The organism is Streptomyces sp. PTY087I2, assembly GCF_001687325.1.
GTDB lineage: Bacteria > Actinomycetota > Actinomycetes > Streptomycetales > Streptomycetaceae > Streptomyces.
The window spans coordinates 56896-170104 of the sequence record NZ_LZRD01000008.1 but is presented as its reverse complement, the minus strand read 5'-3'; the positions used below and the strand labels follow the sequence as shown (position 1 = coordinate 170104).

At 71.4% G+C, this 113209-nt stretch carries 105 protein-coding genes and 1 pseudogene (2 of these 106 running past the window's edge); 61 read left to right on the top strand and 45 right to left on the bottom strand.

From position 1 onward, the window contains the following. The 5 genes from A3Q37_RS10850 to A3Q37_RS10830 all read left to right on the top strand — a co-directional run. Positions 1 to 62: the 3' portion of a bifunctional GNAT family N-acetyltransferase/acetate--CoA ligase family protein gene (locus tag A3Q37_RS10850; RefSeq protein WP_065481432.1), read on the top strand. 2968 nt of this gene lie to the left of the window's left edge; 62 of the gene's 3030 nt are visible here — the last part of the coding sequence; the start codon falls outside the window, past its left edge; its stop codon occupies positions 60 to 62. Between the two features lie 65 nt (positions 63 to 127). After that, positions 128 to 724 carry a DUF5998 family protein gene (locus A3Q37_RS10845; protein WP_006128099.1) on the top strand — a complete coding sequence of 199 codons (597 nt, stop codon included), beginning with the start codon at positions 128 to 130 and terminating at the stop codon, positions 722 to 724. Beyond that, a complete protein-coding gene (locus A3Q37_RS10840) occupies positions 724 to 1911 on the top strand; it encodes an alkaline phosphatase family protein (protein WP_065481427.1) in 1188 nt (395 codons plus the stop codon). The genes A3Q37_RS10845 and A3Q37_RS10840 overlap by 1 nt, the downstream gene beginning before the upstream one ends. Positions 1912 to 1955: 44 nt before the next feature. Beyond that, positions 1956 to 2606 (top strand): thymidine kinase, encoded by a 651-nt coding sequence (locus A3Q37_RS10835; RefSeq protein ID WP_065481424.1) that lies wholly within the window; start codon positions 1956 to 1958, stop codon positions 2604 to 2606. A 147-nt stretch (positions 2607 to 2753) separates the two neighbouring features. Continuing rightward, the gene (locus tag A3Q37_RS10830; RefSeq protein ID WP_079137746.1) at positions 2754 to 3179 is read left to right on the top strand and encodes a cold shock domain-containing protein; all 426 of its coding nucleotides are present in this window, start codon (positions 2754 to 2756) and stop codon (positions 3177 to 3179) included. A gap of 53 nt (positions 3180 to 3232) precedes the next feature. On the opposite strand, the gene A3Q37_RS10825 is transcribed toward A3Q37_RS10830, so the two are convergent. Next, positions 3233 to 4009 carry a VOC family protein gene (locus tag A3Q37_RS10825; RefSeq protein WP_065481421.1) on the bottom strand — a complete coding sequence of 259 codons (777 nt, stop codon included), beginning with the start codon at positions 4007 to 4009 and terminating at the stop codon, positions 3233 to 3235. A gap of 236 nt (positions 4010 to 4245) precedes the next feature. On the opposite strand from A3Q37_RS10825, the gene A3Q37_RS10820 reads away from it, so the two are divergent. Further along, positions 4246 to 5076 carry a sulfurtransferase gene (locus A3Q37_RS10820; protein ID WP_065481418.1) on the top strand — a complete coding sequence of 277 codons (831 nt, stop codon included), beginning with the start codon at positions 4246 to 4248 and terminating at the stop codon, positions 5074 to 5076. Between the two features lie 129 nt (positions 5077 to 5205). Here A3Q37_RS10820 and sepH read toward each other — a convergent pair whose 3' ends face one another. Next, the gene (gene sepH, locus A3Q37_RS10815; protein WP_065481834.1) at positions 5206 to 6303 is read right to left on the bottom strand and encodes a septation protein SepH; all 1098 of its coding nucleotides are present in this window, start codon (positions 6301 to 6303) and stop codon (positions 5206 to 5208) included. A 492-nt stretch (positions 6304 to 6795) separates the two neighbouring features. On the opposite strand from sepH, the gene A3Q37_RS10810 reads away from it, so the two are divergent. Then, entirely contained in the window at positions 6796 to 7893 is a 1098-nt protein-coding gene (locus A3Q37_RS10810; RefSeq protein WP_065481416.1) for a hypothetical protein, read from the top strand. 88 nt (positions 7894 to 7981) lie between these two features. Here the strand turns inward: A3Q37_RS10810 and A3Q37_RS10805 are convergent, their stop codons facing one another. Both A3Q37_RS10805 and A3Q37_RS10800 read right to left on the bottom strand, forming a co-directional pair. After that, positions 7982 to 9301 carry a D-arabinono-1,4-lactone oxidase gene (locus A3Q37_RS10805; protein WP_065481414.1) on the bottom strand — a complete coding sequence of 440 codons (1320 nt, stop codon included), beginning with the start codon at positions 9299 to 9301 and terminating at the stop codon, positions 7982 to 7984. Further along, on the bottom strand, positions 9261 to 10505 hold the full coding sequence (locus A3Q37_RS10800; protein ID WP_065481411.1) for an MFS transporter: 1245 nt from the start codon (positions 10503 to 10505) through the stop codon (positions 9261 to 9263). The genes A3Q37_RS10805 and A3Q37_RS10800 overlap by 41 nt, the downstream gene beginning before the upstream one ends. A 267-nt stretch (positions 10506 to 10772) precedes the next feature. Between A3Q37_RS10800 and A3Q37_RS10795 the strand changes: the two genes are divergently transcribed. Both A3Q37_RS10795 and A3Q37_RS10790 read left to right on the top strand, forming a co-directional pair. Continuing rightward, positions 10773 to 11900: a ferrochelatase gene (locus tag A3Q37_RS10795; RefSeq protein WP_065481409.1), complete on the top strand. Its 1128-nt coding sequence runs from the start codon at positions 10773 to 10775 to the stop codon at positions 11898 to 11900. 58 nt (positions 11901 to 11958) lie between these two features. Next, entirely contained in the window at positions 11959 to 12759 is an 801-nt protein-coding gene (locus A3Q37_RS10790; RefSeq protein WP_065481407.1) for an inositol monophosphatase family protein, read from the top strand. Between the two features lie 91 nt (positions 12760 to 12850). Here A3Q37_RS10790 and A3Q37_RS37195 read toward each other — a convergent pair whose 3' ends face one another. Next, positions 12851 to 13024 carry a hypothetical protein gene (locus A3Q37_RS37195; RefSeq protein WP_164493914.1) on the bottom strand — a complete coding sequence of 58 codons (174 nt, stop codon included), beginning with the start codon at positions 13022 to 13024 and terminating at the stop codon, positions 12851 to 12853. 384 nt (positions 13025 to 13408) lie between these two features. Between A3Q37_RS37195 and A3Q37_RS10785 the strand changes: the two genes are divergently transcribed. The 4 genes from A3Q37_RS10785 (at position 13409) to A3Q37_RS10770 (ending at position 16994) form a co-directional block, all read left to right on the top strand. Then, complete coding sequence (locus tag A3Q37_RS10785; protein WP_006128158.1) at positions 13409 to 14062, top strand: response regulator transcription factor; 654 nt, start codon at positions 13409 to 13411, stop codon at positions 14060 to 14062. Positions 14063 to 14067: 5 nt separating this feature from the next. Continuing rightward, positions 14068 to 15312 carry a cell wall metabolism sensor histidine kinase WalK gene (locus A3Q37_RS10780; RefSeq protein WP_065481405.1) on the top strand — a complete coding sequence of 415 codons (1245 nt, stop codon included), beginning with the start codon at positions 14068 to 14070 and terminating at the stop codon, positions 15310 to 15312. 403 nt (positions 15313 to 15715) lie between these two features. Next, entirely contained in the window at positions 15716 to 16012 is a 297-nt protein-coding gene (locus tag A3Q37_RS10775) for a DUF4193 domain-containing protein (RefSeq protein ID WP_003965732.1), read from the top strand. A 13-nt stretch (positions 16013 to 16025) separates the two neighbouring features. Further along, the gene (locus tag A3Q37_RS10770) at positions 16026 to 16994 is read left to right on the top strand and encodes a hypothetical protein (protein WP_065481403.1); all 969 of its coding nucleotides are present in this window, start codon (positions 16026 to 16028) and stop codon (positions 16992 to 16994) included. A 28-nt stretch (positions 16995 to 17022) separates the two neighbouring features. On the opposite strand, the gene A3Q37_RS10765 is transcribed toward A3Q37_RS10770, so the two are convergent. Beyond that, complete coding sequence (locus tag A3Q37_RS10765) at positions 17023 to 17481, bottom strand: DUF3093 domain-containing protein (protein ID WP_065481401.1); 459 nt, start codon at positions 17479 to 17481, stop codon at positions 17023 to 17025. A gap of 58 nt (positions 17482 to 17539) precedes the next feature. Here A3Q37_RS10765 and A3Q37_RS10760 point away from each other — a divergent pair, with 58 nt between their 5' ends. The 8 genes from A3Q37_RS10760 to A3Q37_RS10725 all read left to right on the top strand — a co-directional run bounded on the left by A3Q37_RS10760 (position 17540) and on the right by A3Q37_RS10725 (position 25127). Beyond that, the gene (locus tag A3Q37_RS10760; protein ID WP_029182603.1) at positions 17540 to 18124 is read left to right on the top strand and encodes a PaaI family thioesterase; all 585 of its coding nucleotides are present in this window, start codon (positions 17540 to 17542) and stop codon (positions 18122 to 18124) included. Then, positions 18121 to 18651, top strand: coding sequence for a dUTP diphosphatase (dut, locus tag A3Q37_RS10755; RefSeq protein ID WP_065481399.1), 531 nt, complete (start codon positions 18121 to 18123; stop codon positions 18649 to 18651). The genes A3Q37_RS10760 and dut overlap by 4 nt, the downstream gene beginning before the upstream one ends. 1 nt (position 18652) lies before the next feature. After that, entirely contained in the window at positions 18653 to 19426 is a 774-nt protein-coding gene (locus A3Q37_RS10750; RefSeq protein WP_065481397.1) for a DUF3710 domain-containing protein, read from the top strand. A 165-nt stretch (positions 19427 to 19591) separates the two neighbouring features. Then, a complete protein-coding gene (locus A3Q37_RS10745; RefSeq protein WP_065481395.1) occupies positions 19592 to 20326 on the top strand; it encodes an ABC transporter ATP-binding protein in 735 nt (244 codons plus the stop codon). A 182-nt stretch (positions 20327 to 20508) separates the two neighbouring features. Next, positions 20509 to 23052, top strand: a complete 2544-nt coding sequence (locus A3Q37_RS10740) for a sensor histidine kinase KdpD (protein WP_065481393.1) — start codon at positions 20509 to 20511, stop codon at positions 23050 to 23052. 85 nt (positions 23053 to 23137) lie between these two features. Continuing rightward, positions 23138 to 23833, top strand: a complete 696-nt coding sequence (locus tag A3Q37_RS10735; RefSeq protein WP_065481391.1) for a response regulator — start codon at positions 23138 to 23140, stop codon at positions 23831 to 23833. A gap of 76 nt (positions 23834 to 23909) precedes the next feature. Further along, on the top strand, positions 23910 to 24335 hold the full coding sequence (locus A3Q37_RS10730; RefSeq protein WP_175466131.1) for an OB-fold nucleic acid binding domain-containing protein: 426 nt from the start codon (positions 23910 to 23912) through the stop codon (positions 24333 to 24335). A 3-nt stretch (positions 24336 to 24338) separates the two neighbouring features. Beyond that, positions 24339 to 25127, top strand: a complete 789-nt coding sequence (locus A3Q37_RS10725) for a DUF3159 domain-containing protein (protein ID WP_065481389.1) — start codon at positions 24339 to 24341, stop codon at positions 25125 to 25127. 71 nt (positions 25128 to 25198) lie between these two features. Here A3Q37_RS10725 and A3Q37_RS10720 read toward each other — a convergent pair whose 3' ends face one another. Next, positions 25199 to 25876: a TrkA family potassium uptake protein gene (locus tag A3Q37_RS10720; RefSeq protein WP_065481386.1), complete on the bottom strand. Its 678-nt coding sequence runs from the start codon at positions 25874 to 25876 to the stop codon at positions 25199 to 25201. Further along, entirely contained in the window at positions 25876 to 26544 is a 669-nt protein-coding gene (locus tag A3Q37_RS10715; protein WP_065481384.1) for a TrkA family potassium uptake protein, read from the bottom strand. The genes A3Q37_RS10720 and A3Q37_RS10715 overlap by 1 nt, the downstream gene beginning before the upstream one ends. Before the next feature lie 322 nt (positions 26545 to 26866). Between A3Q37_RS10715 and A3Q37_RS10710 the strand changes: the two genes are divergently transcribed. From A3Q37_RS10710 to A3Q37_RS10695, 4 genes are all read left to right on the top strand, one after another. Next, on the top strand, positions 26867 to 28915 hold the full coding sequence (locus A3Q37_RS10710; RefSeq protein ID WP_065481380.1) for an APC family permease: 2049 nt from the start codon (positions 26867 to 26869) through the stop codon (positions 28913 to 28915). Positions 28916 to 29018: 103 nt separating this feature from the next. Further along, positions 29019 to 30347 carry a class I SAM-dependent RNA methyltransferase gene (locus tag A3Q37_RS10705; RefSeq protein ID WP_065481375.1) on the top strand — a complete coding sequence of 443 codons (1329 nt, stop codon included), beginning with the start codon at positions 29019 to 29021 and terminating at the stop codon, positions 30345 to 30347. Positions 30348 to 30781: 434 nt separating this feature from the next. Continuing rightward, positions 30782 to 31165 carry a BlaI/MecI/CopY family transcriptional regulator gene (locus tag A3Q37_RS10700; RefSeq protein WP_065481829.1) on the top strand — a complete coding sequence of 128 codons (384 nt, stop codon included), beginning with the start codon at positions 30782 to 30784 and terminating at the stop codon, positions 31163 to 31165. Next, positions 31162 to 32163 (top strand): M56 family metallopeptidase, encoded by a 1002-nt coding sequence (locus tag A3Q37_RS10695; protein WP_079137739.1) that lies wholly within the window; start codon positions 31162 to 31164, stop codon positions 32161 to 32163. The genes A3Q37_RS10700 and A3Q37_RS10695 overlap by 4 nt, the downstream gene beginning before the upstream one ends. Before the next feature lie 97 nt (positions 32164 to 32260). Here A3Q37_RS10695 and A3Q37_RS10690 read toward each other — a convergent pair whose 3' ends face one another. From A3Q37_RS10690 to A3Q37_RS10670, 5 genes are read right to left on the bottom strand one after another with little or no spacing between them, the layout of a single operon-like run. Next, complete coding sequence (locus A3Q37_RS10690; RefSeq protein WP_065481372.1) at positions 32261 to 33661, bottom strand: MATE family efflux transporter; 1401 nt, start codon at positions 33659 to 33661, stop codon at positions 32261 to 32263. Between the two features lie 7 nt (positions 33662 to 33668). Then, positions 33669 to 34694: a cysteine synthase family protein gene (locus tag A3Q37_RS10685; protein WP_065481366.1), complete on the bottom strand. Its 1026-nt coding sequence runs from the start codon at positions 34692 to 34694 to the stop codon at positions 33669 to 33671. A 32-nt stretch (positions 34695 to 34726) separates the two neighbouring features. Beyond that, positions 34727 to 36067: an amino acid decarboxylase gene (locus A3Q37_RS10680; protein ID WP_065481364.1), complete on the bottom strand. Its 1341-nt coding sequence runs from the start codon at positions 36065 to 36067 to the stop codon at positions 34727 to 34729. Continuing rightward, entirely contained in the window at positions 36058 to 37047 is a 990-nt protein-coding gene (locus A3Q37_RS10675) for an ornithine cyclodeaminase (protein WP_065481362.1), read from the bottom strand. The genes A3Q37_RS10680 and A3Q37_RS10675 overlap by 10 nt, the downstream gene beginning before the upstream one ends. 50 nt (positions 37048 to 37097) lie before the next feature. Continuing rightward, positions 37098 to 38087 (bottom strand): TauD/TfdA family dioxygenase, encoded by a 990-nt coding sequence (locus A3Q37_RS10670; RefSeq protein ID WP_065481360.1) that lies wholly within the window; start codon positions 38085 to 38087, stop codon positions 37098 to 37100. Positions 38088 to 38467: 380 nt separating this feature from the next. On the opposite strand from A3Q37_RS10670, the gene A3Q37_RS10665 reads away from it, so the two are divergent. Genes A3Q37_RS10665 through A3Q37_RS10650 form a run of 4 tightly spaced genes read left to right on the top strand, consistent with a single transcriptional unit; the run spans position 38468 to position 43345 of the window. After that, positions 38468 to 40027, top strand: a complete 1560-nt coding sequence (locus A3Q37_RS10665; RefSeq protein WP_255311779.1) for an ABC transporter substrate-binding protein — start codon at positions 38468 to 38470, stop codon at positions 40025 to 40027. Then, a complete protein-coding gene (locus A3Q37_RS10660) occupies positions 40024 to 41034 on the top strand; it encodes an ABC transporter permease (protein ID WP_065481356.1) in 1011 nt (336 codons plus the stop codon). Before A3Q37_RS10665 ends, A3Q37_RS10660 begins: the two co-directional genes overlap by 4 nt. After that, positions 41031 to 41873 carry an ABC transporter permease gene (locus tag A3Q37_RS10655; RefSeq protein WP_065481354.1) on the top strand — a complete coding sequence of 281 codons (843 nt, stop codon included), beginning with the start codon at positions 41031 to 41033 and terminating at the stop codon, positions 41871 to 41873. The genes A3Q37_RS10660 and A3Q37_RS10655 overlap by 4 nt, the downstream gene beginning before the upstream one ends. Further along, positions 41870 to 43345 (top strand): ABC transporter ATP-binding protein, encoded by a 1476-nt coding sequence (locus tag A3Q37_RS10650; RefSeq protein ID WP_065481352.1) that lies wholly within the window; start codon positions 41870 to 41872, stop codon positions 43343 to 43345. The genes A3Q37_RS10655 and A3Q37_RS10650 overlap by 4 nt, the downstream gene beginning before the upstream one ends. Positions 43346 to 43416: 71 nt before the next feature. Here the strand turns inward: A3Q37_RS10650 and A3Q37_RS10645 are convergent, their stop codons facing one another. From A3Q37_RS10645 to A3Q37_RS10600, 11 genes and pseudogenes are all read right to left on the bottom strand, one after another. Then, positions 43417 to 43950 carry a hypothetical protein gene (locus A3Q37_RS10645; RefSeq protein ID WP_141693557.1) on the bottom strand — a complete coding sequence of 178 codons (534 nt, stop codon included), beginning with the start codon at positions 43948 to 43950 and terminating at the stop codon, positions 43417 to 43419. 129 nt (positions 43951 to 44079) lie between these two features. Beyond that, a complete protein-coding gene (efeU, locus tag A3Q37_RS10640) occupies positions 44080 to 44913 on the bottom strand; it encodes an iron uptake transporter permease EfeU (RefSeq protein ID WP_065481348.1) in 834 nt (277 codons plus the stop codon). A 36-nt stretch (positions 44914 to 44949) separates the two neighbouring features. Further along, the gene (gene efeB / locus A3Q37_RS10635; RefSeq protein WP_065481345.1) at positions 44950 to 46203 is read right to left on the bottom strand and encodes an iron uptake transporter deferrochelatase/peroxidase subunit; all 1254 of its coding nucleotides are present in this window, start codon (positions 46201 to 46203) and stop codon (positions 44950 to 44952) included. Continuing rightward, entirely contained in the window at positions 46200 to 47357 is a 1158-nt protein-coding gene (efeO, locus tag A3Q37_RS10630) for an iron uptake system protein EfeO (protein WP_065481340.1), read from the bottom strand. The genes efeB and efeO overlap by 4 nt, the downstream gene beginning before the upstream one ends. A gap of 157 nt (positions 47358 to 47514) precedes the next feature. Then, on the bottom strand, positions 47515 to 47679 hold the full coding sequence (locus tag A3Q37_RS37190; RefSeq protein WP_176711388.1) for a hypothetical protein: 165 nt from the start codon (positions 47677 to 47679) through the stop codon (positions 47515 to 47517). Further along, positions 47653 to 47854, bottom strand: a pseudogene (locus A3Q37_RS35555) (serine/threonine protein kinase); the annotation flags it as partial. The gene A3Q37_RS37190 and the pseudogene A3Q37_RS35555, both read right to left, overlap by 27 nt. 18 nt (positions 47855 to 47872) lie before the next feature. Beyond that, positions 47873 to 48943, bottom strand: coding sequence for a C40 family peptidase (locus tag A3Q37_RS10620; protein ID WP_065481331.1), 1071 nt, complete (start codon positions 48941 to 48943; stop codon positions 47873 to 47875). A gap of 33 nt (positions 48944 to 48976) precedes the next feature. After that, a complete protein-coding gene (locus A3Q37_RS10615; protein ID WP_065481330.1) occupies positions 48977 to 49459 on the bottom strand; it encodes a poly-gamma-glutamate biosynthesis protein PgsC/CapC in 483 nt (160 codons plus the stop codon). After that, positions 49456 to 51150, bottom strand: coding sequence for a poly-gamma-glutamate synthase PgsB (gene pgsB / locus A3Q37_RS10610; RefSeq protein WP_065481329.1), 1695 nt, complete (start codon positions 51148 to 51150; stop codon positions 49456 to 49458). The genes A3Q37_RS10615 and pgsB overlap by 4 nt, the downstream gene beginning before the upstream one ends. Before the next feature lie 6 nt (positions 51151 to 51156). After that, positions 51157 to 53412, bottom strand: a complete 2256-nt coding sequence (locus A3Q37_RS10605) for a HAMP domain-containing protein (protein ID WP_079137738.1) — start codon at positions 53410 to 53412, stop codon at positions 51157 to 51159. A gap of 208 nt (positions 53413 to 53620) precedes the next feature. Then, entirely contained in the window at positions 53621 to 54799 is a 1179-nt protein-coding gene (locus tag A3Q37_RS10600; RefSeq protein WP_065481323.1) for a CapA family protein, read from the bottom strand. Positions 54800 to 54906: 107 nt separating this feature from the next. On the opposite strand from A3Q37_RS10600, the gene A3Q37_RS10595 reads away from it, so the two are divergent. The 5 genes from A3Q37_RS10595 (at position 54907) to A3Q37_RS10575 (ending at position 60570) form a co-directional block, all read left to right on the top strand. Then, positions 54907 to 55806 carry a hypothetical protein gene (locus A3Q37_RS10595; RefSeq protein WP_079137737.1) on the top strand — a complete coding sequence of 300 codons (900 nt, stop codon included), beginning with the start codon at positions 54907 to 54909 and terminating at the stop codon, positions 55804 to 55806. Between the two features lie 917 nt (positions 55807 to 56723). After that, positions 56724 to 57812 (top strand): SagB/ThcOx family dehydrogenase, encoded by a 1089-nt coding sequence (locus A3Q37_RS10590; RefSeq protein ID WP_079137736.1) that lies wholly within the window; start codon positions 56724 to 56726, stop codon positions 57810 to 57812. Positions 57813 to 57848: 36 nt separating this feature from the next. Next, on the top strand, positions 57849 to 59108 hold the full coding sequence (locus A3Q37_RS10585) for an MFS transporter (protein WP_065481316.1): 1260 nt from the start codon (positions 57849 to 57851) through the stop codon (positions 59106 to 59108). Between the two features lie 8 nt (positions 59109 to 59116). Next, on the top strand, positions 59117 to 59638 hold the full coding sequence (locus tag A3Q37_RS10580) for a GNAT family N-acetyltransferase (RefSeq protein ID WP_176711392.1): 522 nt from the start codon (positions 59117 to 59119) through the stop codon (positions 59636 to 59638). Next, positions 59635 to 60570, top strand: coding sequence for a JmjC domain-containing protein (locus tag A3Q37_RS10575; protein WP_079137735.1), 936 nt, complete (start codon positions 59635 to 59637; stop codon positions 60568 to 60570). The genes A3Q37_RS10580 and A3Q37_RS10575 overlap by 4 nt, the downstream gene beginning before the upstream one ends. Positions 60571 to 60669: 99 nt before the next feature. Here A3Q37_RS10575 and A3Q37_RS10570 read toward each other — a convergent pair whose 3' ends face one another. The 7 genes from A3Q37_RS10570 to A3Q37_RS10540 all read right to left on the bottom strand — a co-directional run bounded on the left by A3Q37_RS10570 (position 60670) and on the right by A3Q37_RS10540 (position 66995). Continuing rightward, complete coding sequence (locus tag A3Q37_RS10570) at positions 60670 to 61236, bottom strand: DUF6262 family protein (protein WP_079137734.1); 567 nt, start codon at positions 61234 to 61236, stop codon at positions 60670 to 60672. Beyond that, positions 61233 to 62621 (bottom strand): site-specific integrase, encoded by a 1389-nt coding sequence (locus A3Q37_RS10565; protein WP_141693556.1) that lies wholly within the window; start codon positions 62619 to 62621, stop codon positions 61233 to 61235. Before A3Q37_RS10565 ends, A3Q37_RS10570 begins: the two co-directional genes overlap by 4 nt. Positions 62622 to 62687: 66 nt before the next feature. After that, a complete protein-coding gene (locus tag A3Q37_RS10560) occupies positions 62688 to 62921 on the bottom strand; it encodes a hypothetical protein (RefSeq protein WP_065481307.1) in 234 nt (77 codons plus the stop codon). Then, the gene (locus A3Q37_RS36785) at positions 62921 to 63751 is read right to left on the bottom strand and encodes a hypothetical protein (protein ID WP_141693555.1); all 831 of its coding nucleotides are present in this window, start codon (positions 63749 to 63751) and stop codon (positions 62921 to 62923) included. The genes A3Q37_RS10560 and A3Q37_RS36785 overlap by 1 nt, the downstream gene beginning before the upstream one ends. Further along, positions 63748 to 64407 (bottom strand): tyrosine-type recombinase/integrase, encoded by a 660-nt coding sequence (locus A3Q37_RS10550; protein WP_065481302.1) that lies wholly within the window; start codon positions 64405 to 64407, stop codon positions 63748 to 63750. Before A3Q37_RS10550 ends, A3Q37_RS36785 begins: the two co-directional genes overlap by 4 nt. Then, positions 64361 to 65125 (bottom strand): hypothetical protein, encoded by a 765-nt coding sequence (locus A3Q37_RS38320; protein ID WP_065481299.1) that lies wholly within the window; start codon positions 65123 to 65125, stop codon positions 64361 to 64363. The genes A3Q37_RS10550 and A3Q37_RS38320 overlap by 47 nt, the downstream gene beginning before the upstream one ends. A gap of 286 nt (positions 65126 to 65411) precedes the next feature. Continuing rightward, entirely contained in the window at positions 65412 to 66995 is a 1584-nt protein-coding gene (locus tag A3Q37_RS10540) for an aldehyde dehydrogenase (NADP(+)) (RefSeq protein WP_079137733.1), read from the bottom strand. Between the two features lie 203 nt (positions 66996 to 67198). On the opposite strand from A3Q37_RS10540, the gene A3Q37_RS10535 reads away from it, so the two are divergent. The 7 genes from A3Q37_RS10535 to A3Q37_RS10505 are packed head-to-tail and all read left to right on the top strand — an operon-like array spanning position 67199 to position 74163. Next, entirely contained in the window at positions 67199 to 68359 is a 1161-nt protein-coding gene (locus tag A3Q37_RS10535) for an FAD-binding oxidoreductase (RefSeq protein ID WP_065481297.1), read from the top strand. Continuing rightward, entirely contained in the window at positions 68356 to 68655 is a 300-nt protein-coding gene (locus A3Q37_RS10530) for a (2Fe-2S)-binding protein (RefSeq protein ID WP_065481296.1), read from the top strand. Before A3Q37_RS10535 ends, A3Q37_RS10530 begins: the two co-directional genes overlap by 4 nt. Beyond that, positions 68648 to 70138 (top strand): NAD(P)/FAD-dependent oxidoreductase, encoded by a 1491-nt coding sequence (locus tag A3Q37_RS10525; protein ID WP_065481294.1) that lies wholly within the window; start codon positions 68648 to 68650, stop codon positions 70136 to 70138. The genes A3Q37_RS10530 and A3Q37_RS10525 overlap by 8 nt, the downstream gene beginning before the upstream one ends. A gap of 9 nt (positions 70139 to 70147) precedes the next feature. After that, positions 70148 to 71071, top strand: a complete 924-nt coding sequence (locus tag A3Q37_RS10520) for a dihydrodipicolinate synthase family protein (protein ID WP_065481292.1) — start codon at positions 70148 to 70150, stop codon at positions 71069 to 71071. Position 71072: 1 nt separating this feature from the next. Further along, the gene (locus A3Q37_RS10515; protein WP_065481290.1) at positions 71073 to 72074 is read left to right on the top strand and encodes a proline racemase family protein; all 1002 of its coding nucleotides are present in this window, start codon (positions 71073 to 71075) and stop codon (positions 72072 to 72074) included. Next, the gene (locus A3Q37_RS10510; protein ID WP_255311778.1) at positions 72071 to 73219 is read left to right on the top strand and encodes a proline racemase family protein; all 1149 of its coding nucleotides are present in this window, start codon (positions 72071 to 72073) and stop codon (positions 73217 to 73219) included. Before A3Q37_RS10515 ends, A3Q37_RS10510 begins: the two co-directional genes overlap by 4 nt. Further along, on the top strand, positions 73216 to 74163 hold the full coding sequence (locus tag A3Q37_RS10505; protein ID WP_065481288.1) for an ornithine cyclodeaminase family protein: 948 nt from the start codon (positions 73216 to 73218) through the stop codon (positions 74161 to 74163). The genes A3Q37_RS10510 and A3Q37_RS10505 overlap by 4 nt, the downstream gene beginning before the upstream one ends. Before the next feature lie 54 nt (positions 74164 to 74217). Here A3Q37_RS10505 and A3Q37_RS10500 read toward each other — a convergent pair whose 3' ends face one another. Next, positions 74218 to 74928, bottom strand: coding sequence for a GntR family transcriptional regulator (locus A3Q37_RS10500; protein ID WP_065481286.1), 711 nt, complete (start codon positions 74926 to 74928; stop codon positions 74218 to 74220). An 80-nt stretch (positions 74929 to 75008) separates the two neighbouring features. Beyond that, positions 75009 to 76469, bottom strand: a complete 1461-nt coding sequence (locus tag A3Q37_RS10495; protein WP_065481284.1) for an aminopeptidase P family protein — start codon at positions 76467 to 76469, stop codon at positions 75009 to 75011. 334 nt (positions 76470 to 76803) lie between these two features. Between A3Q37_RS10495 and A3Q37_RS10490 the strand changes: the two genes are divergently transcribed. The 7 genes from A3Q37_RS10490 (at position 76804) to A3Q37_RS10460 (ending at position 86384) form a co-directional block, all read left to right on the top strand. Further along, positions 76804 to 78552, top strand: a complete 1749-nt coding sequence (locus A3Q37_RS10490; protein WP_065481282.1) for an ABC transporter substrate-binding protein — start codon at positions 76804 to 76806, stop codon at positions 78550 to 78552. 20 nt (positions 78553 to 78572) lie between these two features. Continuing rightward, positions 78573 to 79544 (top strand): ABC transporter permease, encoded by a 972-nt coding sequence (locus A3Q37_RS10485; protein ID WP_065481280.1) that lies wholly within the window; start codon positions 78573 to 78575, stop codon positions 79542 to 79544. Continuing rightward, complete coding sequence (locus A3Q37_RS10480; protein ID WP_065481276.1) at positions 79541 to 80527, top strand: ABC transporter permease; 987 nt, start codon at positions 79541 to 79543, stop codon at positions 80525 to 80527. Before A3Q37_RS10485 ends, A3Q37_RS10480 begins: the two co-directional genes overlap by 4 nt. A gap of 2 nt (positions 80528 to 80529) precedes the next feature. Further along, positions 80530 to 81621 carry an ABC transporter ATP-binding protein gene (locus tag A3Q37_RS10475; RefSeq protein ID WP_065481269.1) on the top strand — a complete coding sequence of 364 codons (1092 nt, stop codon included), beginning with the start codon at positions 80530 to 80532 and terminating at the stop codon, positions 81619 to 81621. Next, a complete protein-coding gene (locus A3Q37_RS10470; RefSeq protein ID WP_065481266.1) occupies positions 81618 to 82652 on the top strand; it encodes an ABC transporter ATP-binding protein in 1035 nt (344 codons plus the stop codon). Before A3Q37_RS10475 ends, A3Q37_RS10470 begins: the two co-directional genes overlap by 4 nt. 273 nt (positions 82653 to 82925) lie before the next feature. Beyond that, on the top strand, positions 82926 to 85184 hold the full coding sequence (locus tag A3Q37_RS10465; RefSeq protein ID WP_255311781.1) for a M9 family metallopeptidase: 2259 nt from the start codon (positions 82926 to 82928) through the stop codon (positions 85182 to 85184). A 141-nt stretch (positions 85185 to 85325) separates the two neighbouring features. Beyond that, positions 85326 to 86384: a VWA domain-containing protein gene (locus A3Q37_RS10460; protein ID WP_032768702.1), complete on the top strand. Its 1059-nt coding sequence runs from the start codon at positions 85326 to 85328 to the stop codon at positions 86382 to 86384. Between the two features lie 46 nt (positions 86385 to 86430). Here A3Q37_RS10460 and A3Q37_RS10455 read toward each other — a convergent pair whose 3' ends face one another. After that, positions 86431 to 87078 carry a LysE family translocator gene (locus tag A3Q37_RS10455; protein WP_065481262.1) on the bottom strand — a complete coding sequence of 216 codons (648 nt, stop codon included), beginning with the start codon at positions 87076 to 87078 and terminating at the stop codon, positions 86431 to 86433. Between the two features lie 161 nt (positions 87079 to 87239). On the opposite strand from A3Q37_RS10455, the gene A3Q37_RS10450 reads away from it, so the two are divergent. Then, positions 87240 to 88583, top strand: a complete 1344-nt coding sequence (locus tag A3Q37_RS10450) for a PLP-dependent aminotransferase family protein (RefSeq protein ID WP_065481259.1) — start codon at positions 87240 to 87242, stop codon at positions 88581 to 88583. Between the two features lie 19 nt (positions 88584 to 88602). Here A3Q37_RS10450 and A3Q37_RS10445 read toward each other — a convergent pair whose 3' ends face one another. Together A3Q37_RS10445 and A3Q37_RS10440 are read right to left on the bottom strand one after the other, a co-directional pair. After that, positions 88603 to 90129, bottom strand: coding sequence for a cryptochrome/photolyase family protein (locus tag A3Q37_RS10445; protein WP_065481257.1), 1527 nt, complete (start codon positions 90127 to 90129; stop codon positions 88603 to 88605). Positions 90130 to 90221: 92 nt separating this feature from the next. Then, positions 90222 to 90656 carry a hypothetical protein gene (locus A3Q37_RS10440; protein ID WP_065481255.1) on the bottom strand — a complete coding sequence of 145 codons (435 nt, stop codon included), beginning with the start codon at positions 90654 to 90656 and terminating at the stop codon, positions 90222 to 90224. A gap of 116 nt (positions 90657 to 90772) precedes the next feature. Between A3Q37_RS10440 and A3Q37_RS10435 the strand changes: the two genes are divergently transcribed. Continuing rightward, positions 90773 to 91597: a helix-turn-helix domain-containing protein gene (locus A3Q37_RS10435; protein WP_176711390.1), complete on the top strand. Its 825-nt coding sequence runs from the start codon at positions 90773 to 90775 to the stop codon at positions 91595 to 91597. A 21-nt stretch (positions 91598 to 91618) separates the two neighbouring features. Here A3Q37_RS10435 and A3Q37_RS10430 read toward each other — a convergent pair whose 3' ends face one another. After that, positions 91619 to 91843, bottom strand: a complete 225-nt coding sequence (locus A3Q37_RS10430) for a hypothetical protein (RefSeq protein ID WP_065481250.1) — start codon at positions 91841 to 91843, stop codon at positions 91619 to 91621. 161 nt (positions 91844 to 92004) lie between these two features. Here A3Q37_RS10430 and A3Q37_RS10425 point away from each other — a divergent pair, with 161 nt between their 5' ends. The 3 genes from A3Q37_RS10425 to A3Q37_RS10415 all read left to right on the top strand — a co-directional run bounded on the left by A3Q37_RS10425 (position 92005) and on the right by A3Q37_RS10415 (position 95389). After that, positions 92005 to 92970, top strand: coding sequence for a hypothetical protein (locus tag A3Q37_RS10425; protein WP_065481246.1), 966 nt, complete (start codon positions 92005 to 92007; stop codon positions 92968 to 92970). Positions 92971 to 93046: 76 nt separating this feature from the next. Beyond that, entirely contained in the window at positions 93047 to 94027 is a 981-nt protein-coding gene (locus A3Q37_RS10420) for an LLM class F420-dependent oxidoreductase (protein WP_065481244.1), read from the top strand. A gap of 126 nt (positions 94028 to 94153) precedes the next feature. Continuing rightward, entirely contained in the window at positions 94154 to 95389 is a 1236-nt protein-coding gene (locus tag A3Q37_RS10415; RefSeq protein ID WP_065481242.1) for a serine hydrolase, read from the top strand. Between the two features lie 34 nt (positions 95390 to 95423). Here the strand turns inward: A3Q37_RS10415 and A3Q37_RS10410 are convergent, their stop codons facing one another. Further along, on the bottom strand, positions 95424 to 95918 hold the full coding sequence (locus A3Q37_RS10410) for a MarR family winged helix-turn-helix transcriptional regulator (RefSeq protein ID WP_065481240.1): 495 nt from the start codon (positions 95916 to 95918) through the stop codon (positions 95424 to 95426). 124 nt (positions 95919 to 96042) lie between these two features. On the opposite strand from A3Q37_RS10410, the gene A3Q37_RS10405 reads away from it, so the two are divergent. Beyond that, the gene (locus tag A3Q37_RS10405; protein WP_065481238.1) at positions 96043 to 96849 is read left to right on the top strand and encodes a cyclase family protein; all 807 of its coding nucleotides are present in this window, start codon (positions 96043 to 96045) and stop codon (positions 96847 to 96849) included. Positions 96850 to 96947: 98 nt separating this feature from the next. Next, positions 96948 to 97844, top strand: coding sequence for a class I SAM-dependent methyltransferase (locus A3Q37_RS10400; protein WP_079137731.1), 897 nt, complete (start codon positions 96948 to 96950; stop codon positions 97842 to 97844). A 68-nt stretch (positions 97845 to 97912) separates the two neighbouring features. Here the strand turns inward: A3Q37_RS10400 and A3Q37_RS10395 are convergent, their stop codons facing one another. Then, positions 97913 to 99121: a cytochrome P450 gene (locus A3Q37_RS10395; protein WP_141693554.1), complete on the bottom strand. Its 1209-nt coding sequence runs from the start codon at positions 99119 to 99121 to the stop codon at positions 97913 to 97915. A gap of 58 nt (positions 99122 to 99179) precedes the next feature. Continuing rightward, on the bottom strand, positions 99180 to 100379 hold the full coding sequence (locus A3Q37_RS10390) for an acyltransferase (RefSeq protein ID WP_065481228.1): 1200 nt from the start codon (positions 100377 to 100379) through the stop codon (positions 99180 to 99182). A 291-nt stretch (positions 100380 to 100670) separates the two neighbouring features. On the opposite strand from A3Q37_RS10390, the gene A3Q37_RS10385 reads away from it, so the two are divergent. Next, complete coding sequence (locus tag A3Q37_RS10385) at positions 100671 to 102221, top strand: MFS transporter (RefSeq protein WP_065481225.1); 1551 nt, start codon at positions 100671 to 100673, stop codon at positions 102219 to 102221. Beyond that, positions 102218 to 103297, top strand: a complete 1080-nt coding sequence (locus A3Q37_RS10380) for a GDSL-type esterase/lipase family protein (RefSeq protein WP_065481221.1) — start codon at positions 102218 to 102220, stop codon at positions 103295 to 103297. The genes A3Q37_RS10385 and A3Q37_RS10380 overlap by 4 nt, the downstream gene beginning before the upstream one ends. Positions 103298 to 103430: 133 nt before the next feature. Here A3Q37_RS10380 and A3Q37_RS10375 read toward each other — a convergent pair whose 3' ends face one another. Together A3Q37_RS10375 and A3Q37_RS38210 are read right to left on the bottom strand one after the other, a co-directional pair. Further along, positions 103431 to 103844, bottom strand: a complete 414-nt coding sequence (locus A3Q37_RS10375) for a hypothetical protein (protein ID WP_065481218.1) — start codon at positions 103842 to 103844, stop codon at positions 103431 to 103433. 36 nt (positions 103845 to 103880) lie between these two features. Continuing rightward, positions 103881 to 104405: a response regulator transcription factor gene (locus A3Q37_RS38210; protein WP_304364737.1), complete on the bottom strand. Its 525-nt coding sequence runs from the start codon at positions 104403 to 104405 to the stop codon at positions 103881 to 103883. Between the two features lie 437 nt (positions 104406 to 104842). On the opposite strand from A3Q37_RS38210, the gene hutH reads away from it, so the two are divergent. Genes hutH through A3Q37_RS10350 form a run of 4 tightly spaced genes read left to right on the top strand, consistent with a single transcriptional unit; the run spans position 104843 to position 110882 of the window. After that, complete coding sequence (hutH, locus tag A3Q37_RS10365; RefSeq protein WP_218064549.1) at positions 104843 to 106486, top strand: histidine ammonia-lyase; 1644 nt, start codon at positions 104843 to 104845, stop codon at positions 106484 to 106486. Continuing rightward, positions 106470 to 107921, top strand: a complete 1452-nt coding sequence (locus A3Q37_RS10360; protein WP_065481206.1) for a phenylacetate--CoA ligase family protein — start codon at positions 106470 to 106472, stop codon at positions 107919 to 107921. Before hutH ends, A3Q37_RS10360 begins: the two co-directional genes overlap by 17 nt. Before the next feature lie 16 nt (positions 107922 to 107937). Next, positions 107938 to 109770, top strand: a complete 1833-nt coding sequence (gene asnB, locus A3Q37_RS10355) for an asparagine synthase (glutamine-hydrolyzing) (RefSeq protein WP_065481204.1) — start codon at positions 107938 to 107940, stop codon at positions 109768 to 109770. Then, on the top strand, positions 109767 to 110882 hold the full coding sequence (locus tag A3Q37_RS10350; RefSeq protein WP_065481201.1) for a 3-deoxy-7-phosphoheptulonate synthase: 1116 nt from the start codon (positions 109767 to 109769) through the stop codon (positions 110880 to 110882). The genes asnB and A3Q37_RS10350 overlap by 4 nt, the downstream gene beginning before the upstream one ends. A gap of 3 nt (positions 110883 to 110885) precedes the next feature. Here A3Q37_RS10350 and A3Q37_RS10345 read toward each other — a convergent pair whose 3' ends face one another. The 3 genes from A3Q37_RS10345 to A3Q37_RS10335 all read right to left on the bottom strand — a co-directional run. After that, a complete protein-coding gene (locus A3Q37_RS10345; protein ID WP_065481199.1) occupies positions 110886 to 111185 on the bottom strand; it encodes a helix-turn-helix transcriptional regulator in 300 nt (99 codons plus the stop codon). A 104-nt stretch (positions 111186 to 111289) separates the two neighbouring features. Next, complete coding sequence (locus tag A3Q37_RS10340; RefSeq protein ID WP_065481197.1) at positions 111290 to 111937, bottom strand: nitroreductase family protein; 648 nt, start codon at positions 111935 to 111937, stop codon at positions 111290 to 111292. Positions 111938 to 111986: 49 nt separating this feature from the next. Then, positions 111987 to 113209, bottom strand: partial view of an ABC transporter ATP-binding protein gene (locus A3Q37_RS10335; protein ID WP_079137728.1) — the 3' portion only. The gene runs 610 nt beyond the window's last position; only the last 1223 of its 1833 coding nucleotides appear in the window; the start codon falls outside the window, past its right edge — the gene reads right to left on this strand; it ends in the stop codon at positions 111987 to 111989.

Below are 113209 nucleotides of genomic sequence, written 5' to 3'. Positions count from 1 at the left end.
TCCGGCTCGCCCCGCCGCCCGCCCGGAGCGACGTCGGCCCCCGCCGCCTTCCGAACTACTGAGCCTCACCGGCCGGTGGGCCCCGGGGCGTCCCCGGCAGTCACCGGCCCGCCGTAGGATGGTGCTCATGGCAAAGACCGGTACGACGACCAAGGGGCTGCGCGCGGCGATCGAGCGCAGCGGCTACTACCCGGCCCTCGTGGCCGAGGCGGTGGAGGCCGCCGTCGGCGGGGAGCCGGTCGCTTCGTACCTGGTCCACCAGGAGACCACGTTCGATTCCAACGAGGTCCGCCGCCATGTGACCGTCCTCGTCCTGACCGAGCACCGGTTCATCGTCAGCCACACCGACGAGCAGGCCGCCGACACCAGCTCCCCGACGCCGTACGCCACCACCTCCACCGAGTCGGTGAAGCTGGAGCGGATCTCCTCCGTCGTCGTCAGCCGGGTGGTGGCCAACCCGGAGAAGTACGTCCCGGGCACCCTGCCCCGCGAGGTCGTCCTGACCATCGGCTGGGGCGCGGTCTCCCGCATCGACCTGGAGCCCGCCGCCTGCGGCGACTCCAACTGCGAGGCCGACCACGGCTACACCGGCAGCTCCACCGCCGACGACCTGAGCCTGCGGGTCAGCGAGGCCGGTGACGGCCCCGACGCCGTGCGCCAGACCCTCGCCTTCGCCCAGGCGCTCTCCGAGGCCACGGCCGCCACCGCGGCGAGTGGCCGCTGATGGCCCAGCCCGCCTGGCAGGACCCCGTACCGCTGGCCCTCGACACCGCGCCCGTGCCCGAGTACGGCAGCGGTTCGCTCGCGGACCTGCTGCCGACGCTCGCCGCCGGCCTTGAGGTGCCGGGCTTCACCGCCGCGATCCCCGAGCTGACCCCGGCGAGGCGCAACTGCGTCTTCCTGATCGACGGCCTCGGCTGGGAGCAGATCAAGGCCCACCCGGACGAGGCCCCCTTCCTGCACTCCCTGCTCCCCACCTCGCGCGGTGGCACCGGCCGCCCGCTCACCGCGGGCTTCCCCTCCACCACCGCGACCTCGCTCGCCTCCGTCGGTACGGGGCTGCCGCCCGGCGAGCACGGCCTTCCCGGCTACACCGCGCGCAACCCGGAGACCGGCGAGCTGATGAACCAGCTCCGCTGGAAGCCCTGGACCGAGCCGAAGGCCTGGCAGCCGCACCCCACGGTCTTCCGGCTCGCCGACGCCGCGGGCGTCCACACCGCGCAGGTCTCCGCGCCGATGTTCGAGCAGACCCCCCTCACCAAGATCGCGCTCAGCGGCGGCTCCTTCCTCGGCCGGCTCTCCGGCGAGGACCGGATGGACGTCGCCGCCCAGCGCCTGGCCGCGGGCGACCGCTCGCTCGTCTACACGTACTACAGCGAGGTCGACGGCAAGGGCCACCGCTTCGGCACCGACTCCGACGCCTGGCGCGGCCAGCTGATGTACGTCGACGGGCTCGCCCGGCGCCTCGCCGAGCAGCTTCCGCCGCGCTCCGCGCTCTACATCACCGCCGACCACGGCATGATCGACATCCCGTTCGACGAGCAGTCCCGGATCGACTTCGACGAGGACTGGGAGCTGAGCGCGGGCGTCGCCCTCCTCGGCGGCGAGGGCCGCGCCCGCCACGTCTACGCGGTCCCCGGCGCCCAGGCCGACGTCCTGGCCGTCTGGCGCGAGGTCCTCGGCGAGCAGTTCTGGATCGCGAGCCGCGACGAGGCGATCGCCGCCGGCTGGTTCGGCCCGACGATCGACGAGCGGGTGTACGGACGGATCGGCGACGTCGTCGCCGCCGCCCACGACGACGTGATCATCACGGCCTCCGTCAACGAGCCGCACGAGTCGGCGATGGCGGGCGTGCACGGCTCCCTGACCCCCGTGGAACAGCTCGTCCCGCTCCTCGAAGTACGCTCGTAACCCCTCCTGCGCTACCGCCCCCTCCGAAAGGTGCTCGACCCCTCATGCCCGAGCTGGTGTTCTTCTCCGGAACCATGGACTGCGGAAAGAGCACGCTGGCCCTCCAGATCGGTCACAACCGCTCGGCCCGCGGTCTCCAGGGCGTGATCTTCACCCGGGACGACCGCGCGGGGGAGGGCAAGCTCTCCTCCCGGCTCGGTCTGGTGACGGACGCCGTCGAGGCCCAGGAGGGCTTGGACCTGTACGCGAACATCGTGGACCGGGTCAGCCGGGGCGGCCGCGTCGACTACGTGATCGTGGACGAGGCGCAGTTCCTCGCCCCGGACCAGATCGACCAACTGGCCCGTGTGGTCGACGATCTGAAGCTCGACGTCTTCGCCTTCGGCATCACCACGGACTTCCGCACGAAGCTGTTCCCGGGCTCCCAGCGGCTGATCGAACTGGCCGACCGCATAGAGGCCCTTCAGGTCGAGGCGCTCTGCTGGTGCGGGGCCCGCGCCACGCACAACGCCCGGACGGTCGGCGGTGCGATGGTCGTCGAGGGGGAGCAGGTCGTCGTCGGGGACGTCGACCGGCCGGCCACGGAGATCGGCTACGAGGTTCTCTGCCGCCGTCACCACCGCCGCCGGATGACGAGCGCCGCCGCGAACGCCGGTGCGCTGTCGCCGGACGTGCTGCCGGTCTCCACCGGGTGACGGAACGTCAGTCAGCGAGAACCCCAACTGCCTTGCGCGGCAAGTCTGTTGAGCGCAGTTCCGTCGTTTCTTCTCCCGGAGACCGTCTCGCTATACTCCGGGAATTGTTGTGTGTGTGCGGTAGAGGTGGAGGTGTTCCGGTTGTTGATGACGGGGAAGATTCTGCGGTTCGACGAGGTTCGCGGGTATGGGTTCATCGCCCCCGACGAGGGCGACGAGGACGTGTTCATGCACGCCAACGACCTTCTTGAGGAGAAGTACCTGTACCAGTCCGGCCGGCGCGTCGAGTACTTCCTGGAATCGGGCGACAAGGGCCCCAAGGCGGGCGAGATCCGCTTGGTGCGGCAGGCCGCCGCACCGGCGTCCCGGGCGCTCAGGAGCAGCGCGGCGGCCCGGCCGGCAGAGCACGAGGAGGAGGGCGACTGCGACATCCTCACCGCGCAGGATTTCCAGAGCGAGGTGACCGAGGCGCTCATCGAGGCGGACGGCACCCTGACCGCCGCGCAGTTGCAGCACGTACGGCAGCGTCTGCTCCGCCTGGCCCAGGCGCACGGCTGGGTGGACTCGGCCTGACCTCCCCCCCCCCCCCGGGGCCTTTCCGGGGGGAAGCGGCCGGACGGCGGAGGTCAGCCTTCCGGCGACCGGACGATCGTGAACACGGCCCCCTCCGGGTCCGCGACCGTCGCCAGTCTGCCGCTCGACCCCTCGCGCGGCGGCTGGAGGACGCGCCCGCCCAGCTCCACCACCCGGGCCGCGGCCCGGTCGGTGTCGGCGACCTCGAAGTACGTCATCCAGTGCGGCCCCCGGTCGCGCGGCAGCGCGTGGCCGACCCCGTGCAGGGCCGCCACCGCCACGTTGTCCAGATGCAGCGTCTGGTAGTCGAAGTCGGCGGAGAGCACCGCCTCCGTCTCGTAACCGAAGACCGTCTGGTAGAACTTCGCGACCATCGAGGTCTCCCGCGTCACCAGCTCGTTCCAGACGGGCGTCCCGGGTGTGCCCGTCATCGTCGTGCCGATGTGGCGCAAGCCCTGCCAGATGCCGAAGACCGCCCCGCTCGGGTCGGAGGCGATCGCCAGCCGCCCGGCGTCCCCCGCGTCCAGCGGGCCGACCGCGACCGTCCCGCCGCAGGAACGGATGGCCTCCGCGGTGGCGTCGGCGTCGTCCGTGGCGAGGTAGGTGGTCCAGGCGATGGGAAGATGCCGGTCGGGCGGCAGCTGGCCGATGCCCGCGATCTCCTCGCCGTGCAGCAGCCCCCGGACGTAGGGGCCCAGCTGTTCGGGACCCGGCCGGAACTCCCAGTCGAACAGGGCTCCGTAGAACTCCTGGGTCGCGGTCAGGCCGTGCACGATCAGACTCACCCAGCAAGGTGTTCCGGGCGTGCGCCGGGCGGGAGCCTCGGTCATCGTCTTCTCTCTCCTCGGACCGTTGTGGTGGCCGTACGGGGGAACGGGACAGGGACACCGCCCCGGGTCAGGACGCGGTCCGCGTGCCCCGTGCAGATGCTTGCACCCCCCGGCGCGGGAGGCGCACCGGCCGCGCCGCGTCGTCCGGGTTCTCGACGAAGGACGGCCGGATCACCACGGGCCGTCCCTTCCGATGCTGTTACGGGTGCCCGCCCCGCTGCGCGAGGATGGCACCCATGAAGCCCATCATCACCGCATCCGCATGCGCGAGCGAGTCGGCCGGGTCCCCGCCCCCGGTGCTCCTGGACGTCCGCTGGCAGCTCGGCGGCCCCAACGGCCGCCCCGACTACGAGGCCGGCCATCTGCCCGGCGCGGTCTTCGTCGACCTGGACGAGGAGCTGGCCGGACCGGCGGGCGACGGCGGCCGCCACCCCCTCCCGGACCCGGAGGCCTTCGGGTCCGTGATGCGCCGGGCCGGGGTCGGCCAGGACACCCCCGTCGTGGTGTACGACGGCGGGCAGGGCTGGGCCGCGGCCCGCGCCTGGTGGCTGCTGCGCTGGACCGGGCACCAAAACGTCCGGGTCCTGGACGGCGGTCTCGCCGCCTGGACCGGTGACCTCACCACGGAGATCCCGCGCCCCGCCGAGGGCGATTTCCGGCCGAAGCCGGGGGCCCTGCCCACCCTGGACGCGGAAAGCGCGGCGGCCTTCGCCCGGTCGGGTCTGCTGCTGGACGCGCGGGCGGCCGAGCGCTACCGGGGCGATGTGGAGCCGATCGACCGCGTCGGCGGCCATATCCCCGGGGCCGTCTCCGCGCCGACCACGCAGAACGTCGGCGCGGACGGGCGCTACCTCCCGGCCGAGGAGCTGGCCGCACGGTTCGCCGGGCTGGGCGCGGAGAGCAGCACCGAGGGCGTGGGCGTCTACTGCGGATCCGGGGTCTCCGGCGCGCACGAGGTGCTGGCCCTGGAGATCGCCGGGTTCACCGGTGTCCTCTACCCGGGCTCCTGGTCCGAGTGGTCCTCGGACCCCTCCCGGCCGGTCGCCACCGGACCCGAGCCCCAGTAATCCCGCAAGGCGGATCCGGCCGGTCCCGACCGGGGCCGCGTCCGCCCGGGCGGACGCGGACCACGGAGACGGAGCGGGGGCCGTACGCCATCGCGTACGGCCCCCGCTCCCTCCGGTGGTCATCCCCGGTCAGTCCTGCTTCTTGCGCCGGGTGCCGAAGACGATCTCGTCCCAGCTCGGCACGGCCGCCCGGCGGCCCGGCCGGACCCCGTCCGCCTCCGCCTGACGGTCCGTCGTCCCGGTCAGCCGGTCGCGATGACCGGCCACCGCCCGGGGCATCAGCACATCCGCGTACGCGGACCCCGCACCGGCGGCCGAAGCGGCGGCCGGCGGCTCATCCGCCTCCGTCTCCTCCGCCGGTTCCAGCGCGGGCGGCTCGGGCTGCGTGGGCCGCTCGGGCACGACCATGTCGCCCCGGAAGCTCGGCACCGCCTCCAGCAGACTGGTCAGCGAGTCACGCTCACCTGCCGACGCGCTGCTCACGTACTCCTCGGGCTCGGCGACCGGCGCGGGCCGCTCGATCTGCCGGTCCAGGGCGCGGTCCAGCGGGCGGTCGCGGTCGGTCTGCCGGTCGAGGCTCCGGTCCAGCGGCCGGTCGCGCGGCAGCCGGGCGATCCGGGGCACGAACGGGAAGCTGGGCTCCGGCGCGGCGACGTCGTCGGTCTCGCCGATCAGCGAGCGCGCCTCGTCGTCCAGCGCCTGGACCAGCCGCCTCGGCGGGTCGTACGTCCAGCTCGCCGAGTGCGGTTCGCCCGCGACCCGGTAGACGAGCAGGACTTCCCAGGTGCCGTCGTCACGGCGCCACGAGTCCCACTGGACGGTTTCCTTGTCGGCGCCGCGCAACAGGAGACGTTCCTGCACCGCCTCGCCGAGCTGGGGGCCGGTGTTCTCGCCGGGACGGCGCACAGGAGTCTTCCGGGCCCGCTCGGCCATGAAGGCGCGCTCCGCGAGCACGGGGCCCTCGAAGCGGCGTACACGGTCGACGGGGATGCCCGCGAACTGGGCGACCTCCTCCGCGGAGGCGCCGGCCCGTATCCGGGCCTGGATGTCGCGGGGGCGGAGGTGGCTCTCCACCTCGATCTCGATCTGGCCGAGCCGGGCGCGGTCGTTGCGCACGGCGGCGCGCAGCCGCTCATCGATCGGAAGCGTGTACTCCGTGCTGTCCGCAGCCTTGAGCACCAGTCGTGTGCCGTCGTTGGAGACGGCCACGACACGCAGTTCGGGCATGGGGACCTCCCGGGTGGTGCCTGCCGACGTCACGTGCGTCGCTGCTTCCGCTAGTCGAGTGTGACCTGCCCGGGTGCAGCCTGCCACAACCTTGCCAAATTGCCCGGCGTGTCGGGCGCTCGCCCTGGTGCGCCCGCCTAGGGTGCCGCCGTCGGCCCCCTCCGGTGTAGCTGCGGAATCCCACGTCGGAGTCCGCCCCAGGGCTCGTCACAGTACTCCATTCGGGCCACCGGGGTGGACCGGCGCGCCGCCGAAGTTCTCGCGGACTGCGGGAGTTGAGGTACCCAGTTCTCCGCGAAATGCCCCTGATGCGTGTTGTGCTTCACACAATCACCCGAAACGGAACTATCCACTTCGCTCATTTGTCCCTTCCTGTTGCATGGTGGGAGAGATGTCAAGCAGGGGCTGGTAATGGTTCAGAAGCCGGAAAGTGACGCAGAACCCAAGGAAAGGCGCATAGATCTGAGTCTCCCGCAGGTCGCCGGGAGCGCCGTGGCGGCCGTCGCGGCAGCGGTGCTGGCCTCGCAGCTGGGCGTGTACGGCACGATCGCCGGCGCGGGCGTGATGAGCGTCGTCGCCACCTGCGGCGGCTCGGTCTTCCAGCACTTCTTCCGCCGCACCGGCGAGCAGCTCCGCGAGGTGACGGTCCAGGTGACCCACCCGGAGGGCCGCCAGGTGACCGTGCACACCAAGGAGACGACGCCCGCCGGGCGCAGAGCCGCCGCGCAGCGGACGGAGCCGGAGCCGACGGGGCCGGAGTCGACGGACGACGCCACCACGGTGCTTCCCACGGTCGGCCCGGGCACGGTCCCGCACGTTGTCCCGGACGCGGAGAGCACGCAGGTGCTGAGGCCGCTCGACACGGACCGGACGCAGCTGCTGAACCTCGGCGACGAGCGGACCCGGATGCTCCGCGTCCCGCCGGCCGGAGCCCCCGGAGCCCCCGGAGCCTTCGGTGCCGGAGCCGACGCCGACCGTACGCACGTGATCCCGCGCGCCGACGACCGTACGCAGATGCTTCCGCGGGCCGGAGCGGACCGGCCCGCCGCCGTCCCCGACGACGCGTTCGGCGAGGGCGTCACCCACGGCACCCGGCTGCGCGGCTGGAAGCGCCCCGCGCTCGCGGCCGCCGCGGTCTTCGCGGTCTCCATGGCCGGGATCACCGCGTTCGAACTGATCTCGGGCAGCGACCTCAGCGGCGGCCAGGGCACCACCCTCAGCTCCGTCGTGCGCGGCGGCGACCGGGACTCCGGACCCGCCGACCACGCTCCCTCCGGGGACACCGGCAAGGACGGGGGAGCGGACGAGCAGAGCCCGACCCCGGGCGACGGCACCGGATCCGCCCCCGCCACGGACGGCGGCGACACCGGCGGCACGAGCCCGGACCCCGGCCGGAGCACGGGCGGTGAGAACCCGACCACCGGGCCCACCCCCACCCCGACGCCCTCCGGATCCGCCGAGCCGACGCCCGAGCCGACGCGGCCCACCCCGTCGGACTCCGGCGACACCGGCACCGGCGAACCCTCGACCGGCACGGGCGTCACCTCCGGCCAGGGCGAACAGGCCCCGCCCGGCGCCGACGCCGAGTGACCGACGTACGGACGGAAACGCTTCGGCCCCGGCCCCTCGCCATTGCGCGGGGGACCGGGGCCGACGGCGTAACGGAACGATGCCGTCCTCAGTCGCCGAGCACGCGCCGCAGATAGTCGTTGCCGAACATGCGGTCCGGGTCCAGCCGGTCGCGCAGCGCGGTGAACTCGCCGAAGCGCGGGTAGACCTCGGCCAGGTAGGCCGCGTCCCGGGTGTGGATCTTGCCCCAGTGCGGCCGGCCGGCGTGCGCCGTCATGATCCGCTCGACCGCGGTGAAGTACGAGCGGTGGGGCGTGCCCTTGTAGAGATGCACGGCGATGTACGCGCTGTCCCGGCCGGACGCGGTCGACAGGGCGATGTCGTCGGCCGGAGCGGTGCGCACCTCGACCGGGAAGCTGATCTTCAGCGGCGACCGCTCGACCATCGCCTTCAGCTCCCGCAGCACCGTCACCGCCTGCTCGCGCGGAACGGCGTACTCCATCTCCACGAACCGCACCCGGCGCGGGCTGGTGAACACCTTGTAAGGGATGTCGGTGTACGTACGCGCCGACAGCGCCCGGCTGGAGAGCCTGGCGATCGAGGGGATCGTCGCCGGGACCGCGCGGCCGAGCGAACAGGCCACCTGGAAGACCCCGTTGGACAGCAGCTCGTCGTCGATCCAGCTGCTCACCCGGCCGGGCGGGGCGGCCGGACCGGCGCTGCGGTTGTTGCGCTTGGTGTTGCAGTTCCCGGTGTGCGGGAACCAGTAGAACTCGAAGTGCTCGTTCTCGGCCACGAGCTGGTCGAAGTCCGCGGTGACCCGGTCGAAGCCCATCGGCTCCTCGCGGGCCGTCAGCAGGAAGATCGGCTCCACGGCGAGGGTGACGGCGGTGATCACCCCGAGGGCGCCGATCCCGACCCGGGCCGCGGCGAAGATCTCCGGGTTCTCCTCGGCCGAGCAGACCATGACCGTGCCGTCGGCGGTGACCAGCTCCAGCGCCCGGATCTGCGCGGATATGGACGCTGATTCGCGGCCCGTGCCGTGCGTACCGGTGGAGGTCGCCCCGGCGATCGTCTGCTCCATGATGTCGCCCATGTTCGTGAGCGACAGGCCCTCGCGGGCGAGTGCGGTGTTGAGGCGCTTGAGCGGAGTGCCCGCCTCCACCGTCACGGTCATCGCCTCACGGTCGATGCCCCGGATCCCGGTGAGCAGGTCGGGGCGGATCAGCACCCCGTCGGTGGCGGCCGCCGCCGTGAAGGAGTGGCCCGAACCGACCGGCTTCACCTTCAGACCGTCCGCGTGCGCCCGGCGCAGCACGTCCGCGAGCTCGTCCACGGATGCGGGCGACTCGGTGCGGGCGGGCCGGGCGGTGACGGTGCCCGCCCAGTTACGCCACGCGCTCGTCGTCCGTGCGTAGGTGTCGGTCATCTTCCCCGCGCCCTCCCGTCGCAGCCGGCCCGGCCAGCCGGCGATATCCCAGGAACGCCACCGCCGCCGCGAGCGCTCCCGCCGCGACGGGCACCGCGTACCCCGCCTTCGCCCCGGCGGCGTCGACCACCCAGCCGGCGGCCGAGGAGCCGAGCGCCACTCCGACCGCGAGCCCGGTACTGGTCCAGGTCATGCCCTCGGTCAGCTTGGTGCGCGGTACGTGCGCTTCGACGAGGGCCATGGTGGTGACCATCGTCGGTGCGATGGCGAGGCCCGCGACAAAGAGCGCCACGGCCAGCAACGGAAGGTTCCCGGCCAGTAGGAGGGGGATCATACTCACGGCCATCGCGCCGACACCCACCAGCCACCTGGTCGCGGGGTTCCCCTTCAGGTGCAGCAGCCCGAACACGGCCCCCGCGAGACACGAGCCGAGCGCGTAGACGGCCAGCACCAGGGAGGCCGCGGCCTTGTGGCCGCGCTCCTCGGCGAAGGCCACGGTCACCACGTCCACGCCCCCGAAGATCGCACCGGTCGCCACGAAGGTGGCCACCAGCACCTGGAGCCCCCGCGAGCGCAGCGCCGAGCCTCCGGTGTGCTGCGACTTCGGATGCGGCTCCGGCTCGGTCGCGCGCTGCGCGGTCAGCCAGAAGACACCGGCCAGCAGGAAGGCGGCGGCGAGCAGCGGTCCGGCCTCCGGGAACCAGGCGGTGGAGAGACCGATGGAGATGATCGGGCCGAAGATGAAGCACACCTCGTCGACGATCGACTCCCACGCATACGCGGTGTGCAGATCCCGGGCGGAGCCCCGGTAGATCTCCGCCCAGCGGGACCGGACCATCGACCCCACGCTCGGCACACAGCCCGCGCCCACCGAGAAGACGAAGAGCGTCCACTCCGGCGCCCCCTGCTGGGCACAGACCAGCAGACCCGCCACCGCCGCCACCGCGACCAGCGTGACCGGGCGCAGCACCCGGCGCTGCCCGTAGCGGTCGACCAGCCGGGAGACCTGGGGGCCGCAGACCGCGGCCGACATCGCCAGCGTCGCCGACAGCGCCCCGGCCAGCCCGTAGCGGCCGGTGAGCTGGGAGATCATCGTGACGACGCCGATGCCCATCATGGACAGCGGCATCCGGCCGAGGAAGCCTGCGGCGGAGAACCCCTTGGTACCGGGGGCGGAGAAGATGGCGCGGTAGGGGCTGGGCAAGGGGGTACTCCGGTCGTGCCTGTCAGGCGTATAGCTGGCCCATACAGCTTACGTGGGGGCGGAGGCCCCGGACACCGGATTCCGGACGCCCTGAACACCGGATTCCGGACGGGCCGGGGAGCGGATACCGGACGGACCGGGGGAGCGGATTCCGCGCGGACCGGGGAGCGGTTCCGGCGGGTCCGTCACCGGCCGTTCCGCGCTTTCCCGACGGACCGTCGGATGTCGGTTGCCGCCCTGTCGGAGGCGGGTGGCAGGATCGATGGCATGTCCGATCTGCGCGATCCCGCTCCCTACGACGCCCTGCTGCTGCTCTCCTTCGGCGGCCCCGAGGGCCCGGACGACGTGGTCCCGTTCCTGGCGAACGTGACCCGCGGCCGCGGCATCCCCGAGGAACGCCTCAAGGAGGTCGGCAAGCACTACTTCCTGTTCGGCGGGGTCAGCCCGATCAACGCGCAGAACCGGGCCCTGCTCGACGCGCTGCGCAAGGACTTCGCCGACCACGGCCTGGACCTGCCGGTCTACTGGGGCAACCGCAACTGGGCCCCGTATCTGACCGACGTCCTGCGCGAGATGACCGACGACGGGCACCGCCGCATCGCCGTCCTCGCCACCAGCGCGTACGCCTCCTACTCGGGCTGCCGCCAGTACCGCGAGAACCTCGCCGACGCGCTGGCCGCCCTGGAGGCCGAGGGCCTCGATGTGCCCCGGGTCGACAAGCTCCGCCACTACTTCAACCACCCCGGCTTCGTCGGGCCCATGGCCGACGGCGTGCTCGCCTCGCTCGCCGACCTCCCCGAGGACGTCCGGGCGGGCGCCCACATCGCGTTCACCACCCACTCCGTCCCGACCTCCGCCGCCGACGCCTCCGGCCCCATGGAGGCGCACGGCGAGGGCGGCGCGTACGTCGCGGAACATCTGGACGTCGCCCGGCTGATCATCGAGGCGGTGCGCGAGGAGACCGGTGTCGAGCACCCCTGGCAGCTCGTCTACCAGTCCCGCAGCGGCGCCCCGCACATCCCGTGGCTGGAGCCCGACATCTGCGACCACCTGGAGACCCTGCACGGCGAGGGCGTCCCGGCGGTCGTGATGGCGCCCATCGGCTTCGTCTCGGACCACATGGAGGTGCTGTACGACCTCGACACCGAGGCCACCGCCAAGGCCGCCGAGCTCGGTCTGCCGGTCCGCCGCTCCGCCACCGTGGGCGACGACCCGCGCTTCGCCGCTGCCGTCCGGGACCTGGTCCTGGAGCGCGCCGCGAGCGAGCGCGGCCGGGCGGTGGAGCGCTGTGCCCTGGGCTCGCTGGGGCCTTCCCACGACCTCTGTCCCGTCGGCTGCTGCCCCGCCAGGGCCCCGAAGCCCGCCGCCGCGGGCGCCGACAGCCCGTACGCGTAACCGGTACGACCGTCTCGTACGACCACCCGGCCGTGCGCACCGATCACCTGGGAGCACCGTGACCGACCCCGCCCTGTCCGAACTGCTCGACCTCGCCCTCGAAGCCGCCCGCCGCGCCGGAGCCCTGCTGCGCGACGGCCGCCCCGCCGACCTGGGGGTGGCCGCGACCAAGTCCAGCCCCATCGACGTGGTCACCGAGATGGACATCGCCGCCGAGAAGCTGATCACCGGCTACCTCACCGACTTCCGCCCCGACGACGGCTTCCTCGGCGAGGAGGGCGCCAGCTCGCCGGGCTCCACCGGCATCCGCTGGGTCATCGACCCGCTCGACGGCACGGTGAACTACCTCTACGGTCTGCCGACCTGGGCGGTCTCCATCGCCGCCGAGCGGGACGGCGAGCGGGTCGTGGGCGTCGTCGAGGCCCCGATGCGCCGGGAGACGTACCACGCGGTGCTCGGCGGAGGTGCGTTCGCGAACGGCGAAGCGCTGCGCTGCCGGCCCACCGCGCCCCTGGACCAGGCCCTCGTCTCGACCGGCTTCAACTATGTCGCCCACGTCCGCGCCCACCAGGCGGACGTCGCCCAGCGGCTGATCCCCCGGCTCCGCGACATCCGGCGCAGCGGTTCGGCCGCCGTCGACCTCTGCGATGTGGCGGCGGGCCGTCTCGACGGCTACTACGAGCGCGGGCTGCACCCCTGGGACCTGGCGGCGGGCGACCTCATCGCCCGGGAGGCGGGCGCGCTGACCGGCGGCCGCCCGGGGCTGCCCGCCGACGGCGACCTGACGGTGGCCGCCACCCCCGGCGTCTTCGAGCCGCTTCAGGCCGCCCTCGACGAGCTGGGCGCCTGGCACGACTGACCGGAAGCCCCTGGTGAGGCCCTGAGAGCCCGACGGCACAGCACAGGGCCCCGGATGCCTGGACAGCATCCGGGGCCCTGTGGCGTACGGCTCAGACGCTGGTGGCGCCGATCTCCACGCCGTGCTCGGCGGCGAGTCGGCGCAGATCGTCCAGCTCGCCCTGCTCGACGTCCGCGAGGAAGTCGTCGCCGTCCTCGCGCGCCCGCGTGAGGTCGGACTCGGTCGTTTTGATGCGTTGCAGCAGACCTGCGGTGAAAGCGTCCATGATGCGCCCCCTCATCGTGGGTCGGTGGCACGGGGGTGTGCCCGGGATACCCCCGGCCGGGGAGCCGGAGGAGCGGGTGATCGCGCCGCCGCTCCGGGGAAAACGGGGCGGACCGTGGCATGCCACGGGACAGGCGTGATCGCGGGTGTGAACCCCTCTTCCCCGCCCCGCGGCTCAGAGAAACCTCAACTGGCCCGGAAAACCGCCGGTTTCCCCGCGGAAGGCCGCGGGAGGGCCCGGCCCGCCGCCGTCTTACCGCCGGTTTATGCGTGTTGAGGGCAGGATGGAGGCACACGGTCGGCCTGGCTGCCCGTGTCCGAGCGGCCCCCCGCGTGGGCCGCTCGCTCTGTGAACCCGCCGAAGGACCGAAGGAAGGACTGCGCCGTGCGCGTACTCGTCGTCGAGGACGAGCAGCTGCTCGCCGATGCGGTGGCCACCGGACTGCGCCGGGAGGCCATGGCCGTCGACGTCGTCTACGACGGTGCCGCGGCCCTGGAGCGCATCGGGGTCAACGACTACGACGTCGTGGTGCTGGACCGGGACCTCCCGGTGGTGCACGGGGACGACGTCTGCCGCAAGATCGTCGAACTCGGCATGCCCACCCGGGTGCTCATGCTCACCGCCTCCGGCGATGTCAGCGACCGGGTCGAGGGCCTGGAACTGGGCGCCGACGACTATCTGCCCAAGCCCTTCGCCTTCAGCGAGCTGACCGCCCGGGTGCGCGCGCTGGGCCGCCGTACGACGGTGGCGCTGCCGCCCGTCCTGGAGCGCGCCGGCATCAAGCTCGACCCGAACCGCCGCGAGGTCTTCCGCGACGAGGTGGAGATCCAGCTCGCCCCGAAGGAGTTCGCGGTGCTGGAGGTGCTCATGCGCAGCGAGGGCGCGGTCGTCTCGGCGGAGCAGCTGCTGGAGAAGGCCTGGGACGAGAACACCGACCCCTTCACCAATGTGGTGCGGGTCACGGTGATGACGCTCCGCCGCAAGCTCGGCGAACCGCCCGTCATCGTCACCGTGCCGGGCTCCGGATACCGGATCTGAGGACCATGGCCACCACACCGGAGCCGCCCGCGGCGCCGCCGAAGCCCACCTGGGATCCCAAGCAGGCGGACCCCCCGTACCCCTGGCTGCGCCCGACCATCCGGATACGGCTCACGCTGCTGTACGGCGGGATGTTCCTGATCGCGGGCATCGTGCTGCTGTCGATCATCTACATGCTGGCCGCGCAGGCGCTGCACGTGGGCACGGAGCTGCCGTTCAAGCTGCTGCCCGAAAGCAAGATCCAGCTCACCAACAACGCCTGTCCCGCCCTGACGCCGGGCCTCTCGGCGGACGAGGCGAACGCCGCGCTCAAGGCGTGCAACGAGGAACAGCGCCAGCAGTCGCTGGACACCCTGCTCAACCGTTCGCTCCTCGCCCTGCTCGGCCTCAGCGTCATCGCCTTCGCCTTCGGTTACGCCATGGCCGGACGCGTCCTGTCCCCGCTCGGCCGGATCACCCGGACCGCGCGCCGGGTGGCCGGCACCGACCTCACCCGGCGGATCGAGCTGGACGGCCCGGACGACGAGCTGAAGGAGCTGGCGGACACCTTCGACGACATGCTGGACCGGCTGGAGCGGGCCTTCACCGCCCAGCAGCGGTTCGTCGGCAACGCCTCGCACGAGCTGCGCACCCCGCTGGCGATCAACCGCACTCTGCTGGAGGTCCATCTTTCTGACCCGGGAGCCCCGCCGGAGCTCCATCAGCTCGGCAAGACCCTCCTGGCCACCAACGAGCGCAGCGAGCAGCTGGTCGAGGGCCTGCTGCTGCTGGCCCGCAGCGACAACCAGATCGTCGAGCGCAAACCGGTCGACCTGGCGGAGGTCGCCGAGCGCGCCATCGACCAGACCCGGGCCGAGGCGCTGGCCAGGAAGGTCGAGATCCGCGGCGAGCGGGAGTCGGCCACGGTGCAGGGCAACGGGGTCCTGCTGGAGCGGATCGCGCTGAACCTCGTGCAGAACGCCGTGCGCTACAACGTGCCCGAGGACGGCTGGGTGGAGGTCACCACCGAGGTGCGGGACGGACAGGCCCTGCTCGTCGTCTCCAACACCGGCCCGGTCGTCCCGGCGTACGAGATCGACAACCTCTTCGAGCCCTTCAGGCGGCTGCGTACGGAGCGCACGGGCAGCGACAAGGGGGTCGGGCTCGGCCTGTCGATCGCCCGGTCCGTCGCGCGGGCCCACGGAGGCCGTATCATCGCGGAGCCCCGCGAGGGCGGCGGTCTCGTGATGCGTGTCACCCTGCCGCTCTGAGGGGCTGCGCGATGTGACGCTGCACCGAATCTTCGTGTTCGCTTTGGGCGGAATTTTCAGGACCCGTTCCCGGGCGGGTCGTGTGTGATCGATCACAGGGCCGATTTTCCGGTCTTCTACTCTCCGTGATCACGACTCTGTCGGAAAGCCGGTAATCGTCCGGGTTTTCGGGGATCGTTATCACGGGAAGTACACGGGGTGGCGCCCGTGAACTGCGCAGTCGGGACCGTGTACGGTCCCCATCGCCACCCAAGCCGAGCCTCGCCGAGGCGGCCGGTTGGGTGTCGATTGAGTAACAGACCTTGATGTGAGGCAAAATCTCCGCCTCAGGTCGGGCACAAGTCCGGCCTCTCACGCGTTACGTGCGCTGAGACACCTAGACACCCAAGAGGGGGAGAGCGACATGGCAACGGATTACGACACCCCACGCAAGACCGACGACGACGTGGACCAGGACAGCCTCGAAGAGCTCAAGGCGCGTCGGAGCGACAAGACGGCCTCCGCCGTCGACGTCGACGAGTTCGACGCCGCCGAGGGCCTCGAGCTGCCCGGCGCGGACCTCTCCAACGAGGAGCTGGCCGTCCGGGTGCTGCCCAAGCAGGCGGACGAGTTCACCTGCATGAGCTGCTTCCTGGTGCACCACCGCAGCCAGCTGGCCCGCGAGAAGAACGGTCAGCCCATCTGCCGCGACTGCGACTGAGGCCGAGTCGGCCGTGGCAGACGAGACACCGTTCCGGAAGCGGCGCCCCTGGCGTCGGCACGGCCAGCAGGCACAGCAGGACGGTACCGGCGGCACAGGCCCGGCAGAAGGCGGTCACGCGTCTGCCGAGCGGTCCGCCGCCCCGCCGGACCACTCCGGCGGTTCCGACGACGAGCGAGGCCGTTCGGCCTCGCTCGAAGTGGCCCGGGCGGCAGCACCGCCGGACCTGGCCGCGCAGCAGCACGAGCAGGAACAGCAGGACCGGGCGGAGCCCACGACCGGGGGCCGCCTGCACGCAGTGAAACGGGGCGTCCGCAAAAGCGGGGAGAGCGCGAAGGCACTGGCCGCACAGCTGGCCGACCGCATCATCGACACGGCTCCGCGCGTGCCGGTGCGCGACCTCGCCACCCTGCGCGGACAGTTCCCCGGGCTCGGGCCCGAGGAACTGGCCGACAAGCTGGTCACGGGAGCCTGCCGGGGCACCGCGACCGTCGGCGCCGGCATCGGGGCCGCCGCGATGATGCCCGTACCGCCCGCCATGCTCGCCGAGCTGGCGGCGGAGGTGACCGGCGTCGCCGCGATCGAGATGAAGCTCGTCGCCGAGCTCCACGAGGTCTACGGCCTCCGCCCCCCGGGCAATCTCGGCCAGCGCAGCACCGCGTATTTGACCTCGTGGACCGAGGAGCGCGGCATCGACGTCACCCGGCCCACCACGCTCAACGCCGCCCTCGGCGGCCAGATGAAGCGCGAGCTGCGCCAGCAGATCATGAAGCGCATGGCGCGTAATCTGCCCAACCTGATCCCGTTCATGATCGGCGCCGCCGTCGGCGCCACGATGAACCGCCGCGACACCCGCAAGCTCGCCGACCGGGTCAGGAACGACCTGCGCAAGGAGCAGATCCCCTGGGACCGGCTGCCCGCGCTGCCCCCGCTGGAGCAGCCGCTGAACCCGGCCGAGCTGCCCAAGGAGATCGAGGGCTGAGGGGTCTTCGCCCGGTCCGGCGAACGGCTCAGACGGCCGTGGCGCCGCTCAGCGCCGCCGCCAGGCCCCGCGGGTCCCGGGTGGAGAGATAGACGTACGGAGTCGGGTCCTCCGGGTCCGTGACCTCCACCCGCACCGCCGTCTCCACATAGCCGCGCAGCAGCATGAACGCGCGGGCGTCCGCCTTGTGCGTGCGCCAGGCCCGCGCCTCCTCCGCGTCCAGCACCTCGGGCTCGCCGAGCGCCGACAGCGGGATCCGGGCGTCACCGGCGACCAGGGACCCCGCCACCACCCGGATCCGGGCGGAGCCGTAACCGCTCACCACGAGGGCCGCCGCGGCCGTCCCGCCCACCAGCCCCGCGAGCATCGGCAGGGTGCCCAGCGGCAGCAGCATCAGAGCGCAGGCGATACCGACCCCGAAGGCGATGAACCACCAGGAACGGGGCGCGGTGAGACGTTCGTCGAAGGGCGGTACGGAAGGCTGCATGCCACCAAGCTTGGCACGGCGCGACCGCCGCACCGCCGCGCGGGTAAGGTCTGCGCCTGTGAGTGGAACATCAGCAGCTCTGACACCCCCGGCCGACGCCGTCGCGCCGGTCCGGCACCCCGACGCGCCCGCCCCAGGCGAGCTCCTCGGGGCGCACTACGAACACTGCTTCGGCTGCGGTGGGGGACAGCCGCACGGACTGCACCTGATGGCGCGGGCCGGTGAAGGCGTGAGCGTCACCGCCGAGTTCACCGTGCAGCCCGCCCACCAGGGCGCCCCCGGCCTGGCCCACGGCGGCGTGCTCGCCACGGCGCTGGACGAGACCCTCGGCTCGCTGAACTGGCTGCTGCGCACGATCGCGGTGACCGGACGGCTGGAGACCGACTTCGTCCGCCCGGTCCCCGTGGACACCGTGCTGCACCTCGACGCCCGGATCACCGCCGTGCACGGGCGGAAGATCTACTCCACCGCCACCGGCCGGATCGGCGGCCCCGAGGGCCCCGTCGCGGTCCGTGCCGACGCCCTCTTCATCGAGGTCAAGGTCGACCACTTCATCGACAACGGCCGGCCCGCCGAGATCCAGGCAGCCATGTCCGACCCCGACCAGGTCAGGCGCGCCCGCGCCTTCGAGGTGAACCCGTGACCCGTAGCCCCGTCGACGTACTGATCCGCCTGACCGACCCGGATGTGCCGATTCCGGCGTACGGACACCCGGGCGACGCCGGGGCCGACCTGGTGACCACCGAGGCCGCCGAACTCGCCCCCGGCGAGCGCGTGGTGCTACCCACCGGGGTCTCGATCGCCCTGCCCGACGGGTACGCCGCGTTCGTGCACCCGCGCTCCGGCCTCGCAGCCCGCTGCGGAGTGGCCCTCGTGAATGCCCCAGGGACGGTTGATGCCGGGTACCGTGGGGAGATCAAGGTGATCGTGGTCAACCTCGATCCACGCGAGAGCGTGCGATTCGAACGGTTCGACCGGATTGCCCAACTGGTTGTCCAGCAGGTCGAGAAGGTGCGCTTCCACGAGGTGGCGGAACTTCCCGGCTCGGCGCGGGCCGAAGGGGGCTTCGGGTCCACCGGCGGCCATGCGTCGGTGGACGGCGCCGAGGGCCAGATCACCCACGGTGGGAACAGCTACGCTTCGGTCGTATCCGACCGGGAAGGACAGTGACGTGTTCGGACGTCGCAAGAAGAGTGGTTCCGCCGAGGACGCGGCGGACGAGGTGCGCGAGGCCGAGCAGGTCGCCGACGAGTCAGGCGCATCCGACGGGGCCGACACCGGCACGCGTCGGGTGAATCTTCCGCCGGCCCCCCGGCCGGACGGACCCTGGGACAGCTCCGAGGTCTCCCAGCCCGGCGAGGGCCGGGTCGACCTGGGCGGCATCTTCGTCCCCGGGGTCGAGGGCATGGAACTGCGCGTCGAGGTGGCCGGGGACGCGATCGTCGCCGCCACCGTGGTGCTGCGCGACAGCGCGGTCCAGCTCCAGGCCTTCGCCGCCCCCAAGAAGGAGGGCATCTGGGGCGAGGTCCGCGAGGAGATCGCCTCGGGCATCACCCAGCAGGGCGGCATCATCGACGAGGTCGAGGGCCCGCTGGGCTGGGAGCTGCGAGCGCAGGTCCCCGTACAGCTCCCGGACGGCACGGGCGGTGTGCAGCTCGTGCGCTTCGTCGGCGTCGACGGTCCCCGCTGGTTCCTGCGCGGCGTGATCTCCGGCCAGGGCGCGGTCCAGCCGGAGGCCGCCGGGCTGCTGGAGACGATCTTCCGGGACACCGTGGTCGTCCGCGGCGACGGCCCGATGGCCCCGCGCGACCCGATCGTCCTCAAGCTCCCCAACGACGCCCAGATGGTTCCCGAGGGCGTGCAGCAGGAGGACCAGGAGAGCTCCCGGTTCTCCGGCGGCATGGGCCAGCTCCAGCGCGGCCCCGAGATCACCGAGGTCCGCTAGGCACCTCTCGGTACTCCACAGCGACGGCCGGTGGGCCGCACCCCTTCCCGGGTGCGGCCCACCGGCCTGTGTACGCACAGGCCCCGGCCATTGCCCGGCCGTGTGCCGTACACACATACTTGGCGGGCGACGACGCGGGCCATGTACGTACGACGGGGGAGCAGCATGACCGAGAGCACCAGCGGGCAGTCCGGCACGGCCCTCGCCGAGGACCCGGCCCGCAGCGCCATGGTCACGGTCGAGGACCTGCACCGCTCGTACGGGAGCGGAGCGGCGGCCGTGCACGCCCTGCGCGGCGTCTCCTTCGAGATCCCGCGCGGCGAGCTGGTCGCGCTCAAGGGCCGCTCCGGCTCCGGCAAGACCACCCTGCTCAACCTGGTCGGCGGCCTGGACACCCCCGACGGCGGCCGGATCACCGTCGACGGCACCGAGCTGGCGGACCTCGGCGAGAAGGGGCTGCTGGAGCTGCGCCGGGACCGGGTCGGCTTCATCTTCCAGTCCTTCGGCCTCATCCCGATCCTGACCGCCGCCGAGAACGTCGGCGTACCGCTGCGGCTGCGCAGGGCCGATCCGGCGGAGCGAGACGAGCGGGTCGCCCTGCTGCTCTCCCTCGTCGGCCTCGCCGACCACGCCGAGCAGCGTCCCGGTGAGCTCTCCGGAGGCCAGCAGCAGCGCGTCGCCATCGCCCGCGCGCTGGCCAACCGCCCCGCCCTCCTGATCGCCGACGAGCCCACCGGGCAGCTCGACGCCGAGACCGGGCTCGCCGTGATGGAACTGCTCCGCGCGGTCGTCCGCAGCGAGAACGTCACCGCCCTCGTCGCCACCCACGACCCCCAGCTGCTGGGCCTCGCCGACCGGGTCCTGGAGCTGAGCGACGGCCATATCGTCGAACAGGCCTGAGGCCCCGGCCCCGCCCTCCCGGCCCTCCCGACGGGCATCAGAGTTCCGTCAATACGCCTCTCACCTGCACGGCCGGGACCGGACCACAGCCGACGGCGGAGTAGCGTCGAGGGAGGCAGCCGCACCGGGCGCGCCACCGGCCCTCCGTACGACAGGGCCGGACGGAAGAAGACAATGGGGCCATGGGACGCGGCATACTCCGGATCTACCTGGGCGCGGCACCGGGCGTCGGCAAGACGTACGCGATGCTCTCCGAGGCGCACCGCAGGGTCGAGCGCGGCACCGACTGCGTGGTGGCCTTCGTGGAGCACCACGCCCGGCCGCGCACCGAGGTGCTGCTGCACGGTCTTGAGCAGGTCCGCCGCAGCGAGATCAGCTACCGGGGCGCCGCGCTGACCGAGATGGACGTGGACGCCGTCCTGGAGCGCGCCCCGGCCGTGGCCCTGGTCGACGAACTGGCCCACACCAACGTCCCCGGCTCCCGCAACGCCAAGCGCTGGCAGGACGTCGAAGAGCTGCTCAAGGCCGGGATCGACGTCATATCCACGGTCAACATCCAGCACCTGGAGTCGCTCGGCGACGTCGTCGAGTCGATCACCGGCGTCCGGCAGCGCGAGACCGTCCCCGACGAGGTGGTCCGCCGGGCCGACCAGATCGAGCTGGTCGACATGTCGCCCCAGGCGCTGCGCCGCCGGATGGCGCACGGCAACATCTACCAGCCCGACCGGATGGACGCCGCCCTCTCGAACTACTTCCGCCCCGGCAACCTCACCGCCCTGCGCGAGCTGGCCCTGCTGTGGACCGCCGACCGGGTCGACGAGTACCTCCAGCAGTACCGGGGCGAGCACAACATCCGTACCACCTGGCAGGCCCGCGAACGCATCGTCGTCGGGCTGACCGGCGGGCCCGAGGGCCGCACCCTCATCCGCCGTGCCTCCCGGATGGCCGCCAAGGGCTCCGGCAGCGAGATCCTCGCCGTCTACATCGCCCGCAGCGACGGCCTGACCTCCGCCTCCCCGAAGGAGCTGACCGTCCAGCGGACCCTGGTCGAGGACCTCGGCGGCACCTTCCACCACGTCATCGGCGACGACATACCGGCCGCCCTGCTGGAGTTCGCCCGCGGCGTCAACGCCACCCAGATCGTGCTGGGCTCCAGCCGCCGCAAGGCCTGGCAGTACATCTACGGCCCCGGGGTCGGCGCGACCGTCGCCCGCGAGTCCGGACCCGACCTCGACGTCCACATCGTCACCCACGAGGAGGTCGCCAAGGGGCGTGGCCTGCCCATCGCCCGCGGCGCCCGGCTCGGCCGCGCCCGGATCATCTGGGGCTGGCTCGTCGGCGTCGCAGGACCCCTCCTGCTCGCGGTGGTCCTGCGCTTCATGGAGGACGCCCCCGGCCTCGCCAACGACGTCCTGCTCTTCCTCTTCCTGACGGTGGCCGCCGCCCTGCTCGGCGGGCTGAGACCCGCGCTGGCCTCGGCGGCCGTCGGCTGCCTGCTGCTGAACTACTGGTTCACCCCGCCGACCCGCACCCTGACCGTCCAGGACCCGGAGAACCTCGTCGCCATCGTGGTCTTCTTCGCGGTGGCGGTGGCGGTCTCCTCCGTGGTCGACCTCGCGGCCCGGCGCACCCACCAGGCCGCCCGGCTGCGCGCCGAGTCGGAGATCCTCTCCTTCCTCGCCGGCAGCGTGCTGCGCGGCGAGACCGCCCTGGACGCCCTGCTGGAGCGGGTCCGCGAGACCTTCGCCATGGAGTCCGTCGCCCTGCTGGAGCGCAGCAGCGACGTGGAGCCGTGGACCTGCGCCGGATCCGTCGGACCGGCCCCGGTCACCCGCCCCGACGACGCGGATGTGGACATGCCGGTCGGCGACAACCTGGCCCTCGCGCTCTCCGGCCGGGTGCTCCCCGCCGAGGACCGCCGGGTGCTCGGCGCGTTCGCCGCCCAGGCCGCCGTCGTCCTGGACCGCCAGCGCCTGGTCGGGGAGGCCGAGCAGGCCCGCAGACTCGCCGAGGGCAACCGGATCAGGACCGCCCTGCTCGCCGCCGTCAGCCACGACCTGCGCACCCCGCTCGCCGCCATCAAGGCCGCCGTCAGCTCGCTGCGCTCCGACGACGTCGCCTGGTCCGACGAGGACGAGGCGGAGCTGCTGGAAGGCATCGAGGACGGCGCCGACCGGCTGGACCACCTCGTCGGCAACCTGCTGGACATGTCCCGCCTCCAGACCGGCACCGTGACCCCCCTGATCCGCGAGATCGACCTCGACGAGGTGGTCCCCATGGCGCTCGGCGGCGTCCCGGAGGGCAGCGTCGACCTCGACATCCCCGAGACGCTGCCGATGGTCGCCGTCGACCCCGGGCTCCTGGAGCGGGTCGTCGCCAACATCGTCGAGAACGCCGTCAAGTACCACCCGGGCCGGGAGCCCGTCGCCGTGGCCGCCAGCGCACTCGGCGGCCGGGTCGAGCTGCGGGTGGTGGACCGGGGCCGGGGCGTCCCCGACGATGCCAAGGAACGCATCTTCGAGCCCTTCCAGCGGTACGGGGACGCCCCGCGCGGCGCCGGAGTGGGGCTCGGCCTCGCCGTCTCCCGGGGCTTCGCCGAGGCCATGGGCGGCACGCTGGACGCCGAGGACACCCCGGGCGGCGGGCTCACCATGGTCCTGACGCTGGCCGCGGCGCCGGGTGGGGACCGGGCCGGCCCCGAGCTGCCCGCCCAGGTCACCTCGTGACCAGTCCCCGGGCGTACCCCGCCCGCCCCGACGTACTCCCCACCCCCTCCCCGTACAGCCCGTTCAGCAGAAAGGCAGGTCCGCGATGACCAGGGTGCTTGTGGTCGACGACGAGCCGCAGATCGTCCGCGCCCTCGTGATCAACCTGAAGGCCCGCCAGTACGAGGTCGACGCCGCGCCCGACGGGGCGACCGCCCTCCAGCTCGCCGCCGCCCGCCACCCCGACATCGTCCTCCTCGACCTCGGGCTGCCCGACATGGACGGGGTCGAGGTGATCAGGGGCCTGCGCGGCTGGACCCGGGTCCCGATCCTCGTCCTCTCCGCGCGCCAGACCTCCGACGAGAAGGTGGAGGCGCTGGACGCCGGGGCCGACGACTACGTCACCAAACCGTTCGGCATGGACGAGCTGCTGGCCCGGCTGCGCGCCTCGGTCCGCCGGGCCGAACCCGTCGGCCAGGACGGCGGCACCGAGGACGTCGCCGTCGTCGAGACCGCCGGGTTCACCGTCGACCTGGCGGCGAAGAAGGTGCACCGCGCCGGCCGCGACGTACGCCTCACCCCCACCGAATGGCACCTGCTGGAGGTCCTCGTCCGCAACGCCGGCCGCCTGGTCGGCCAGAAACAGCTCCTCCAGGAGGTCTGGGGCCCCTCCTACGGCACCGAGACCAACTATCTGCGCGTCTACATGGCCCAGCTGCGCCGCAAGCTGGAGGCGGACCCCTCGCACCCCCGCCACTTCGTCACCGAACCGGGCATGGGGTACCGGTTCGAGCGAGGATGACCCCGTACCTGCTCACCCTTTCGAGTGATCATCGCGGACCTGCGTGTGCCGCGCGCAGGACCGGTACCCTTCGGGTATGAGTGCTGTTCCCCGATCCGAGAAAGCCGGGAAGGCCGGGAAGGCGGCGAAGCCTTCCGGGCGCTTCCGCCGTATGCTCGACCGGCTCTCCAGCTCCCAGGAGGACCTGGAGTCCCAGGAGCTGCGGGAGGACGCGCAGGCCACCGGGTGCACCCGGATCTCCGAGTGCTCCGACCGGCAGATCGTGAAGGTGGCTGGTACGTTGCGGACCGTCACCCTCCGCCCGCGGGCCGGAGTGCCCGCCCTGGAGGCGGAGCTCTTCGACGGCACCGAGCCGCTGGACGTGGTCTGGCTCGGCCGTCGCTCCATCGTCGGCATAGAGCCCGGCCGCAGGATCATCGCCTCGGGGCGGGTCGCCATGAGCCACGGCCGCCGGGTGCTGTTCAACCCCACATACGAACTCCGACCGCTCGGCAAGGAGTAGCCGGTGACGTCTCTCGACAAGCCGACGTCCGACACGGACCAGCCCCACCGCACCGACCCGCAGCGCACCGGCGGGAGGCATGCGGCCCAGCAGGACGCCGAGTCGAAGGCCGTCACCGAGGCCGCCCTCTTCGAGGCCTTCGGCGGTGTGCGCGGCATGGTGGAGACAGTCCTCCCCGGGCTGCTCTTCGTCACGATCTTCACCATCAACAAGAATCTGAACGCCTCGGCCATCGCGGCCCTGGCGGTGTCCCTGGCCCTCGTCGTCGTCCGGCTGATCCGCCGGGACACCGTCAAGCACGCCTTCAGCGGCGTCTTCGGGGTGGCCTTCGGTATCTTCTTCGCGAAGATGACGGGCGAGGCCAAGGACTTCTACCTGCCGGGCATGCTCTACACGCTGGGCCTGTCGATCGCCTACCTCGCCAGCGCGGCCGCGGGGGTGCCGCTGATCGGCCTGATCCTCGGCCCGGTCTTCAAGGAGAACCTCTCCTGGCGGACCCGTAACCCGGGCCGTAAAAAGGCGTACACCAAGGCCAGTTACGCCTGGGGCCTCATCCTGCTGGCCAAGTGCGCGATCCTCTTCCCGCTCTACTGGTGGGCCGACACCACCCAGTTCGGCTGGGTGCTCATCGCGCTGAAGATCCCGCCGTTCCTGCTCGCGGTCTACCTGACCTGGATCTTCCTCGCGAAGGCGCCGCCGCCGATCAACGTCTTCGCCGAGATGGAGGCCGAGGAACAGGCGGAGAAGGAGCGCAAGGCCGCGGCTGCCGCCCCCCGCGACCCGGAGGCCTGACCCGCACACCGCACGGAAGGGGCCCGGAACCGCTCAGCGGTCCCGGGCCCCTTCCGTCGTTCTGCGCGAGATCAGCCGTCCTCAGGACTCCGCCGTACCGACAGCAGGTCCTCCAACTGCTCCTCGCGCGCCTGGGCGGCCACGAACAGCAGCTCGTCCCCGGCCTCCAGGGACTCCTCGGGGCTCGGCGTCAGCACCCGCGTACCCCGGATGATCGTCACCAGCGAGGTGTCCGTGGGCCAGGCCACGTCCCCGACGCGGATGCCGGCCAGCGCCGACTCCGGCGGCAGGGTCAGCTCCACCAGGTTGGCGTCGCCGTGGCTGAAGCGCAGCAGCCGGACCAGATCGCCGACGCTCACCGCCTCCTCGACCAGGGCCGACATCAGACGCGGCGTCGAGACGGCGACGTCCACGCCCCAGGACTCGTTGAACAGCCACTCGTTCTTCGGGTTGTTCACCCGGGCCACCACGCGCGGCACGCCGTACTCGGTCTTGGCGAGCAGCGAGACGACCAGGTTCACCTTGTCGTCCCCGGTCGCGGCGATCACCACGTTGCACCGCTGCAACGCCGCCTCGTCCAGCGACGTGATCTCGCAGGCGTCCGCGAGCAGCCACTCGGCCATCGGGACCCGCTCCACCGAAATGGCGGTCGGCGCCTTGTCGATCAGCAGCACCTCGTGCCCGTTCTCCAGCAGCTCGGCGGCGATGGAACGACCCACCGCGCCCGCCCCGGCAATCGACACACGCATCAGTGACCGTCCTCCTCGGGACCCTGGGCGAAGGCCTCTTCGACCTGGGCGATCTCGTCCGTACGCATCATCACGTGGACCAGGTCGCCTTCCTGGAGAACGGTCTGCGAGGTCGGCAGTATGGCCTCGCCCAACCGGGTGAGGAAGGCCACCCGGACCCCCGTCTCCTCCTGGAGCGTGCTGATCTTGTGGCCGATCCAGGACGGCGTCGTGTGCACCTCGGCGAGCTGCACGCCTCCGCTCGGATCGCGCCACAGCGGTTCCGCGCCCGACGGCAGCAGCCGCCGCAGCATCTGGTCCGCCGTCCAGCGCACCGTCGCCACGGTGGGGATGCCGAGGCGCTGGTAGACCTCGGCGCGTTTGGGGTCGTAGATCCGCGCCGCGACGTTCTCGATGGAGAACATCTCGCGGGCCACCCGGGCCGCGATGATGTTGGAGTTGTCGCCGCTGCTGACCGCGGCGAACGCCCCGGCGTCCTCGATGCCCGCCTCGCGGAGGGTGTCCTGGTCGAAACCGACCCCGGTGACCCGGCGACCGCCGAATCCGGACCCGAGACGACGGAACGCCGTCGGGTCCTGGTCGATCACCGCGACGGTGTGCCCCTGCTGTTCCAGGGTCTGTGCGAGAGCGGCACCGACGCGCCCGCAGCCCATGATGACGATGTGCACTGTGCGCCTACCCCGCCGTCCTGGTCATCCGGCTGACCTGCGAAAACACGCTGCTCACACTTCTCTCTCGGCTTGCTGGGCAAACAACGGGGCACACACCCGCGGTGTGGCCCGAGGACGAGCTTAAGCGCCGGGGAAGTCACTCCCTCATCCGAGTGCCCGCATCCTCACGCACTCCAGTAAAGGAAAAGCAAAACAGCGAGAACCGGCGCAAGGATTGCGTTAAAGAATCGAGCGGCGTTCTCCTCCGACCGCAGGAGATTGCGGGGCCACGTCGAAAGGGCGTCCTTTCCGGCCACGGGCTCCGCTTACGATCCTCAGCGTGTCCAAACTGACCGACCTGCCCAAACGGATCCTGATCGGCCGGGCGCTGCGCAGCGACAAGCTCGGGGAGACCCTGCTCCCCAAGCGCATCGCGCTGCCCATCTTCGCGTCCGACCCGTTGTCCTCGGTGGCGTACGCACCCGGAGAAGTCCTCCTCGTACTGTCCATCGCGGGCGTGTCGGCGTACCACTTCAGCCCCTGGATCGCCGCCGCGGTCGTCGTCCTCATGTTCACGGTCGTCGCCTCCTACCGGCAGAACGTCCGCGCCTACCCGAGCGGCGGCGGCGACTACGAGGTCGCCACCACCAACCTCGGCCCGAAGGCCGGACTGACCGTCGCCAGCGCCCTCCTCGTCGACTACGTCCTCACCGTCGCCGTGTCGATCTCCTCGGGCGTCGAGAACCTCGGCTCCGCGATCCCGTTCGTCATCGAGCACAAGACGCTCTGCGCCATCGGCGCCATCGTCCTTCTGACTCTGATGAACCTGCGCGGAGTGAAGGAGTCCGGAAAGCTCTTCGCCATCCCCACCTATCTCTTCGTGGCCGGCGTCTTGCTGATGATCCTGTGGGGCGCCTTCCGCGGACTGGTCCTCGGCGACACGATGCACGCCCCCACCTCCGACTTCGAGATCAAGCCCGAACACGAGGGACTGGCCGGATTCGCGCTGGTCTTCCTGCTCCTGCGGGCCTTCTCCTCCGGCTGCGCCGCCCTCACCGGCGTCGAGGCGATCAGCAACGGGGTGCCCGCGTTCCGGAAGCCGAAGAGCCGGAACGCCGCGACGACCCTCGCCCTGATGGGCCTGCTCGCCGTCACCATGTTCTGCGGCATCATCGGCCTGGCCCTGGTCACCGACGTCAAGATGGCCGAGAACCCCGCCGTCGACCTGATCCGCGACGGCGTCCCGGTCGGCGCGGACTTCACCCAGGACCCGGTCATCGCCCAGGTCGCCGAGGCGGTCTTCGGCCACGGCTCCTTCCTCTTCATGGTCCTCGCGACCGCCACCGCGCTGGTCCTCTTCCTCGCCGCGAACACCGCGTACAACGGCTTCCCACTGCTCGGCTCGATCCTGGCCCAGGACCGCTACCTGCCGCGCCAGCTCCACACCCGCGGCGACCGCCTCGCCTTCTCCAACGGCATCGTGCTGCTGGCGGGCGCCGCGATCCTGCTCGTCTGGATCTACGGCGCCGACACCACGCACCTGATCCAGCTCTACATCGTCGGGGTGTTCGTCTCCTTCACCCTCAGCCAGACCGGCATGGTGCGGCACTGGAACCGCCTGCTGGCCGACGAACGGGACCAGGCCAGGCGCCGCCACATGGTCCGCTCCCGCGCCATCAACGCCTTCGGCGCCTTCTTCTGCGGCGTCGTCCTGGTGATCGTCCTCGCCACCAAGTTCACCCACGGCGCGTGGGTGGCCCTGCTCGGCATGGTCATCTTCTACGGCACGATGACCGCGATCCGGAAGCACTACGACCGGGTCGCCGCCGAGATCGCCGCCGACGAGACCCCCGCCGACGAGAGCGTGCGCCCCTCCCGCGTCCACGCCATCGTCCTCGTCTCCAAGCTCCACCGCCCCACGCTGCGCGCCCTCGCCTACGCCCAGCTGGTCCGCGCCGACCGGCTGGAGGCGCTCTCCATCAGCGTCGACCCGGCGGAGACGAAGGCACTGCGCGAGGACTGGGAGCGGCGCGCCATCAACGTCCCCCTCAAGATCCTCGACTCGCCCTACCGCGAGGTGACGCGCCCGGTCATCGAGTACGTCAAGGGCCTGCGCCGCCAGAGCCCGCGCGACGTGATCAGCGTCTACATCCCCGAGTACGTGGTCGGGCACTGGTACGAGCACCTGCTGCACAACCAGAGCGCCCTGCGCCTGAAGGGCCGGCTGCTCTTCACACCGGGGGTCATGGTGACCTCGGTCCCGTACCAGCTCCAGTCCTCGGAGGCGGCGAAGCAGCGGGCCCGCAGGCGCGCGGACTGGAGCGCTCCGGGTTCGGTGCGGCGGGGGCCGGTGGAGCGGGGGCACAAGGATCCGAACCGCAAGGGGTGAGACCGGTCGTGGTCAGTACCCCGAGCCCGCCCGCGTAGACTGGTGGGCTGTCGTCCGGCCGCGGGCCCGACCGTTTGCCCCCTTCTCCCTGGAGCCTCCCCTCATGCAGAACGAACCCACGTCGTCGCTGGTCGGGGAGGAGTACGAGGTCGAGGTCGGGCCCGTCGCACACGGCGGCCACTGCATCGCCCGCACCGCCGAGAACCAGGTGCTCTTCGTCCGCCACACGCTCCCCGGCGAGAAGATCATCGCCAAGGTGACGGACGGCGACACGGACTCGCGCTTCCTGCGGGCCGACGCGGTACGCATCCTCGAACCGTCCAAGGACCGGGTCGAGGCGCCCTGCCCCTACGCGGGCCCCGGCAAGTGCGGCGGCTGCGACTGGCAGCACGCGAAGCCGGGCGCGCAGCGCCGCCTGAAGGGCGAGGTGATCGCCGAGCAGCTCCGGCGCCTGGCGGGCCTGACCCCCGAGGAGGCGGGCTGGGACGGCACGGTGATGCCGGCCGAGGGCGACAAGCTGCCCGCGGGCGAGGTGCCGGCCTGGCGCACGCGCGTCCAGTACGCCATCGACGCCGAGGGCCGCGTGGGCCTGCGCAAGCACCGCTCGCACGACGTCCAGCCGGTCGACCACTGCCTGATCGCCGCGCCCGGGGTCTCCGAACTCGGCGTCGAGAAGCGCGAATGGCCGCAGATCGCCGCGGTGGAGGCGATCACCGCCACCGGCTCGAACGACCGCCAGGTCATCCTCACCCCGAAGCCCGGCGGCCGCCTCCCCCTGGTCGAGCTGGACAAGCCGGTCTCCGTGCTGCGCGTCGACGAGAAGGACGGCGGCGTCCACCGCGTCCACGGCCGCGCCTTCGTCCGCGAACGCGCCGACGACCGCACGTACCGCGTCGGCTCCGGCGGCTTCTGGCAGGTCCACCCGCAGGCGGCCAACACCCTGGTCCGCGCGGTCATGCAGGGCCTGCTGCCCCGCAAGAACGACACGGCCCTCGACCTCTACTGCGGCGTCGGCCTCTTCGCCGGCGCCATCGGCCAGCGCCTCGGCGAGAAGGGCGCGGTCCTCGGCATCGAGTCCGGCAAGCGCGCGGTCGAGGACGCCCGCCACAACCTGAAGGACCTGGACCGGGTCCGCATCGAACACGGCAAGGTCGACCAGGTCCTGCCCCGCACGGGCATCACGGAATGCGACCTGATCGTCCTGGACCCGCCACGCGCGGGCGCCGGCAAGCAGGTCGTCAAGCACCTGTCGGGCCTGGGCGCCCGCAGGATCGCCTACGTGGCCTGCGACCCGGCGGCCCTGGCACGGGACCTGGCGTACTTCCGGGAGGGCGGGTACCGGGTGCGGACGCTGCGGGCGTTCGATCTGTTTCCTATGACGCATCATGTGGAGTGTGTGGCGATTCTGGAGCCGGTCTCGAAGGGGGCCTGACCTGCGGTAGAACCCAGTGGTGGCTGCGGATGCCGGTGCCGTCCGCGCGGCGGTGCGCACGGACGCGGGGCATGGTGCAGGGTCCTCACGGTGGAGAGCAGGGCCGGCAGACCCCGGCGCCCGTCCACGCTAGGCAGCACCACTGGCATCGGATCCCCAACTCGGTTGCTCACGACTCGGGTTGCAGTTCGACAGCGGCTTGACTCGTCTGCTTGTTTCCGGTCTCCGGTCTCGTTTTCCTGATGCGGAGTCAATGCGAACGGGCGAACGGGACACAGGTCAAGGGGTGATCGAGGTGGGCGTCCGGGGCGTATCCGGTCACGTACCCGATCCGCTGCCCCGTGATTTCATACCTGGGTACGGACGGGCCGGGTTTTCACGGTGGGCGGCAGTCGCGGCACCCGCGCACCGGGCAGCATGAGGTTGGAGTGGACATGGCCGACAAGGGCGGGGATGAGAGACGTCCTCATGGCGAGCTCGTGGCCGAGGTGCTGGCTGTGTTGTGGGAGTCGGGGAGCCCGATGACTGCCCAGGAAGTGAACGCCGCACTCGACCGGGGGCTGGCCAGGACGACGACGGCCACTATCCTGGGCCGCTTGTTCGAGAAGGGCACCTTGCGCAGGGTTCCGGCCAAGCGCGGATTCGCGTACGCACCGGTGGATGACTCAGCAGGTCTGACGGCCGGACGAATGCGGCGGGAGCTGGAGAACGACCCCCAGCGTGATCTGGTGTTGAAGCGGTTCGTGTCGTCGCTTTCTGCTGATGACGAGGAGACGCTGCGTCGTCTGCTGCTTGAAGCCGAGGATGATTCGGAATGACGATCGTCCTGGTTCTGGTGATGTTGCTGCTGGCCCTTCCCTGGGCTGGTGCGGCCGTCGCCGGGCGCCTGGCCGCAGTGCTGCCGCCTCGGTGGGCCTGCTGGTCGTTGACGGCTGCCGCTCTGCTGCTGGCCGGCGGCACGATCTCGGCCCTGGTCGGCCTGTTCCACGTGCCCTTTCTGGCCTCGCTGGAGCACTTGCCTGTCAGCCGGGTGCTGGCGGAGTGGCCTGCTGCGGTGCCGTTCGCCGGCGCCGCGGGCGCGGCCATGCTGGCGCAGCTCGTGCTGCTGGTGCGGCAGTGGGGCAGGCATCGTTCGTTGCTGAAGAGGGCCTGGCTGGCCACTGAGGGGAGCACCGCGGACGGCGATCTTCTGTTGGTGCCTGGGGCGGATGTGGACGCGTTCGCGCTGCCGGCGTACCGGGGCCGCGAGGGCCGGGTGGTGATGACCGCCGGGATGGCGCGGGCGCTGAAGCCGGGCGAGCGCGATGTGCTGGTGGCTCATGAGCGCGCTCACCTGGCCGGTCGGCATCATCTGCTGTCGGCCGCCGTGGACCTTGCGGCCATGGTGCATCCCGCGATCGGGAGGTTGCGCGGTGCGCTGGGGTTCCACCTGGAGCGGTGGGCCGATGAGGATGCTGCGGCCGTCGTCGGAAACCGGAAGACCGCTGCGGCCGCGATAGCGCGGGCGGCGTTGAAGGGGCCCTCGGGGACCCGGGCGGACGGCTATCCGCTGCTGTCGGCGACGAGCGGGCCGGTTCCCCAGCGGGTGCAGGCGTTGCTTCTGCCGGAACCGGTCGCGCCCCAGGGGGGTGTGCGCCGGGCGGGTGCCCTGGCGATGGCGGTGCTCGTGGCGGCGGTGGCGGTCGGGTCGCTCTGGTTGGCCTACGGGCTGCACGAGTACGTGGAGTATGCGTCGCGGCAGCTTCTTGGGACGTCGTCGGGGTGTTCGGGGCTGTGGGGCACGCTGGAGGATCTGATGGGTTCCGGCACGGGGTGAGTGTCGTGGCGAAGGCCCCTTCCTGTTCCGTTCGATGCGGTCGGTGAGGGGCCTTCGTCGTTGTGCGTCCCCGCCGCGGGGAGGGACGCGGCCGGGGTCAGGCTGTGGCTGGGGCGGGCTGTGTCCGGGCGGCTGCGGTGAGAGCGGCGTTGTAGCGGCGGAGGAGGAGCAGGGCGGTGGTGGCGAGGCCGGTGAGGAGGCCGAGCCAGATGCCAAGGGTGTCGAGGCCGAGGGCGTAGGCCAGGAGCCAGGTGGCGGGCAGGCCGATGGCCCAGTAGCCGATGAGGGTGATGCGGAAGCCGCTCCTGGTGTCGTCGAGGCCGCGCAGGAGGCCGACGCCGATGTTCTGGGTGCAGTCGAAGAACTGCAAGAACGCGGTGACGATCAGCAGGTGTGTGGCGATGCTGAGGGCTTGGCCGGACCCGGTGTCGAGGAAGGGCGCCAGGACGAGGCGGGGCAGCGTGAGGTACACGATGCCGACGAGGGTCATGACTGCCGCGGCGCAGGCCAGGGCAGTGTTCTTGATGCGGCGGGCGGCGTCGTGGTCGCCGAGGGCGAGTTCGCGGCTGACGTTGATCGACGCGGCGTGGGAGAGGCCCACGGCGACCTGAAAGACGATGTAGACGAGTTGGTTGACCGCCGTGTGAGCGGCCAGCGCGTCGGGGCCGAAGGAGCCGGCCATGAGGGCGGTGACGGAGAAGAAGCCGGCCTCGGAGCCGTAGGTGGCGGCGATGGGGACGCCGAGGCCGAGCAGGCGCTTGACGGTGGCTGTGTCCGCGCGGGGGTCGAGGGTGAGGAACGGTGCGAGTTCGGAGTCCCTCTTGGCGGCGAGGTAGAGGGCGATGCAGGACAGCAGGTGGACGGTGGAGGTGGTGATGCCGATGCCGGTCAGCCCGAGGCGGGGCAGGCCGAAGGTGCCGTGGATGAGAATCCAGTTCAGCGCGGCATTGACGGCGATCGAGGCGAGGGTGATCCGCAGCAGCGCCTGGGGGCGGCGCATGCCGACGGTGAACTGGCGTATCGCCTGGAACCACAGGCAGGGAAGCAGTCCGGGGGCGAGCGCGTAGATCATCGTCCGGGTCAGGCCGACGACGGCGGCGTCCTGCCCGAGCCAGCTCAGCAGGTGGCCGATCGCGATCATGATGAGGGCGCCGACGAGGCCGGCGAGGGTGGCGACGGCCAGGCCGGCACGGACGATGCCGCGCACTTCGTCCTGCGCCTCGTCCTCGGTCCCGGCTGCGCCCGCCCTCTCGGCGCGGGCGGCAGCGGCGGCGATCTGGTTGCCGACGGAGGTGATCAGGCCGACGCCCATCGTGCGGATCTGGTTGAAGATGACGATGGCGAGGCCGCCGGCGGCGAGCTCAGTGGTGCCGAGCAGGCCCATCATGATCGTGTCTGTGGTGGTCAGCGCGACCTGGGCGAGCTGGGTGAGGGTGAGCGGGACCGCGAGGGCGGCCAAGGCCCTGCCGTCACGGACGAGGGTGGCGAGCTGTTGCATATGGATGTCAGTCCCTGCGGAGCTTGGTGAGGGTCTCCTCGACCTCGGCCTCGACGGCGGGGTCGAGCAGGGCACGGGCGGACATCCAGTCGTCGTTGAAGACGGTGTCCATGTACTTCTCGCCGCCGTCGTTGATGAAGGCGACCATCACGCTGTCGGGCGCGAGGTGGGGCAGGCGGGCCAGGGCTTCGTGGACGACGCCGCCGGCGGATCCGCCGATGAGCAGGCCGCAGTGGCGGGCGACGGCACGGGCGGTGGCGAAGGCTTCGATGTCGCCGGCCTTGGTGCCTTCGTCGATGAGGTCGTAGTCGACGAGCAGGCCGATGGTGGCGCCTTCGGGGGTGCCGGTGCCGGACTGGTAGTAGTCGTGGGCGGGCGGGCCGAAGGCGATGGAGCCCTTGGGCTCGACGCCGATGACGGTCAGGCCGGGGACGGTCTTCTTCAGTTCGCGGGCGGTGCCGCACAGGCCGCCGCCGGTGCCGACGGCGCCGATGAGGACGTCGACCTGGTTGTCGAGAGCCTGCGCTATCTCGCGGCCGACGTCGTAGTAGCCGACGGCGTTGCCGGGGTTGTTGTGCTGCTCGGTGAAAAAGGTGTTGTCCTTGCCGCGGGCCATGTCCTCGGCGAGTTCTTCGCGGGCGGCGGTGTGGAGTTCGTCTCCGTCGGTGTCGACGTGGACGAGTTCGGTGCCCATGGCCTTCATGCCGCGGAGCTTGTCGGCGGCGGCGTGGTTGTCGACGACGGCGGTGAAGCGGTAGCCGCGTTCGGCGGCGACGACGGCGAGGCCGAGGCCGGTGTTGCCGGAGGTGGACTCGATGATGTGGCCGCCGTCGCGGAGGTCACCGCGCTGCTCGGCGTCGTCGATCATCTGGCGGGCCATGCGGATCTTGGCGCTGCCGGTGGGGTTGAACATTTCCAGCTTCAGCAGAAGCCGGGCGCCGTTGTCCGCACGGGCGAGCTCGAACAGGGGGGTGCGACCGATGAGATCGGTGATGCGGGTGACCACGGGTGGCCGGGTGAGGGCGTCGGTCATGGTGGGCGGCTCCGGGGTGAGGTGTGGTGGTGTCAGCGGTCGAGGCGCCAGCGGGGGCGGGTGTCGTCGTGGGGGTGGTCGATGACGACCTTCGGCGGCAGCGGCAGCTCGTGGAAGGGAGACTCGTTGGAGTCCATCTGGTAGCCGGCCGTGTTCGGGTAGACGAGCAGGTCGCCTTCGTGAGGCTGTACGGGGAAGGCGAGCTTTCGCCAGGTCAGCAGGTCGGAGTCGAGGCAGCTGGCTCCGCCGACACACGCCCGGTACGGCTCCGGGCCGGCGGTCCGGGGCCGGGCGGGCAGGAGCAGCGGGTCGGGGAGGTATTCGCTGTTGAACCACTGCTCGGACAGGCTCAGGCTGGTGCCGTCGACGGTGACGACGCCGTACCCGTCCCGGTCCTTGATGCCCTGGACGGTGAAGACGGAGGATCCGGCCCGGTCCAGCAGCGCGCGTCCGGGTTCGAGCAGCAGCATCACACCCGCCTGCCGCAGGCGGGCGGCGAGGCTTTCCTTTCGGCCTGCGGGACGAGCGGCCAGCACGGCGGCCAGGGCGTGGGCGCCGGAGACAGGGGAGTGGTACGGGTAGAAGTCGCTCTTCGTGAAGGCTTTTCCGGCGTGGTAGTCGTCGGGGTGCTGACGGTCGAGGAAGTTCTGCCACGGGCCGGCGGGGACATAGTCGACGGCGAAGCCGCCGCCGATGCTGATCCGATCGGCCTGGAGACCGAGGGCGCGGGCTTTGAGACAGAGCTCGACCAGGTCGCCTGCGAGGTCGGTGCGCTGCTGGGGTTCGTAGCCGGACAGGTGGAAGGAGAAGCCCTCCATGCGGACCCGGTCGCCGGCCTCGGCACAGGTGCGGACGGCCTTGTCGAGGTCTTCCTCGCCGAGTCCGAAGCGGCTGCCCGGTTGGGAGCGGGGGTGCACACGCAGCAGCACGCGGGCCGGCCGGTGCCCGCGCGGGGTGAGGACGCGGTCGAGTTCACCGAGGGCGTCGATGGCGATCAGCGCGCCCTGCTGGGCGGCGACGCGCAGGAGTTCGGTGTTCTTGGCCGGGCCGGTGACGACGAGGTCTTCGCCGCGGACTCCGTGGCCGAGGGCGGCGCTCAGCTCGCCGAGGGAGGCGACGTCGACTCCGGCGCCCAGGGCGGCGCACCGTTCGGTGAACACACCGGCCTTGTTGGCCTTTTTGGCGTAGTAGACCCGCCCGTCGACGCCGGAATCGGTGAGGGCGGCGCGAAAGGCGGTCAGGTTGGCGTCGAAGCGGTGTGGCAGGAGGTAGTGGAACGGCCCCCCGAGACCGTGGGCGAGTTCGGCGAGCAGACCGCTGGTGTGGAGCCGGTCGGCGAGGGGGTCGGGGTGGACGGGGAGGGTCAGCGCCACAGGGCCACCTCGGTCCCGAGGTTCTGCTCGGCGGCCAGCTGGGCGAAGCGGTGGCCGAGGGCGATGTCGGTGACGACGAGGCCGCTGTTGTAGGCGAAGATCCGCTGCTGGGGGGCGGTACGGGCCTTGGAGACGCCGGAGACGATGACGGGCAGCTCCAGGTCGACGGGCGGGAAGTTGCCCTCGGCGTCGGCCATGTCGGTGCCGGTGACGTGCATCTGGGCCTCGCTGGTGGCGATGACCCGGTCGGCGCGGTGGAGGACGGAAGGGGCCAGTCCGTGGCCGACGAGGATAGCGGTGGCGCCGGGCTTGAGGTTCTCGGCCTCGATGGCGGCCGAGGTGTGGGCTCCGGCGGTGGCGACGATGACGTCGGCCTCGCGGGCGGCGCGGGTGAGGTCGGTGACGAGTTCGATGTCGCGGTCGGGGAAATGGCGGGCGAGCTCGGCACGGACGGCGGTCAAGCCGTCCGGGTGGCTGCCCGACAGCATCAGCCGCTTCAGCCCGGGCAAGGTGGTCAGCAGAAACGGCAGGGCGAGGCGGCCCTGGGTGCCGGTGCCGATCACGAGCGCGGTGGTCGCGCCGGGAGCGGCGCACTCGCGGGCCAGCAGCGCGGAGACGGCCGGCGTGCGCAGGGACCCGATGCGGGAGCAGTCCATCATCGCGACGGGCAGGCCGGTGACGTCGTCGTAGATGGTCAGGGTCGTGTAGTAGTGCTGCTTGTCGCGGCTCTCGCCGAGGCCGTGCTTGTAGGAGGTCTTGACGGCGACGACCTCGCGGGCGCCGTCGCGGCCGAGCATGGCGTAGGAGACGGAGTGGCCGTCCGCGGGCTTGACGGTGAGCTTGCGCGGGTTGTCGGACCGACCTGCGGCGAGGGTGCGACAGGCCTGTTCGACGGTGTCGACGACGTCGGCGAGGGTGATGTCCAGGCCGGCGAGGTCGGAGGTGGACAGTACGCGCAGGGTGGTGTCGTCCCGGTCCATGAGGGGCCCTTTCGAAGTGGTGGAGTTGCGGCGGAGCGGCGTGCGGCGGGTCAGTCGGTCCAAGCGGTGAGGGCGGCCTGGCCGTAGCCGTGCTCGTCGTGCTCGGCGAGCGGGCGGGTCGGGCGGCCTTCGACGCGGACCGAGGCGCGCTTGAGCCAGCGGTCGGTACCGTCGTAGCGGGCCTTGAAGGGGACGCGGCCGTGGACGACGACGTCGTTGTCGACGACCAGGACGTCGCCGGGCTCCAGGCTCACCGCGACCGAGACACGGGCCAGTTCGTCCTCCAGCCGCCCGTACGCCGCCCGCCAGGCCTCGTCGGCGTCGTCGAGCGGGGTGTAGGCCGGGTCGAAGCGCAGGGTGAGGCCGTCGCCGCCGTCGAACAGGGTGGGGACGGGAGCGGGCCGGCCGGCGAACCGCTGGGCCTGCTCGTAGGCGTCGTCGGGCAGGATCGGTACGACCGGGCGCTTGAGCTGCTCGACGTCCTCGTCCGTCAGCGCGGTGAGGCGGATGCTGGCGGCGGTGGTGGCGATGTGGTCGTGGTTGCGCATGCAGGCCAGCAGCAGTAGGTGGGCGCGGCCGGGGTGGAAGGCGTCCTCGGTGTGCGGGGTGAGGAGCACGTTGCTGGAGGCGCCGGTCTGCTCGTTCTCGTGGCCGGGCGAGGGGACGATGTTGTGGACGAAGCGGCCGTCCTGCTGGCCGTCCCAGGCGATCGGGGTGCCCATCAGGGCCGATACGAGCAGGAGGACGACGTCCCAGACCGCGCCGGCGTCCCCGACGGTGGACCAGTGTCCGGGTGTGGGCGCGAGTCCGGTGTCGTCGAGGTGCAGGCCGCGCAGGACGAACAGGCCGTCGGCGGTGTCGACCGGGCGCAGCGCCTGGCGGACCGTGTCACCGAGCCGGGCGCAGGCTTCGGGCAGGGCGGCCAGTAGCTCGGGGGAGGTCGCGGAGCCGTGTTCGGCGAGGAGCTTGGCGGCTGCGGTGGTCAGCTCGCAGGCGGTGGTGGCGTCGAGAGGGCGCACGGGGGCAGGGCAGGTGGGCACGGTGGCACCTTCCGGGGCAGGGCGGAGCTGAGCGCGGACGTGCGGCGGTGCCGCACCGGCTCGAAAGCGGTGGGAAGAACGCGGGGAGGGGGGTCGGAACAGCGCGTCTCGGGGCTCTGTCGGACAGCAGGAAAGTAGCCCCGCCGAACAGGTAAGGCAACCCTAATCGAGAACTTCGTCTACATCAACGTAGTCGAATTTTCGCCACCCTCGACGCATTCTGATGATGCGTCAAATATGCTTCTGACCAGGGAATTTACTCCGCTCCTGCTGTTCGTGGGCGGGTTCCGGGACAGGGTGGAGGTGGTTGCGCAGGTTGGCCGACTTCGGTTAGGTGAGCCTAAGCAACCCCCGAGTACGACCTGAGACGAGGACCTGACGTGGGCGTCACCAGACGACAGATGCTGTGGGCCGGCACCGGCATCGGAGCGGCGGGACTTCTCGCGGCCTGCGGTGGTGGTGGCGAGAGCTCCAAGGGGTCCTCGTCGCCCACCGCGGACGGTGCCGAGCCCCGTTCCGGAGGCACCCTGCGGGTGGGCGCCCTCGGCCGGGCCGGCGCGATCACCCGCGACCCGCACGGCACCCAGGCCAACGAAAGCGACTACCTCGTGCTCGCCCTGGCCTTCGACACCCTGACTGCCCCCGGCGACAAGACCAACACCGCACCGCGACTTGCCGCTTCGTGGGAGTCCTCGGCAGACCTCAGGACCTGGAAGTTCAAGATCGCCGAGGGAGCCGTGTTCCACGACGGGACCCCGGTCACCGCCGAGGATGTCGTCTGGTCGCTCCAGCGGCTGCGCAACACCCCCTCGGGAGCGGCCCGCCTTCCCGGCATCCAGGCGAAGAACATCACGGCCGAAGGCACCGACACCGTTGTGCTGGTCTCCGACTACGCCAACGCCGAATTCCCCGTGCTGACCCGCTTCGCGACCTTCATCATGAAGAAGGGCACCAAGGACTCCGAGCTCGACAAGGCTCCCGGAACGGGCCCGTTCAAACTGGACTGGTTCCGCGGTGGCAACGCCCGCCTGGTCCGAAACGACACGTGGCACGGCGGCACCGTGCACCTCGACGCCATCGAGGTCACCATGTTCGAGACCCCACAGGCGATGGCGAACGCCCTCCTCGCCGGACAGATCGACCTCGCCTCCAACGCCGGCGCCGTCGCCGCCCGCACCGCCGAGACCCGCAAGGACATCCAGGTCCTGCGCCGCCCCGACGACATGGCGATGCCGATCGTCATGCGGACCGCCAAGGGCAGCCCCTTCGCCGACGAGCGGGTCCGCGAGGCGATGCGCCTGGTCGTCGACCGTGACGCGATGGTCAAGCAGGTCCTGTCCGGTTACGGCACCGTCGCCAACGACATCCTCGGCACCGGCGACCCCGCCTTCGCCAAGGACATACCCCAGCGCAAGCGCGACCTGGCCAGGGCCGGGCAACTCCTGGCCGACGCGGGCTTCGACCTGTCGAAGACCTACGAACTCGTCACCACCGAGGACATCTCCGGCCTCGCCGACTCCGCCACCCTCTTCGCCAACCAGGCCCGCGAAGCCGGCATCAGGATCAAGGTCGTCAAGCAGGAGTCCGGCGCCTTCTGGGAGAAGACCTGGAAGAGCGGCGACTTCTACACCACCTACTGGGGCACCAACGACTCCGTGGTCTTCTTCGCGTCCAAGACCATGGTCAGCGAGGCCGGACAGAACGAGGCCGGCTGGAACGACCCGGGCTTCGACGCCTCCTACCGCAAGGTCATCGGCACCGCCGACGCCGGCCGACGTGCCGCAGCCCTGAAGGAGCTCCAGCAGATCGAGCACGACCGCTCGGGCTACCTGCTGTGGGGCATGGCCGACGGCATCGACCTCGCCGCCGCCAAGGTTCAGAACCTGCCCGGGCTCGCCGGCTACGGCCGGGTCCAGCTCGAAGGCGTGTGGCTGAGTTGAGCCGATCGGCCAAGACCGGTGCGGTGGCCGCCCCCGGAGCGGGGTCGGCCACCGTGCCGCGCCGTGCCACGTACCTCCCCCGGCGGATCGCGGCGGCGGTCGGGCGGCGCGCGCTGATGCTCGTCGTCCTGCTCGCCCTGGTGTTCGCCGCAGTCGAGGCCCTGCCCGGCGACGCCGCCGGCGCCGCGGCCGAGCGCGGCGAGAGCGCCGCCGACCTCGCCGAGCGCCGCCACCTGCTCGGCCTGGACCGGCCGGTGTGGGAGCGGTTCGCCGACTGGATGTCCGCCCTGCCCACCGGGGACCTGGGCACCTCCGCACGCGGGCAGAAGGTCACCGACCTCCTCGCCGACCCGCTGCCCAACACCCTCCTTCTCGCGCTCACCGCCTTCGCGCTCACCGTCATCTCGTCCCTCGCACTGGGCTGTCGGGCCGCCGCCCGTCCCGGCCGCATGGCCGACCGACTCATCTCCCACGTGTCCACCGCCGCCTTCGCCGTCCCGGAGTTCGTCGTCTCCGCGGCCCTGCTCCTGGTGCTGTCGCTGTGGACGGGCTGGCTCCCGGCCGTCACCGTGACCGGCGGCGACGGCCGCCCCACGTCGTGGACCATGCTGATCATGCCGGTCCTGGCCCTGCTCATCCCACAGACCGGCTGGAACACCCGCGTCGTCCGCGGAGCCCTCGCCGACCAGGCCGCCGCCCCCCACGTGGAAGCAGCCCACCTCGATGGGGTACCCCTCCACCGAGTGCTGCTGCGCCACCAACTGCCCGGCGCGGTCCCGGCCATCGCCACCGGCATCGCCACGTCCACCGGCATGCTCTTCGGCGGAGCCGTCGTCGTCGAGACCCTTTTCAACTACCCCGGTATCGGCACCGTCCTCGCCAGCGCCGTCGCCGCCCGCGACACCCCGCTCATCGCCGGAGTCGTCATCTGTGCCGGCGCCGTCATCAGCCTCGTGCTCCTGGCCGCCGACCTCATCCGCCACGCCACCCTCGGAGCCCGCGCATGACCGCGACCCTCCCCGCGGCCCCTCGAACCGCACGGCGGGCGAAGACGACCGTGCTCATGGCCTTCGCCGCGCTGCCGCTGCTTCTGGCCGCGATCGGGCCGCTTCTCGCACCGCATGCCCTCGACACCCCCGTCACCGCGCCCTTTGCCGCGCCGGGAGAGGGAGCGATCCTCGGTGGGGATCAGCTCGGCCGCGACGTTCTCAGCCGCGTCCTGCACGGCGGCGGTCTCCTCGTCGCCGGCGCCCTGCTCGTCGCCACCGTCACGACCGCGGCCGCCGCTCTCATCGGCTGCGTCGCCGTCCTGCGTCCGGCCCTCGGCCGGGCCGTCGAACGCGGCGCCGACATCGCGATCCTCCTGCCGCCTCTGCTCGGCATCATGCTGATCGCGCTCGCCTGGCCCGGCGGCGGACGCCTGGCTGTCATCGCCGCCGCCATCGTCCTCGGCGCCCCGTACGCGATCCGCGTCGTCTCCGCGGCAGCCTCCCCTCTTGCCACCGCCGGATATGCCGAAGCGGCCCTCGCCCGCGGCGAGTCCACCCGCTACACAGCCCTGCACGAGATCCTGCCCAACCTCCGCTCCACCGTCCTGACCCTGTTCGGCCTCCGGTTCGTCGAGGCCGTCTACGTCATCTCCATGGCCGGCTTCCTCCAGATCGGCCCCCAGCCGCCCGCCTCAGACTGGTCCCTCATGATCCGCGAGAACGCCCCCGGCATCCTCCTCAACCCCTGGGCCGTCCTTGCCCCCAGCCTCGCCATCGCCGCCGTGGCCATCACTGTCTCCGTGGTCACCCACACCCTGGCCCCCGACACCACCACGAAGGCGGCGTCCCGCACATGAGCGCACCCACCCCACCGGACGACACGGCACAGTCGCTCATCACCGCCTCCGCCCTGGAGATACGACTCAGTAACACCCTTCTGCTGCCAGCGACCACCGTCCGGATCAAGGCCGGACAGATCACCGCCCTCATGGGCGCCTCCGGCAGCGGCAAGACCACCCTCCTGCGTGCCCTCGCCGGACACCTCCCGGCCGGCGCCCGGGTCTCCGGCACCCTGGACGTCCTCGGCCACACCCCGCACGAACTGCCCGACGCCGAACTGCGCACCCTGCGCCGCACAGCCGTCGCCTACGTCGGACAGGACCCCGGCTCAGCACTCAACCCCCACATGACCGTGCGGGGTCTGCTCACCGAACTGGCCGCCTCCTCCGGTGAGGAGACCGTTCACGCCCTCCTCACCGAATGCCGCCTGCCCACTGACACCGGCATCGCCGACAGGCGGCCCACAGCCCTGTCCGGAGGCCAGCAGCGCCGTGTCGCCCTTGCCCGCGCCCTCGCCCGGAGCCCCCGGATTCTCCTCCTCGACGAACCCACCGCCGGGCTCGACACCGCGCTGCGCGACGAGATCGCCCATCTGCTGCGGGACCTCGCCGCCCACCGTGACCTCGCCGTCGTCCTGGCCACCCACGACTCGCACCTCGCCGAGAACTGCGCCGACCACACCATCCGCCTCACCCCCAAGTCCCCCGGCAGAACCACCCCGAGGGCCATGGCCGCCCCACCGGGTCCGGACACGGGCCCCGCCGCTGCCGGGGTCGAAGCCGGACTGGCCGCTACGGCGGTCGACGCCTACTTCAGGACGGGTCGCGACCGCCGCACCGTCCTGTCCGGGGCCGCGCTCACCGCGCTGCCCGGCACCGCCTGCGCCGTCGTCGGTCCCTCCGGATCCGGCAAGTCCACTCTGCTGCGCGTCCTTGCCGGCCTGCACCCGGCCCACACCGGACACGTGACGCTCGACGGCCGGACCGTCGCCGCCGACGTCCGGCGCCGCACCCGGGAACAGCAGCGCCGCATTCAGCTGATCCCGCAGAACCCCGTCGACACCCTCAACCCCCGTCACACCATCGCTCAGCAGCTCGCCCGCCCCCTCCGTCTGCACAGCACGCTGCCCAAGCGCGCGGTACCCGGCCGGATCGCCGAACTGCTCGACCAGGTCGGCTTGACCGCCGGCCACGCCGACCGCTACCCCGGCGAATTGTCCGGCGGCCAGCGCCAGCGCGTCTCCATCGCCCGCGCCCTCGCCGCCGGCCCCGACATACTCCTGTGCGACGAGGTCACCTCCGCCCTCGATGCGCGGACCGCCACCGACGTCATGGACCTCCTTGACCGGATACGCGAGGTCCACGGCACGACCCTCGTCGTCGTCTCCCACGAACACCACCTCGTCTCCCGCTACACCGACACCTTCCACCTCGTCGAGGACGGCACTGTCACCGCCGGCGGTCCCGTCGGCCGGCTGACGCCCGCATAGCCGGCCGTCCGGAAGTTCCACGGCAGCGGCCCTCCCGGCGGCCAAGTGCTCCCATGGTCCCGTGACCGTGGTCAGTCCTCTTCCGGCTCGGCGCGAGAGGTGCTTCGGCGTACCAGCCGGAAGCCGCCCTGCGGTGGGGGCTTGCGGCCGGGGCGCCGCGGCCGGTACGTGCCCGGGACGTACACACTCCGCCGGGACGGCCTGGCGCTTCGCGCCGCCGCCAGGAGCGACTCGAGGACGGGAGAGGACCGGGAGAGCAGGCGGAACCGGTACTCGCTGAATCCCGCCAGCTTGAGGGCATCGAGCATGGTGGCACCGGTACTCATGGCCACCAGCATGGCCCGGAGCATCGCCGGTGTGTGCTGCTTGCCGGGGCACGTGGCATGGGCGGAAGCCAGGGCCCGAGCCGCGGCGAACGCCGCGGCGAACGCTGGGTCTTTCTCGATCCACGTTTGCAGGACCGGCTCAGGAACCCCTGCCCATACGGCGGCGGCCCGGGGGCTGAGTCCCTGCGCGGTGGCCTGAAGGATGTCACCCATCCGCGCGAGCGTGACGTCCCGCTCGTCGGCCGGGCCTGTCAGGGCCTGTTGCAGCACCTCCTCCACGCTTCGGCCCTCACCGAGCCAGGCCACCGCTCGTGCCGCGTCCACCGAGCCGGGCTCCGCCGACGGCCTGGTCTCGTCCGGTTCGTACACGTTGCCGCCCCTCCGGAGCCTTGGGACCGTGCCGGGCTTCTACGACCCCGCCGGGACCGCGGCGGGCCTCCGGGGACGCTCGGGCCGGAGGAAGAGCGCCATCACAGGAACGATGTAGGCGGCCCACACGACGGCTTGCAGCACGGTGGGGTCGGGCTGGAAGTTGAACATGCCCTTGAGGAGCGTGCCGTACCAGCTGTCCGGCGGGATCGTCGCCGAGACGTCGAAGGCCTTGTCGGCGAGGCCGCCGAGGAAGCGGGCCTCCTGGAGGTCGTGGACGCCGTACGCGAGCACGCCCGCCGCCACCACGACCAGCATGCCGCCGGTCCAGGTGAAGAACTTCGCCAGGTTGATCTTCAGCGCCCCCCGGTAGAACAGCCAGCCGAGAAGCGTCGCCGTCAGCAGGCCGAGGACCACCCCGGCCAGCGGTGCGTGGCTGCCGTCGGAGGAGGCGCGGACCGACGCCCACATGAACAGCGCGGTCTCCAGGCCTTCCCGGCCCACGGCCAGGAAGGCGGTGGCGGCCAGCGCGCCGGTGCCCGTCTCCAGGGCCGTGTCCAGCTTGCTGTGCAGATCGGCCTTCAGGTGCCGGGCGGTCTTCTTCATCCAGAAGACCATCCACGTCACCAGCACCACGGCGAGGATCGACAGCGAGCCGCCGAGCAGCTCCTTCGCCTCGAAGGTCAGCTCCTGGGAGCCGAATTCGAGGCCGGCGCCGAAGGCGAGCGAGATGGCGACGGCCACGCCGACTCCGGTCCAGATCGGCTTCAGGGCGTCCCTGCGGCCGGTCTTCACCAGGTAGGCGATGAGGATACAGACGACCAGGCAGGCCTCGAGACCCTCGCGGAGGCCGATCAGGTAGTTGCCGAACACGGCGGACTCCTTCCGGGGTGGTGATGGCTGGGCGGCTCAGCCGAAGAGGCCGCGGCCCCACCAGTCGTCCGTGTCGCGGACGCCCGGCGGGACGGCGAAGAGTGCCGAACCGACGTGCTGGATGTACTCGTTGAGGGAGTCCGCGCGGGCCAGCGAGGTCTGTACCGGGATGAAGCCGGTACGGACGTCGCGCTGGTACGCGAGGAAGAACAGGCCGGCGTCGAGGCGGCCGAGACCGTCCGTACCGTCCGTGAACGAGTAGCCGCGGCGCAGGATCGTGGCCCCGCTGTTGCTGTCCGGGTGGGCGAGCCGGACGTGCGAGTCAGGCTTCATCGCCTTGAGGAAAGGTTCGTCGTGCTCCTCGACCCTGCCGACGGGCGCGCCCTCCCTCTTGTCGCGGCCGAAGATGTCCTCCTGCTCGACGAGCGGGGTGCGGTCCCAGGTCTCGACGTTCATCCGGATCCGGCGGGCGACCAGGTACGATCCGCCGGTCATCCAGGCGCCGCCGCCGGTGGCGTCCTTCGGGCCGACCCACACGTGTCGGCCGAGTGCGGCGGTGTCGGTGCCCGCGATGTTGCGGGTGCCGTCCTTGAAACCGAAGAGGTTCCGCGGGGTCTGCGCGTCGGGGGTGGTGGAGGACGTCTTGCCGAAGCCGAGCTGCGACCAGCGGACCGCGGCCCGGCCGAAGCCGATCCTGGCCAGGTTGCGGATCGCGTGCACGGCGACCTGCGGGTCGTCGGCGCACGCCTGCACGCAGAGGTCGCCGCCGCCGCGGGCGGGGTCCAGGTTGTCGCCGGGGAACCTCGGCAGGTCGATCAAGGCGCCGGGCCGCTTGTCCTTCAGGCCGAAGCGGCCGTCGAAGAGGGAGGGGCCGAAGCCGATGGTGAGGGTGAGCCGGGACGGCTTGAGGCCGAGGGCCTCGCCGGTGTCGTCCGGCGGAGCCTCCGGCAGGCCGCCGTAGGCGCCCTCGCCGACCTCGTGACCGGCCGTCATCCGCTCGGCGGCGCGCGTCCACTCCTTCAGGAGCCGCACCAGCTCGGCGCGGTCGTCCGTCCTCACGTCGAAGGCGGCGAAGTGCAGCCGGTCCTGGACGGCCGTGGCGATCCCGGCCTGATGGAGGCCGTGGAAAGGGACGGCGCCGCCGCTGTCGGTGACGGGCGTCGTGTCGTCCCCGCCGCGGGTCAGGGCCACAGTGCCGATGGCGAGGCCGGCCCCGATGGCGAGGCCGCCGCCGACTGCCAGGACGGCGCGGCGGCCCGGGCCGGTCGCACCGCTCGGGTCGGGTGTCACTTGACGACCGCGGCGGCGAGCTTCGAGAGCGGCTCGGCCAGCGCGTTGACGCCGTCCGACAGCTCCTTGCGCTCGTCCTTGCCGACCTTGTCGTACGAGGCGAAGACGTAGGAGCTCTTGTCCGTGCGGTACTTGTCCAGGAGCGTGTTCAGCGCCGCGAACTGCTTGTCGAGTTCGGCGACGAGCGTCGGGTCGTTCTTCGAAGCGACCGGCTTGAGCAACTCGAACGACTTCTCCGCGCCCTCGACGTTCGCCTGGAAGTCGACCAGGTCGGTGTGCGAGTAACGCTCCTCCTCGCCCGTGACCTTGCCGGTGGCGACCTCGTCCAGCAGCTCCTTGGCGCCGTTGGCCATCGAGGTCGGGGTGATGTCGGCCTTGCCGACCCGCTTCACCCAGTCCGCCAGATCCTTGTCCAGGAGGTCCGCGAGCTCCTTCTCGCGGTCGCCGATCTTCTTGTCCTGCCACAGCGCCTTCTCCAGGCGGTGCCAGCCGGTCCAGTCCTTCGCCGGGTCCTGCCCCTCCTCCAGCCCGTCCTCACGGACATCCACCTTCGGGTCGATGTCGCCGAAGGACTCGGCGACCGGCTCCGTGCGCTCCCAGCCGATGCGCGAGCCGGCGTACGCCTTCTTCGCGGCCTCGACGTCACCGGCGCGCACGGCGTCGGTGAAGACTTTCACCCTGGGGAGGGTCTCGTCGGCCTGCGCCTGCACGTACTGGCGGTAGCCGGCCACGGCGGCGTCCATCTCGGGGGAGCGCCTGGCCGCCGCGGCACCACCGGTGACGGTCACCTTCTGACGGATGCCGTCGCCCTTCATACCGGGCTTGCAGGCGATCTCGTACTCGCCTGCCTTGACCTCGGCGGTGATGGTGGCCTTGGTGCCGGGGCCGATGTTCTCGCGCTCGGTCACGATCCGGTCGTCCGGGTGGAGGATGTAGACCTCGGTGACCTTCGCGCCCTGGTTCTCGACGGAGAGCTTCACATGTCCGGCCGGGAACTCCTTCTTCGAGACCTCGCAGGAGCCGTCCTTGGCGATGACCGAGACAGCGCCGTCGTCGCCCTCCGCGCCGCTTTTCGCGGTGCAGGCCGTCAGTGACAGGACGGCGGCCAGGGCAGTGCCGGCGCCGACGATCAGGTGGACGGGCCTGGGGGACATGGGTGCCTCGATTCGGAGCGACGCGCGGGAACGTTCCGAGCCGTGACCGCCCCGGATCCAGGGAGTCTACATAAATGTAGTCACTCAGGATAGGCTGCCCTTAGTGATGTGGGGTCTCGGTCCGGTGAGCGGCTCGGCCAACCGCGCCGGAGGAAGCTCACTTGCTGGCGTACGCCGGTGGATCGCCCGCGCATTCCGGGCCGGGGAACTCAAGCAGCTGCTCCGTGCCCTCGAAGTGGCGCATGTTCAGCGCGGCCGAGAACTTCGGACACTCGCGCCCCGGGTCCGAGTCGGCCGGGAGCCGCCCGTGCTCGTCGTGCACCACACTCCGCAGCGACGGCCCCGGGGCGTAACCGATGGCCACCCACGGCGCGGCGGCGGAACTCGTCCTGCGCCACGAGTCCGGGCAGCACGAGTTTCACCGCGACGGTGCGTCCGCCGGCGGAGCGTGCGCGATGGACCCGGCCCATTCCGCCCGCCCCGAGCCGTCCGAGGATCCCGTGCGTGCCGCCCCGTCACAGCCGCTTCGCGCTCCGCAGCGTCTTCGCGTAGTAGCCGTTGCCGTCCAGCCGGGAGACCCCGCCGACGTCGCCGATGGTCGGGCCGTTGATCTCCTCGCGGCTGGAGATGAAGATCAGGTGGCCCTCGGTGTCGTAGCCGAGCACCATGCCGACATGGTCGAGCCGGTCCTTGGTGCGGGCGTCCAGCTTGAAGAAGACCAGGTCGCCCGGCTGGAGCTGGTCGATGGCGGACGGCCGGTCGTCGGGGCCGACGCCGGTCAGCGGGAGCACGTCGGCGCCCTCGTCGGAGCGGGCCATGCCGTTGGCGGTGCGCGGCAGTCCGTCGCCGGAGGCGTCCGAGGACATCAGCGGGTAACGGGTGCGGTAGCCGAGCACCATCCGGATGAACCCCGAGCAGTCCAGGGACTTGGCGCGCATGGTCTCCGGGGTGCCGGTCTGCCCGTCGCGGAAGGGATAGGGCACGCCGAGGTAGTCGTAGAAGTCGGACTGCTCCAGCCGCAGGTCGCCGCCCTCCGCGCCGGTGGTGTTCAGCGGCCCGAAGTTGGCCTCACCGGCGTAGACGATGCCCTGTTCGTCCTTCTTCTGAGGGGCGCCCGCCACGTACTGGAAGGCGATCGCGAAGACGTCGTCCTCCTTGCTGTCCGCGTACTCGGCGTGCCAGTCCTTGAACCACTTCTCCTTCTCGGCGCCCTTCTTCCACGGCTCGGGCATCAGGCGCACCCAGTCCGTGGTGGAGACCTTGGAGGAGGTGGAGGCCGGTTCGGTGAAGGTGCGGGCCGGGCCGGTGAGCGTGGCCAGGCGCGCGCCGTCGGTGAAGACCGCCTTGATCTGGCCGTCCGAGCCGCGCAGGACCGAGCGCGCCGGGTTCTCCAGCCGGGACCAGGCGGCCTCGCCCTTGTCGTCGCCCGAGGCCTTGCCGCCGTCCAGGACGCCGACGTTGCGGACCTCGGTCACCCCGGGCGTCTCCTGCTTGCGCAGTTCCAGGGTGAGGTAGCCGGAGGTCGCGACGAGCGCCAGCACCACCAGTCCCGAGACGACGGGCCGTGACTTCTTCTTCCCTGCCATCGGTTACTCCTCGGTTGTTCGTGGGGCGGCTTGTCAGACAGCGGGCATGATGCCGAGCAGCAGCCCGGCGGCGACGACGATGTAGGCCATGAGCGAGACCGTGCCGGTGGCCAGCAGCGTCGGGCCCTTCGGCTGGCGCACCAGCTGGTAGGCGATCAGGCCGGGCACGATGAAGCCGAGGGTCTGGTTGCCGTAGAGCAGCGGGAACTCCAGCGACAGCACGATCATCACCGTGCTCTGGAGCAGTACGCCGAGCAGGACGACCGAGGCGAACAGCCGCTTGCCGTACAGGATCACCAGCCGCTGCATGATCTTCGTGCCGGCGTAGGTGAGTGCCGTGACACCCAGCACCATGGCCGCGCGCTGGACGTCCTCGATCAGCGTCAGCGCGAGCCAGCCCGGGGTGATCATTCCGCCGGGCGAGAGGTTGGTGGTGAGGTAGCACAGCAGCGAGAAGAACAGCCCTATCGCGATGCCCAGGGCGGCCATCTCGGGGGTCAGTGCGGCGGTGGTCAACGGGAACTCCGGGCGTCGTCGTGCGGCTCGTCGTGGGGCGGCCAGATGTGCGGGGCGGGCTCGTACGGCTGCTTCCGCGGCGCGCCGGCGAAGAACTCGAAGGGGCGGTCCTGGTCCTGGACCTGGTGCTGGCCCTGGCCCTGGATCTGTTCCTGGCTCTGGTCCCGGCCTTGGCCCTGGACCTGGCCCTGGACCTGGCCTTGGACCTGGCCCTGATGTGCGTACGGCTCCTGCTGAGCGTGGCGGTCACGCTGCGCGTACTGCTCCTGCTGGGTGTGCCGCTCGCGCTGCGCGTACTGCTCCTGCTGTACGTACCGCTCCCGCTGCTCCGGCTGCGGCCGGTAGGAATCCGACGGCTGCACCGGGATGCGCACCACCGGGATCTCCTGCGTCTGCGAGGCCTGGTAGCGCTCCTCGTACGCCGGGTGGTACGACGCGAACGGGTCCAGGCGGGACGCCTGCGCCGGGTTCGCGGCGGCGGGGGTCGGCGTCTCCTCGTCCGCCTCGCTCTCGTCGGCGGGCAGCTCGGCGAGGTACTCCAGCAGCTCCTCGCCCTGGCCGTGGATGTTGCCGATGGCCACCAGCGAGGCGCCGTCGGACATCCGGCCGAGCATCGCCGGCATGAACTCGTCGGCGGCCCGCTTCTCGCCGCCCAGGTCGACCGCCCGGTCCTGCCAGTCGGCGGGGATGGCGTCGATCGCGCTCTTGGCGGGGTGCCCGATGACGAAGACGTTGTCGGGCTGGAGGTCGGGGATGATCTCGCCCATCTGCCCGTTGCGCTCCACGCGGTCGGGGCGGCAGTTGATCACCACGTTCAGCGGGCGGCGGATGGCGCCGAGGTCGAGCAGCTGGTTGATGTTCATCAGCGTCGACTCGGGGTCGTTGGCCGCGAAGACGTTGGCGAAGGCGAGCCGGTTGCCGTCGGGGGCCACATAGCGCTCCACCGAGAGCACGCCCGGGTCCGGCGGGGCGTCGTACATCCCCTGGAGGGCGACCTCGCGCTCCACGCCGAGGAGATCGGCGACGACCAGGGCGATCGCCACGTTCTCCTTGAAGGTGAACCAGCTGAAGCCGCGCAGCTCCTCGTCGCTGACGGTCTCCGGGTCGGCGTACACCAGCTGGCAGTTCCGGGCGTCCGCCTCCTCCTGGAGGATGTGGAAACGTTCCTTCTCGGCGGTGACGCAGATGCCGTCCTCGGGCATCGACCGGCACAGCGAGCGGGCCACGTCGTCCAGGGTCGGGCCCATCTCGGCGAGGTGGTCCTCGCGTACGTTGCAGAGCACGCCGATCGTCGAGCGGATCAGCTTGCTCTGGTTGACCTCCTGGAGCGCCGGCATCACGGCCATGCACTCGATGACGAGCGCGTCGGGCCGGTAGGTGGCGGCCCGGCGGACGATGCCGATCTGCTCCACCACGTTGGCGATGCCGAACTTGCGGTAGACCGGCTCCTCGGTGGCGTCCGGGTGGATGAAGCGGGCGGCCGTCCCGGTCGTCTTGGCGACGGTGATCAGGTCACCGCCCCGCAGCGCGCCCGCGCAGAGCCGGGTGATGGAGGACTTGCCGCGGATGCCGTTGACGAGCACCCGCGAGGGGATGGTGTGCAGCGAGGCGTAGTGCCGACGCTGCTCCACGATGCCCGCGACGAGCAGGAACACGCTGCCGGTGAGCAGCACGAAGTAGAGGTAGAGCACGCTGGGTCACCTTCCTCCGGCGCCGGGCCGGGACTCGGCGGGCCGGCGCGCCTGGGTCTGCCGACGGGCCTGCAACTGCTGGCGGATCAGTTCGAGGCTCCGGACGACGGCGCCCACCTCGTCCTGGTAGCGGGGGTAGTGCACGGTCTTGAGGTCTCCGTCGGCGAGCTTCTCGGCGGCCGCCGCGAGGGCCCGCAGGGGCCGTACGACGACGAGGTGGATCCAGCCCAGGCAGACCACGATCAGGGCGAGGCCCAGCAGGCTGGCGAGCACGCTGCGGTCCTCGCGCTCGTAGGCGGTGATCTCGAAGCGGCCGGCGTCCTGCCAGCTCACGACGGTCCAGCCCAGGTCGGAGGCGACGCCGCCGCCGGTGAACGGCGCGGCGGCGGCCACGGTGACGGCGCCACCGTCGCGGATGAGCAGCCCGTTCTCCAGCAGCCCGGTGCCCACCCGCACATTGGCGGCGCGCACCAGGTCGGGCAGCGCGTCCTTCGGCAGCCCCTCGAAGGCGCGGAACCCGTCGCTGCCGGCGAGGGTCCGCGCGTCCGCGTTCACGATCCGGACCTCGCCGAGGCCGGGCCGCTTCAGCAGCGAGTTGAGGAACTCCACCCGCACCTCTCCGACGAGGGTCATGCCCTTGCGCTCCGGCAGGGGCGCCCCGGCCTGGACGACGGGCCGCTTCTCGCCCTGGCCGGAGACGCGGACCAGCGACGGGTCCTTCTCCGCGCTCCACGGGTGGGGGTCGCCGCCGGCCCGGGCGACGATGTCGCCGGTCGCGCCGACGACGTACAGCGCCTGGTAGCGGGAGTGCTCGCGCAGGGCGCTCTTCAGCACGGTCTCGGTGGCGGCGGGGTCGTCGACATCGAGCAGGCGGGAGGTGGAGACGAGGTCCGCCTGGGCCTCGTTCAGCGCCCGGCGGGCCCGGTCGGCGACCAGGTCGGTGCGGTCGCGCTGGTCGTTGACCATGGAGGCGGGGATGCTGACGGTCCCGTCCGTACGGTTGAGCAGGAGGCCGACGGGAACGCACCACAGCAGCAGGAGAACCGCCGTCAGCGCCAACGGCCCTCGCGCACCGCCCCGGAACCGGCCGGGCGGGCGCGCGCCGACGGGGCCGTCGGCGGCCTCAGCGTCGCCGAGCTGGCCGCGGATACGTTCCAGCGCGGCGCCGATCCGGGCGGCCTCGCCCCAGCGCGGCACCGTGACCGGGCGGATGAGGTCGCCGCGGGCGAGCCGGCGGGACTCCAGGAACAGCCCGAGCAGCGGGCGCTGCACGGTCATCCACAGCACGGCGACCGCGAGCAGGCCGAGCAGCACCAGGGCGCCCGCCGCGAGCAGGCCGAACAGCTGCCGGCTGTCGTCGGCGAGGGTCTGCTGCTGGACCACGGGGAGCAGGGAGACGACCGTGAGGCCGAGACCGGCGGCGACGCTCTCCCCGTCCTCGGGGTCGGAGGCGGCGAGGGATGCGTACCCCACGGTGGCGACCCGGCCGTTGTAGCCGCCGCCCACCAGGGTTCCGCTGACCCCGGGGTAGCCGCGGGAACCGGGCTCCCGGGCGCTGACCGGGTTCTGGTCGGTCTCCTCGGCGGCTTGGTCGGACAGCCGGGTCATCTGCTTCTGGAGGAAGGTGAGTTCCTTGCGCTCCGCGTCCGAGTTCAGCGCCTCGGACTGCTGGAACCCGGCGGTCGCGAGGATCTCGCCGCCGCGCGCGACGACGGCCATGCTGCGGAACGGGCCCAGGTTGATCGGGGGCACGGAGAGGCTGTTGGAGGCGATCAGCAGCTGCTGCGTCCCCTGCTTCCCCTCCAGGACGGCCATCGTCATCAGCCGTACGTCACCGGTCTCCAGCCGCACCATCCGTGGGGTGAGCGCCTTGTCACCGGTGAGGACGTCCTTGTCCACCCAGGCGAGCGGGATGCGCTCCCCGCGGGCGGCGAGCACCTTGCCGTCCGCCAGGTCCAGCACCGTGGTGCCGGTCCACTTCTGGTACGCCTTGCTCAGGTCCGACAGCACGCGCTCGGGGTCGGCGGGCTTGCCCGCGTTGAGCGCGATGGCGGTGCGTTCGAGGTCCGTGACCCGCTCGTCGATCGAGGCGCGCAGGGCGATCGCGCCGTCCTCGGCGAAGTACTGCTGCGAGGAGAGCACCGCCTTGGGCACGACCGGTTCCGCGCCCGGCCCCAGCACCTTGGCCGTGAGGCCGGCGAGGGCGAGGATCAGCACGCACAGCAACGCGATCGGCGGCCGGATGCCACCCAGCAGCGGCATGTCCGCACGTCTGCGGCTACGCCGCCGGCCTTTCGGCACGAGGGGCGCGGCAGGAGTCGATGTCACCGGTCTTCTTCCTTGGTCGCTGCGGGTGCTCAGTGCCCGGAGGAAGCACCGCTGTCGCGTGGCTGCGAGACGCTGTCGTAGAAAAGACGGACAAGCGCCCAATAGGTTGTATCCGTGGGGATACGAGAGGGTGTGGCCCTGGTCACTTCTCCAGCGACAGGCGCTTCAGGCCGTCACCGCCCGGCGCTCCCCGGTTGTAGAGGAAGCCGCGCGTGCGGTCCTCGGCCAGCCGGTAGCGGGCGGTCCGGTCGGCGGGCAGCCCCTGGGGGTTCTCCAGCGCCTGCTGTACGTCCACCAGCCGGAGGTCCTCGACGGCGCCCTCGGGGGCCTTCTCCCCGGGCTCCAGCTCCGGCGGGATGTCCACGAGCGTGGTGCGGTAGCGGGCGGAGACGTCCCAGCCGTCGGCGGTCTCGCGGAACTCGAACCAGCCGATGGCCCCTTCCTCGGTGAGGCCGGTCGGCGAGGAGTGCCGGGCCACCTGGTTGCCGAGGCTGTACGCGACCCAGGTGCCGTTGACCTTCTGGATCGGCTGCACCACGTGGGCGTGGTGCCCGATCACCAGGTCGACGCCGGTCTCCTCGGTGATCCGCTGGGCCATGTCCAGCTGCGGGACGCTCGGCTCGTTGTAGTGCTCCAGGCCCCAGTGCAGGGAGAGCAGCACCACCTCGGCACCCTTGTCGCGGGCCCGCTTCTCGTCCTTCTTGATGTCCTCCGTACGGGAACGCTTGAAGGCCCAGCTCTGCTTCTCGGGCGTGGGGTTGAGGAAGGACTCCCAGGAGTACGAGAGGTGAGCGACCTTGACGCCGTTGACGTCACGGATGTTGATCTGCTCTGCTTCCTTCGGCGTCCGCGCCGACCCGCTGTGCCCGAGGCCCGCCTTGTCCATGGCGTCCAGCGTGCGGCGCACAGCTTTCAGTCCATGGTCGAAGGTGTGATTGGAGGCTGTCGAGCAGGTGTCGTATCCCACGTCTTTCAGGCTGGTCAGGATCTGCGGCGGAACCAGGAATTCCGGGTATCCCTGGAACGGCCCCTTGGGGTTCCCGACGGGTGTCTCCATGTGACAGATCGCGAGGTCGGCCTTGCTGATCACGGGCTTCACCCCGGCGAGCAGCGGCCCGAAGTCCAGGCCGGCCTCCCCGCGTCCGCTCTTCTCGGCATCCTTGGCGGCCTGCTCGACCAGCTCGGGATGGATGAGGACGTCACCGGCCGCGGCGACGGTGAAACTGCGGCCGCCGGCCTTGGCCTCGGGTTGCGCCGGCTGCGGGCCGCACGACACGGTCAGGCCGACAGCTATCGCCAGCAGGCCCGCCGACCGACCCATACCGAGAGAATTACGGAATGTCACTGAGTCATACTTACATGAGCCTCAAGTGTGATCGTCTTATTACCGTCACGGGACGATCACGTTTCCTCCGCATTTTCGTCCCGGTGGGTTTGCTCCTGGCTCTGGTGGGATGCCAGGCCGATACGTCCCAGGCCCCGGAAGACACCGTTCCGCGCGCCCGGGAACTGGTCGACCTGCGCAGCCGCATTCTCGGTTACACGGCGAAGTTCCGCGCCGACGCCCCCTACAGCCCGCCCGGCAAGGCGCAGCGCGCGCGGCTGGCGAAGGCCGTCGGGAGCCTGCTGTCGGGCGACGCCCAGGAAGCCGAGCGGCAGCTCGCCCCGCTCGGCCTCGGCCTCACCCGCCTCACCGACACCGACTCGGGCCGCCGCTACGACGAGATCGCCGCGACCGGCCCGGGCGAGAGCGCACGCTGGGGCCGCGTCTACCTGAACGCCGACTCCACGGTCCGCTGGAACGTCCAGGTCCCGCACCCCGTCGCCGACCGCGACACCGAGGACCTCGGCGTCCGGCTCCTGGAGCAGAACCCCGGCGGTGCGCTCGTCCTCGCCGGAACCCACCGCCGGGCCGGCGGGAACGGCGCGGCCGATGTCTCCCACCGCGAGGACAGCGCCTTCCACACGGTCGTCGTGGAGTTGCAGAAGCGCGGGGTGCCCGGCGTCCAGCTGCACGGCTTCACCGACTCCTCCGACCGCCCCTACGACGCCGTCGTCTCCACCGGCGCCGTCGAGACCGCGTCCGCCGAGGTGGTCGCCCTGGCGGACCGAATGGACGACGACGGACTGCGGGTCTGCCGGGCCTGGGTGGCACGCTGCCCGCTGGAGGGCCGGAGCAACGTCCAGGGCCGCTCGGCGGAGCGCAACCACGCGGGCTTCGTCCACCTCGAACTGGCCCGCCACGCCCGCGCGGACGGCGGCCGCGACACCGAGGAGACGGCCGAGGCCCTGGCCGGACTGGTCGCTTCGTGGAACGCCCGTCGGTAGAACGCCCGGCGCTGGTGCGACGGGGAGTTCGGAGCAGGTGCCTTCTGAGCGCCTGGCCCAAGACCCGAGTTCTCAGCGCCTGGCCGCAGGTGCGAGCCGGTCACGCCGGACATGCGGTGGGTCACCAGGACGACGGCACGGTTCGGGGAGGCGAGGCGCCGGATGCGCTCGAAAGCCGCGATCTCGGCCTCGGGATCGAGCGCAATCTAGGGCTGTCAAGTGGTCCAGCAGGTCAGGGGTGCCCTCAGCGGTGAGGGACATGAGGCATGTTGCCTCATGGAGGACGTGCCTCGGTGAGCCTGCTGGTGACGCGCAGTTGGTGGTCTCCACGACTTCAAGCCAGGGGTGATCGCACGCATGACATGCCGAGTCCCAGGGGTACTGACGCGTTCAAGCCAACTCGATCCGCGACCTCTGCAGCCTCAGGGCAAACAGTTTTGCCGGAAATGTCCAAGACTCTCACCTATGGCGCATGAGTCGCGTTCACTCCCGCTCGCGCGAGATAGATGCGCCCAGAAAAGGCCGATGTGGGCGACCTGGCGCGATCGTTTAGGGAATTCTCGCAAAGTGTCGGCAAAGTTCGACGGAACCCCTTGGCGTTGGGAGCGTGCGCGTCGTACGGGGCCCTGATTCGGACGCCCAAATTCCTTCGGTGCTGGAGATGCCCACGTTGAGCCGGCCCCAAGGTCTGGCTAATCTCCAGGAGCGCCCTAACGGGGTGCTTTTCCGATCGATGTGAGAGGAGGCGTCATGCAGAACGAAGAGACTGTTGACCTCATCGTGATCGTCGAGGAAGAGGGCGAAGCCCTGGCCTGTTTCGACCAGGTCGGCTGAGTCGAAGTGTTGCCCCTCCGTACGGAGGGGCAACACTTTTCTCATCGTTCAAGTTCGGTACAGCGGCGACGAAGGGGATGTAGGTGGAGACGCGCCCGATTGATCCGGTGATGTTTCAGGTCAAGAGAGACGGCGTGTATCTCTCAAGTCCGCGGGTGAAAGGCAGGATTCGGCTTCACCGATCGATCGCGCGACTGCTCATCGACTCACCGACCGGTATCAACCTGGATGAGGTCGAGGGCGATTCGGAAGCCGTTTCCCGGGCCCTGAAACAGCTGCTGGAGCTGGGATTCCTCGAAGAAGCGGGGGACGGCGAATCTGCTTGGCCTACACCGTGGCGTGAATGGGGCGGTTTGGCCTGGCAATTCCATCAGAGCATACGAGATGCGCCGTTTGCCAGTAAGGGCACCGATGAGCGCGAGCGGTACGGTGATGCACTGGCCGAACGTGATATGCCGCGCGGCGCGAAGCCGATCGACCCGGAAGTTGAGATTCTGCTGCTCCCGCGGGTTCACGCGGAGATGACGGCAAGTTTCAAAGATGTACTGGAAGATCGAAGGACACATCGGGACTTCATCGAATCTCCGATCCCGCTCGAGTCTCTCTCGACTCTGCTGCATTACACGTTCGCCCCGCTCCGGTTCTCCGACGCCGGAGAAATGGGTGTCGTCCAGTTGCGCGCCAGCGCCGCCGGCGGGGCACGTCACGAAACCGAAGCCTATGTAGTCGCGCTTGATGTCCACGGTGTTTCGCCGGGGATCTATCGGTACGACAACATCAGGCATGGCCTAGTCAGCGTCCAGCCTGAGGTGTCCCGCGAGCAACTTGAGCATCTCACTCATGCCCAGGGCTTCTTCACTTCCGCTGCGTTCGGAGTCATCACCACTGCAGTGCCTGAGCGCATGGCCTGGAAGTATCCCCACCCCCGGGCCTACAAGATGCTCCTTCAAAACGTCGGCCATGTGGCCCAGGTGTTCTCGATGACGGCGACCGCCCTCGGACTCGGAGCGGCTCTCACCGGCGCTTTCCGCGACAGCGAGGTTGAGCATCTCCTGAGCATCGATGGCGTCGAAGAGTTTCCCACCTTCTTCTTCAGTTGCGGTGTGCCGCAGCGCAACCCAGACGGTTCACCGATCCGGTACCGCTCGCCGGAAACCCCTTTTCTCAACTGACCGTGCACAGAGCAGAGAGCAGGAAGCAGGAAGCAGATGGCTGAATCGAACGATACGGAAGGTCCACTCAGTCATCCCAACTTCCGGAGCATGGCGATCGGTCGGGGCATCACCACGATCGGCAACGGAATAGCGCCCATTGCCCTCGCGTTCGCAGTCCTTGACATTACGGGGTCCCCTACCAAGCTAGGGCTGGTGGTCGGGGCGCGCTCTTTGGCGAATGCCGCGATGATGCTCTTGGGCGGAGTCTTGGCGGACAGGGTACGAAGAGCTCTGCTGCTGCAAGGCTCCTCCTATGCCGCGGCCGCGACGCAGCTGGCGGTCGGGGTAGGACTGCTGGCCGGCGTGACGTCTTTGCCGTTTCTCATGCTGATGTCAGCGCTCAACGGAATCTTCGCGGCCGTCTCTGTTCCCGCAACATCTGCGTTGGTGTCACAGACGGTTCCTGTCAGCCTCCTGCGGCAAGCCAACGCCATCTTCCGGATGTTCACCAACAGCGCCTTGGTGATCGGGGCGGCTGCCGGCGGAATCATCGCCGCCGTCGCAGGACCTCCGTGGGGCATCGTCGTCGACGCACTGACCTTCGCCCTGGCTGGAGCGATCTTCAGCAGGGTTCGTGTGTCGGAAGTCCCGAAGGCTGCGGGTAAGCGCTCGGTGCTTACCGACTTGAAGCAGGGCTGGTCGGAGTTCATCTCACATCGATGGCTGTGGATTGTGGTCCTCCAGTCCACCGTCTGGCAGGTGGTCTGGGCTGGCAGCATCCAGGTTCTTGGCCCGACCATCGCCGACGAATCCATCGGCAAGCGTGAATGGGGGTTTGTGTTGGCCACGCAGGCGCTCGGCACCATCGCGGGTGGCTACCTGGCGTTGAAATGGCAGCCCCGTAAGGCTTTGGCCTTCGGGGTGGTGATGACCGGTCTGAGTGCTCTTTTGCCGTTGGGCCTGGCGATTTCCCCTGAACTTGCCTACCTTCTGCCCATCGCGCTCCTGGTCGGAATGGCCATGGAGCAGATTGGTGTCGCCGGTAGTACAGCGATGCAGGAAAACATCCCGAGCGATCGGCTGGCCCGCGTCTTTTCCTACCAGCTACTCGGTGCCACAGCCGCGGTTCCGTTCGGTCAACTGCTGGCGGGCCCCTTGGCGATGGCGTTTGGTGGCGAGGAGATCCTGCTCTGCGCCAGTGCCATTATTGTGGCGTCCACTCTCGCTTCTGTATCGAGCAGGAGCGTGCGGTCGCTTGAGCGCCGAGTGCCGGACCGGCCATCTCCTGTAGCGCCTGTGAAGCCCACAAAATGATGTTGTCGATGAAGGAAGCGATGCGACAGGAACTCGTTCGTCTTCGCCTCATGACCGAGGCGGAGTACGCAGAGTATGAGCCGTATGTCATAGCTGACTATGCGCAACGGAACGTGGCAGCTGGAACGTTCACGCAGGGCGAAGCAATGGAGCGGGCGCGCACCGACTTTGCGAAGCTACTGCCCCAGGGAGCATCCACGGCCGACAATTACTTGCACGCGGTCGAAGACCCGTCGGGGGAGCGTGTCGGGAACCTTTGGTATGCGATCAGGCGCAGCGCTGGAAACACCACGGCCTTCATCCTGAACATGGAAATATTCGCCGAGCATCAAGGGCGGGGGTTCGGAAGGGGGCTGCTGCATGCCTGCGCGCAAGACGCGGCCGGCCACGGAGCAAGAGCCGTAGAGATCCAGATCCTTGGCAGCGAGGACGAAAAGCGCAGCCTCTTTCGCAGTGTGGGCATGCTGGAGAAACGCATCGTCATGACCTGGAATCTCAAAGACTCCGGCGAGGTGGAGGGAGAGCGATGAACGGAGAACAGGCGGTACGCGAGGCAGAGCGCCGCACAGCGGATTTGAAGGTGCTCGCACGAGCCCTGCCTCTCTTCGGAGATGATGCTGTCGACGCAGCGGGGCCGATTCCCCGACTCTTCTCAGCGTCACACGTCGCACGAGAGACCTTCGGGGTAGCTCAGTTGGAAACATCCCTCAACGGAGGGCTGCTTAGGTACCCCTACATAGGTCTCGTACGAGACGGAAAACAGGTTTCCCCCAGAGAGTTCACCCAGACGCGGCGGGTTGCCTTCGCTGAGCAGTCGCTCTATGCGGACGCGGGCCTGGTGGTGAAGCAATTCCATGAAGGATCGACCATCATCCTGAAGTCGTTAGAGGAGTGGCACCCACCGGTCCGCGACATGATCAACGAACTTGCCGCGCTCACCGGAACCCAAGTCAAGGCGGACGTCTTCTTCACGCCCCCGCATGCCAAGGCGCTAGTAGTTCACCGGGATGAATTCCACATCTTCGCAGTCCAGTTGCATGGCACCAAGGATTGGGTACTCCAAGGGGTGCCCGAAGGGGACTCATGGCGCGGAGGACCCGCTCCGGCGGATACCTTGGACAATCCAGAGAACGTGACTCTCACATCCGGTGATGTGATGTTCCTGGAGGCCGGCACCGCGCACTCGGCGAAGAGCCAGGACACGTCCTCGATGCACATCGCCTTCGAATTCCGCTCCTTCCGCATCACGGATCGGCTGGATCAAGTGATCCGAGAGATCGCCGCAGCTGAAGGCGCTGGCTTTGTTTCGCTGGACACAGACGTGGCGGCACGGCAGATCCGCAGCACGCTGAGCCGAATCTCCGAGGAGACCGCCAAGTTGGACACCAGCACCCTTGCTCGAGAGGCAGCGCAGAAACTTATCGCGGACTCGACTCGGCACGGCGTCACCTTCGGTAGGTGACTTCCGTCAAGGCGCTGTGGCCGGCTGGCCACGTGCGCCGATGCCTGTGGTGTCCTGCCCCGGGCGGGACACCACAGGCGCGATGGGCGCGCAGGCCGGCTACCTGGAATTTTCGGTGCGGATCATGCGTCGGAGACTCGCCCGGGCGGCAGCGAGGTCATCGTTGACTTCGGTGAGTGTTCGCTCGAGTTGTTGTTTCTCGTGCTGAAGCCGCGTCACGTGGTTGTTCAACTCTTGGTTCTGTGCCGTCAGTTCACCGATCCGCTCCGTGAGATCGGTGGTTTGTAGCTGGTCGAGCTGTCGGCCGAGCTGGCGGTGCAGGGCTTCCTTGAGATCGCTGACTTGGGCACGGAGCCGTTGGTTGTCGGCACGCAGCACTTCTCGGTCGGTGCGTGTGCTCTTGGTGCTGCCCGCTGGTCGTGTCCCGCCGCTGCTGGTCGTGGTGCTGGCCTGCTGGACTCGGGCGGCTTCGATGTGCTCGCGGACGCCGGGCGCGTAGACGAGCCAAGTGGAGACGCGGGCCGCCTTGGCGACCGCGGTGAAGGTGACCGCCTCACCTCGGACCAGGAGGTCATCGAGGGTGTGCAGCACCCGCGCACGTTTGTCACGGCTGTCTTTGCGGCGGGCCTCCTGTAGTACCTGCCCGGGCGTTCGTGAACTGGTCATGAAGCCCCCTGGTCACGGTTGATGACAGTGAGGGGAAGCATCGTGTGGCTGTCGGAGGCGAGGGCTTTGCGGAGGATCCGACCCGCTTCCTCAATCTCGACCCTTTGCTCGGCGGGGAGTTCGGCGAGTCGCTTGTGCATCTTCTCGGCACCCTCGGTGTAGGCGTCGATCTGATCGGTGAGGTTGCGGGTGACGAAGTCGGCCGCGTCCATCGCGAGGGCGGTCTCGCGGTCGGTCCGCAGCTGGTGCAGCTGCTCTTCGACGGCCGGCAGATAGGAGGGGTCCGGGCGATAGAAGCCGCAGCCCGCACACTGGAAGCGCAGCGGGCAGCTCTTGCCACCTGCCTTGATATTGGTCGGTTCGGTGCAGTTGCCGTAGGGCACCGCAACGGAGCGCGCCTCGTAGGCGGTCGTTGAAGCCATGGGCTCGGGCTGGCCGGAGCGGTCGACCACCTGCAGGCGCATGGTGGCCACGGCGTCGCGCTTCCGTTCCAGGGAGACCTTGTAGTAGCCCATGGTGGTGTCCACGGATCGGTGGTCCATCAGATCGCGCAGCACGTCGGGGCGCACCCCGGCGTCGGCGTGACGTTGGGCGTACGAGTGCCGGAACGCGTACGGAAAGATGGTCTCCGTGTCGAACGGGAGCGGGGCACCGTCGCGATCGAGATTCCCGGAGTGGAGTGCCGGCAAGGCGTCTGCCCACGCGCGGATGGCTCGGGCCAGGTTTCCGGGGATCAGGTGGGGGATGCCGGTGTCGGCGGAGATCGAAGGGAACAGGTAGGCGCGGCTTTTCGGCGGTAGAACCATCTGGTCGCGGCGTCGCATCCAGTGCTGAATCGCGCCTGCGGTGCTGGTGGTGATCGGCAGGCGGCGCTTGTAGCGCTTCTTCTTGTGGTTGTCCCAGATCAGCGTGACGTTGTCGCCGTCGATCTCCAAGTAGTTGGTCTTCAGCGAGCAGACCTCGATGGGACGGCGTCCGGTGTCGCGGAGGACCACGTATGCGGTCTGGAACATCAACTGCACGTCGTCCGGTGTCATCTGGCCGTAGGGAAAGTCGACGCCGAGCGTGCGGACTTGTGCGTCGAGCTGGGCGATGACGTTCTCAGGGATGGCCTTGCCTGCCTCGTCGTCATCGCGTTCTTCGACGGGGATCATGTGGGACTGGTGACGCGCGAATCCGCCGGCCAGCTCCTCGAGCAGCCCGGCTTTGCGTCCGAAGTCCAACAGTTGGAAGAACTTCGTCAGCAGGTCACGGCGAACTGTGAACGCGTAGCGTTCGCCGTCCGGCTTGCGGAGATCCCTGAACGCGTCCACCACCGCGTCCATGTCGGCGAACGCAAGGCCACTCGGATCATGACCACCGCCACGGCGGGACTGCAGCGCCACCGAGGCGTATCGACAGGCGTCGAGAGTACGACGCAGTTTGGCCGTGTGGGGCTCCGTGGCTCGAGCTCACTCCAGCGCCGCATGACGCAGCCAAGGCTGGGCGATCTTCGTGAAGTCGATCGTGCCCTGGTTGTAGCGAACGCCGGAACGGCTGTAGGGCGACGCCAGCCTGGCGCTCACTGCGTCCCAGACCTCGCCGTCTCGCGGGCCGTGCCCCAGGGCTTGCTCGTAGCCGGCTCGGGCGTGCCGGAAGAACTCCTTGACGTGTGCGCGGGTGTTGTTCGATGCCCGTTCCACCATCAGCAAGGCGTCCGCGCGGCAATGAGTAGCAGGCTCGGTAGCCCGGCGAAGTGACGCACCATGTGGCGTACGCACTGTGTGTCCAGCTTCGCGCCACGCGCATCCCGCTGCTGCAGTGCGTAGAGGAACTCCAAGCGCATCAACTCGCCCAGCCGGCGCAGTGAGAACTGATGCTGCAGCAAGAACGGAATCTGCTCTCCAGCCCAGGAGGCCGCGTCAGGCCCGGCCTCCCCACGGTATGCAGCGGCAGTTCGAGCCCGGTGATGGTATGCGCAGACAATCTGCCGCGGCACCACAGCGCCGACACACCCGGGCACCGCACACTCAGGCACCTCGACCTCGATGACGACGCTCGGCGACGCCGCCCACGCCACAAGTTCCGAGGTCACGACGCTCCGCTGCCCGGAGTGCTCGCGCCGACCTCGATAGTGATCGATACACAGTCCCCGCGCGGAGGCCGGATTGCCGCAGCGCAGCTCTGCCCGCTCAACTGCACAGCGAGCAGGGTCCTGGCCGCTGGCGGCCGCCAGACGCGCAGGAGTATGGCTCGCGGCGAACTCATCAGCTGAGCGCCCGGTAGTGCTCATCAGCTTGGTGCACTTGGCGCAGAAGCTCTGGGTGTGCACCACGGTGGAGCAGGCCGCGGTTCGGCAGGAATGGGCTCGGGTGCGCGGGTTGTCCACGTCCCCGGTGAACAACAACGTTTGCCCGTCCCACTCACCCGGCCGCCAGCCGTCCTCGACAGCGGCGCCTAGCCAGTTGCTCCACCTCTGCAGATCGATTCCCTCCGGACCAGTTGCGTCCGGCTCTGGTGCGACAGCCAGCGTCATGCCTGGATCTCCCGTCCAGCCGCGACCTGGACAACGGCTTCCCGCAGCTCGTCATCGTCGGCGTGCAGATACACATCCAACGACGATGCCGAGGCATGACCGAGGAGCCGCTGCACCACATCACGCTCGACTCCCGCACGGATCCAGCGGGTCGCTGCAGAATGCCGCAACATGTGCGGGCGGGCCTCGAACCCCACCCTCGCCGCGAGCCGATCGAACATGTCCTTCGCCGTCACATAGGTCATCGGATGGCCCCGCCGACCCGCATACAGATTCACGAACACGCTGTCGCTGTCCGCCTCGCCCGGCAACTGCGCGGCCCGCTCATGCAGATACTCCGCGTACTCGTCGATCAAGTCCTCGGTCACAGGGATCCACCGAGAGACCCGCGACTTGGCCAGCGCCCCATTTGCGTTGAGTCTGTGCCGCACATGAACGTGCGGGCCCGCCACCTGACAACCCAGCATCGCGGAGCTCGAGAGCAGATGCATGTCCTGACTGCGCAGCCCCAGCGCCTCTCCGATACGCATCCCGGTGCAGGCCAGCAGCGACACCAAGAATCGGTCCCGGCCCCGAACTGCGGCCGCCCTCAGACTCTCGATCTGCTGATCAGACAGCCACTGCGGGCCTTCCACCGCCGTGGCGTACTTCAACATCCGTGCCCGTATGTTCCGGAACTGCCCCCCGTTCTCCTGAATCGAACCCGGAGGGCAAGTACGCCAGATACCGCAGCTCCGTCAGCATGGCCGCTACCTCGACCGGCACCCAGCCCTGCCGACTACCGAACCTCAAGAACTCGCATACGCCGGTCATCACGGCGTTCGCCGTCGCCTCGCTGCGAAACCTTGGAACTCCACCTCCGTCGTGTGATCGCGCAGGCATGGCCTCCATCTCCACACCGGAGGCGGCGGCCAGGTACGGGGTGGTGGCGATCCGCTCGACCTTCGGCTCCAGGCGGCCCGCGCGGGAGGTGGACCAGGCGGAGAGGGCCGAGTTGACGACCCCGATCGCGGCGGCGGCCAGCAGGCCGGGCAACAGCGCGTGCAGCCGCTGCTCGGCGCTGCCGGTTCCGGCCAGCAGCGCGTGCATGACGGCGTTGACCGCGAGCAGGCCGACGGCCGCCGCGACGCCCTGGCCGATCTCGCTGACCGCCACGGCCAGAAGCGCGCGCCGGTCGGCCTGCCAGGCCATGCGCAAGGTGGACCCGACGAGCGCGGGCATGGAGCGCAGCGCCGACATCATGGTCAGGTCCAGGCCGGCGTGCTCGTGGTGGGACCAGCCCATGTCGTAGCGCAACGGGCCGCCGAACAGCTCCTGTTCGGCATCGGAGACCCGGGGCTCGGCCATCTTCACCGGTCCGAAGAACCTCTTCACCGGGCACCTCCCGTAGCGGTGGTGTCCTCGAACTCCGTACGAACGAGCGCAGCGTGGCGTAACGGATGCATGAAGGGCTCCTCGCGGCGATACGGACAGGTGATCGAGTAACGGAGGATCCGCTGTCGCCGTAACGGGCGAGCCATGGGCGCGAAGGCGTACGGGGCGCACCGGGCCCGCCCGCCTCTCGAACGCCCGCTTCGGACCGCGCCGTTCACGCCCCGGCCGGCTCGGTGCCGGTGGGTCACATTCGCGCCGTGATGGCGGGACCGATGCGCCGGCAGGGCTACGGGGTTGTGTCGTCGCGGAGTTCGGCGGGCAGGAGGGCGTCGGGGAAGGACTGGTAGCAGACCGGGCGCAGCCAGCGCTCGACGGCGAGCGTGCCGATGCTCGTCGTGGCGGGGGAGCTCGTCGCGGGCCACGGTCCCCCGTGCACCATCGCGTGGCAGACCTCTACGCCGGTGGGCCAGCCGCCCCACAGGACCCGGCCCGCCCGCTCCTCCAGCACCGGGAGCAGCTTCGGAGCGGTCGTCCGGTCGGCGTCCGTCCCGTGCAGGGTGGCGGTGAGCTGGCCCTCCAACTGCTCCAGCAGGGCGAGGAGTTCTGCCGTACCCGACCAGCGTACGACGAGGCCCGCGGCCCCGAAGACCTCGACGGTGAGGTCCTTGTGCGCGGTGTACGCGGCCGCGTCGCACACCAGGACCACGGGGGCCGGTGCGTACGGGCCGGGCCCGGCCGTGCCCCGGGCCGCCTCGCGCACTCCGGGGACCGCCTCCCATCGCCGTACGCCCTCCGTGTACGCGCGGGCGATGTCCGGGGTGAGCATGACCTGGCCCTCCACCGTCTTCAAGGTCCGGGCCACGGCCGCGAGGAAGGCGTCGCCCGCCGGGCCGGCCGGCAGCAGGAGCAGGCCGGGGTTCGTGCAGAACTGGCCCGCGCCGTCGGTCAGCGACGCCACATAGCCCTCGGCCGCCTGGTCCGGTTCGGCCAGCGCCCCGTCGAGCATGATCACGGGGTTGACCGCCGACATCTCCGCGTGGACCGGGATGGGCACGGCGCGAGCCTGTCCGGCGGCGACCAGGGCCAGTCCGCCGGTCCGGGACCCCGTGAAGCCCACCGCGGCGATCCGTGGATCCCCGACCAGGGCGAGGCCCACGTCGTGGCCCCGGCCCACCAGCAGCGAGAACACCCCGGCCGGTACCCCGGTGCGCGCGGCGGCGGCCGTCACGGCGCGGGCCACCGCCTCGCCCGTACCCGGGTGGGCCGGATGCGCCTTGACCACCACGGGGCACCCGGCGGCCAGCGCGGAGGCGGTGTCGCCGCCCGCGACCGAGAACGCCAGGGGAAAGTTGCTCGCACCGAACACGGCCACCGGGCCGAGAGGGATGCGCCGGAGCCGTACGTCCGTGCCCGAGGGGCCGGAGTCGATCCGGGTGCCGAGCGCCGTGCCGCTCCGGACGAGATCGGCGAAGAGACGCAACTGACCGCAGGTGCGCCCCCGTTCACCGGCCAGCCGGGTCCGCGTGAGCCCGGTCTCCCGGGCCGCGAGCGCCAGCAGGGCGTCGCCGAGCCCCTCGATCTCCTCCGCGCAGGCGTCGAGGAAGGCCGCCCGCCGCTCGGGAGGCAGGGCGCGGAAGGCGCGGGCGTCCGCGGCGGCGAGCCGGGCCGCCTCGGCGACCTGTTCCGGCGAGGCGTCCCGGTACGGAGGGCCGAACGGTTCGCCGGTCGCGGCGGCCACGGCCTGCCAGGGGGCGCCGGTGCCGGGGACTTCGCGGCCGGCCAGGAGCGAGTGCCCGGTCAGGGGCGCGAGTTCGGCTTCGGCGAGGGGGTGTTCGGCTGCGGCCGGATGCGGGGTCTCGGTCGGGTTCACGGTGAGGCGTCTCCCTGTGCGCGCCGGTGGAGGCGCACTGTCGTCGTTGGGTGCCGGGGTGTTGATGTGCACCGGGCGGGCGGGTGTCGCGGTGAAAGTCATCCCGGCGGTGGCGTTGTCCTCGGGTCGTCCGGATGTATAGCCTAAGCAATGGCATGTGACATTGCACTAGTGCGCGGTCGTGCAGGCGCCGAGGAGTGGTCATGGAAGTCGTCATCGTCGGCGCGGGCATCGTGGGCGCCGCGTGCGCGTTTCACGCCGCCTCCGCCGGTCTCGGCGTCACGGTGCTCGACCGGGGTCCCGTCGGCGCGGGTACCACCAGCCGGGGGGAGGGCAACATCCTGCTCTCCGACAAGGAGCCCGGCCCGGAGCTGGAGTTGGCCCGGCTCAGCCGTGACCTCTGGGACGAGGCGAGCAAGGAACTCGGCCCAGAGGAAGTCGAGTTCGAGAACAAGGGGGGTCTGGTCGTCGCGAGCACGCCCGAAGGCCTCGCCGCCCTGCACGCGCTCGCCGCACGCCAGGCGGCGGCCGATGTCCGTACCGAACTCGTCGACCGTGTCGAGGAGTTCGAACCGCACATCGCGCCCGGCCTCCCCGGCGGCGTCCACTACCCGCAGGACGCCCAGGTGCAGCCCGTCCTCGCCGCGGCCGGACTGCTGCGGGCCGCCGTCCGGCGCGGCGCCCGCGTGCGTACCGGCGAGGCCGTCGCCGCGGTCACCACAACCAGTGGACGGATCAAGGGAGTTCGCACGGCCGACGGCTCGGTGCTGGCCGCCGACGCCGTGGTCAACGCGGCCGGTACGTGGGGCGGCGAGGTCGGCCGCCGCCTCGGCGCGCCCGTCGAGATCCTGCCGCGCCGGGGCTTCGTCCTGGTCACCGAACCGCTGCCGCCGATGGTCCGGCACAAGGTGTACTCCGCCGACTACGTCGCCAACGTGGCCTCCAGCGACGAGGGCCTGGAGACCTCGTGCGTCGTCGAGGGAACCCGCGCGGGCACCGTCCTGATCGGCGCCAGCCGCGAACGCGTCGGATTCGACACCGCGATGAACCCGGCGGTGGTGGCCCTGCTCGCCGCGCAGGCGTGCCGCCTCTTCCCGTTCCTGCGCGACGTCCATCTGATCCGCGCCTACCGGGGGTTCCGGCCGTACTGCCCCGACCATCTGCCGGTCGTCGGCCCGGACCCCCGGGTCCCCGGCGTCCTCCACGCGTGCGGCCACGAGGGCGCGGGCATCGGCCTCGCTCCCGGCACCGGCGCCCTGATCACCGCCCAGTTGCTCGGCCGCCCGTGGCGCGGCGCCGATCCGGCCGCCCACACCGGCCTTCTGCCCGACCGATTCCTGACGACCGGAGGTGTGCCGAAGTGACCGGAGCGGCCGCGGAGAACGCGGCGACCGACGTACCCGCGGGACTCACCGTCACCGTGGACGGCGAACCGCTGGCGTTCGCCCCCGGACAGACCCTGGCCGCCGCGCTCGTCGCCTCGGGCCGGGTCGCCTGGCGGACCACCCGGGGCGGGCGGCGGCCCCGGGGCGTCTTCTGCGGGATCGGCGTCTGTTACGACTGCCTCGTCACGGTCGACGGCAGGCGCGGGCAGCGAGCCTGCCTGGTGCAGGCCCGCGCGGGCATGGCCGTCACGACAGGGGAGGGCGACGATGGCTGAGCCTCAGGACCTCGGCGGCCTCCCCGTGATGCGGGAGCCACACGACCTCGTGGTGGTGGGCGCCGGGCCGGCCGGGATGGCGGCCGCCGTCACCGCCCTGGACGGCGGGCTGCGGGTCGTCCTCGTCGACTCGGGCTCCGCCCCGGGCGGCCAGTTCTGGCGCCACCCGCCGGACCACGCCCGCGACGCCGTTCCCACCGACGACCTGCACCACGACCTGCGCACCTACCGGACCCTCCGCGCCGCCCTCGCCGCCCATGAGCGCACCGGACGGCTCACCCTCCTCCTCGACCACCCCGTGTGGACCACGGCCCGCGCGGCGGACGGCTTCACCGTCCACGCCGTGGACCGCAGCAGGCCGCCCGAGGAGCGGGCCGTCGTGCTGCGCGCACCGGCCCTGCTGGTGGCGACCGGCGCGTACGACCGCCAACTCCCCTTCCCCGGCTGGGATCTGCCCGGCGTGCTCACCGCCGGCGGGCTCCAGTCGCTGCTCAAGGGCGGGGGAGTGGTCGCCGGCCGGCGCGTGGTCCTTGGCGGCACGGGCCCCTTCCTGCTGCCCGTCGCCGCCGCCCTCGCCGCACGCGGCGCCGAGGTCGTCGCCGTGTGCGAGGCGGCGGCCCCCTCGGCCTGGCTGCGGCACCCCGCGCCCCTGCTGCGTAACCCCGCCAAGTGGGCCGAAGCCGCTGTTTACGCGGGCACGCTCGCCCGGTACCGGATCCCGGTCCGCACCCGCACCGGCATCGTCGGCGCCGAAGGGGACGAGCGGGTCGCCGTCGTGCGTACCGCGGCCCTGGACGCCGACGGGGCTCCGCTCCCGGGTACCGAGCGGCGGATCGAGGCCGACACCGTGGGCGTCGGGTGGGGCTTCGTACCGCAGCTCGACCTGCTGCTCCCGCTCGGCTGCGATCTCGCCGACGCGGGCGACGGCACCATGGCCGCCGCCGTCGACGCCGGGCAGCGCACCACCGTGCCGGGCCTCTACGCGGCGGGCGAGACCTGCGGGGTCGGCGGGGCCGCGCTCGCGCTGAGCGAGGGGCGGGTGGCCGCCGTCTCGGTGCTGAGCGATCTCTCCGCGCCGGGCCGGGCGGGTCTCCGGCCCCTGGCGGCCGAGCGCCGAACGGTGGCCCGGCACCGCGCCTTCGCCCGCGCCATGGCCCGGGCGCACCCCCTGCCGGCGGCCTGGCCCGCCTGGCTGACCGACGACACCACGGTCTGCCGGTGCGAGGACGTCACCGCGGGGGCGGTCCGCGCCGCCCGCGCCGACGGCCCGGCAACCGACCACCGGCAGGTCAAACAGCTGACCAGGGCAGGAATGGGCTGGTGTCAGGGCCGGATGTGCGGGCCCGCTGTGCACTGCCTCGTCGCCGCCCGCACCGAGCCCTACACCCCCGCCGAGCGGCTGATCGCGACCCCCGTCACCCTCGGCGCGCTCGCCGACTCCGGCGACACCCCCGCCGGCGACACCCCTACCGAACCCACCTGAGGAGCTCCCATGAACCACGTGGACCACACGGCTCGCACGGCCCCCACCCGTATGCCCTGGCACGGTGTCATCGTCGCGACGAGCCTCCCGTTCGGCCGGGACCTCGCCGTCGACCACGGCGCGTACGGGGACAACGTTGCCTGGCTCGCCGAACAGGGCCTGCACGGTGTCGCCCCGAACGGATCGCTGGGCGAGTACCAGACCCTGACGTACGAGGAACGCGACCGCGTCGTCGAGACCGCCGTCGCCCACGCCCCCGAGGGCTTTACCGTGATGCCGGGCGTCGGGGCGTACGGCGCGATCGAGGCCAGGCGGCACGCGCTCTTCGCCAAGGACGCCGGCTGCCAGGCCGTCATGTGCCTGCCGCCCAACGCCTACCGCGCCGACGACCGCGCCGTCCTGGAGCACTACGCCATGGTGGCGTCCGCCGGGCTCCCCGTCACCGCCTACAACAACCCCATCGACACCAAGGTCGACCTGCGCCCCGAACTGCTGGCCAAGCTGTACGCCGAGGGGTTCATCGTGGGCGTGAAGGAGTTCTCCGGGGACGTACGGCGGTGCTACGCCATCAATGAACTCGCCCCCGGGCTCGACCTGATCATCGGCACCGACGACACCCTCCTCGAAGTCGGCGTCGCCGGGGCCAAGGGCTGGGTCGCCGGATACCCCCAGGTCTTCCCGCGTGCCTGCCTCGACCTCTACGACGCCGCGCTGGCCGGCGATCTCGCCACCGCGCTCCCGCTCTACCGGCGGCTCCATTCCGTCCTGCGCTGGGACAGCAGGACCGAGTTCGTCCAGGCGATCAAGCTCGGCCAGGACATGATCGGCCGGACCGGCGGCATCTGCCGGCCGCCCCGGCAGCCCCTGGACCCGGAGACCGAGGCCGTCGTACGGTCCGCGACCCAGGCGCTCATCGACGCGGGGGTGAACTGACGTGCGTTCCAAGGTGTGTTACCACGCGGTCGACTCGCACACCGAGGGCATGCCGACCCGGGTGATCACCGGCGGGGTGGGCGTTCTGCCGGGCGCGACCATGGCGGAGCGACGGCAGCGGTTCCTGGCCGAACGGGACGGGCTGCGCACCCTGTTGATGTGCGAGCCGCGCGGGCACGGGGCCATGTCCGGCGCGATCCTTCAGCCGCCGACCCGGCCGGACGCCGACTTCGGCGTGCTGTTCATCGAGGTCTCCGGCTGCCTGCCCATGTGCGGCCACGGCACCATCGGCGTGGCGACAGTCCTGGTGGAGACGGGCATGGTCGAGGCGGTCGAGCCGGAGACCCTCATCCGCCTCGACACCCCCGCCGGTCTCGTCACGGCACGGGTCGCCGTGCGCGAAGGCCGCGCGGAGTCCGTCACCCTGGAGAACGTCGCCTCCTACAGCCACGCGCTGGACCAGGTCGTCGAGGTGGCGGGGTTCGGACCGGTCCGTTACGACATGGCGTACGGCGGAAACTTCTACGCCGTCGTACGCACCGAGGATCTCGGCATCCCCTTCGACCGGGCGGAGAAGGGCCGGCTGCTCGACGCGGGCCTCGCCGTCATGCGGGCGGTCAACGAGCAGAACCCGGTGGTCCATCCGGAGAACCCGGCGATCGACGTCTGCCACCACGTCTATCTGGAGGCGCCCGGCTCCACCGCCGAGCACTCGCGGCACGCCATGGCGATCCACCCCGGCTGGTTCGACCGCTCGCCCTGCGGTACGGGAACCAGCGCCCGGATGGCCCAACTGCACGCGCGGGGACTGCTGAAGGCCGGGCAGGACTTCGTCAACGAGTCCTTCATCGGCTCCCGCTTCACCGGCCGGATCCTGTCGGAGACCACGGTCGGCGGCCGGCCCGCCGTCCTGCCCTCCGTCACCGGCCGCGCCTGGATCACCGGGACCGCGCAGTATCTGCTCGACCCGACCGACCCCTACCCGCAGGGATTCACCGTATGACCGCCGACCCGCGCACCGCACGGACGGGGGCGGCCGACCCGTACACCGGACCGACCGGAACGGCCTCCCCGTACACCGCGCCGACGGGGACGGACTCCCCGTACACCGGGCCGATCGACACGGCCGACTGGCACACCGGCGGCGAGCCCTTTCGTATCGTGCCCGAGGCCCCGCCGGCCGTGACCGGGCCCGGGCTCACCGTCGCCGAGCGGCGCACGGTTGCCATCGCCGACGCCGGGGCGCAGTGGACCCGGGCCCTGCTGTGCGGCGAACCGCGCGGCCACGCCGACATGTACGGGGCCTTCCTGGTCCCGCCGGACGACGCCGGGGCCCACCTCGGCGCCCTCTTCTGGCACAAGGACGGCTTCTCCACCGCCTGCGGCCACGGCACGATCGCCCTGGGCGCCTGGGCGGTCGCCACCGGCCTCGTCCCGGCGCCCGCCGACGGTACGACGGACGTCATCATCGACGTCCCGTCCGGCCGCGTGACGGCGAGCGTGCGCACGGCGGGCGGCCGGGTCGCGGACGTCACGTTCGTCAACGTCCCCGGCCACGTCCACGCGCGCGGCGTCGAGGTGCCGACCTCGTACGGGACCCTCACCGTCGACATCGCCTTCGGCGGCGCCATGTACGCAGTCCTCCCCGTGGCCGCTCTCGGTGCCGGTCTGCGGGTCCGGCCGGAGGACGTCACCGCGCTCATCGCGGCCGGCCGCGAGATCCGCGACGCGCTGAACGCCGCCGGCGCCGCCCAACACCCCGACGACCCCCGGCTGTCCGGCGTCTACGGGACCGTGTTCACCGAGGAGGCCGGCCCCCGCATCGAACGGCCCGACGGCACGTGGCGGCTGTACCACCGCAACGTCACGGTGTTCGCGGACGGCCAGGTCGACCGCTCCCCGTGCGGCTCGGGCACCGCGGCCCGGATGGCGCTGCTGGCCGACATGGGGGAGCTGCGCCCCGGCGACGAACTGCGGCACGAGTCGGTGGTGGGCTCCGTGTTCCACGCCCGGATCGAGCGGCCGGCCACGGTCCACGGCCGCCCCGCCGTCGTTCCGGCCGTGACGGGCACCGCGTACGCCACCGGAACCGGGCGCTTCACCGTCGATCCGGACGACACCCTCGTACCCGGGTTCGTGCTGCGATGACGGTGACGCTCGACGCGGCGGACGTGGCCGCGCTCGGTCCGGCCGCCGCCGTCGCCGCGGTCCGGGAGGCGCTGGCCGGAGGGCTCGACCCGGACGGCGGTGTCCCCCGGACGGTCGTGCCGCTGGCCCACGGTCAGGGGCTGCTCATGCCCTCGGAGTACGGCGGCTGGTACGGGGTGAAGGTCGCCACCGTCGCGCCCGGCAACCCCGCGCGCGGGCTGCGGCGGATCAACGCCACGTATCTGCTGCACGACAGCGCGACCCTGACGCTGGTGGCCCTCCTGGACGGGGTGGCGCTGACGGCCCTGCGCACCCCGGCGGTCTCGGTCGCGGCCTGCCTGGACCGGCTGCGCGCGCTCGCCGACCGGTACGGCGGGCTGCGCCTGGTGGTCTTCGGCGCGGGCCCCCAAGGCGAAGGGCACGTCGCCGCCGTACGGGCGCACGTCCCGGTGTCCGAGGTCACGGTCGTCACCCGACGTGGCGGGCCCGTGCCGGACTGGGCGGACCGTCACCTGGCCGTGGACGGAGGGGAAGTGGCGGCCGCGGTGCGGCACGCCCAGGTCGTCGTCACGGCGACTTCCGCGCGCGAACCGGTGGTCGACGGACGGCTGGTGTCCGACGAGGCGGTGGTGCTGGCGGTCGGCTCGCACGAACCGGACGTACGGGAGGTCGACGCCGCGCTGATGGGGCGCGCGACGGTCCTGGTGGAGAGCCGGGAGACCGCCCTCCGCGAGGCGGGCGACGTGGTGCTGGCGATCCGCGAAGGCACGCTCGCCCCGGACTCCCTGGTCACCCTGGCGGACCCGGCGGGCTCACCGGCCGTTCTCCCGGCCGACCGCCCACTGGTCGTGAAGACTTGCGGCATGGGCTGGCAGGACCTGGTGGTCGCCGTCGCGGTTTACCGGGGGAGGGGAGAGAACGGCGGGGAAGCGGGGCTGAGTTGAGCGGGGGCGGGTTGCTCGGAGTGCCAACGCCTGCCGCCCCGCCGCAGGTTCGACTCAGCGCGCCCCGAGCTTGCGGGACGGGGTCGTGCGTTCGGCTTCCCGTTTCCGGGCCGCCCACAGGGTCCGTACATGTGCGAGATGGCGGCGCATATGCTCCTCGGCCGCCTCCGCGTCGCCCTCGATCATGATGTCCAGGAGCGCGGTGTGCTCCCGCGCCGAACCCACCAACGCCCCTTCCTGGGACAGGTCGGTGAGCCCGTACAGCCGGGACCGCTTGCGCAGGTCGGCCACCGTCTCGACGAGGCGCGCGTTCCCCGCGAGGGCGAGCAGGTCGAGATGGAAGCGGCGGTCCGACTCCAGGTAGCCGATCAGGTCGCCCCGCTGTGCGGCGGCCACGATCTCCTCGGCCACCGGGCGCACCGCCTCCAGCTGCTCGCGGGAGGCGGTGCGGGTCACCCGGCCGATGGTGGGGATCTCGATGAGCGCGCGGATCTCGGTGTACTCGTCCAGGTCGCGCTCGGAGAGCTCGGTGACCCGGAATCCCTTGTTGCGCACCGCCTCGACCAGGCCCTCCCGGGCCAGATCCAGCATGGCCTCGCGCACGGGTGTGGCCGAGACGCCGTACTCGGCGGCCAGGGTGGGCGCCGAGTAGATCACGCCGGGCTGGAGTTCCCCCGCTATCAGCGCGGCACGCAGGGCGTTGGCCACCTGGTCGCGCAGATGCTCCTGCACCGAGATGAGTTTGCGGGACTTCAGCTCACTCATGCGTTCCCCTTCAGATTTGTCACCGCACTATACAATGTCACGTTGCGCGGTGCGCCCCTCGCCTCATCGGCCGCAGGCCGTCAGTCGTCCAGGAGGCGGGCCATCCACTCCTCGACGCCGTCGGCCGTACGGGGCAGCGCGCCGGAGAGGAGTCTCGCACCGTCGGCGGTGATCACGAGGTCGTCCTCGATGCGCACGCCCATGCCGCGCAGTTCGGGCGGCAGTGTCTCGTCGTCCGGCTGGAGGTAGAGCCCGGGTTCGACGGTGAGGACATGGCCCTCCTCCAGTACGCCGTCGAGATAGGTCTCCGCGCGGGCCCGGGCACAGTCGTGCACGTCGATGCCGAGCATGTGCCCGCTGCTGCACAGGGTGTAGCGGCGGTACAGGCCGCTGTCGTCGGCGAGCGCCTCCTCGGGCGGGACCGGCAGGACGCCCCAGGCGTGCAGCCCCTCGGCGATGACGCGCATGGCCTCCCGGTGGAAGTCCCGGAAGCGGGCGCCGGGCCGCAGGACGGCGATGGCGGCCTCCTGGGCGGCCAGCACCAGTTCGTAGACGTCGCGTTGGGCCGGTGAGAAGCGGCCCGACAGGGGCAGGGTGCGGGTGATGTCCGCGGTGTAGAGGGTGTCGGTCTCCACCCCCGCGTCGAGCAGGAGGAGCTGGGACGGCGAGAGCGGGCCGTCGTTGCGGATCCAGTGCAGCACGCAGGCGTGCGCGCCCGCCGCCGCGATGGTCTCGTACCCCGTGCCGTTGCCCTCGGTCCGCGCGCGCAGATGGAACACGCCCTCGATCCGCCGTTCGCCGCGAGGGTGACGCAGGGCGTCGGGCAGGGCGCGCACCACATCCTCGAAGCCCGACGTCGTGTGGTCGACGGCCAGTTGGAGCTGGCCCACCTCCCACGGGTCCTTGTGCAACCGGAGTTCGGCGAGCACGGCGTCCAACTCGGCGTCCCCCGAAGGGGTGTGGGACCGCTCGGGCAGCAGGTCGTCGACCCGGGGGTCCACGCCCGCGAGCAGCCGGGTCGGCGGCTGCGGGCCGGTCAGGAGTCCCGGCAGCTCCTCCAGGTGGGCGCAGCGCAGCCCGGTCAGCGCCGCCGTCTCGTCCAGGTCGGGCCGGCGGCCGACCCAGAACTCGCCGTAGCGGCGGTCGCGGTAGAACCCGCTGGTGTTCCGGGGAGAGCGGGGGCGGAGGTGGAGCACCGCTTCGTGGCCGTCGGGGCCGGACGGTTCGAGGACCAGGACGTGGTCGGGCTGCTCCTCGCCGGTCAGTCCGGTCAGCCAGGCGTACGCGCTGTGCGGGCGGAAGCGGTGATCGGTGTCGTTCGAGCGGACCTTGAGCGTTCCGGCGGGTATCACCAGCCGCTCGCCGGGGAAGCGCGCCGACAGCCGCTGCCACCGGCCGGGCAGCAGGGCATGGCCGGGGACCCGGGCGTCGGCGGGCAGCGGGGACGGCGCCCAGCCGGTGGCCATGAAGGCGTCCAGGGCTGCCGGTACCGGCAGATCGTGGCTGCCCGTGTGCAGGCGGGCAGGGGGCATGGAAGTCATGGGTCTCCTTCGGGGGTGGAGGGTGCGCCGGTGGCGGCGGTCGGGGGTGCCGGTTCGGAGGCCGAAAGGTCCAGGTCGCTGGACACGTTTCGGTAACGGGGCGCTCTACTCCTTGGCTGTGCAATTTCACATTACTATGTTACGGGTCACATCGCGTGGCTGGACGCATGTTCCGGCCCGCTCCGCCTCGCGTTCCGCAAGCAGTCGCCCTCCGGGCCGCTCGGCCGCCCGGAGCACCAAGTCCCTCCGGATCAGCGCCCGTTCCGCCGGCCCGTTCCGCTGTCGCCGTGCCCCGTTCCCGTACCGAGCCGTCTCCCGTACCGAGGAGTGCCCCATGTCCCGTCGCAGCCGTGCGCTGTCCGTATCCCTGAGCACCTCGCTGGCCCTGGCCCTGCTGAGTGCCTGCTCCTCGCAGGGAGGTGACGGCCGCGGCCCGGACGCGCGGCAGCAGCCCGGAGTGGCGACCGGCACCGTCATCGGCGGCACCCCGCAGCGGGGCGGCACCCTGACCGTGCTGTCCAACCAGGACTTCGCCCATCTGGACCCCGCCCGCAACTGGGTCATGCCGACCATGGACTTCGGCACCCGGCTGATCTACCGCACCCTCACCACCTTCCGGGCCGCGCCCGGGAAACGGGGCAGCGAGATCGTCCCCGACCTCGCGACCGACCTCGGCAAATCGTCCGACGGCGGCCGCACCTGGACCTTCACCCTGAAGCCCGGGCTCGTCTACGAGGACGGCACCCCGATCCGGTCCCGCGACATCAAGTACAACGTCGAGCGCTCCTTCGCCCCGGACCTCGCGGGCGGCCCCGACTACGCCCAGCGCTATCTGGCCGGCACCGAGGGGTACACCGGCCCGCTGGACGGCAAGCACCTCGACTCGATCCGGACCCCCGACGACCGGACCATCGTCTTCTCGCTGCGCAGGCCCGTCGCCGAGTTCTCCTCCACGGTCACGCTGCCCACCTTCTCTCCCGTGCCCGCGTCCCGGGAGAAGGGCGTCCAGTACGACCTGCGGCCCTTCTCCTCGGGGCCGTACCGCATCGAGAGCTACGCCCGCGGCAAGAAGCTGGTGCTTGTCCGCAACACCCACTGGGACGCAGCGACCGACCCCGTGCGCAAGGCGTACCCCGACCGCATCGTGGTGATCCAGGGCCTCAAGGGCGGTCAGATAGACGACCGGATCATCGAGAGCGCGGGCACCGATGCCTCCGCCGTCGAGTGGTCCGACCTCCAGCCCTCCAGCGTCGCCAAGGTCCTGCCGAAGCCCGAGATCCGGCAGCGGCTCTCCGCCGAGCGCACCGGCTGCACCGACATGCTCGCCCTGAACACCTCCCGGGCGCCCTTCGACGACCCGAAGCTCCGGCAGGCGATGCAGTACGCCGTCGACAAGCAGGCCCAGGTCACCGCCAACGGCGGGCCCGCCCTCAACGACATCGCCACCGCCTATCTGCCGCCCTCACTCACCGGCGGCCGCGCCGCCGACCCGGTCCACACCGGGCCGCCCACCGGGGACGTGAAGAAGGCCGAGAAGCTGCTCGCCGAAGCGGGCAGGGGCGACGGCTTCGACACGACGATCACCGTGTCCACCGGCGACAAGACCCGCGCCGAGGCGCTCCAGCAGAGCCTGGCCCGGGTCGGCATACGGCTGCGCATCGAGACCGTCGACCCCTCGGTCTACTACGACACCATCGGCGACACCGCCAACGCCCCCGACATGGCCATCAGCGGCTGGTGCCCCGACTACCCGTCCGCCGCCACCTTCCTGCCGTTCGTCTTCGACGGCCGCACCATCAAGGCCAAGGGCAACCAGGGCAACGTCTCCCAGTTCCGCGACAAGGGCGTGGAGCGGCGCATGGACGAGATCGCCGCGATGCCCGACGCGACCGCCGCCGCGCAGGCGTGGAACGCGCTCGACCGGGAGATCCAGCGCAAGTCCCCGGCCGTCCCGCTGCTCTGGGAGCGCAAGCCGCTGCTCGTCGGCGACAACATCGCCGGAGCCTTCGGACACCCCTCCTGGACCGGCCAGTTCGACTTCGCGGTGATCGGTCTGAAGGACCCGTCGCGGAGCAAGGGCTGAGAGGGCGGGGACGCGTTCCCATGAGCATCGCCAAACCCCCGGCCACCGGATCGGACAAACCCTCGGCCACCGCCGGACCCGGCTCACCCGCCCTGCCCGACGCCCCCTGGCGGACCACCTGGCGCCGCCTGTGGGGCGACCGGGGCAGCCGGACCGCCCTGATCGCCGCCGCCCTGCTGATCCTGATCGCCCTCACCGCGCCCCTGCTCAGCCGGCTGGGCGGCTGGTCGCCCACCGCCTTCGACGCCGACGCCATCGACCCCTACCTCGGCGGCCTGCCCCGCGGCGCCCTCGGCGGCATCGGCGCCGAACACTGGCTCGGCGTCGAACCCGTCACCGGCCGCGATCTGTTCGCCCGCGTCGTCCACGGCGCCCAGGTCTCCCTGCTGATCGCCTTCGCCGCCACCGCGATCGTCGTCGTCACCGGCACCGCGGCGGGCATCGCCGCCGGCTACTTCGGCGGCCGCGTCGACACCGTACTGAGCAGGCTGATGGACCTCACCATGTCCTTCCCCTCGCTCATCTTCATGATCGCGATGATGTCGGTGGCCCAGGACGTCAACCGGGTCGTGCTGATGACCGTCGTCATCGGCGTCTTCGGCTGGCCCGGCATCGCCCGCGTGGTGCGCGCCGAGGCCCTCTCCCTGCGCCACCGCGAATTCGTCGAGGCCGCCCGCGCCTGCGGCAGCGGACCCTGGCGCATCCTCACCCGGCAGGTGCTGCCCAACATCTCCGGGCCCGTCATCGCGTACACCACGCTGCTGATCCCCGGAATGATCAGCACCGAGGCCGCCCTCAGCTTCCTCGGCGTGGGCGTGCGCCCGCCCACCCCCTCCTGGGGCCAGATGATCGCCGAGGCCGTCGCGTACTACGAGACGGACCCCATGTACTTCATCGTCCCGAGCGTCTTCCTCTTCGTCGCCGTCCTCGCCTTCACGGTCCTCGGCGACGCCCTGCGCGACATCCTCGACCCCCAGGGAGGCCGGCCGTGATCGCCTACCTGGTCCGCAGATGCCTCGGCGTGGCGGGCGTCCTGCTCGCCATCTGCGCCGTCACCTTCACCATCTTCTACCTGCTGCCCGCCGACCCCGCCGCGGCGGCCTGCGGCAAGACGTGCAGCCCCGAACGGCTCGCGGAGGTACGCCACTTCATGGGGCTCGACCAGCCCGTGTGGCGTCAGTTCGGCGACTATCTCGTGGGCATCTTCGCCGGCCGCGAGCTGGGCAGCGGACCCCACGCCATCCAGTGCGGCTTCCCCTGCCTCGGCTACTCCTACGAGAACGCCCTGCCGGTGTGGGACCTGCTGATGGACCGGCTGCCCGTCTCCGTGTCGCTGGCCTTCGGCGCCGCCTGCCTGTGGCTGGTGCTCGGGCTGACCGCCGGAGTGACCGCGGCCCTGCGCAAGGGCGGCCTCCTCGACCGCACCCTGATGGTCGGCGCGGTCGCCACCGCCTCGCTGCCCGTCTACTTCACCGCGGTGATGCTCCTGTACGGCCTGGTCCGGCTGACCGGACTGCTGCCCTACCCCGCGTACGTCCCGCTCACCGACGACCCGATCGCCTGGGCGGCCAACCTGCTCCTGCCCTGGGTCGCACTTGCTCTGCTGTACGCCGCCATGTACGCACGGCAGAGCCGCAGTTCGATGATCGAGACGATGGAGCAGCCCTACATCCGGACCGCCCGAGCCAAGGGCCTGCCCGCCCGGACCGTCGTGGTCAAGCACGGGCTGCGCTCCGCGATGACGCCCGTCCTCACGCTCTTCGGCATGGACCTCGGCGCCCTGCTCGCCGGAGCGGTCATCACCGAGTCCATCTTCGGCATCCCCGGCGTGGGCCGGCTCTTCTACGACGCCCTGCAACGCTCCGACCAGCCCGTCGTGCTCGGCGTCACGCTGCTCGCCGCCTTCTTCATCGTGGCGGCCAACGTCGTCATCGACCTGCTGTACGCCGTCGTCGACCCGAGGGTGAGGAACTGACCGTGGAGCCCACCACCGAACCGGAACAGCTCGTCGAACCGGACCAGCCCCTGCTGCGGGTCCACGATCTGCGGGTCGCCTTCGACACCCCGGCCGGAGCCGTCCAGGCCGTCGACGGGGTCTCCTTCACCGTGGCGGCCGGCCGCACCCTGGGTCTGGTCGGTGAGTCCGGCTCCGGCAAGTCGGTCACCTCCCTCGCCGTGCTGGGCCTGCACCGCCGGGCCCGGGTGAGCGGATCGATCATCCTCGCCGGACAGGAACTCCTCGGCCTGACCGACCGCCGGTTCGGCCGGCTGCGCGGACGCCGGATGGCGATGGTCTTCCAGGACCCGCTGTCCGCGCTCCATCCCGCGTACACGGTCGGCGAACAGATCGCGGAGGCCCACCGCCACCACTTCGGCAGCGCCCGACGCGTCGCCCGCAGACGGGCCGTGGACATGCTCGGCGAGGTCGGCATCCCCGAACCGGCCCGCAGGGCGGGGGAGTACCCGCACCAGTTCTCCGGCGGCATGCGCCAGCGCGCCATGATCGCCATGGCCCTGTCCTGCGAACCCGAACTGCTCGTCGCCGACGAACCGACCACCGCGCTCGACGTCACCGTCCAGGCGCAGATCCTCGAACTGATCGCCCGCCTCCAGCAGGAACGCGGACTGGGCGTCCTGATGATCACCCACGACCTGGGGGTGGTGGCGCGCGTCGCCCACGACGTGCTCGTCATGTACGGCGGACGCGGCGCCGAACAGGCCCCGGTGGACGAGCTGTTCCACAGCCCCGCGCACCCCTACACCCGCGGCCTCCTGGACTCGCTGCCCCGCCTGGACGACCCCGACGACGCACCGCTGCGCGCCATCCCCGGCTCCCCGCCCTCACCGGCCGAGCCGCGAACCGGCTGCCCCTTCGCACCGCGCTGCCCCCGGGCGGCCGCCGCCACCGCCTCGGAGCGGGCCCGCTGCGCGGAGGAGAGCCCGCGCCCCAGGGACGTACACGGCGACGGCCGGCTGGTCGCCTGCCATCTGCCCCTGCCGGCCGCCCCGGCCGCCCCGCACCCCGGCCCGCCCGGCGGGGTCCCCGTACCGGCCGAGGAGGCCCGATGACATCCCCGTACCCCAACTCACTGGACTCGTCAGCCCGTTCGGCCTTTCAAGGCGGGGTGGCGCCTCTGCTGTCCGTACGGGGTCTGGTGAAGGCGTTCCCCGGGCGCCGGGTGCTGGGGCGTGCCGCCGCGCCCGTCCGGGCGGTGGACGGTGTCGATCTGGAGCTCGCCGCGGGGGAGACCCTCGGTCTGGTCGGGGAGTCGGGCTGCGGCAAGTCCACGACGGGCCGGATGCTGGTACGGCTGCTCGAACCCACGGCGGGAACCGTCGAGTTCGAGGGGCGTGACATCACCCATCTGTCCCCGCGCGAACTACGGCCGGTCCGGCGGCACCTCCAGATCATCTTCCAGGACCCCCACGCCTCCCTGAACCCGCGGCAGACCGTCGCCCGGATCATCGCCGAACCGCTGCTGGTGCAGGGGGCCACGGTCCGGGCCGCCCGAGACCGGGCCGCCGAACTGCTCGACCTGGTGGGCCTGGGGGCGGAACACCTGGACCGGCACCCGTACCAGTTTTCCGGCGGGCAGGCCCAGCGGATCGGTATCGCCCGCGCCCTGGCGACCGGGCCGCGCCTGATCGTCGCCGACGAGCCGGTCTCCGCGCTCGACGTGTCCGTACAGGCCCAGGTCGTCAATCTGATGGAGCGTCTGAGGGCCGAGCTGGGGCTGTCGTTCCTCTTCATCGCCCACGATCTGTCCGTGGTGAAGCGGGTGTGCGACCGGGTGGCGGTGATGTACCTGGGGCGCATCGTCGAGATCGGCGACAAACGCGAGCTGTACGACCGGCCGGCGCACCCCTACACCCGGGCGCTGCTCTCGGCGGTCCCGCTGCCCGACCCGGCGGCCGAGCGCCGCCGCGAGCGGATCCTGCTGCTCGGCGACCCGCCGAGCCCCGCCGCGCCGCCCAGCGGCTGCGGATTCCACTCGCGCTGTCCCAAGGCGCAGGCGGTCTGCCGTACCGAGCGGCCGCTGCTCCAGGTCGTGGGCTCAGGAGCGCGCACGGCCGCCTGTCATTTCCCCGAAACGGGCTGAGAGGGCAGCGGATTCCGGCACAGGCCTTCCTTGTGAAGTGTGACCTGTGCCATTGTACATGTCACAGGTCGTGGACATGCCAAGTCCGGGCTTCGACCCCATCCCGTCCGGCCGACAGCACGGCATGACGACATCCCCGAGCCGCGCCCTGTCCATCCCATCGGTCACGCAATCCCGCGTGCCCCGATCCCTCGTGGGAGGAAAATCAACGTGAGAACCACACTCGTCCGCCGAGGTGTGGGTGCCGTTCTGCCGCTGGCTCTGGCCGGGGCGATGGGCGTCGCGCTGCTCGCGCAGCCGGCCCACGCGCGACCGGACTCGCCTTCGGCCGCCACGGCATCGAACGCGTCGCAACCGACCCGCCCCGCCGGTTCGGCCGACCCCGCGCCGCAGGCGCGGCAGTCCCCCGCATCCGACACCGGTCACCGGACCGAGGACCGGCGACCGGTGTCCCAGCTTCCCCCGCTGAGCGCCGACAAGTCCGCCCTCAAGGAGGCCTACGGCGACCACGACGCCCCGAAGAAGCAGGACACCGGAGGCAAGCCCTCGGCGAAGGCCGCCGCGTGCGACCCGGCCGACTTCACCGGCCGCACCGGGGCCGAACTCGTGCGCCAGATCAAGGCGTCCACCACCGACTGCGTGAACACGCTGTTCAGCCTGACGGGCAACGACGCCCAACTGGCGTTCCGTGAGGCACAGATGGTCACCGTGGCGTACGCGCTGCGCGACAACTCCGCCTACTACCCGGGCGACGGAAGCACCGGCACCCCGCAGCTCGTCCTCTACCTCCGGGCCGGGTACTACGTGCAGTGGTACAACCCGGATGTCGTCGGCCCGTACGGCAGCGCCCTGCGAACCGCCATCCGCTCGGGTCTCGACAGCTTCTTCGCGAGCCCCCGGTCGCATGACGTCACCGACGAGAACGGCGAGACGCTGTCCGAGGCGGTCATCCTGATCGACAGCGCCCAGGAGAACGCCCGCTACCTCGCCGTCGTCAAGCGGATGCTGGCGGACTACGACTCGTCCTGGAACGACTTCTCGCGGATGCTCGCCGCGGTCAACGCCGTGTACACGGTGACCTTCCGGGGCCACCAGGTGCCCGAGTTCGTCAGCGCCGTCGAGGCGGACCCGAGCCTCATCGACTCGCTGCACCGCTTCGCCGCCGACCACCTCTCCCTGCTCGGCGGCGACCACGCGTACCTGGCGTCCAACGCCGGGCGGGAGCTGGGCCGCTTCCTCCAGTACGCGAGCCTGCGGGGCAAGGCCCGGCCCCTGGCCACCGATCTGCTCGGCCGCAGCTCCATCACCGGCCCCACCGCCGCGCTCTGGGTGGGCGTGGCGGAGATGGCCGACTACTACGACCGGGCGAACTGTTCGGCGTACGGCGTCTGCGACCTCCAGGAACGCCTCGAGCGGGAGGTCCTGCCGGTCCGTCACACGTGCAGCCCCGGTATCCGCATCCTGGCCCAGCAGATGACGTCCGCCGAGCTGAGCGCGTCCTGCACCAGCCTCATCGAGCAGGACGCCTACTTCCACCGGATCGCCAAGGACGACGGCCCGGTCGCCGACGACCACAACACCAGCATCGAGGTCATCGCCTACGACTCCAGCGCCGACTACCAGACGTACGCGGGCGCGATGTACGGGATCGACACCAACAACGGCGGCATGTATCTGGAGGGCGACCCCTCCGTCGTGGGCAACCAGCCCCGCTTCATCGCCTACGAGGCGGAGTGGCTGCGGCCGGACTTCCACATCTGGAACCTCAACCACGAGTACACGCACTACCTCGACGGCCGCTTCACCATGTACGGCGACTTCACCGAGGGAATGAGCACCCCCACCGTCTGGTGGGTGGAGGGCTTCGCGGAGTACATCTCCTACCACTACCGGGGCGAGCCCTACACCGCGGCGATGACCGAGGCGGGCAAGGGCACCTATGCCCTGAGCACCCTGTTCGACACCGACTACAGCCACGACACCACGCGGGTGTACCGCTGGGGCTACCTCGCCGTGCGGTACATGCTGGAGCAGCACCCCGCCGACATGGACACGGTGCTCGGCCACTACCGCACCGGACAGTGGGCCGCCGCCCGCACCCACCTCACCAGCACCATCGGTACGCGGTACGACAGTGACTTCCGTACCTGGCTGGCGGGTTGCGCGGCCGGCGACTGCGGCGACGGCTCCACCACCCCCGTCTCCGAGTGCACCGATCCCGACACCCGCGTCCTGGGCGAGAACTGCCGGCGCAGCAACCTCTCCACCACCACCGGCAACTACGCCTACCACTACCTGTACGTCCCGGCCGGCACCCAGCAGCTGAAGATCACCGTCAGCGGCGGCACCGGCGACGCGGACCTCTACTACAGCGGCACCGGCTGGGCCACCACCGCCTCCCACACCAGCCGCGACACCGGCCCCGGCAACGCCCACACCCTGACCGTCACCAACCCGCCTTCCGGCGCCAACTACATCAGCCTGCACGCGGTCACCTCGTTCGGCGGAGCCACCGTCACGACCGCCTACTGATCCGCCCTCCGCACCTTCCGGCCGGGGCCGGGCGCCACGAGCGTCCGGCCCCGTTGTCAGTGCCTCCCCCTACAGTCGAAGACATCGCTCGGGGAAACGCGCCGGGGGGTTCGGGGAAGACCGGAGAAGGGGTCAACAGCCATGTCCGCCAACAGGATCCAGCACAAGGTGAATCACGTCGCTCTGGTCGTGGACGCCTCCGGTTCGATGTACCAGCACCAGGGCCAGCTGATCCGCGTCGTCGACGAGTTCGTGGCGGGGCTGAAGGCCGAGTCGGACAGCCTCGGCCATGAGACCCGGATCAGCCTCTACTCCTTCGACCACCGGGTGGAGAACCTGGTCTGGGACATGGATGTGAAGCACCTCCCGTCGATGCGCGGGCTGTACAAGGTCAACAACGGCGCGACGGCCCTGATCGAAGCGTCGCTGAAGTCCCTGGACGACCTGGGGCACATCTGGGAGGAGTACGGCGAGCACAGCTTCCTCCAGATCGTCGTGACGGACGGCGAGGAGAACGCCTCCGGCGGCGACCGGCGGCACGACGGCGACATGACGATCCTCGGCCCCTGGCTCGACCGGATCACCGCGAAGATGAACGGGCTTCCGGGGCACTGGACCTCCGCGATCCTCGTGCCGAACTCCCTGGCCAAGCGCACCGCCCAGAACTACGGCTTCCCGGCGGGCAACATCGCGATCTGGGACGCGGACTCCCAGAAGGGCGTCGAGGACGCGATCGGCACCGTGCGCGCCGCCGCCACCAGCTTCCTGCGGGGCCGCGAGCAGGGCGTGCGCGGCACGAAGAATCTGTTCGCCGTCGGCCAGGACATATCCGTGGACGATGTGCGGGCCACCCTCGAACCGGTCGCGGCCGACAAGTACCGGCTGCTGAAGGTCGACAAGGAGATGGAGATCCGCGCCTTCGTCGACTCGCACCCGGGTGTCACGTACGAACGCGGCTCCTGCTACTACCAGTTGGGCTCCCGCGTCCAGGTGCAGCCGGACAAGGAGGTCATCGTCGTCGAGAAGGCCACCGACCGCGCCTACACGGGCGAGGCGGCGCGCAACCTCCTGTTCGGCGCCGGGGTCCGCGGGACCGTCTCGGTGAAGGCGGGCAACAACCCCAAGCTGGAGGTGTACGTCCAGAGCCGCTCGGTCAACAGGAAGCTCAAGGCCGATACGCGTCTGCTGATCATGCTCTGAGCCACGATGCCCCCGGCCCTGCGGTGCTCCGGTCCCGGGCGGCCGTTCAGCCCGAGGCCGCCGGAGCCGAGGAGTCCATGGCCACCGAGACGGCCAGCAGGCCCAGAGCCGTGCCCATCAGATAGCGCTGGGCACGGAGCCAGGAAGGGCGCCGGGCGAGAAAGACGGCGATCGCCCCGGCCGCGAGGACGATGCCCAGGTTGACGGTGAGGGCCACCGCGATCTGGACCGAGCCCAGCACGAAGCCCTGGAGGAGGACGTTTCCGGCCTCCAGGCTGATGAACTGCGGGATGAGGGAGAGATACATGATGGCGATCTTCGGGTTGAGCAGATTCGTCATCAGCCCCATCGTGAACAGCCTGCGCGCGGAGTCGTGCGGCATCTCCTTGGGCGCGAAGACGGAGATACCGCCGGGCCGCAGGGCGGACCAGGCGAGGTAGGCCAGATAGCCGGCCCCGGCCAGTTTCACCGCCACGTACAGCTCGGGCACCGCGAGGAAGACCACCGACAGGCCGAGATTCGTGGCCACCAGATAGACGAGGAAGCCCACGGCCACCCCGCCGAGGGAGACCACCCCCGCGCGTCGCCCCTGGGTGATGCTCCGGGAGACCAGATAGATCATGTTCGGCCCCGGGGTGAGCACCATGCCCAGGGCGATCATCGCGACGCCCAGCACTCCGCTCAGCTCAACCATGCTTGTCCGCCGCCCTGTTCATTTGCCCGGCTCCCGCCGCATTGCTCGGTGCAATCGGAGTCTAGGTTCGCCTTTTGGGTCGGTTCAATAGCGGACATTGCACTCGGTGCAATGTTGTGTTTCGATGCGGTCCCGGTCATCAGGCGAGGGGAGGTGAGTCCGTGAAGGACTTCCGGTCCGTCGCGGACGCCGTGGCGGAGGAGATCGCGTCCGGGCGGCTCGGACCGGGGGAACGCCTGCCTCCGCAGCGGGAGTTCGCCCGGCGCCACGCGATCGCCAATTCCACCGCCGTCCGCGTCTACCAGGAGCTCGCCCGCCGGGGCCTCACCGTTGGCCAGGTGGGGCGCGGCACGTTCGTCGCGGCCGCGCCCGGTGCTCCCGTCCCCGCCCCGGCCCTCTCCGAGCCCGCCGCCCAACGCGTCGACCTGGAGCTCAACCACCCCGTCGTCCCCGAACAGGCCGGGCTACTCGCCGCCGGTCTGGAGAAGCTGGTGCGCTCCGACGACCTGGAGTCGGTGCTCCGCCCGGTCGGGCCCGCCGGTACGCCCGCCGCCCGCGCGGCGGCCGCCGATCTCCTCGTACGGGGCGGAGGGCGGCCCGGTCCGGAGCGTGTCCTGTTCGCCGGGAACGGGCGGCAGGCCATCTCCGCCGCCGTCGCCGCGCTGACCCGGCCGGGGGCCCGGCTGGGCGTGGAGGAGTTCACCTATCCGGTGCTGAAGGCCGTCGCCGCCCGGCTCGGCGTCACCCTCGTACCGCTGGCCATGGACGGGGACGGGCTGATCCCGGAGGCGGTGGAGGAGGCGCACCGCACCGAACCGCTGCACGCCGTCTACGTACAGCCGGTCCTCCACAACCCGCTGTCGCTCACCATGCCCGCGCGGCGGCTCGACCAGCTGGCCGATGTGCTGCTGACGTCCGGGATCCACGCGATCGAGGACGCCGTCTGGGCCTTCCTCCGGGACGATCTGCCGTCCCTCGCCTCGCGGGCCCCCGAGCACACCGTCCTCGTCGACAGCCTCTCCAAACGGCTCTCCCCGGGACTCTCCCTCGGGTTCGCCGTGGCCCCCGCCGCGCTGGAGGGCCGGGTCACGGCGGCCGTGCGCTCCGGCGGGTGGACACCCATGCGGTTCCCGCTGGAGGCGATGGTGCGGTGGCAGGAGGACGGGGTCGTCGCCACGCTCGTACGGGCGAAACAGCGGGAGGCCGCGGTGCGGCAGGAGATCGCGCACCGCCATCTCAGTGACTTCCGCACCCGCAGCGACCCGTCCTCGTACCACCTCTGGTGGGAGCTGCCCGCCCCCTGGCGCTCCGACACCTTCGTCGCCGCCGCCGCGCGGCACGGCGTCGCGGTGACCCCGGCCGCGGCGTTCTCCGCCGGCCGCCCCCGTGGCCCGCACGCGGTCCGCCTCGGCCTGGCGTCCCCCACCAGGGAGGTGCTCTCCCGGACCCTCGCGACCCTCGCCGGTCTCGCCCGGTCAGCGCCGGACGACTTCGCCGGGGACTGAGGACCGGCCCTCCCCGGTGTCAGGGGGCCAGGTCGCCGCGCTCCGCGACCTCCGCCAGGAGCCCGTCGAGGTCCTTGAGCCGGTCCAGGCCCTTGACCGCCCTGGCCATCCGGTGGTTGGCGCTCAGGGTGGTCCGGTGGCGGTGCAGGAAGGCCCAGTAGCCCGCCGTGTACGGGCAGGCGTGCTCGCCGGTGCGGTCGGCGGGGCGGTAGGCGCAGGGCCCGCACAGGTCGCTCATCCTGTTGAGGTAGGCGCCGCCGGAGGTGTACGGCTTGGTCGTCATCCGGCCGCCGTCGGCGTACTGCGACATGCCGACGACGTTGGGCAGCATCACCCAGTCGTAGCCGTCGACGAAGCACCGGTGGAACCAGTCGGTCACGGCGGCCGGGTCCCAGCCGTCCTGGAGGGCCCGGCTGCCCAGCACCATCAGCCGCGGGATGTGGTGCGTCCAGCCGGTGTCGCGGACCTGGGCCAGCGCGGTGGACAGGCAGTTCGCGGTGACCGCGTCGGCGTCCAGATCGAGGAACCAGTCGGGCAGCGGAGCCCGGTGGCGCAGGGCGTTGCGGTGCCGGTACTCCTCGCCGAAGTGCCAGTACAGCTGCCACACGTACTCCCGCCAGCCGGCGATCTGCCGTACGAATCCCTCGACGCTGTTGAGCGGCGCCTCGCCCGCGCGCCACGCCTGCTCGGCCCGCTCCACGCACTCGGCGGGGTCCAGGAGCCCCAGGTTGAGGGGGACGGACAGCAGGCTGTGGCTCATCACGGGGTCGGCCGCGAGCATCGCGTCCTCGTAGCGGCCGAAGTCGCCGAGCCGGTGGGCGACGAAGCGCCGGAGCGCGGCCAGCGCCTCCCGCCGGGTCACGGGGAAGCGGCGGGGGCCGTCGCGGCCGACGAACGTGACCTCGCCGTTCCGCTCCCAGCGGTCGAGGTCGTGGCGCACCTCGTCGTCGATCTCGTCCTCGTTCGGGCGGTAGGGCGCGGGGACGTCCAGGGTCTTCGCGCCCCGGGGCGGCGGCTCGCGGTTGTCGTGGTCGAGGTTCCACGTTCCGCCGGCCGGCCCGTCGCCGTCCATGAGGAGGTCGTGCTCCCGGCGCACCCACCGGTAGAAGCCCTCCATCCGCAGCCGGTCGCCCCCGTGCTCCTCGGCCCACGCCCCGAACTCCTCCCGCCCCAGCAGGAATCCCCGGGCCGGCAGCACGTCGATGCCGTCCCGGGCGCTCACGAAGTCCAGCGCGGCACGGGAGGTCGGGTGGCAGACCGTCAGACGGCGGCTCCCGCCTCCCCCGCCGCCGAAGCCCGCCTCCGCCAGCCCTTCGGTGTAGGTCAGGGCCTGGATGTAGCGGACCCGGTCGCCCAGTTCGGCCGCCCGGTGCCGCATCGCGGAGAGGACGAGGTGGGCCTTGGCCCGGTGGAAGCGGCGCCGGCGCAGGACGGACCGGGCCTCGATCATCAGGACGGGGGCGCGGGCGTCCGGGCCGCCGTGGCGCGGGTCCAGGAAGTGGGGGCCGAGCTGGTCCCCGAAGAGCCAGTGGGTGCGTGGTGCCATGAGGTGCGTCTGTCCTGCCGGTCGGAGGTCCCGCCCCTGTTCCGTCACGCTAGGGAGGGCGAGGCCGGCTCCGGCGACGCCACGCCGCCCGCTCAGGCCGTCGCCGCCGTCATCCGCCGCAGCCCCGTGTACTGGAGCGCGGTGTAGACCGTCACGATCAGCGCGCCGATCAGCAGGAACACCACCCCCGCCGCGTTGAGCGGTACGAAGCCGGCGAAGGCGATCACCACGCACCCGACCGCACACACGGCGTTGACCGCGACGACGGTCCTGGCCAGGGCGGGCGGGATCACCGGATAGCCCGCGATCAGGGCGAGGCAGCCCGCTCCGCCGAGCTGGAAGATCCCGAACGCGACGGCGAAGGCCACCGGCATCCCGGTCAGCGAGCCGAGCGGCGCGGCGGCCGCGACGAGCACGAGGCCCATCACGGCGGTGCTCACGCTGTCCACGCGCAGCACCAGCCGGAGGAAGCGCGCGGTGTCCCGGGCTGGGGCCGTCGCTGCGGTCGGGGCGAGGGTGTACGTCATCGCGGATCTCCTTCGTGCGGCGGGTCGACGCCACCGTGTCACGCGCGAGGGCCGGGACTCCATGACCTCCCAGGTCAAGAACGCCCCGGCGGGTGATCCACGGATACGGTGAGGTCATGGAGACCCAAGAGCCGCCCCGGATAGGCCCGTTGCTCCGGTCGTGGCGTCGCCGCCGCAAGCTCAGCCAGCTCGACCTGGCCCTGCGGGCGGACTCCTCGACCCGCCATCTCTCCTGTGTGGAGACGGGCCGAGCCCGGCCGAGCCGCGAGCTGGTGCTCCGGCTCGCCGAGCACCTGGACATCCCGCTGCGGGACCGCAACGGCCTGTTGCTGGCCGCCGGTTACGCCCCCGCCTACCGGGAGTCACCGCTCGACAGCGACCGGATGGCCATGGTCCGCTCGGCGATCCGGGGGATGCTCGCCGGACACGAGCCGTACCCGGCCGCCGCGATCGACCGGATCTGGAACATCGTCGACCGCAACGACGCGATGTCCCTGCTCCTCGGCACCGTGCCGCCGCATCTGACGGAGTCGGGCGGCAACGTGATGCGGCTGATCCTCCACCCGGACGGGCTCGCCTCGCAGTGCCTGAACTTCGCCCAGGTCCGTGCCCACGCGCTGGGTCGGCTGCGGCACCAGGTCGACACCACCGGCCACGACGACCTGCGGGAGCTGTACGAGGAGGTCTCCGGCTACCCGGCCCCGGCGGACCTCGACACCGACCCCGGACCGGTGGACCCGACCGGCATCGTCGTCCCGCTGCGTATCCGTACGCCCCTCGGCGACATGGCGTTCTTCAGCACCATCGCCACCTTCGGGGCCCCCGCCGACGTGACCCTCTCGGAACTCGCGGTGGAGTCGTTCTTCCCGATGGACGAACAGACCGACACCCTGCTGCGCGCCCTGGCGGCGATGGGCGGCGGGGGCGGCGGGGTGCGGTAGCCGGGTCGGCCGGGCCGCTGGTCAGTGGCGGTGCCGCCCCGAGCCGGAGTCCGGCCCTCCGTGGGGGTGGGCCCGGAAATCCCGCCCCGCGCTCCGTGACTGCTGGGCCCGCAGCCGGGCCGCCTGCTCGATCAGCAGCCCGTCCGCGTTCTCGGTGGCCCCGCGACGCCCGCGCCGGACCAGCACCACCACACACCACGCGCACACCGCGCCGATCCCTGCCAGCAGTACGACGAACGTCCCCATGAAATCCCCGTTTCCCCGGGCCGCGCCCGGTCCGCCGGGCTCCATTCTCCGTGTCCCCCGTACCGCCCCGCAAGATCACCTCCCGGTTGACTTCATACCCCTAGGGGGTATCGTGGGTGGTGAGTGGTCGCGCTCCGGCGGCCTCGACGAGGGAGTGGGTCATGCAGACCGGTCTCAAGATCACGGCCTTCGCCGCGGGGCTCGCGGCGACCTTCGGGTCGGCGTACGCGCTGGGTGGTGCGCTGGATCCCGTGGCCGCGCCGAAGGAGCCGTCCCACCAGGAGAGCCCGGAGGGGCACGGTGAGAAGGAGAGTCCGGCGGCCGAGAAGAGTGCGGGGGAGGTGCCCGAGCTTCCCGGCGGCCTCCAGGTCTCGCAGGGAGGGTTCACCCTCGACCTCGACACCCCGCGCATCGAGGCGGGCGAGCCAGCCGAGCTGCGCTTCGCCGTCGTCGACGAGGGCACCTCCCGCAACGTGACCGCGTTCCGCCGCGAGCACGACAAGGAGCTGCACCTGATCGTGGCGTCGAGCGACCTCACGACCTACCGCCACCTGCACCCCGAGCGGGCCGCCGACGGCACCTGGTCCACCCCCGTCGAGCTTCCCGAGGCCGGCGGCTACCGGGTCTTCGCCGACTTCACCCCCGACGAGAAGAACGCAGAGGGCGTCACCCTGGGTGCGGACCTCGCCGTCTCCGGCGATGCGCGCCCCGAGCCGCTGCCGAAGCCCGAGCGGACGGTGACCGTCGACGGTTACGAGGTCACGCTCGACGGGGCGCTGAGCCCCGGAGCGGGCAGCGAACTGAAGCTGGAGGTCGAGAAGGACGGCAAGCCGGTCACCGACCTCCAGCCCTACCTCGGCGCGTACGGCCACCTCGTCGCGCTGCGCGCCGGAGACCTGGCGTACCTCCACGTCCACCCGAACGGCGAACCGGGCGACGGGCGTACGAAATCCGGTCCCGAGGTCTCCTTCACCGCGACGGCCCCGAGCAAGGGTGCCTACCGCCTCTTCCTCGACTTCCGGCACGAGGGGAAGGTCCGTACGGCCGCCTTCACCGTGTACGCCGGGGGTGCGGCTCCCGAGAAGTCCGCGCCCCAGGACGGGGAGTCCGCCGACCACGGCCACTGAGCGCGTTGACACGCTCCGCGCACCCCTCAATAATTCGACGAACGTAGAACGTTCGAACCGTTCGTGAGGGGTCGCGATGCAGCGCCACGGTGTGACCATCCCGCTCAACTCCGTACCGCTGTCCGCCCATCGGCGGATCATCGAGGAACTGCCCGACCTCGGGTACACCGACGCCTGGTCGGGCGAGGCGGCGGGATACGACGGGTTCACCCCGCTGGCCCTCGCCGCCGCCTGGGCCCCGTCGCTGCGCGTGGGCACCGCCGTGGTGCCCGTCCAGACCCGGGGGCCCGCGCTGCTCGCCATGACGGTCGCGACGCTCGCCGAGGCCGCCCCGGGCCGGGTCGCCGTGGGGGTCGGCTCGTCGGGACCCCCGTTCGTCACCCGGATCAACGGCATCCCCTTCGAACGCCCCTACCGGCACGTCCGCGACACCGTCCGCTTCCTCAAGGCGGCGCTCTCCGGCTGCTCGGTGCGCGGGGTCTTCGACTCGTTCACCATCGAGGACTACCGCCCCGCTCTTCACCCGGACCCGGTGCCGCCCGTGCTGGTCGGCGCGTTGCGCCCGCAGATGCTGCGGCTCGCCGCGCGCGAGGCGGACGGCCTGGTCACCAACTTCCTTGCCCTGGAGGACCTGCGGCCGGTCAAGGAGGCGATGGGCCCGGAGGGGGAGGGTAAGGAGGTCGTCGCCCGGCTCTTCGTCTGTCCGACCGGCGACCTCGCCCACGCCCGGGCGCGCGGCCGGGCCCTGCTCGGCCCCATCCTCAACGCCCGTACGTACTCCGCCTTCCACTCCTGGCTGGGCCGCGACGACGAGCTGGCCGCCTCCCGCCGGGCCTGGGCCGCGGGGGATCCGCGCGGCGCGGGCGATGCGCTGCCCGACGCGCTGGTGGACGCCCTCCTGGTGCACGGGAAGCCGGAGGAGTGCCGGGAGAGAGTGGCCGCCTATGTCGCGGCGGGCGTGACGACGCCGCTGCTCGCGGTGCTTCCCGCGCCCGAGTTCGGTGCGGGCCCCGACGGGACGCTCGCCGCGCTGCGGGCGCTCGCCCCGGCCGGCTGAGGCGCGTCTCAGCGCTCGACGACTCCCTTGTTGCGTACGGGAGTTGCTTCTATAGTTCTATGGATCGCGAACTATCAAATAAACCCGAGCTGTTCTGGCTGCTCGCACGCCTATCCAGGAGGCGCAGTGTCCCGTATCAAGACCGAGGTCGATCCGGCGGAGGTCGGACTGAGCCCCGACCGGCTCCGCCGCATCGACGCCTATCTCTCCGCCTATGTGGACGACGGGCGGCTCCCGGGCTGGCAGCTCGCCGTCACCCGCGACGGCAAGGTCGCCCATCTGTCCTCGTACGGTTCGCGCGACCGCGAGAACGACCTCCCGTCGGCGGGCGACACGCTCTACCGGGCCTGGTCGATGACCAAACCGGTGACCTCCGTCGCCGCCATGATCCTGGTCGAGGAGGGGGTGATCGGCCTCCAGGACCCGGTCTCCCACTACATCCCCGCCTTCGCCGACGTACGCGTCTATCAGCGCGGGCCCGTCGACCGGCCGGTCACCGCACCCGTCAGCGAGCCGATCCGGGTGCGGCACCTGCTCAGCCACACCTCCGGGCTCACCTACGGCTTCCACCGCGCCCACCCCGTCGACGAGATCTACACCAAGAACGGCTACGAGTGGGCCACCCCGCCCGGTCTCGACCTCGCCGCCTGCTGCGAGCAATGGGCGTCCTTCCCGCTGCTCTTCGAGCCCGGCACCGCCTGGAACTACGGCGTCTCCAGCGATGTCCTCGGCCGGGTCGTGGAGGTCGCGTCGGGCGAGGGCCTCGACGCGTTCTTCGCGAGCCGGATCCTGGAACCGCTCGGCATGGAGGACACCGCCTTCTCCGTCCCGCCCGAGAAGGCCGACCGGCTCGCCGCCTTCTACACCGCCGACCCGGCGACCGGCCGCGCCACCCGCAACGACGGCCTCGGCGCCGGAGCCCTGCACCGGCCCGCCGCACTCTCCGGCAGCGCGGGCCTGGTCACCACCCTGGCCGACTACCACCGCTTCACGCAGATGCTGCTCGGCGAGGGCGTCCACGAGGGGCAGCGCATCCTCGGCCCCCGCACCCTGCGGCACATGCTCCGCAACCATCTGCCGGGCGCGGCCGATCTGCACGGCGTCGGCCGCCCCGTCTTCTCCGAGATGCCCACCTCGGGCGTCGGCTTCGGGCTCGGCTTCGCCGTCGTCGAGGACCCGGCGCGGGCGGGGGTGGTGGCGAGCCCGAGGGAGTACGGCTGGCACAGCGCGGCCGGAACCATCTTCTGGGTCGACCCGAAGGAGCGGCTGACCGCCCTCTTCTTCACCCAGCTCATGCCCTCCAGCGCCCACCCCCTGCACGGGCGGCTGCGGCAGCTGGTCAACCAGGCCGTCGTCGACTGAGCCCGTGCGGGCCTCGGTTCACCCCAAGGGTCCCTCAGTTCACCTCAAGGATCTTGCCCACCAGCCGGGCCAGCGTCCGCCGCTCGGCCGCCGTCAGCGCACCGAACGCCCGGTCCAGCAGCCGCGGCACCCCGCCCTCCGCCTCCGCCAGCGCCGGTCCCGCCTCCGGGGTCAGCGTCACCGCGTAGGCCCGGCGGTCCCGGGGATGACGCTCACGCCGTACGAGACCGGAGTCCTCCAGGCCGTCGATACAGCCGACCATCACGCTGCGGTCGATCCGCAACTGCTCGCTCAGCTCCTGCTGCGAACAGGGGCCCACGTCGTCCAGCATCTTCAGCACCAGATGCTGGGCCACGGTCAGCCGGTGCCCGGACAGCTCCTCGTCGATCGTGCGTGCCACCAGCGTCGTCGCCCGGCACATCGCGATGTCGGGGCGCTCCTGGGCCAGCTTGGAGAAATAGCGGTCGCGCGTCCCGCCGTCCTGTTCCCGGCTCGGCGAGGTGAGGCGGGAAGGCTGCGTGGCGGTCATGACTGCTCCTCCTGCGGTCCGGGACGGCGGGCCATCCGGTGTGTCGAGATTATCCATCCCCAGAACGTCTTCGCTCCCCAGTCTAGCGCCGGCTCCCGTGAGCCGACGGATCGGAAGGTGCCCCGTGTGCAACCCCCAGACCATCGCCGCCTCCGTGCCCCCGGAGTCGGGGAAGTCCGGCTCCCAGGACCCCGCCGCACCGGCGGAGCGGCCCGCCCCGCGCGTCACCCTGCCGACCGGATCCGTCCGTGACCTCACCCATGTCGTCGGCCCCGACTGGCCGGTCTTCGACCTCTACGTCAAGCCCATGGAGATCCGGCGGCTCGCCAACCTCGCCGAGCACGAGTACAACGCGCTGGAACTGACGTACAACGAGCACATCGGCACCCACATCGACGCCCCGCTCCACTTCGACGACGACGGGCTGTCCGTCGAGCGGATCCCGGCGGACTCCCTGGTCGCCCCGCTCGCCGTCGTCCGGATCGGGGACCGCGCCGCGCGCGACCACGTCACCGAACTGACCGTGGACGACCTGCTGCGCTGGGAGAGCAGCCACGGCCGGATCCCGGACCGCGCCCTGCTCGCCGTCGACAACGGCTGGGCGGCCCGCATCAACACCCCCGGCGCGTTCCTCAACTTCGACGAGAAGGACGGGCTCTACCGCTTCCCCGGCATATCGGTGGAGGCCGCCGCCTTCCTCGTCGAGGAGCGCTCCGTCGTCGGCGTCGGCACCGACTCGCCGAGCCTGGACCCCGGATCCCGCCCCGCCGACCCGTACACCCACCGGGTGATCCTGCCCGCGGGCCGGTACGGCGTCGAATGCCTCGCGGGCCTGGACACCGTCCCCGACGTCGGTGCGGTCGCCGTCGTCGGCGCACCCCGCCACGCGGGCGGCACGGGCGGCCCGGCCCGGGTGCTGGCCTTCCTGTAACCCGCCTGCCCGTCCTGCCGCCGTACCGCCCGCCCGCCCGTCCGCACCGCGCACCGCCGCCACCCCGTCCCGCGCACCGCAACCGAGGAGACCCGGACATGAGCAGCTCACCCGCCCCCGAGACGACCCAGGCCCCGACCCAGACCCCGACCCCGACCTCGACCTCGGCCGAAGAGGCACCCGCCGCCTCCGGCGAGCGCTGGGAGTGGAACCAGGAGCGCTACCGCGACGGCGTCTTCAGCCACGCCGTCGCCACCGAACGCGAGCGGCTGACCCTGCTGGAGTCGGTCCTCGACCACCACACCCGGGCCCGCTTCGAGGCCCTCGGTCTTACCACCGGACACCGGGTCCTGGAGGTCGGCGGCGGGGGCGGATCCGTCGCCCGCTGGCTGGCCGGCCGGGGCGCCGAGGTCACCGTCACCGACCTGGACACCACCTTCCTGGACGAACTGGCCGACGAGGGCGTCCGGGTGCTGCGCCACGACGTCTACACCGAGGACTTCCCGCCCGGCTCGTTCGACTTCATCCACGCCCGTTACGTCGTGATCCATCTGCCCGACCCGGAGAAGGCGCTGGCCCGGCTCGTCGAGTGGCTGGCCCCCGGCGGGATCCTGGTCCTGGAGGAGCCCGCCTTCTTCCCGATCAAGGACTCGCCGCACCCGGCCTACCGCAAGGTGATGCGCGCCTTCCGGACCCACCTGGAGAGCGCCGTGGGCACGGACACCGAGTGGGCCCGTACGTTCCCCGTGCCGTTCGAGGGCAAGGGCCTCGGTCACATCGGTTACGACGCGCGCTTCCAGCGGATCCGCGGCGGCGACGACGAGGCCCGCTGGTGGCAGCTGACCCTGGAGCAGACCCGGGAGGCGGTCGTGGCCGAAGGGCTGGCCACCGACGAGGAGTTCGCGGCCGCCTACGCCGAACTGGACGATCCGTCCTTCCAGGACCTCTCCCTCGCGGTCTTCACCGCCTGGGGTGTCAAGGAGTCCGGCACCTGACCGGCCCGCCACCACACGAAGGAGCGCCGGACAGGATCGTCCGGCGCTCCTTCATGTACGGGCCCCGCTCACCACTCCACGGGAAGCTTCTTCGGCCGCAGGGTCAGCAGTCCGCCCAGCCACTCGACGTCCTCGGCCGGCACCGCGAGCCGCAGCGTGGGCAGCCGCCGCGCCAGCACCCCGAACGCGACCTGGAGTTCCATCCGGGCCACGCCGACGCCGGGGCAGTAGTGCGTCCCGTGGCCGAACGCGGCGTGCACCGCGTCGTCGCGGGTGATGTCCAGCTCCTCGGGGCGCGAGACGTGCCGGGTGTCACGGCCCGCCGCGTGCATCACCGGGATGACCCCCTCGCCGGCCTTGATGGTGGTGCCTGCCAGCTCCACGTCCTCGGTGGCGATCCGCATGAAGCCGATCTCGGAGGGCGGTGCGTAGCGCAGGAGTTCCTCGGTGGCGCCGGGCACCAGGTCCGGGTTCTCGGTGAGCAGCTTCCACTGGTCGGGGTGGCGCAGCAGCTGGTACAGCGCGCGGACGATGGCGCTGACCGTGGTGTCGTGCCCGGCGACCAGCAGATTGATCCCGAGCCAGACCAACTCCCGCTCGTCCAGCCGGTCGTTGTCGTCGCGGGCGGTGATCAGGGCGCTGAGCAGGTCGTCGCTGGGGGCCTCCCGGCGGCGGGCGATGAGTCCGGCGACGTACTGGGCGGATTCGGAGCGGGCGGCGAGCCGTTCCTCCGGGGTGTGGGCGGTGATGCTGACGAGGCGGTCCGTCCACTCCTGGAGCCGTTCGCGGTCCTCCACCGGGGCGCCGACCATCTCCGAGATCACCCAGACGGGCAGGACGGCCGCGAAGTCGTGGTGCAGGTCGGCCGGACGCGGCCCCGCCTCCAGCCGGTCGATCAGCTCGTGGGCGATCTCCTCCACCCGGGCCCGCCACTTCTCCGCCTTGCGCGGGGTGAACGCGGGGGCGATGAGCCGGCGCAGCCGGTGGTGGTCCTCGCCCTCCTGGTTGAGGAGGTTGTAGGGGTTGTCGGAGAAGTCCTCGCCCTTGACCGTGCGGACGGCCCCGGGCTCGCGCAACGCCGCCCGGGACAGCCTGCGGTCGGCCATCGCGGCGATGACCTCGTCGTAACCGGTCACCATGTGGGCGGTGTCACCGCTCGGCAACTGCACCTGGGTGACGGGGCACTTGGCGCGCAGTTCCGCGTACGCCTCCGGAGGCTCGGCGAACAGACGGACGGGGAACGGATACTGAGGAAGCGTCAGGGGCTTCTCGGTCATCGGATGTGCCTCTCTGGTGAGGGGGCGGTACCGGTGGGGCCGGGGGACGTCGGCGTCCTCAGGCGGGTGCGCCACCGCCGGTCCCGGGCAGGGCGGGGGCCACGCCGGTGGGTTCGGGGGCCGTCGGCGGTGCGGGCGGCGGGGCCGGGGTGTCGCGGCGCGAGCGGCCGAGGTACTTCATCGCGGGCCGCTCGACGGCGATGTGCAGCAGCCAGGAGATCGCCAGCGACAGGGCGAACGCGGCGACGAGCAGGGCGAGGGCCGCCGGGGTGGAGAAGGTGCGGCCCTCGCCGAGCAGCCGGTGACCGTGCTGGAGCAGCAGACGGTGGGTGAGGTAGAAGGCGAACGACCACTCGCCGAGCCGTACGAGGACGGGCCCGGAGAGGACGGAGCCGCGCCCGGCGACGTCCCGCCGGGCGACCGCGACGATCAACAGTCCGATCGGCACGACCGTCGCGCTGGTGAGGCCGTAAAGGAAGGGCAGGCGCAGTGATATCGCGTAACCGATCGCCAACAGGGCCACCGCGACAGGCACGTTGACCGGGATGCGCCGGCCCGTCAGCACCATCCGGGCCAGCAGGATGCCGAGGACGAACTCCAGGGTCCGCCCGACGGGCAGGACGTAGGTGAACCAGAACTGCTCTTCGGAGCCCGACCCGAACGGCAACGGGTCGCCCGGCGGCAGCAGTTCGGAGAGCAGTGGCAGAAGAGGGACGGCCGCGGCCGACGCGACGGCCCACAGCCACAGCCGCTCGGGTGCGATCCGGCGGACGGCGAGGATCAGCAGCGGGAAGGCGAGATAGAAGAAGACCTCGGCGGAGAGCGACCAGCTGACGTCGTTGAGGTTGGAGAAGACGTCCCGGTCGGGCACCCAGGTCTGGACGAGGAAGAGGTTGGGGACCGCCTGGCGCACTCCGGCGGGCGTGCCGGCCGAGGCGAGCAGGGCCAGCGCGGCCCCCCAGGTCACGATGTGCAGGGGGTAGACCTTGGCCGCGCGGCGGCGCCAGAAGCGGCGGGCCGTGTCGTCGGGGCGGGCCGACCAGGTCAGGACGAAGCCGCTGAGCACGAAGAAGAAGCTGACGCCCAGCCAGCCCGCGTTCGCCGTGAGTTCCGCGTACGCCGAGGCGAGTCGTGTGTCGGCGAAGGGGGCTTGGAGGGAGGCGTGGAACGCGAAGACGAAGAGGACGGCGACGAAGCGCAGTCCGGTGAGGGAGGGGAGGCGTGACCGGTGCGCGGACCGGGATGGATCCGTGGGCATGACGTGCTCCGGGGATGAGACACCGAGAACTTTTATAGTTCGTCAACTATCGAATCATAGGGTCGGCCGCGTTCGGCCCACAAGGGTCGAACCCTCTCGGGCGCCCCATTCTGACTCTCACTCTCCATCAAGATTGTTTGCTGCAAGACGATTTCGCTGCTACGTTCATCGGAAATCGTTGGCTAGCAGACTGTTGTCTGCCGGATCGAATGGCGGCAAACGATGTCGGACCCACAGGCGACCTCGCGCACGGCGGGAACACTGGGCGGTCGCAAAGGAATCGCCCTCCTCGTGCTCTGTGCGCAGCTGTTCCTGGACTCCATGGACGTCTCGCTGATGGGCGTCGCCCTGCCCGAGCTCAAGGACGATCTGGGGCTGAGCGCCGAAGAGCTGCAATGGATCATCTCCGGCTACGCGGTCGCGTACGGAGGGTTCCTGCTGCTGGGCGGGCGCGCCGCCGACCTCTTCGGCCGACGGCGGATGTTCTTCTGGGGCACCGCGGTCTTCGCCGTGGCGAGCCTTGCGGGCGGCTTCGTCTCGGACGGCACCCTGCTGATCATCAGCCGGGTGATCAAGGGCGTCGCGGCGGCGTTCATCGCCCCGGCCGCGCTCTCGATCATCATGACCACCTTCAAGGAGGGCCCGGAGCGCAACCGCGCGGTGGGCATCTTCTCCCTCACCGGGGCCAGCGGTTACGCGGCCGGGCTCGTGCTCTCCGGGGTGCTCACCGAACTCAACTGGCGGCTCACCTTCTTCGTGCCGTTCGTCATCGCCGCCCTGGTCCTGGCCGCCGTCCGCTACGCGGTCTCGCCCGACCCGGTGCGCCCCGGCGAGCGCCCCGGCTTCGACGCCTTCGGCGCCGTGACCGCGACCGGTGGCGTGCTACTGCTGGTCTTCGCCCTGACCCGGGCCCCCGAAGTGGGCTGGGGCTCGGCGACCACCGTGCTCTCGCTGGTGGCGTCCGTCGCCCTGCTCGCCGCCTTCGTCATCATCCAGAACCGCCGGGCCGAACCGCTCGTCCAGCTCTCCATCTTCCGCTCGCGCACCCTGTCCACCGCCAACGTCGTCGGGCTCACCTGGGCCTGCGCGACGATCGGCTGGCAGTTCGTCGCCCTCCTCTACCTCCAGCAGGTGCTGGACTACAGCGCCCTGGGCGCGGGCGCCGCGATCGTCCCGATGGCCGCGGCGATCCTCGTCACCGTCAACGTCACCCCGCGCGTCATCAACCGCTTCGGGCTGCGCGTCCCCGCCGTGACCGGGCTGCTGCTCCAGGGCCTGGGCATCCTGCTCTTCCTGCGCGCCGACGAGAGCAGCGACTACGTCACCGTCCTGCTGCCCGCCCTGATCCTGCACGGCATCGGCAATGGGCTCAGCTTCCCGAGCTTCAACGTCGCGGGCGTCAGCGGGGTCGCCGACGAGCAGCAGGGGCTGGCCACCTCCCTCATCCAGTCCGCCCTGCAACTGGGCGGCGGGCTCGGGGTCGCGGTGGCCGCCGCGGTCCTCGCCACCGGCGGCGATGAGGGCCAACTCGCCTCCTACCACCGGGCGTTCCTGGCCGTGGGCCTCTTCTCGCTGGCCGGCGCGCTGGCCGCCGCACTGGGGCTCGGACCGGCCCGCACGCCGGGGCCGGACGGCGCTGTCGACGGTCCGGACACCGCCGATGCGGCGGACGGACCGAAGGGAACCACCGGCGCGGCGGACGGACCGAAGGGTGGCCCCGGCGCGGCGGATACCCGGAAGGTGGCCCCCGGCGCGGCGGACGCCCGTAAAGGAACCGCCGACGGCCCGGCCGCCGCTTCCGACGGCTCCGATCCCGCCGTCCTGGAGCGTGAGGGCGCATGACCACCGGCACCGCCCGCGCCCAGGGCGCCGCCGTGGAGCGGCTCGTCCCCGGGGATCCGCGGCTCTCCTTCGACGGGATCGCCGGCTGGGACCGGGGCAGCGGCGCCCGGCTGCCGCTGCGGATGCCGGTGGACCGGCTCGCCACCGCCATGTCGGCCAACTTCTCCCGGCTGGCCCGCACCACCGCCGGGGTCCGCTTCGCGGTCCGCACGGACGCCGCGGCCCTGGAGCTGGAGGTGGATCTCGACCCCGGCGGCTCGCCCCTGGACATCCGGGTCGACGGCATCCTGGCCCACCGCTGGACCGGCGGCCCCGGCCGCCACCGGGTCGCCTTTCCACTGCCCGTCACCGACGGCACCCCCGCCGACGTCGAGGTCTGGCTCCCGCACCTCGCCGTCACCCGGATCGGGGCGGTGACCCTGCGCGGCCACCGCCAGCTGCTCGCGGCGGAGCGTACGGGCCGCCGACTGCTGGTCCACGGCAGCTCGCTGACCCACTGCATGTACGCCGCGGGGCCCTCGGAGACCTGGCCCGCCCTGGTCGCGGCGGAGCACGGCTGGCGGCTGCGCAACCTCGGGTTCGCGGGGGAGGCGTATCTGGACCCGGTGGTGGCCCGCGCGATCCGGGACACCCCGGCCGACCTGATCGCCCTGGAACTCGGCATCAACGCCTACATCCGGGGCGCGTTCACCGCCCGCAGCTGGGGACCGGCCGTCTGCGGGTTCCTGGACACTGTCCGCGACGGCCATCCGGACACCCCGGTCGTGGTGCTCACCCCGCTCTCCTCGCCCGATCGTGAACGGGCCGTGAACAGCACCGGGTTGACCCTGGAGGGCGCCCGGTCCCTCACCGCGGAGGCGGTCCGGGTGCTGCAACGGCTGGGCGACCGCCACCTCCATCTGCTGGACGGGCTCACCGTCGCCCCCGTCGCCGAAGCCGGGGAGCTGTACGCCGACGGCCTCCACCCCACGGCCGAGGGCGAGCACGTCCTCGCGGACCGGATCGGGACGGAGCTGGCGAGCATCCCGCCGGGCCCCGAAGCCGTACCCGCGTCCGAGGGGGACACCCCTGGCTGAGCGCCGCCCGCCGCCCAGGCCCCGCCCGCCCGCACCCAGCGCAGAGGCCGCCCCCGACTTCGTACCGCACACACCAGAGGCCGCCCCCGGCTACGTACCGGAGGCGGCCTCTCGTCTGCGACCCGACCGGCCGTCAGGCGGCCGTGAAGCCGATCCGCGCCAGCACCCCCCACCGGCCCTCCTGCCGGGTGAGCACATACACCGACTCGAACGACCCGAGCGGGCGGCCCTCCGCGTCGTAGCGGGCGAACCGGACCTGGGCGTGGACCTGGCCGGCCGAGGTCTGGATCAGCTCGACTTTCTCCCAGCCGCTGTGGTCCCAGCCGGTGGCCACCAGCTGCGCCACCTCCGGCGTCGCGCTCTCGATGTAGATCTCGGGCGTCTCCCAGACGGTCACCGCACCGTCATGGACGCGCAGATGAGGGAAGTGCAGCGTCCGCGTCCAGTCGGGGACGGAACGGCTGTTGAGGGCGGCCAGGAACGCGTCGAGGGCCGCGCGGGCCCCCTCGGTGTCCTCGGCGGCGGGCGGAACGGCGGGTGCGGACAAGGCGAAGCCCTTCGGTTCGGGTGGGGGCAGGTCCGGTCAGGCTGAGACGCAGGGGACTCCGCGCGTACGGACCACCGCCTGGATGCGGTTCTTCATTCCGAGTTTTCGCAGAATGTTGGACACATGGAATTTTACGGTCTTCTGACTCAGTGAGCAGACGTCGGCAATCTCAGCATTCGAAATTCCCGACGCCATGAGTGTAAATATCTCCCGCTCACGCGGAGTGAGTTCGGACACGCTCGGCAACGGTTCGGGATCGGGGCGCGGCAGATGCGGGAGAATTCCCTCGATCACCCGGGCGGCAATCCCATAGGGCAGGAATGCCTCATTCCGGAAAACCACCCGCACCGCGGTCACCAGCTCACCGAGCGGGGCGTCATGACAGACGAACCCCCGTACGTCCGCCCGGAGATAGCCGAGGATCCGCTCGACCCGGTCGTCCCGCACCATCACGATGATCCGGGGCCGCCGGGCGCCCGGCGACCCGGCCGTCACCGGCGCCGGCAGACGGCCGATCACCTCGTCGGCCGGGACCCCGGGCGCGTCCTCCACCAGCACCACGTCCGGCTCCTCCCGCAACGCCTGACCGGCCGGCAGTAACCGGATGCCCGGAGTGCGGCCGAGGGCGGAGGCGATCCCGGCCGTGAACAGCGAGCTGTGACCGGGGGCCAGGAGAACCCGCACGGTCCCGTCGGGCCGCGGGGCCGGACCGGTGGAAGACATGGACAACCTCCGGGTGGTGGAAGACCTGAACCGTGCCAGTGGCGAGAATAGGACCCGAACAATCGGAACTCCAAAGGTTCCGGCGGCGAAATGTATTTGTAACCCTGTTCACAGTGCGGTGACAAATGCGGCGGGCCACGTCGTTGGTCCGGGCCGCTACCCGGTCTCCGGACCAGGGTCCACCCGGTCTGTCGGCAGAAGAAATTCGGCACTCCTCTGGCGAAGTATTGGAGCGCCATCGAAAAAATCCCCCCGGCACCCCTGGAGTTGTGAAGGTGAACGACTGGACCGACCCTGCCCGTATCGCACTGGACGGCGACTCCCTGACCCTCCGCGACATCGTGCGCCTCGCCCGCCCCGACGAGGCGCGGCCACCGGTCGCCGCCGTGCTGGACCCGGCCGCCGCCCGGGCCGCCGAGGCCAGCGTCGGGCTGCGCGACCGGCTGATGGCGGAGCGCAGACCGATCTACGGCGTCACCACGGGGTTCGGCGACAGCGTCACGAACCAGATCAGCCCCGAGCGCGCCGCACAGCTCCAGCACAACCTGATCCGCTACCACCTCAACGGGGTGGGCCCGAACGCGCCGGCCGACGTCGTCCGCGCGACCCTCCTCATCCGCGCCAACTGCCTGGCCCTCGGCAACTCCGGCATCCGCCCCCTGGTCGTCGACCGCCTCCTGGCCCACCTCAACGCCGACATCCTCCCGCTCGTCCCCGAGCGCGGCTCCCTCGGCGCCAGCGGCGATCTCGTCCCCCTCTGCTACGTCGCCGCCACGCTCCTGGGCGACGGGGACGCCCAGGTCGGCAAGCACGTCCTGCCGGTCGCCGAGGCCCAGCGCGAGGCAGGCATCGAACCGGTGGCGCTGGAGGCCAAGGAGGGCCTGGCCCTCATCAACGGCACCTCGTTCACGACCGCGTTCGCCGTGCTGGCCGCCCACGACGCGGCCGGTATCGCCACCGCCGCCGAGATCGTCACGGCCTTCGTCAGCGAGGCGCTCCTCGGCAACGCCTCGCACTTCGCGGAGTTCCTGCACCGGGCCAAGCCCCACCCCGGACAGGTCGCCTCGGCGGCTCATCTGCGCCGGCTCCTTGCCGGGTCGCGGCTCTCCACCACGTACGAGGAGATCATCGCCGAGGCCGGGAGCCTGGAGGGCCGCGACTTCCGGGAGCTGGAGGTCCGGATCCAGGACCACTACTCGGTGCGCTGCGCACCCCAGGTGATCGGCGTACTCCGCGACACCCTGTCCTGGGTGGAGCCCTGGCTGACCACCGAGGTCAACGCCTCCACGGACAACCCGCTCTTCTCCGTCGACGAGGAACGCCCGCACCACGGCGGGAATTTCTACGCGGGCCATGTCGGCCAGGCGATGGACAGCCTCAAGACCGCCACCGCCAACATCGCCGACCTGCTCGACCGGCAGCTCGCCCTGATCATCGACCCGAAGTTCAGCGGCGGCCTGCCCGCCAACCTCGTACCGCCCGAACTCGAGTCGGAGGCCGGGCTGCACCACGGATTCAAGGGCATGCAGATCGCCGCGTCCGCCGTCACCGCGGAGGCCCTGAAGACGGCCCTGCCCGCCACCGTCTTCTCCCGGTCCACCGAGGCGCACAACCAGGACAAGGTCAGCATGGCCACCACCGCCGCCCGCGACGCCCGCACGGTCAACGAACTGACCGGCCAGGTCGCCGCCATCGCCCTGCTCGCCGCCGCCCAGGCCCTCGACCTGCGCGGCCTCGACCGGGCGGCGCCCCGCACCCGCGCCGTGCACGCCCTGATCCGCGCCCACGCTCCCTACGCCGACCGCGACCGCCGGATGGACCAGGACATCGCGGCCGTCGCCCGCCTCATAACCGACGGAAGCCTGGCCCGCGCGGCCGGCGCCGCTGACGAGAGGGAACCCCATGCTGCTGCTTCGTGACACCACGACCACCCGGGAGATCGCCGACACCGTCCGCGACCACACCGCGCTCGTCCGCGACAGCCACGCGGGCCACCCCGACCGGGCCCATCTGGGGCGGAAGTTCACCGCCACGCTGGAGGCCGCCGCCGGGTCGGGGCTCTACGACACCACCCTGGACGCGGCACTGGTCGCCGACGCGGCCGGCACCGCGCCGGAGCGGGCCATCGACACCCTCCTGGGCAAGCTCCCCTTCCTGCCCAAGAAGGCGCTGAGCGAGGGCGGACACCGCGCCTTCACCCGGGGCCTCTCGGAGTTCCTGCACTACTACGAGTCATCCGGCACCACCGGAAACCCGGTCGCCGCCCCCAAGGCCCTGGACGACCTCGTCGCCAACACCATCAACATCGGCGAACTCTGGGCCCGCATCCTCTCCCCGGCCGACCGTGCCCTCATCCTCATCAACGCACCCTTCGCCCCGGCCGCGTACCAGTTCGAGAAGGTCCTCGAATACCTCCAGGTCCTCTCGCTGCGCCCCTGGGTCGACAACATCACCGGCGACTACACCCGTGTTCTGCGCCTCACCCGCGAACTCGGCGTCAACGTCTTCGTCGGACCGCCCTCCCGGCTGCTGGAGATGATCCAGTTCGCCTACCGCAACGACGAGCCCGTGCCCGCCTTCGACAAGCTGTTCCTGATGGCCGAGCAGACCGGACCCGCCTTCGTCCGCCACCTGGAACGCCTCACCGGGGCCCGCGCCTACGTCGCCGCCTACGGCTCGTCCGAGACCGGTACCACCGCCGTCACCTGCGAACACCGCAACCTGCACCTCCAGACGCAGAGTTACGTCCTCGAACTCGACGGCCCCGAGCGGGGACCGCGCAGGGTCGACGGCACCCCCGACCGGGGCGAACTCGTCGTCACCACCCTCGACATCCTTGCCCGCCCCCTGCTGCGCTACCGCACCGGCGACCTCGTCGAGATCACCGGGACCGACTGCCCCTGCGGAGTCGCGACCCCGCTGCTGCGCACCCTCGGCCGCTCCCAGGACCTCATCACCCTGGAGGGCAACGGCATCCGGCAGAACGACGTCGAGTCCGCCCTCTGGGCCGAACTCCCCGCCGAGGACCCGGGATCCGGCGTCCAGGTCCTCAACTACATGCTCGTCGTCCAGGACCGGACGATCCTGTGCCTGGCCACCACCACGGGCCCGGCCCACGCCGCCTGGAGCGAGGCCACCGCGAGACGGCTCGCCGGACTCTTCCCCGGCTTCGAACTCGCCCTGCGCCCCGTCGAGAAGCTCCCGCCGCTCGCCTCGCTCGGCCAGTACCTCGGCTGGAAGCTCTCCCGGGTCCTCGACCTCAACGACGAACGCAACTGGGACCGGCTGCCCGCCCCCATCCGGGGCGTCGTCGAGACCACGCTCGCCGAGTACGCCTCCACCACCCGCGGCTGACGAGAGAGGGACGACCATGTGTGGCATAGCAGGGTGGCTCGACTGGGAACGCGACCTGACCCGCGAGGGCGAGGCCGTCCGCCGCATGGCGGACACCCTCGCGCTCCGCGGCCCCGACGACTCCGGCGTCTGGACGGCGACACGCATCGGCCTCGGACACCGCCGCCTCGCCGTCATCGACCCGGAACTCGGCCGCCAGCCCATGACCGAGCGCGGCGGCGACGACGGCCGCGAACACGCCGTCGTCTCCTTCAGCGGCGAGATCCACAACTACCGCGAACTGCGCGCCGAACTCACCGCCCACGGACACCGCTTCCGTACCGCGTCCGACACCGAGGTCCTGCTCGCCGCCCACCGGGAATGGGGCCCGAAGGCGATCGAGCGGTTCGCCGGGATGTTCGCGTACGCCCTGTGGGACATCGCCGAGCAGACCCTGTACCTCGGCCGCGACCCGCTCGGCGTGAAACCCCTCTACTACGCCGAACACCCCTCCGGCCTGGTCTTCGGCTCCGAACCCAAGGCCCTGTTCGCCTCCGGACTGATCCGCCCCGAGGTCGACGCCGAGGGTCTCGTCGACGTCTTCACCGTCGCCGCCAAGCGCCCCGGCGACGCCGTCTACCGCGGGGTGCGCCAACTGCTCCCCGGCCATCTCCTCACCGTCCGCCGGGGCTCCACCACGGCCCGCCGCTACTGGCAGCTCACCACCGCCCCGCACGAGGACGACGAGGCCACCACCGTCGCCACCGTCCGCTCGCTGCTGGACCGGATCGTCGGCGAACAGACCGTCGCCGACGTGCCGCTCGGCGCACTGCTCTCCGGCGGCATCGACTCCAGCGCCATCACCGCGATCGGCGCGGCAGCCCTGGCCGCCGACGGCGGGGGACCCCTCGCCACCTACTCCGTCGACTTCGCGGGCGGCGAGGACGACTTCCGGGCGGACGCCCTGCACGTCTCCCGCGACGCGCCCTACGTCCGGGCCGTCGTCGACCACGTCGGCACCAAGCACAGCGAGGTCCTCGTCGAACCCGCTTCGCTGCTCGCGGAGTCGGGCGTCACCCTGCGCGCCCGCGACTACCCCGGCGTCGGCGACCTCGACGTCTCCCTCTACCTCCTCTTCCGCGAGGTCCGCCGGCACCTCACCGTCGCCCTGTCCGGCGAGGGCGCCGACGACGCCTTCGGCGGCTACCCGTGGTTCGCGAGCGAGGCGGAGCGCCCCAGCGGCTCATTCCCCTGGTCCGCCGGGGTCAAGGACCGCAACGCCGTCCTCTCGCCCGAACTGCGCGGCCATCTCGACCTGCACGAACGTCTCGACGCCCGCTACCGGGAAGCCCTGGACGAAGTCCCGTACCTGGACGGGGAGACCGGCGTCGACCGGCGGATGCGCGAGGTCTACTACCTCCAGCACACCCGCTTCCTGCCGTTCCTCCTCGACCGGAAGGACCGGATGAGCATGGCCAACGGCCTGGAGGTGCGGGTCCCGTTCTGCGACCACCGCCTGGTGGAGTACGTATGGAACGTGCCGTGGCGGCTCAAGCGCCTCGGGGGCAGCGAGAAGGGGCTGCTGCGCGCGGCGGTCGAGGACGCCCTGCCCGCCGAGGTCGTCCACCGGCCCAAGAGCGGCTTCCCCGTCGGCCAGAGCCCCGAGTACCTGGAGTCCGTACGTACGGCGGTCTCCGACATGATCGAGTCCGACGGGCCCGCGATGCGGCTGCTGGACGCCGGCACCCTGCGCGCCATGGTCCGCGACCAGGCCTGGGTGAACGGCACCTTCACCCCGCCGCCGATCCTGCCGCGCGCGCTCCAGCTCGACGACTGGCTGACCGCCTACGACGTACGGGTCGTGCTGTGAGCCCCCCGGACACCAGCGGTGACGCCCTCGCCCAGGCCCCGCCGCTCGTCTTCGCGGGCGAGGTCGACCAGCTGCGCGACCGGCTCGCCGCCGTGGCGCGCGGTGAGGCCCTGCTCCTCCAGGCCGGGGACCGGCCCGGGGCACAGGCCGGGCTGTCCGCCGCCGCGGTCCGGGACACCCTGCGCACCCTCCTCCAGATGAGTGCCGTCCTGACCTACGCGGCCTCGGTGCCGGTGGTGAAGGTGGGCCGGATCGCGGGCCACTACCCGGCGCCCCGCACCGGTGACCCCGGGCTGCCGACGCGCACGTACCAGGCGGCCGCCTCGACGCTGAACCTGGTGCGGGCCTTCACCACCGGCGGCGAGGCCGACCTGAGCCAGGTGCACGCCTGGAACCGGGAGTTCGTCACCGCTTCCCCGGCCGGGCAGCGGTACGAGGCGGTGGCCCGGGGGATCGACAAGGCGCTGGCCTTCATGAAGGCGTGCGGCACCGACCCGGCGGAGCTGCGGTCCGTCGAGTTCTACGCCGCGCACGAGGTGGAGCGCCTCGACTACGCCTCGGCGCTGACCCGTACCGACTCCCGTACCGGTGCGCCGTACGCCACCTCCGGCCATCTGGTCCGGATCGGCGACGGCGACCGGCCTCCGGACGAGGCGCACCTCGGCTTCGCCGCCCGGATCGCCAACCCGGTCACGGTGCGGCTCGGCCCGGCCACCACGGTCGACGAAGTGCTCGGTTACGTCGACCGGTTGGACCCGGACCGCGAACCGGGGCGGCTGACTTTCGCGTTACGGCTGGGCGCGGACCGGGTCCGCGATCTGCTGCCCGAGCTGGTGGAGAAGGTGACCGCCTCCGGGGCCCGCCCGGTCTGGGTGACCGACCCGGGGACGTATGCGGGGGCGCCGGGCTTCGACGACATCCTCGACGAGGTGCGGGGCTTCTTCGAGGTGCACCGGAGTCTGGGCACCCATCCGGGCGGCATCCACACCGAGCTGACCGGCGACGACGTCACCGGGGACCGGGAGCGCTCGCTCGACCTGGCGTTCCGGGTCGCGGAGTTCGCCCGGAGCCCGGAGCCGCCGGGAGTCCGGAGCAGCGCCCCGGGACCCTGAGCGTCAGGCGGCCTTGAGCGCCACGTCGAGCAGCCCGGGGAACCGCGCGTCGAGGTCCTCCCGGCGCAGCGACATGTAGCGGTGGGTGCCCTCGATACGGGTGTGGGTCACGCCCGCGTCGCGCAGCACCTTCAGGTGGTGCGAGAGCGTCGACTTGGAGAGCGGGATGTCCAGGGCCCCGCAGGACTGCTCCTCGACGCCGACCAGGCCGCGGACGATGGAGAGCCGCGTGGGATCGCTCAACGCGTGGAAGACCGCGGTGAGCTCGATGTCGGACCGGGCCGGGTGGCTGAGGGTGCGCACGAAACCCCCTCCTCTCGCTGGTCTTCGTAGGTTCGCACATCATCGAACCATGGGCAACCGCGCACGGACACGGCGCGGTTGCCCATGGACGGGCGACCCGGCGGCTACCAGGCGTCCCAGTGCGCGATCTCCTTGGCCTCGACCCGGGGGCCCGGCCGGAAGTCCGTGCCGATGGTGTGCGCGAGCGGGATCAGCGCGGTCTGGAGCACCGTCTCGTACGGGATGCCGAGCAGCTCGGCGGCCTCCTTCTCGTAATGCAGGTGTGGGGTGGTCCAGGCGGTGCCGAGCCCCCGGGAGCGGGCGGCCAGCATGAACTGCCAGACGGCCGGGAGGATCGACCCCCAGGTGTTGGCCTGCCCGACGTGCGAACCGTTCTCGTGCCGGCCCTGGACCCGGATGCACGGGACGAGCAGCACCGGCACCTCGTGCAGATGGTCGTAGAGGTACTGCGCGCTGTCCGCGATCCGCTGCCCGCGCACCAGGTCGCCCCGGTTCACCCCGTCCCGGACGACCTGCTGACGCGGCCGGGCGAGCCCCAGCCGGTACAGGTCCGCCAGCGCGGCGCGCTTCTCCGGATCGGTGACCAGGACGAAGTCCCAGCGCTGCCGGTTGCGGCCGGTGGGGGCCTGGGTGGCGAGTTCGAGGCACTCCTCGATCAGTTCGCGTTCCACCGGCCGGTTCAGATCGAGCCGTTTGCGTACCGCCCGGGTGGTGGTCAGCACGTCGTCGGCGGTGAGGTCGAGCGGGGGCATGGAGCTCCGTCCGTGGGGAGAGGGGGGCGTCAGATGCGTACAGAGGAATTCAGGAAGCGTGGTCCGGCAGGCGCGGCACCGAGGCGAGCAGCGTCCGGGTGTACGGGTGGGCCGGTGAGCCCAGCACCTCGGCGACCGGCCCCTGCTCGACGACCACACCGTCGCGCATCACCAGCACCCGGTCGCTGACCTGCTGCACCACCGCCAGATCGTGCGAGATGAACAGCATGGCCAGCCCGTACGCCTCCCGCAGCCGGGCCAGCAGCTGAAGGACCTGCGCCTGTACGGTCACGTCGAGGGCCGAGACCGGCTCGTCGCAGACCAGCAGCCGGGGCCCGGTCGCCAGGGCGCGGGCGATGGCCACCCGCTGCCGCTGGCCCCCCGAGAGCCGGGCGGGCCGGCGCTCCAGCAGCCCCGGGTCCAGACCGACCTGGTCCAGCAGCTCGACGGCCCGCTCCCGCCGGTGCGCCGCCCGCGCGGGCCCGGCCACCGACAGGGCCTCGTCCAGGATGCGCCGTACGGTGAACCGCGGGTCGAACGAGCCCAGCGGGTCCTGGTGGACCAGCTGGATCCCCCGGCGCAGCGGCCGTCTGCGCCGCTCGTCCAGCGCGCTCCACGGCCCGCCGTCGAGCAGCACCTCGCCCTCGTCGGGCGTGAGCAGCCCCATCGCCAGCGCGGCCAGGGTGCTCTTGCCCGACCCGGACTCGCCCACCACGCCCAGCGTCTCGCCGGGGGCCACCGCGAAGTCGACGCGGGAGACGGCCGTACGGGTGCCGCCGCCGGGGGAGCCGTACCGCTTTACCAGGCCCGTCCCCGACAACAGCGGTTGTCCGCCGTCCTTGCCCGCCGGGGGCTTGGGCGCGGGCCCCGGAGGCGTGCGGCCGGGCACCGAGGCGATCAGCGTCCGGGTGTACGGGTGGACGGGCGCGCCCAGGACGTCGGCCGCCGGACCCGATTCCACCACCCGCCCGTCCGTCATCACCGCGATCCGGTCCGCGAGCTGCGCCACCACCGCCAGATCGTGGCTGATCAGCAGCAGCGCGGTGCCCGACTCCTTGAGCTCCCGCAGGAGTTCCAGCACCCGGGCCTGGACCGTGACGTCCAGGGCGGTCGTCGGCTCGTCCGCGACGATGACCCGGGGGCCGCCCGCCGTCGCCGAGGCGATCAGCGCCCGCTGCCGCAGCCCGCCCGAGAGCTGGTGCGGATACTGCCGCGCCCGCACCTCGGGCTCCGGCACCCTGGCCTCCGCGAGCAGGGCGTTCACCCGGCCCG

Bases quoted from the DNA above. Each gene is read 5' to 3' on its own strand.
- A3Q37_RS10845 (WP_006128099.1), top strand. From the start codon at position 128: ATGGCAAAGACCGGTACGACGACCAAGGGGCTGCGCGCGGCGATCGAG.
- A3Q37_RS10840 (WP_065481427.1), top strand. From the start codon at position 724: ATGGCCCAGCCCGCCTGGCAGGACCCCGTACCGCTGGCCCTCGACACC.
- A3Q37_RS10835 (WP_065481424.1), top strand. From the start codon at position 1,956: ATGCCCGAGCTGGTGTTCTTCTCCGGAACCATGGACTGCGGAAAGAGC.
- A3Q37_RS10830 (WP_079137746.1), top strand. From the start codon at position 2,754: ATGACGGGGAAGATTCTGCGGTTCGACGAGGTTCGCGGGTATGGGTTC.
- A3Q37_RS10825 (WP_065481421.1), bottom strand. From the start codon at position 4,009: ATGACCGAGGCTCCCGCCCGGCGCACGCCCGGAACACCTTGCTGGGTG.
- A3Q37_RS10820 (WP_065481418.1), top strand. From the start codon at position 4,246: ATGAAGCCCATCATCACCGCATCCGCATGCGCGAGCGAGTCGGCCGGG.
- sepH (WP_065481834.1), bottom strand. From the start codon at position 6,303: ATGCCCGAACTGCGTGTCGTGGCCGTCTCCAACGACGGCACACGACTG.
- A3Q37_RS10805 (WP_065481414.1), bottom strand. From the start codon at position 9,301: ATGACCGACACCTACGCACGGACGACGAGCGCGTGGCGTAACTGGGCG.
- A3Q37_RS10795 (WP_065481409.1), top strand. From the start codon at position 10,773: ATGTCCGATCTGCGCGATCCCGCTCCCTACGACGCCCTGCTGCTGCTC.
- A3Q37_RS37195 (WP_164493914.1), bottom strand. From the start codon at position 13,024: ATGGACGCTTTCACCGCAGGTCTGCTGCAACGCATCAAAACGACCGAG.
- A3Q37_RS10780 (WP_065481405.1), top strand. From the start codon at position 14,068: ATGGCCACCACACCGGAGCCGCCCGCGGCGCCGCCGAAGCCCACCTGG.
- A3Q37_RS10775 (WP_003965732.1), top strand. From the start codon at position 15,716: ATGGCAACGGATTACGACACCCCACGCAAGACCGACGACGACGTGGAC.
- A3Q37_RS10765 (WP_065481401.1), bottom strand. From the start codon at position 17,481: ATGCAGCCTTCCGTACCGCCCTTCGACGAACGTCTCACCGCGCCCCGT.
- A3Q37_RS10745 (WP_065481395.1), top strand. From the start codon at position 19,592: ATGACCGAGAGCACCAGCGGGCAGTCCGGCACGGCCCTCGCCGAGGAC.
- A3Q37_RS10740 (WP_065481393.1), top strand. From the start codon at position 20,509: ATGGGACGCGGCATACTCCGGATCTACCTGGGCGCGGCACCGGGCGTC.
- A3Q37_RS10735 (WP_065481391.1), top strand. From the start codon at position 23,138: ATGACCAGGGTGCTTGTGGTCGACGACGAGCCGCAGATCGTCCGCGCC.
- A3Q37_RS10730 (WP_175466131.1), top strand. From the start codon at position 23,910: ATGAGTGCTGTTCCCCGATCCGAGAAAGCCGGGAAGGCCGGGAAGGCG.
- A3Q37_RS10720 (WP_065481386.1), bottom strand. From the start codon at position 25,876: ATGCGTGTGTCGATTGCCGGGGCGGGCGCGGTGGGTCGTTCCATCGCC.
- A3Q37_RS10705 (WP_065481375.1), top strand. From the start codon at position 29,019: ATGCAGAACGAACCCACGTCGTCGCTGGTCGGGGAGGAGTACGAGGTC.
- A3Q37_RS10700 (WP_065481829.1), top strand. From the start codon at position 30,782: ATGGCCGACAAGGGCGGGGATGAGAGACGTCCTCATGGCGAGCTCGTG.
- A3Q37_RS10695 (WP_079137739.1), top strand. From the start codon at position 31,162: ATGACGATCGTCCTGGTTCTGGTGATGTTGCTGCTGGCCCTTCCCTGG.
- A3Q37_RS10690 (WP_065481372.1), bottom strand. From the start codon at position 33,661: ATGCAACAGCTCGCCACCCTCGTCCGTGACGGCAGGGCCTTGGCCGCC.
- A3Q37_RS10685 (WP_065481366.1), bottom strand. From the start codon at position 34,694: ATGACCGACGCCCTCACCCGGCCACCCGTGGTCACCCGCATCACCGAT.
- A3Q37_RS10675 (WP_065481362.1), bottom strand. From the start codon at position 37,047: ATGGACCGGGACGACACCACCCTGCGCGTACTGTCCACCTCCGACCTC.
- A3Q37_RS10655 (WP_065481354.1), top strand. From the start codon at position 41,031: ATGACCGCGACCCTCCCCGCGGCCCCTCGAACCGCACGGCGGGCGAAG.
- A3Q37_RS10650 (WP_065481352.1), top strand. From the start codon at position 41,870: ATGAGCGCACCCACCCCACCGGACGACACGGCACAGTCGCTCATCACC.
- efeO (WP_065481340.1), bottom strand. From the start codon at position 47,357: ATGTCCCCCAGGCCCGTCCACCTGATCGTCGGCGCCGGCACTGCCCTG.
- A3Q37_RS10620 (WP_065481331.1), bottom strand. From the start codon at position 48,943: ATGGCAGGGAAGAAGAAGTCACGGCCCGTCGTCTCGGGACTGGTGGTG.
- A3Q37_RS10605 (WP_079137738.1), bottom strand. From the start codon at position 53,412: ATGCCGCTGCTGGGTGGCATCCGGCCGCCGATCGCGTTGCTGTGCGTG.
- A3Q37_RS10600 (WP_065481323.1), bottom strand. From the start codon at position 54,799: ATGGGTCGGTCGGCGGGCCTGCTGGCGATAGCTGTCGGCCTGACCGTG.
- A3Q37_RS10585 (WP_065481316.1), top strand. From the start codon at position 57,849: ATGGCTGAATCGAACGATACGGAAGGTCCACTCAGTCATCCCAACTTC.
- A3Q37_RS10580 (WP_176711392.1), top strand. From the start codon at position 59,117: ATGAAGGAAGCGATGCGACAGGAACTCGTTCGTCTTCGCCTCATGACC.
- A3Q37_RS10575 (WP_079137735.1), top strand. From the start codon at position 59,635: ATGAACGGAGAACAGGCGGTACGCGAGGCAGAGCGCCGCACAGCGGAT.
- A3Q37_RS10570 (WP_079137734.1), bottom strand. From the start codon at position 61,236: ATGACCAGTTCACGAACGCCCGGGCAGGTACTACAGGAGGCCCGCCGC.
- A3Q37_RS10560 (WP_065481307.1), bottom strand. From the start codon at position 62,921: ATGGTGGAACGGGCATCGAACAACACCCGCGCACACGTCAAGGAGTTC.
- A3Q37_RS36785 (WP_141693555.1), bottom strand. From the start codon at position 63,751: ATGACGCTGGCTGTCGCACCAGAGCCGGACGCAACTGGTCCGGAGGGA.
- A3Q37_RS10550 (WP_065481302.1), bottom strand. From the start codon at position 64,407: ATGTTGAAGTACGCCACGGCGGTGGAAGGCCCGCAGTGGCTGTCTGAT.
- A3Q37_RS10535 (WP_065481297.1), top strand. From the start codon at position 67,199: ATGGAAGTCGTCATCGTCGGCGCGGGCATCGTGGGCGCCGCGTGCGCG.
- A3Q37_RS10525 (WP_065481294.1), top strand. From the start codon at position 68,648: ATGGCTGAGCCTCAGGACCTCGGCGGCCTCCCCGTGATGCGGGAGCCA.
- A3Q37_RS10520 (WP_065481292.1), top strand. From the start codon at position 70,148: ATGAACCACGTGGACCACACGGCTCGCACGGCCCCCACCCGTATGCCC.
- A3Q37_RS10510 (WP_255311778.1), top strand. From the start codon at position 72,071: ATGACCGCCGACCCGCGCACCGCACGGACGGGGGCGGCCGACCCGTAC.
- A3Q37_RS10505 (WP_065481288.1), top strand. From the start codon at position 73,216: ATGACGGTGACGCTCGACGCGGCGGACGTGGCCGCGCTCGGTCCGGCC.
- A3Q37_RS10500 (WP_065481286.1), bottom strand. From the start codon at position 74,928: ATGAGTGAGCTGAAGTCCCGCAAACTCATCTCGGTGCAGGAGCATCTG.
- A3Q37_RS10495 (WP_065481284.1), bottom strand. From the start codon at position 76,469: ATGACTTCCATGCCCCCTGCCCGCCTGCACACGGGCAGCCACGATCTG.
- A3Q37_RS10490 (WP_065481282.1), top strand. From the start codon at position 76,804: ATGTCCCGTCGCAGCCGTGCGCTGTCCGTATCCCTGAGCACCTCGCTG.
- A3Q37_RS10485 (WP_065481280.1), top strand. From the start codon at position 78,573: ATGAGCATCGCCAAACCCCCGGCCACCGGATCGGACAAACCCTCGGCC.
- A3Q37_RS10470 (WP_065481266.1), top strand. From the start codon at position 81,618: ATGACATCCCCGTACCCCAACTCACTGGACTCGTCAGCCCGTTCGGCC.
- A3Q37_RS10465 (WP_255311781.1), top strand. From the start codon at position 82,926: ATGGGCGTCGCGCTGCTCGCGCAGCCGGCCCACGCGCGACCGGACTCG.
- A3Q37_RS10460 (WP_032768702.1), top strand. From the start codon at position 85,326: ATGTCCGCCAACAGGATCCAGCACAAGGTGAATCACGTCGCTCTGGTC.
- A3Q37_RS10455 (WP_065481262.1), bottom strand. From the start codon at position 87,078: ATGGTTGAGCTGAGCGGAGTGCTGGGCGTCGCGATGATCGCCCTGGGC.
- A3Q37_RS10445 (WP_065481257.1), bottom strand. From the start codon at position 90,129: ATGGCACCACGCACCCACTGGCTCTTCGGGGACCAGCTCGGCCCCCAC.
- A3Q37_RS10440 (WP_065481255.1), bottom strand. From the start codon at position 90,656: ATGACGTACACCCTCGCCCCGACCGCAGCGACGGCCCCAGCCCGGGAC.
- A3Q37_RS10435 (WP_176711390.1), top strand. From the start codon at position 90,773: ATGGAGACCCAAGAGCCGCCCCGGATAGGCCCGTTGCTCCGGTCGTGG.
- A3Q37_RS10430 (WP_065481250.1), bottom strand. From the start codon at position 91,843: ATGGGGACGTTCGTCGTACTGCTGGCAGGGATCGGCGCGGTGTGCGCG.
- A3Q37_RS10425 (WP_065481246.1), top strand. From the start codon at position 92,005: ATGCAGACCGGTCTCAAGATCACGGCCTTCGCCGCGGGGCTCGCGGCG.
- A3Q37_RS10420 (WP_065481244.1), top strand. From the start codon at position 93,047: ATGCAGCGCCACGGTGTGACCATCCCGCTCAACTCCGTACCGCTGTCC.
- A3Q37_RS10410 (WP_065481240.1), bottom strand. From the start codon at position 95,918: ATGACCGCCACGCAGCCTTCCCGCCTCACCTCGCCGAGCCGGGAACAG.
- A3Q37_RS10400 (WP_079137731.1), top strand. From the start codon at position 96,948: ATGAGCAGCTCACCCGCCCCCGAGACGACCCAGGCCCCGACCCAGACC.
- A3Q37_RS10395 (WP_141693554.1), bottom strand. From the start codon at position 99,121: ATGACCGAGAAGCCCCTGACGCTTCCTCAGTATCCGTTCCCCGTCCGT.
- A3Q37_RS10390 (WP_065481228.1), bottom strand. From the start codon at position 100,379: ATGCCCACGGATCCATCCCGGTCCGCGCACCGGTCACGCCTCCCCTCC.
- A3Q37_RS10380 (WP_065481221.1), top strand. From the start codon at position 102,218: ATGACCACCGGCACCGCCCGCGCCCAGGGCGCCGCCGTGGAGCGGCTC.
- A3Q37_RS10360 (WP_065481206.1), top strand. From the start codon at position 106,470: ATGCTGCTGCTTCGTGACACCACGACCACCCGGGAGATCGCCGACACC.
- asnB (WP_065481204.1), top strand. From the start codon at position 107,938: ATGTGTGGCATAGCAGGGTGGCTCGACTGGGAACGCGACCTGACCCGC.
- A3Q37_RS10340 (WP_065481197.1), bottom strand. From the start codon at position 111,937: ATGCCCCCGCTCGACCTCACCGCCGACGACGTGCTGACCACCACCCGG.